Origin of the sequence: Pseudomonas sp. BGI-2 (genome assembly GCF_004310295.1) — a bacterium.
GTDB lineage: Bacteria > Pseudomonadota > Gammaproteobacteria > Pseudomonadales > Pseudomonadaceae > Aquipseudomonas.
Genome location: NZ_SISB01000005.1, coordinates 114,073 through 198,015 on the forward strand (window position 1 = coordinate 114,073; position 83,943 = coordinate 198,015).

Genomic DNA, 83,943 nt, shown 5'->3' on the forward strand with positions numbered 1-83,943 from the left:
ATGAGTCACCTCCCACGCGGTCAAGGCGTGATCGGCCTCGACCAGATCGGAGAAGTCATGACGCTCGCCGTTGATTTCCTGATAGTCCTCGTGACCTTTACCGGCCAGGACAATCACGTCATCCGCCGAGGCGCTGGCGATCAACTGGGCAATCGCCTGGCCACGGCCAGCGACGAAGGTGACTTTATCCACAGCGGTGAAGCCGGCGCGGATGTCATCGAAAATGACTGCCGGGTCTTCGGTACGCGGATTGTCATCGGTCACCAGCACACCGTCGGCCAGACGCTCGACCACTTCCGCCATCAGCGGACGCTTGCCACGATCACGATCACCGCCGCAGCCGAACAGGCACAACAAACGGCCTTTGGCGTGCGGACGCAGGGCCATCAATACTTTTTCCAGCGCATCCGGGGTGTGGGCGTAATCGACCACCACCAGCGGTTGAGTGCCGCCGCCCAGACGCTGCATGCGACCGGCCGGGCCTTCGAGTTTCGGCAGGACCTTGAGGATTTCGTCCAGCGCGTAGTCCAGGCCAAGCAAGGCGCCGACCGCGGCCAGCACGTTGCTCAGATTGAAACGACCGAGCAAGGTGCTGCGCAAATGATGCTCGCCCTGGGGCGTGACCAGCGTGGCGCGCACGCCTTCGTCGTTGAACTGCGCTTCACGGCAATAGAGGTAGGCGCTCGAGTCTTCAAGGCTGTAGGTGATCAGGCGCGACTCACGCTTGTCCGCAGCCAGTTGGCGGCCGAACTCGTCGTCGAGATTGATCACCCGGCACTTCAAATCGTTCCAGGCAAACAGTTTGGCCTTGGCTTCGCCGTAGGCTTGCATGGTGCCGTGGTAATCCAGGTGATCGCGTGACAGGTTGGTCATCACCGCCACATCAAACGCCAGCGCAGTCACGCGGCCTTGATCCAGACCGTGGGAAGACACTTCCATGGCAACAGCCTTGGCACCGGCCTTTTTCAGGTCAGCCAAGGTCGCTTGCACGGCGATCGGGTTCGGCGTGGTGTGCAGGCCGCTTTCCAGCGCGCCGTAGAAACCGGTGCCCAGGGTGCCGACAATGCCGCAGTGTTGGCCGAGCAGGTCCAAGGCTTGCGCGACCAATTGCGTCACGCTGGTTTTGCCGTTGGTGCCGGTTACGCCAACCAGGTTCAGGTGCCGGCTCGGGTCGCCATAAAAGCGACCGGCGATGTCCGACAGCTGCGCCGCCAGGCCTTTGACCGGAATCAGCGGCACGTCAGTGATCGGCAACACGGTAGCGCCTTCCACTTCATACGCCACGGCGGAAGCACCGCGTTGCAAGGCATCGGCGATGTGCGCGCGGCCGTCGTACTTGCCGCCAGGAACGGCGAGAAACAGATCGCCAGCGCGCACGTTGCGGCTGTCCAGGGTCAGTTCGCGGATCAACAGATCGCGGCCGGCGTGGGCAAAAATCTTGTTCAGGCTCAGAGACATTAGCCGCGCCCTCCATTGGCTTTCAGCGGAACGACCGGTGTGGCGTTAGCAGTTTGAGTCGGTGGCAGGTTGTCCGGCGTGATGTTCATCAGGCGCAGTGTCCCGGACATCACTTTGCTGAACACCGGTGCCGATACCAGACCACCGAAGTAACCGGCCTTGGTCGGTTCATCGATCACCACGACGATGGCGTAGCGCGGATCGCTCATCGGGCCGAAACCGGCGAACAGCGAACGGTAGGAATTCTCGGCGTAGCCTTTGGTGCCCACCGACGTTTTACGAGCAGTACCCGACTTGCCTGCCACGTGATACGCCGGCACTTGCGCACGGAACACACCGCGCGGTGCCTCGATCACTTGGGTCAGCATGCCTTGCATGGTTTTCGCGACGGCTTCCGGCAGCACTTGCGTGGTTTGCGCAGGCTTGTCGGTTTTGATCAGGGTCAGCGGCGCGAGGCGACCGTTGTTGGCCAGGGCCGAAAAGGCGTGGACCAACTGGATTGCCGTCACCGAAATACCGTAGCCGTAGGACAGCGTCGCGGTTTCAGCCTTGCGCCATTCGCGGTAGTTCGGCAGGTTGCCGACGCGCTCGCCCGGGAAGCCGAGACCAGTGTCCTGGCCAAGCCCGACTTTCTGCGCGAGACGGAAGATGGTTTCGCCGCCGATATCGAACGCGACCTTACTCATGCCGACGTTACTGGAATTGATCAGAATGCCGGTCAGGTCGAGCACCGGGCCTTCGGACTTGGAGACGTCCTTGATGGTGTACTTGCCAATCTGCAAGGTGCCCGGGTACACCTCGACGGTGTCGCTCGGTTTCCAGCGGCCAGTTTCGATCGCGGCACTCATGGAAATGGCTTTCATGGTCGAACCCGGCTCGAACACGTCGATCATTGCGCGGTTGCGCATCATCGCCGGTTGCAGGTTGCGACGGTTGTTCGGGTTGTAGGTCGGCTGGTTGACCATGGCGAGGATCTCGCCGGTCTTAACATCCATGATCACCAGGCTGCCGGCCTTGGCGCCGTTCTCGATGATCGCGTTACGCAGCTCGCGGTTGGCCAGATATTGCAGGCGCAAGTCAATGGACAACGCCAAGGGCTTGCCGGCCTTGGCGTTTTTGGTGACTTGGACATCCTTGATAAGTCGGCCACGCCGATCCTTGATGACCTGTCGCTTGCCGGGGACCCCGGCCAGCCATTCGTCGTAGGCCAGTTCGACCCCTTCACGACCGTGGTCATCGATGTCGGTAAAGCCGACCATGTGCGCGGTGACTTCACCGGCCGGGTAGAAACGCCGGAATTCTTCGATGCCGTAAACACCTGGCACTTTCAGGTCGAGCACAGACTGGCCCTGCTCGGGGGTCAGCCCGCGCACCAGATAGATGAATTCTTTGTTGGCCTGGGCTTCGAGACGTTCGGTCAGGGCTTTCGGATCCTGGCCCAGAGCGGCCGCCAGTGCTGGCCATTTCTCTTTGGCCTGCTGCATTTCCTTGGCGTTCGCCCACAATGTGGTGACCGGGGTACTCACGGCCAAAGGCTCGCCGTTACGGTCGGTAATAAGACCACGGTGAGCCGGAATCGGAATATGACGAACGCTGCGCGCATCACCCTGACCTTTAAGGAAGGCACGGTCGACGACTTGCAGGTCGATGATGCGCCAGCAAATAGCCACGACCATGACGCCCAGCAAACCCAGTACCAGGCGGAAACGCCATGGGAACAGCGCGCCTTCGAGTTTCATCATGGCGCCACCATCTGCACTTCAGCGGCGCCGGGAATGCGCATCTTCAGTTGCTCGGTGGCCAGGACTTCAATACGGCTGTGGGCGGTCCAGGTGCTCTGCTCGAGAATCAACCGCCCCCACTCCGCCTGCGCCTTGTCGCGCACGCTCAACTCGGCGTACAGCGAGTTCAGCAACTGACGGTTCCAGTGGGCGCTGTACGACACGCCGATGGCCGACACGAGCACGCCGACAAACAGCAGCATCATGAAGAAGCTGCCGCCGGGCAGTGGCTTGGCGAAAAGCTTGCTCACCGCAGCTTCTCCGCGACGCGCATGACGGCGCTGCGGGAACGTGGGTTGGCTTTGAGTTCGGCCTCGGAGGCGGACTGCGCTTTGCCATGGATTTTGATGATCGGTTCGAAAGCGACGTGACGGACCGGCAGGTTGCGCGGCAGGTTGTCGGCTTCGCCTTTCACCAGTTTGCGCATGAACAGTTTGACGATACGGTCTTCCAGCGAATGGAAGCTGATGACGACCAGGCGGCCGCCCACTTCCAGGCAGTCCAGCGCGGCTTCGAGGCCGGCTTCCAGATCGCCCAGTTCGTTGTTGACGTGAATGCGCAGCCCCTGGAACGCACGGGTGGCAGGGTTCTTGCCCTTTTCCCATGCCGGGTTGGCGACTTTCAGGACTTCAGCCAGATCGGCCGTGCGCTCGAACGGCTTGATGTCGCGGCGCTCGGCCACGGCACGGGCCATGCGGCCGGAGAAACGTTCTTCGCCGTATTCCTTGAACACCCGGGCGATTTCTTCCGCCGGTGCGGTGTTGACGAATTCGGCAGCGCTGATCCCGCGGGACGGGTCCATACGCATGTCCAGCGGGCCATCATTGAGGAAGCTGAAGCCGCGTTCAGGGTCGTCGAGCTGTGGCGAAGACACGCCCAAGTCGAGCAAAACGCCACTGACCTTGCCATGCAGGCCGCGCTCGGCCACTTCCGAACCGAGCTCGGCAAAGCTGCGTTGCACAACGACAAAGCGGCCGTCTTCGGCCGCTAGCGTTTGCCCGGTGGCAATCGCTTGAGGATCTTTGTCGAATCCGAGGACCCGACCTTCGGGACCGAGCTGGCTCAAGATCAACCGACTGTGCCCGCCGCGCCCGAACGTACCGTCCAGATAGCAGCCATCAGGACGTACGGCGAGAGCCTCCACGGCTTCGTCAAGCAGTACGGTGATGTGGTTAAAGCCGCTATCAATAGTCACAGGATCAAATCACGCAGTTCATCAGGCATGGCGCCCGGTTGTTGAATAGCAGCCAGGTCAGCGGCAGAAACCGCGTCCCAGGCATCCTCGTCCCACAATTGGAACTTGTTCAGTTGGCCTACCAACATCGCGCGCTTATCCAACTTGGCATATTCACGAAGACGCGGTGGAACCAGAAAACGACCACTGCCATCGAGCTCGAGGTCGACGGCATTACCAATCAGTAAACGTTGCAGGCGGCGGTTCTCTTCGCGAAGCGAAGGCAGTGCGCGCAGTTTGGTTTCGATAATTTCCCACTCATCGAGGGGGTAAACACACAAACACGGATCAACGGCATCAATTGTGACGATCAACTGACCGGAACTACGCGAAACGAGCTCGTCACGGTACCGGCTCGGCATGGCGAGACGGCCCTTTGCGTCGAGACTGATAGCGTTAGCTCCGCGAAACACGTCAGCGTTTCTCCAAATATTAGCGTTTTACGCTTAAAAAACCCACTTCATGCCACTTTCCGCCACTTGTGCACACTATAGGAATGCGGCCACCGCACCGTCAAGGCGCGGATTAAAGGAAAAGCCTTACAGAACTGAGATTTAGGAGGGTAAACGGAGGGGTAACGACAATCTGGCAGATGAATCTGTCCAATAACTTGAATCAGCACAGAAGGCTGCGTTCGAAAGTTAAAGTAATTTGTTAAGAGTAAGATTTTTTCGGTATTACGAAAGTGTTCTGGCAACGATTCTGGAAGGAGGGAAAAGACTACTACCAGCGCCCTGCTCAATGATTAAAGCAGGGAGGGAAAAAAGGTGGAGAGTCGATCTGTAAGCCGGGTTCTGTCTTGAACAGTCATTCGTCTACGATGGCCATCACTGGACATCTTTAGCAACCTACCCGGTCCCAGCGCGGGCCACGCCTTGGGACCCTATTTGGTCTTGCTCCAAGTGGGGTTTACCTAGCCACGAACTGTTGCCAGACGTGCGGTGCGCTCTTACCGCACCTTTTCACCCTTACCGGCGCCGAAGCGCTTAGGCGGTTATTTTCTGTGGCACTTTCCGTAGGCTCACGCCTCCCAGGCATTACCTGGCACTTCGCCCTATGGAGCCCGGACTTTCCTCCCCCCCCTAATTTTCATAGAGGGCAGCGACTGTCCAATCGACTCTCCGCCGCGAAGGTTAACGGCAGAGCGGCCGAAGAACAAGCGCTAAACGCCCCAAGCCACTCCTGCGCGTCGGTTTTTTACTCGCCCTTCTGTTTATCCAGCGCAACCTGATAGAGCACATTCTTGCGCTCACCGGTAATTTGCGCCGCCAATGCCGCTGCGCGCTTGAGCGGCATCTCTTCAAGCAACAGATTGAGGATGCGCATGGCTTCGCTGCTGACCGCGTCCTCGGTCTCGGGTGCCGACCAGCCTGCCACCAACACCACGCACTCGCCGCGCTGCTGATTGCTGTCCGACTCGACGAACTCGCGCAACTCGGCCAACGGCAAACCTTTAAGGGTTTCGAAGGTTTTGGTCAGTTCACGCGCCAGCAACGCCGGACGCTCGGGACCGAACACCAGCTCCATGTCTTGCAGGCACTCAAGGATGCGATGTGGCGCTTCATAGAAAATCAATGTGCGCGGTTCTTCCTTGACCAGCTCCAGACGAGCACGCCGACCCACAGCCTTGGCTGGCAAGAAGCCTTCGAAAATGAAGCGGTCCGACGGCAGGCCCGCCGCCGACAACGCCGCGATCAATGCACAGGCCCCCGGAACCGGCACCACATTGATCCCCGCGGCACGGGCCTGACGGACCAAGTGATAACCCGGATCGGAAATCAGCGGCGTGCCGGCATCGGAGATCAACGCCACGTCGTCGCCCGCCAACAAACGGGTGATAAAGCGGCTGCCTTCATCTCGCTCGTTATGTTCATGACAGGCTGCCAGCGGCGTGGGAATGCCGAAATGCTGCATCAAGCGCTGGGAGTGACGAGTGTCTTCGGCGGCGATCAACGCGACGTCGCGCAGGATCTTCAGCGCACGCGCACTGATGTCGTCCAGGTTGCCGATGGGCGTCGCCACCACATAAAGCGAGCCAGCAGCGGAATTCAAAGCACCTGGAGCAGTCAAAGCGCACACCTCATGATCGGTAAAAGGCGACATTGTAGCGCGTAGCGGCGCTTGCGATCGCCCTGCCCGCCTCGGGTTTTTCAGGCGTTTGTGCAGCGCGGCAACATTTGCACGAGCTAAATTGATCGATTCACGCCAGTAACATCGCGCCCCGGCCAGCGCTTGGGTACAATTCCACGCTAATTTGATCGAGTATCAGGAACACTACATGATCGCTTGCCTGCGGCTGTTCACTGCCCTCTGCCTCGCTGCCTTGCTGGCGGCTTGCGCCAGCTCGCCCTCTTCCAGCCTTGGCGAACTTCCACGGACCCCGGATGCCAGTATCGAGCAACTGCTCGAACAGGCCGCTCAAAGCAAGGATCCGGAAAAAGCCGCGCTGTTGCGCCTGAGCGCGGCAGACCTGGCTTATCGTCAGGGTAATGCCGGCCAGTCCGCGCAAATCCTGCAACAGGTTCCGGTGGAACAACTCAAGCCCGGCCAACAAGTCTTCGCCAGCACCCTGGCGGCTGAACTGGCCATGGTGCGCAACCAGCCCAAGGCGGCGTTGACTGCCTTGAGCCATCCAAGCCTGCAACGCTTGAGCGAGTTGCCGGTCGAGCAACAGGTGCGCACCGGCACTGTCCATGCTCGCGCCCTTGAGGCCGATGGCCAGACGCTTGCCGCCGCACGGGAGCGCATCTTCATCGCGCCAATGCTTGAAGGTGAGGCGGCGAGCAAAAACCACGAAGCGATCTGGACCCTGATCGCCTCGCTGCCAACCGACCAATTGCAGCCAACCACCACCGACGACCTCGGCGGCTGGATGGCGCTGGCGCTGGCCGTGAAAACCGCTGGCACCCTGGAACAGCAGCAGGCCGCTATCGACGCCTGGCGCGCACAGAACCCTAAACACCCGGCCGCCATTCAGCTGCCGCTGCCACTGACCAAACTCAAGGAGCTGGCCAGCCAGCCCCTGAGCAAGATCGCCCTGCTGCTGCCGCAAGACGGTCCGCTGGCCTCGGTCGGCAAAGCACTGCGTGAAGGTTTCATGGCCGCTCACTACCAGGCTCAACAAGCCGGGCAGAAGCCGCCAGCCATCGAGTTCTATGACAGCTCGAAACTGACCTCGATGGACGAGTTCTACCGCAAGGCCCAGGCCGACGGTGTGCAACTGGTGGTCGGTCCGCTGGAAAAACCGCTGGTCAAACAGCTAAGTGCTCGCCCGCAACTGCCGATCACTACCCTGGCGCTGAACTACAGCGAAGGCGAACAAGGTCCGGCTCAGCTGTTCCAGTTTGGTTTGGCCGCTGAAGATGAAGCCCGCGAAGTGTCTCGTCGTGCTCGCGCCGACGGCCTGCACCGCGCCGCCATCATGGTGCCGAAAGGCGAATGGGGCGATCGCGTGATGCGAGCGTTCAGCCAGGACTGGCAAGCCAACGGTGGCAGCATCGTCGCGACCGAACGCGTTGACCAACCGGTTCAACTGGCCCAGCAGATTGCCGACATGTTCCAGCTGCGTCAGAGCGAAGGTCGCGCCAAGAGCCTGCAAAGCACCGTTGGCTCGCAGGTAGCGGCCCAGCCTTCGCGTCGTCAGGACATTGAGTTCATCTTCCTGGCCGCGACTCCGCAACAGGCCCAGCAGATCAAACCGACCCTGAACTTCCAGTACGCGGGCGATGTGCCGGTTTACGCCACGTCCCACGTATTCAGTGCCAGCGGCGACGTGAACCAGTACAACGACATGAACGGCATCCGCTTCTGCGAGACCCCGTGGTTGCTGGACGCCAATGATCCGCTGCGCAAGCAGGTCACCGCGCAATGGCCACAAGCCGCCGGCAGCCTGGGGCGCCTGTACGCAATGGGCGTGGATGCGTATCGCCTGGCGCCGCGCCTGGGGCAACTCAAGGCGCTGCCGGACAGCCGCATTGAAGGCCAGTCGGGCAGCCTGGGCATGACTCAGAACCAGCGCGTGGTGCGCCAGTTGCCGTGGGCACAGTTCACCAACGGTCAGGTTCAACGCCTGCCGGATACCCCGCGCTGATGCCTGACAGGTCACGTCAGCAAAGCGGTAAAGATGCCGAGCGCCATGCGCTCGAGCATCTTCAACAACAGGGTCTGCGCCTGCTGGCGCAGAACTGGTTGTGTAAACGCGGCGAGCTTGATCTGGTCATGCTTGATGGCGATACAGTAGTATTCGTTGAAGTTCGCTACAGAAAAAACACCCAATGGGGTGGAGCGCTCGACAGCATCGATGGGCGCAAACGGCAGAAACTGATTTTCGCCGCGCAGTATTTTCTTCAGCGCGAGTCGCGTTGGGCCAATTCCCCCTGCCGCTTCGACGTGGTTGCCATCGACAGCAACCTCGATCAGTTGAACTGGTTGCAGAATGCCTTCGACAGCTGATCGCGTGCGCCCCGAAGCGGACACCTATACCCAACACTTTTGCTCTTTGCTTTGCGGGCTGCACATTCATGTGCCGAGTAGCCGCGCTAATTAAGGTCACACAGATGGACATGCAATCCCGAATTCGCCAGCTTTTTCAGGCCAGTATCGACACCAAGCAAATGGCGATGGACGTACTTGCACCGCACATCGAGCAAGCCAGCCAGGTGATGGTCAACGCCTTGCTCAACGAGGGCAAAATGCTGTCCTGCGGCAACGGAGGCTCCGCCGGTGACGCCCAGCACTTTTCGTCCGAGCTGCTAAACCGCTTCGAGCGCGAACGTCCGAGCCTGCCCGCCATTGCACTGACCACCGACAGCTCGACGATCACCTCGATCGCCAACGACTACAGCTACAACGAAATCTTTTCCAAACAGATCCGCGCCCTCGGCCAGCCGGGTGACGTATTGCTGGCAATTTCCACCAGCGGCAACTCGGCGAACATAATTCAAGCGATCCAGGCCGCACATGATCGCGAAATGATTGTCGTAGCATTGACTGGTCGCGATGGCGGCGGCATGGCGTCGCTGCTATTGCCTGAGGACGTCGAGATTCGCGTACCGGCCAACGTCACCGCACGTATTCAGGAAGTCCACCTGCTGGCGATCCATTGCCTTTGCGATTTGATCGACAGCCAACTGTTCGGGAGTGAAGAATGACCCCTAATCGCCTAGGCCTTCTGGCCTTGACCCTGTGCCTCGGCATCAGCGGCTGCACCTCGGTGGTGAACGCCAGCCGTGAAGCGCCGATTGAAGATGACCGCGGCACGCGCACCTTCGGCAGCAAGATCGACGACTCCCTGATCGACACCAAGGTCGGCGTGAACGTCGCCAAGGCCGATCCTGCCCTGGACAATGATTCACACATTGTCGTCACCAGCTTCAACGGTGTCGTACTGCTCGCCGGGCAAACGCCTACCGCAGACCTCAAGGCCAAGGCCGAACAGGCTGCTTCCGCCGTCCAGCGCGTGAAGAAGGTTCATAACGAGCTGCAGGTTCTGCCACCCTCCGGCTTCCTTGCTCGCCAGAACGACACCTGGCTGACCTCCAAGATCAAGACCCAGATGCTCACCGACCCGAACATCCCGGGCTCGCGCATCAAGGTCGTCACCGAGAATGGCATCGTTTATCTGTTGGGCCTGCTGACCAAGCAGGAAGCGGCGCAGGCCACCAATCTGGTGCAGAGCGTTTCCGGTGTGCAGAAGATTGTGAAGTTGTTTGAGTACATTGACTGATACCGGCTTACCGGCGAAGGTGATTTCAAAGACGCCTTCGCACTGTAGGAGCCAGGCTTGCCGGCGAAGGCGATTTCGAGGACGCCTTCGCCGGCAAGTCGGATCGCCGCACCGCTGGCTCCTACATGAAATAAAAAAGGGTGATCCTTGCGGATCACCCTTTTTTTATTTCACCACTTTCAAACTGGGTCGACCGCTGGGACGCGGCGGCTCGCTGTCGGGCGGCGGAATATCATCATCCGGCTCGATCTCTTCCTCGTCTTCCATCGGCGATTCCAGATCGAACACCATGCCCTGACCATTCTCCCGGGCGTAAATACCCAGGATCGATGCAATAGGCACGTACAGGGTGTGTGGCACGCCACCGAAGCGCCCTTCGAAGCTGACCGCCTCGTTGTCCATGTGCAGATGACGCACGGCAGCCGGTGATACGTTCAGGACAATCTGTCCGTCACTGGCAAAACCCTGAGGCACCTGCACCGACGGATACTCGGAATTGACCAGCATGTGAGGGGTGCAATCGTTATCCACAATCCACTCGTAGAGCGCGCGGACCAGATAAGGTCGACTGGAGTTCATAGCGGCTCCTTAAGCCTTAGCGCATATCGCGTTCGACGCCAGACAGACTCGCCTGGAAAGCCTCACGCGCAAACGAGCGCTCCATGTAATCAAGCAGCGGCTTGGCAGGCCGCGGCAGTTCAATACCTAAAATCGGCAAACGCCAGAGTATTGGCAATAGGCAGCAATCCACCAGACTTTGTTCCTCACTGAGGAAAAACGGCTTGTCGGCGAACAACGGCGACACGCCAGTCAGGCTTTCACGCAACTCTTTACGAGCCACGACGCGGGCGGCTTCCTTGGTCTTCGAATCCAGGATCAGATCCACCAGACCACACCAGTCACGCTGAATACGATGAATCAGCAGACGGCTGTTGGCACGCGCCACAGGATAAACCGGCAGCAAGGGCGGGTGCGGGTAACGCTCATCCAGATATTCCATCACCACGGTCGACTCCCACAACGCCAGGTCACGATCGACCAGGGTGGGCAGGCTTCCGTAAGGGTTCACTTCAATCAGTTTAGGCGGCTGGCGACCAGCTTCCACGTAAATGATCTCTGCGCTGACACCCTTCTCTGCAAGTACGATGCGCACTCGGTGGGAATAGTGGTCGGCGGGGTCGGAGTAACAGGCCAACCGATTGGTCACGCCCATGGCGGTCCTCCTCGCTTGTTGAAATTATCGGAAGCGGAAAAACGCACGCGCCCAGAGAGCGCCTCCCGTAACGCCTGGATCACCAGGCTCGTTACACCTTCAGAGACGCCCTTGGGCGCGCGCGATTAACAGCAATTGCTTACAGCTTTATCAATGGATGTCTTTCCAGTATTCACGCTTGAGCAAGTATGCGAATACAAAGAAGAACGCCAGGTACAGCAACACATAGGTACCGATGCGCTGATGCTGCAGCTTCACCGGGTTGGCCGAGTAGGCCAGGAAGGTCACCAGATTCTTGACCTTCTCATCGAATTGCTCTGCGTTCAGCGTGCCGGTTTTTGGCACCACGGTCAGCTGGTCACACGCCTCATGAGTCAGAGCCGTACCGGTCAGCGGATCGTATTGCTTCTTGCCGTCTTCGACGATTTGAACTTGTTTGCAGCCTACCACCTGACGACCCTGCAGGCCGACCAGAACGTTAGGCATCCCGACGTTCGGGAAGACCTTGTTGTTCACGCCCCAGGGACGCGATGGGTCTTCATAGAACGAACGCAGGTAACCGTAGAGCCAGTCAGTACCACGAACGCGGGCGACCAGGGTCAGGTCGGGCGGTGCCGCACCGAACCAGGTCTTGGCGTCCGCCGGCTGCATGCCGATGCTCATGTGATCGCCGATCTTGGCGCCGGTGAACACCAGCTTCGAGAGCATCAGGTCGTGCGGGATGCCCAGATCATCGGCGACACGCTCGTAACGCTGGAACTTGGCGCTGTGACAGCCCATGCAGTAGTTGGCAAAAGTACGTGCGCCATCCTGCATTGCAGCCTTGTCGGAAACGTCGATGTCGACCTTTTCCAGCTCAGGAGCACCCGCTGTCGACGCGAACGAGAACACAGGCATAGCAGCAAGAATCAGTACAGCAAATAGCTTTTTCATCAGCCAGTCACCCTTTCCGGAACCGGTTTGGTCTTCTCGAGCCTGGTGTAGAAAGGCATCAGAATGAAGTAGGCGAAGTACAGGAAGGTACACACCTGCGACAGCAATGTACGGCCTGGCGTCGGGGCCAGAACACCCAGAATGCCGAGGATGACGAACGAAACGCAGAACACCACCAGCCAGATTTTGCTCAGCCAGCCTTTGTAGCGCATCGACTTGACCGGGCTTCGGTCCAGCCATGGCAGGACGAACAGCACCGCGATGGCGGCGCCCATGGCGATAACGCCCAGAAGCTTGTCCGGAACCGCCCGCAAAATCGCGTAGAACGGCGTGAAGTACCAGACCGGAGCGATGTGCTCTGGCGTCTTGAAGGCGTTCGCCACTTCAAAGTTCGGCTTCTCGAGGAAGTAGCCGCCCATTTCAGGGAAGAAGAACACGATCGAGCAGAAGATGAACAGGAACACCACCACGCCGACGATATCTTTCATGGTGTAGTACGGATGGAAGGCAATGCCGTCCAGCGGTACGCCGTTTTCGTCTTTGTGTTTCTTGATGTCCACGCCGTCCGGGTTGTTCGAACCGACTTCGTGCAGCGCCAGAACGTGCAGCACCACCAGACCGAGGATCACGATCGGCAAGGCAACAACGTGCAAGGCGAAGAAGCGGTTCAGGGTGATACCGGAAATCAGGTAGTCACCACGGATCCACTGAGTCAGATCGTTGCCGATGACCGGGATCGCACCGAACAGCGAGATGATCACTTGGGCACCCCAGTAGGACATCTGGCCCCACGGCAGCAGGTAACCCATGAAGGCTTCAGCCATCAGCGCCAGGTAGATCAGCATGCCGAAAACCCACACCAGCTCACGCGGCTTCTGGTACGAACCGTAGAGCAAGCCACGGAACATGTGCAGATAAACCACGATGAAGAACATCGAAGCGCCGACCGCGTGCAACAGACGCAGGATCGAGCCGTACTCAACGTCGCGCATGATGTATTCGACGGAGGCGAATGCTTCTTCCGCCGACGGGGTGTAGCTCATGGTCAGCCAGACACCGGTAACGATCTGGTTGACCAGAACGAGCAGTGCAAGGGAGCCAAAGAAATAGAAGAAGTTGAAGTTCTTCGGGGCGTAGTACTTGCTGAGATGGTCTTCCCACATTTTGGTCGCGGGAAAGCGCGCATCAACCCAATCCATGAACTTGCTCATCACGCTTTCTCCGTATCGACGCCAATGACAATGATGTCATCGGTCTCATAGGAATGCGGGGGAACTGGCAGGTTCAAAGGCGCAGGTTGCGACTTGTAGACGCGACCAGCCAGATCGTAGTGGGAACCGTGGCAAGGGCAGAAATATCCACCTACCCAGTCCTTGCCCAGATCCACAGGCGCCACTTCTGGACGGAAGGTCGGCGAGCAACCCAGGTGCGTGCAGATACCGATCAGCAGCAGGACTTCTGGCTTGATCGAACGCGTTTCCGGGTCGACATAGGTCGGTTGTGTCGAGTTCTTGGAGGTCGGGTCAGACAGCTGGCCCTCGATCTTTTTCAGATTCCCCAGGATTTCCTCGGTACGGCGGACAATGAACACCGGCTGACCGCGCCACTCAGCAATCATCTGCTGACCTGGCTCGATTTTGCTGACATTCACCTTCACCGGTGCACCTGCGGCTTTCGCCTTGGCACTGGGAAACCATGACCCCACGAACGGGACCGCAGCCCCCACCGCTCCTGCAGCACCCACCACGGATGTGGCTGCTACCAAGAAGCGACGCCGGCCTGCATTCACGCCGTCATTGCTCATTCAGTCCTCTCCCATCAGCTTTGTGGCCTGTTAAATCAGGCGTCTACTAAGTAAAAATCTGAACTTATAAAAATTTTGCCGAATGGTAATGAAAAGCCCCAATTCTGACAAGGTAATTACCGAGGGGCTCCACTGCCAAGCCTTGCAGTATAGGGCTTCTACGGCTGTGGCAAGTTGTCACAGAGCAATTCTTTGATAAATCGCGCCCATAAAAAAACGCCCAGCTTCGCGAGGAAACTGGGCGTTCTTTTTGAACGCGAAAGCGAATTAACGCTTCGAGTACTGCGGACGCTTACGCGCTTTACGCAGACCAACTTTCTTACGTTCAACTTCACGAGCATCGCGAGTAACGAAGCCAGCTTTGCGCAGAGCGCCACGCAGGGTTTCGTCGTACTGCATCAGTGCGCGAGTGATACCGTGGCGGATTGCGCCAGCTTGACCACTTACACCACCACCGATCACGGTGACGTAGATGTCGAATTTCTCGACAGTCTCAGTCAGTTCCAGCGGCTGACGAACTACCATGCGGGCAGTTTCGCGGCCGAAGAAATTTTCCAGGGTGCGGTTGTTGATGGAGATGTTACCAGTACCCGGACGCAGGAAAACGCGTGCGGTTGCGGTCTTGCGACGGCCAGTGCCGTAATTTTGAGTCGCCGACATAATGAACTATTCCGTTAAAACTTCAGTTCTTGGGGCTGCTGAGCAGTATGAGGGTGTACAGCGCCCGCATAGACTTTCAGCTTACGATACATGTCGCGACCCAGCGGGTTCTTAGGCAGCATGCCCTTGACCGCGGTCTCGATCACGCGCTCAGGGGCTTTAGCGATCAGCTTTTCAAAGTTGATCGACTTGATGCCGCCCGGAAAACCGGAGTGGGAGTAGTAGATTTTGTCGGTGGTCTTAGCACCGGTTACACGAATCTGCTCGGCATTGATGACGACGATGTAATCGCCGGTGTCAACGTGAGGAGTGTACTCAGCTTTATGCTTGCCACGCAGACGGCTCGCGATTTCGGTGGCCAGACGACCCAGGGTCTGACCAGCAGCGTCGACGACAAACCAGTCGCGCTGTACTGTTTCCGGTTTAGCAGTAAAAGTTTTCATTCTTTATAGCCTCAGGGGCCGCCCTGTAAATTAGACGGCGGATCTTACTGAATAGTGCGTACTTTGACAAGTCAAAGGCAGCCGGATACAGACGCTTTCGGGGGCTCGGGTCGGCGCGTCCGTTCAACGGCAAGATTCTTCGGCGGCGGCGCATCACTTCCACTGCAGAAAGAGGTGCGCAATTATGCAGATTGCGAAAAATATTTCAACCTGCTTTTATGATTGTTTTGCCCAAGGAGCACCCGATGGACTATCGCCAGCTAGGCCGAACCAATCTGAACGTGAGTGCCATCTGCCTCGGAACCATGACCTGGGGCGAGCAAAACAGCGAGGCTGAAGCCTTCGCCCAGATTGAAAGTGCCAAAAACGCCGGGATCAATTTCATCGATACCGCCGAGATGTACCCGGTGCCACCCAAGGCCCAAACCTACGCCACCACCGAACGCTACATCGGCAATTACTTCAAAAGTCGCGGTGATCGCGCCGACTGGATCCTGGCCAGCAAGATCGCCGGCCCCGGCAACACCATCGATTACATCCGCGACAAAAACCTGCGGCACAACCGCCAGCACATCACCGCAGCCGTGGACGCGAGCCTCAAGCGCCTGCAAACCGACTACATCGACCTTTATCAGCTGCACTGGCCGGAACGCAGCACCAACTTCTTCGGCCAACTGGGCTATAAACACAAGATCGAAGCCAACCTGACGCCGCTGGAGGACACCCTCGAAGCGCTGGACGAACAGGTCAAGGCCGGCAAGATTCGCCACATCGGCCTGTCCAATGAAACGCCGTGGGGCACCATGCGCTTCCTCGCCCTGGCCGAAGCCCGTGGCTGGCCGCGCGCCGTATCGATCCAGAACCCGTACAACCTGCTCAACCGCAGCTTCGAAGTCGGCCTGGCGGAAATCGCCATCCGCGAACAGTGCGGCCTGCTCGCCTATTCGCCGCTGGCGTTCGGTTTCCTGTCGGGCAAGTACGAGGGTGGCGCGCGCCCTCCAAAATGTCGCTTGAGCCTCTACAGCCGCTTCAGCCGCTATTTCAACCCACAGTCGGAAGCTGCGTGCAGTCGTTATGTGGCACTGGCCCGTGAACACGGCCTGGACCCGGCGCAGATGGCGTTGGCGTTTGTCACTCAGCAGCCGTTCGTGACCAGCAACATCATCGGCGCGACCACCATGGAACAGCTGGAGAGCAACATTGCCAGTTTCGAGCTGAAACTTTCCGATGAAGTGCTGGAGGGGATTGAGGCGATTCACAAGGATCACCCGAATCCGGCTCCTTGATTGATTCATAGACCCATTCGCGAGCAAGCCCGCTCCCACAGGAGATCACTTAACCTGTGGGAGCGGGCTTGCTCGCGAAAGCGTCCGACCAGTCACCGCAGCATCAAAGCGACCTGGCAATAATCTCCTTCATGATTTCATTGGTCCCCGCATAAATCCGCTGCACCCGCGCATCCGCCCACGCCCGGGCAATCGGGTATTCCCACATGAACCCGTAACCGCCATGCAACTGCACGCATTCGTCGAGCACCTTGCATTGCAGGTCAGTGCCCCAGTACTTGGCCATCGCTGCCGTCGGCACATCCAGCTTGCCTTGCAGATGCAGCTCCAGGCAGCGATCCACGAACACCCGGCCGATCTGGATTTCAGTCGCCATTTCCGCCAGCTTGAAGCGCGTGTTCTGGAAGTCGGCAATCGCCTTGCCGAACGCCTTGCGCTCACGGGTGTAATCCAGCGTCCACTTCAACGCGGCTTCGGCCGAAGCTAGCCCGCCGATAGCGACAGTAAGGCGCTCCTGAGGCAACTCCTGCATCAGGTAAGCGAAGCCCATTCCGGCTTGCCCCAGCAGGTTTTCCTTCGGTACCCGCACGTCCTGGAAGAACAGCTCCGAAGTGTCCTGCGCCTTCATGCCGACTTTTTCCAGGCGCTTGCCCTTGTCGAAGCCTGGCGTATTGGCCTCGACCAGAAACAGACTGGTACCCTTCGCGCCCGCCTTCGGATCCGTCTTGGCCACGACAATCACCAGGTCAGCCAGATAGCCGTTGGTGATGAACGTCTTGGACCCGTTGATCACGTACTCGTCGCCATCCAGCACAGCGGTGGTTTTCACCCCTTGCAGGTCGGAACCGGCGCCCGGCTCGGTCATGGCAATGGCTGTCACCATTTCTCCGGACACCAGTTTCGGCAGGTATTTGTGCTTCAGCGCTTCACTGCCGTAGTGCAGGATGTACGGCGCCACAATGTCGGAATGCAGGGAAAAACCGATGCCGGTCAGGCCGAGACGACCCACCTCTTCGATCACCACCGCGCTGTAGAGAAAATCCGCCCCCAGCCCGCCGTACTCCTCCGGCAGGTGCGAGCAGAGCATCCCCGCCTCCCCCGCCTTGTTCCAGAGTTTACGGTCGATGAAGCCTTGTTTTTCCCATTGCCCATGGAACGGCACGGACTCTTTTTCGAGGAACGTTCGCACGCTGTCGCGAAACAATTCGTGCTCGGAACTGAACAAGGTTCTGGGGATCATGCGGCACCTGTCGTTAATTGTTAGAAGGAGTTGACCTTCAGAGACTAAGCCTCGCATCCGATACAGGACACTGGACACATCAGACAAAAAATAAGACGATCCAGCCGTCTGGTGACCACTTTCCCCTATAAGAATAAAGTTGAATTATGTCTAACCAAGTCTCCACGCCCTTGCGGCGCGTCAGCATCCTGGCTATCGACCGGGTTTTCGCTTCCACCCTCATGCAAGCAAAGGATTTCTTCCACTTGGCCAGCCTGCGCTATGGCAAACAACTGGGTCAGGGCCTGACTCCGGCGTTCGAAACCCGACTGGTCAGCCCCGACGGCAAACCGGTGAACAGCTTCAGTGACGTGATCATGCCGGTGGACGGCGGCCTGGAAAACGCCGACATCATTGTCCTTCCAGCCTTCTGGGACGATTTCGACACCCTTTGCCAACGTTATCCACAGGTCCTGCCCTGGTTGCGCCAGCAACATGCTCGCGGCGCAGTACTCTGCGGTGAAGCCACCGGGGTGTTCTGGCTGGCTGAGGCCGGGCTGCTCGACGGCAAGGAAGCGACCACGTACTGGCGTTTCTTCAATGCCTTCGCCGAACGCTTCCCACGGGTTCAACTCAATCAGGACAAGCACCTGACCGACGCGGACAACCTGTATTGCGCGGGCGGCACCACCTCGGCCTGCGACCTCTACATCTACCTGATCGAACGCTTCTGCGGCGCCAGCGTATCCCAGGCCGTGGCCCGGGATATTCTCTACGAAGTGCAGCGCAGCTACTCGCCAGGACGCATCGGGTTCGGCGGACAGAAGTTGCACCAGGACGTGATCATCTTGCAGATCCAGCACTGGCTCGAAGAACACTTCGCCGACAAATTCCGCTTCGAAGACGTCGCCCGCGAACACGGCATGAGCATCCGCAACTTCATGCGCCGCTTCCAGACCGCCACCGGCGACAAGCCGCTGCATTACCTGCAACGCCTGCGTATCGAGACGGCCAAGGGCTTGCTGTCGGGTAGCCGCAAGAGCATCAAGACCATCAGTTATGAAGTCGGCTACGACGATGCGAGCTTCTTTGCGCGGTTGTTTCGCCAGCACACCGAGCTGTCGCCGAACCAGTATCGGCAGCAGTTTCAGCAAGCTGCGTAGTTCTCTATCCACACACAAAACCCATGTAGGAGTGAGCCTGCTCGCGATCGCGCCCGTCCATCAGCATTGATGTGACTGACACACCGCTATCGCGAGCAGGCTCACTCCTACAAGGTTTGCAGTGAACTCTGGACATAAAAAAGGGCCTGCAATTGCAGGCCCTTTTTGTATGCCGAATCTGTTTAAGGCTTATGCGCCCGGGACAAAAATTCGTGCGACTGCATTTCCAGCAGACGGCTAAGCGTGCGCTGGAACTCGAAGTTCAAGCGACCGCCGGTGTAGAGGTCTTTGAGCTCGACTTCAGCCGAGATGATCAGCTTGACGTTACGGTCGTAGAACTCGTCGACCATGTTGATAAAGCGTCGGGCGATGTCGTCGGTGGTGACGCTCATCTGCTCGACACCGCTGAGCAATACGGCGTGGAAGATCTTGCCCAGTTCGATGTAATCGTTCTGGCTACGCGGGCCGTCGCACAGTTCGCGGAAGTCGAACCAGGCCACGTCATCACAGGTACGCAGTGCGCGAATCTCACGATTCTCGATCATCAGCACGTCATTCTCGATGGCCGCCGTGCATTCCGGTGTCAGGGCGCGGAAGCTCTTGCGCAGGCTTTCATGCGCGGCTTCGTCCAGCGGGAAGTGGAACAGCTCGGCTTGTTCGAGGTGACGCAGACGATAATCGACGCCGCTGTCGACGTTGACGATGTCAGTGTTCTGCTTGATCAGCGCAATGGCCGGCAGGAAGCGCGCACGTTGCAGGCCATCCTTGTACAGACCGTCCGGCACGATGTTCGAGGTCGCGACCAGGGTCACGCCGTTCTTGAACAGCTCTTCCATCAGCGTGCCGAGGATCATCGCATCGGTGATGTCGGACACGAAGAATTCATCGAAACAGATCACCCGGGCTTCGTCAGAGAAGCGCTTGGCAATGATGGTCAGCGGGTTCTTCTCACCGCCGAGGGTCTTCATCTCTTCGTGCACACGCTTCATGAAGCGGTGGAAGTGCGTGCGGACCTTTTCCTTGAACGGCAGCGCTTCGAAGAAGGTGTCGACCAGGTAAGTCTTGCCGCGGCCAACGCCGCCCCAGAAATACAGACCCTTGACCGGTGCCTGTTCTTTTTTGCCAAACAGTTTGCCGAGCAGGCCCGGCTTGTTGTTCGACGCAGCGACCAGATCGTCGTACAGGCGCTGCAAATGGCGCACCGCAGTTTCCTGCGAGGCGTCATGGAAGAATTCCGGGCGTTTCAGATCAGCTTGATATCGTTCTAGGGGCGTCATAATTCGTTAGCAAGGCAACAAAAACGGGCCGTCACTGTAGCGACGGCCCGTGGGAATGGCAATCGGCCCTTGGTCGGACCGAGCCGCTGATTATTCCTGAACAGGCGTCAGTGCAACCCGCAAGGCATCGATGGCGAGATCGCGAGCAGTATCGTCAGCAAACGTCGGGCTGTCGGCCACGCACTCGCCTTCCAGCCAGACGCTGAAGCTGCGGTCTTCACTGCGCACATCCAACGGCTGACCCGACTGCAACTGCTTGGTCACCTGGCCGGCGGTTTTACCGTCAGCGAAGTTGCGCGACAGCAGCAGTTGCTCGCCATCGGCCGCCAGCAGACGGAAACGGAAACTGCTGTCTTCTTCGCGGAAGCTGACAAAACGCGCAGCCTTCGCGGCTTTCTTCTTGGTGGTGGCAGCGACTTTGGTCTGGGCCACAAAAGAGCGCAGGCCGACCGCTTCACGCAGTTCGTGAAGGAACGGCGTGGCGACCGAACGCGCCTTTTTGGCGCCGATCTGCAGGATGTCTTCCAGGTCCGCCGGGCGCTCAATCAGCTGGTGATAACGCTCGCGGGATTCGCCCAGCTCACTGTCCAGCAACTGGAACAGACGATTCTTCGCTTCGCCCCAACCCAGACCCTGCAACAGTTCGCTGCGGAATTCATCGGACTGCGCAGGGGTGGCGAAGGCCTGGAACAAGGTGAACAGGTGCGAATTGTCTGGATCTTTCGCCTCGCCTGGCGCACGGGAGTCGGTGACAATCCGCGAAATGGCGTCCTTCATTTCCTTGGCGCTGCTGAACAACGGAATGGTGTTGTCGTAGCTCTTCGACATTTTTCGACCGTCGAGGCCTGGCAGCGTGGCGACGCTTTCTTCGATCAGTGCCTCGGGCATGGTGAAGAATTCTTTGCCTTGGCCGAACAAGTGGTTGAAGCGCTGGCCGATGTCACGGGCCATCTCCACGTGCTGGATCTGGTCACGACCGACCGGAACCTTATGGGCGTTGAACATCAGAATGTCCGCCGCCATCAGCACCGGGTAGCTGTACAAGCCCATGGTGATGCCGGCGTCCGGGTCTTCTCCGGTTTCAACGTTCTTGTCCACCGACGCCTTGTAGGCGTGGGCACGGTTGAGCAGACCCTTGGCGGCAACACAGGTCAGCAACCAGGTCAGCTCGGGGATTTCCGGGATGTCGGACTGGCGATAAAAGGTTACGCGGTCCACGTCCAGGCCACCGGCCAGCCAGGTCGCGGCGATTTCCAGACGCGAGCGCTGGATGCGCAGCGGGTCATCGCATTTGATCAGGGCGTGGTAGTCGGCCAGGAAGTAGAACGAATCGGCGTTGCTGTCACGGCTGGCGACGATCGCCGGGCGGATGGCGCCGGCGTAGTTGCCCAGGTGCGGCGTGCCGGTGGTGGTGATGCCGGTGAGGATGCGGGTACGAGTCGTCATGGGTAATCGCTTGTCAGACTGCAATCAATTCGAAAGACGCGGCAGGATCAGATCCTTGAGATCGGTCAGCTTGCCATGAAAAAAGTGTCCGCATTCTGCCACTTTCAGCAGCTCATGGGGGCGTTCGAGTGTCGAGGACCAATCGTAGACGGCTTGCGGATCGATGACTTCGTCGGTTTCCGGCTGGATCAGGGTCAGTGCACCGTTTTGCGGCAGTTGATCCTGATCGCCAAGGCGCATGACCGCTGGCGCGACCATGAACAGATGTTTCAGCTGTTCGCCCTTGGCTTCCAGGCGTCCGCCGAGACTTGCTGCAACAAAACCGCCGAAGGAGAATCCGAACAGGGTCAGCGGCATGTCAGGATGTTTGGCCCGCAGCCATTCGGCCGCTGCCTGGGCGTCATCGACTTCACCGGTACCCATGTCGTGGCTGCCTTCGCTGGCACCGACGCCCCGGTAGTTGAAACGCAAAGTAATCAAACCAGCGTCGCGCGCCGTGCGCTGCAGGGTCGAGACCACTTTGTTGAGCATGGTGCCGCCCTGCACCGGGTTCGGATGACAGATCAGCGCGATGCCGCGCGGCTGCTCATTGTCGAGGTAAAGGGCTTCCAATTGGCCGACCGGGCCATCAATCACTACAGGGGTTTCGCGCATAAGCAAGGAAGGAACTCCGTGACCTCGAATCGGGTCGACTCGTCTAGCAAATTGTCTGTGCCAATCTATTGCGAGTGAATCGCGGTATACAGCGCAGGTTCGAGCCGTTAACGTAAAGCAAAGCCGTTTATAGAGGAAGGACTCGTGGAACACTCGCTCTTAGTTTGGTTGTTGCCGACTCTTGCCCTGGTTGTGGGTGTCGCCATTGGTTTCCTGATCGCTCGCCTGGTGCCGAATGCTGCGCCTAGCAGCACACAACGTCAGCTGGATGACATTCAGGAACGTTTCGACAGTTATCAGAACGAAGTGGTCACCCACTTCAACAGCACTGCAACACTGGTCAAGAAACTCACTGCGAGCTATCAGGAAGTGCAGGATCACCTCGCCGAGGGTGCCAACCGCCTGGCCCTGGACGAGCAGACTCGTCAACGCTTGCTGGCCGCCCTGCACGCCGACGCTGCCGTGGCACCACGGGAACGCCTGACGCCACCGCGCAATCAGGAGCCGCCTCGCGACTACGCCCCCAAAGCCCCGAACGCGCCGGGCATGCTCGATGAACATTACGGCCTGAAGAAGTAATCAGGTTTCACGACACAAAAAAGCCCTCGGACGAGTGATTGTCCGGGGGCTTTTTTTAATTCTGAAGTTTTCATCGCCAGTTCTGGCCCCATCGCGAGCGGGCTCGCTCCCACAGTGGACCGAGTGTTGGATCGGTTCGCGGTCACCTGTGGGAGCGAGCCTGCTCGCGATGGGGCCAGTGCTGGCGACAAAAAAACCCGCCCGATCTGCTGAGGATCGGGCGGGCTTTTTGCCTGGGGTTCAGTCAGGCTTTTGCGGTCACTACTGGGTCGGTTGCGAATACTGCTGGCCCGGAATCGCCTTCAGGTTGACCTCGACCCGGCGGTTCTGCGCCCGGCCATTGACGTCACCGTTGCTGGCAATCGGGTTATCCGGCCCGGCACCGCGAGCCGACAGGTTGGCGCCGCTGACACCTTGCGAGGTCAGGTAAGTCGCCACGCTCTGGGCCCGACGCTGGGACAGGTCCATGTTGTGCTGACGGGCACCCGTGCTGTCGGTGTAGCCGACGATTTCGATCTGGTTCTGGCTGAACTCCTTGAGCGAGCCTGCCAGGTTGTTCAGCGGCTGGTAGAAGCTGGAGGCGATATTCGCCGAATCGGTGGCGAACGTGATGTTGCCCGGCATGATCAGCTTGATCTGATCGCCCTGACGCTGCACTTCGACACCGGTATTGGCCATGCTGGCACGCAGCTTCTTCTCTTGCTGGTCAGCGTAATAACCGTAACCGGCAGCGGAAGCACCTACCACGGCGGCGCCAATCAGCGCGCCCTTGCCACGGTTGTCGTGACCGATGGCGGCACCGGCCAGCGCACCGGCCAGCGCGCCGAGGCCACCGTATTTTGCGGTTTTGCTCATGCCCGTGGAGCCACCGTCGGCCTGGCCCTGGTTGTCGTAAGGGTTAGGCGAGGCGCAGCCAGACAGCAAGGCCACAGCCGTAGCGACAATAATCAAACGCTGCTTGGTGAACATGAAGAGCTCCTGGTTTTTGCATTCTGTGGTGCAACAGACTAAGGCATTGGACCTTTGCGGGCGTTGGATCATTTTGGCCGACGAAAATTCCGTCGGTTACATTTAAGCCCGCACAAAAGGGTTCTCGCGCATTTCATCGCCCAGGCGCGTGTCCGGACCATGCCCGGTCACGACAGTCGCCTCTTCGTCGAGCGTATAAAGCCGCTGCTTGATCGACCGCACGATGGTCGCCTGATCGCCACCCCACAAATCCGTGCGCCCTACCCCACGACGAAACAACGTGTCTCCGGCAATCAGCAGCTTAGCCTCGGAAAACCAAAAGCTCATGGAACCCGGTGTATGACCCGGCGTGTGCAGCGCCACGCCGCAACCACAGGCCAGCTCTTCATCGTCGGCCAACCAGCGGTCCGGCGACGGCACCGGCGTGTAAGGCACACCGAACATCTGGCACTGCATCTCCAGATTGTCCCAAAGGAACTGATCTTCTTTATGCAGGTGCAGAGTCGCGCCGGTTTTCTCCTTGAGCTGACCGGAGGCCAGGAAGTGATCCAGGTGCGCATGGGTATGGATGATGCTGACCACTTTCAGTCCCAAGGCGTCGAGGCGCGCGAGGATCAGTTCGTGATTGCCGCCAGGGTCGACCACGATGGCTTTTTTGGTGATCGGATCGCCGATGATCGTGCAGTTGCATTGCAACGGGCCGACGGGGAAGGTTTCGCGAATCAGGGTGGGCTGCTGGGACATCTGGGCATGCTCGGAAAACAAGGATGGGCAATATTGGCACAAAACCGTATCAAGTCTTTTTGTGGACCCGGCAGATCTCGAAAATGCGCTACTTCAGCAAGCCCAACTCTTTGGCCCGCGCCACCGCCTGTGTACGCCGCTCAACTCCAAGTTTGCTGTTGATGTGGCTGGCATGGGTTTTCACCGTGTGCAAGGAAATGAACAGCTGATCGCTGATCTCCTGGTTTGAGCAACCCTGGGCAATCAGTTGCAGGACGGCCAGCTCACGGGTGCTGAGCGTCTCCGCGCCTGGGGATAACTCCAACGCCGGACGTGAGGCAGCGGCAGGAAGTTTTTCTACAAGGTTTTGCGAAACAGCTGTTTGGGCGCAGAGTTGCAGTTGCCCGCGCAGCCAGTCCGGGTGTTCAGCCAGCAATCCGTCGAACGGTTGCAGGACGCCGCCGGTTGCCGCTTCCAACGCCTGGACCAGCGCCTTGCGGGCCTCGGGTTCACGACCGCCAGCCAACAACAGGGTAATTTTTTGAGTCAGCGCCATCACGCTGAGCATTTGTCGTCCCGATTTCTGCCCATGCTCAAGCAACGCGTTCAAACGCCCCTCGGCCAGCATCGGTTGCCCCTGAATCACCTCCAGCAAGGCTTGCTGCAATTCGATATGCAGCGGCAGCTGTGGATGGAATTCCGGCGGCGCTGCCGCGTGGTCGCCGTTGTAGGTCTGGCCCAGTCGCGCCAGCCAGGCTTCGGCCAGATCGGTACGCCCCTGAGCCAGCCAGAGTTCGCATTTGACCAGGGTGATCATCGCCAGGTAATAGATCGGCGGCACGTCCCAGATGTGCATCAGGCGTTCGGCTTCGGCGAGTTCGGCGAAGGCTTTGGCGAACTCGCCGCTGCTGCCCTCCAGCCGGGCGATCACGCAGTGGCCGATCAATACGCTGATATCACGACAGGCTCGGGCTTCACTCAACCCGGCTTGTAAACGCGCCCGCGCGGCTTGCGGTTGCAAGCGCACAGCCAGCAAAAAGCCCTCGTACAAGGTCAGGCGCGCACGCACGGCGTAAAGCCGTTGCGGGGATAACCCTTGCAGACGTTGCAGGCCCTGACGGACTTCTTGCAGCGAGCGCATGATTTCCCCACGCGCTTGCAACACGCGCGCGCGGTCGTAATGGGCCAGCGCTTCGAACAGTGGGTTGCCGACCCGCTGCGCCAATTCCAGCGATTCGCGGTTCAAGCTGCGTGCACGCCACAGGTCGCCATCGGCGATCGCCAGGTTGGACAGGGTCGAAAGACACATCAGACGTTGCCCGTAGCGCTTGGCTGGCAGGCTCTCCAGCGCTTCGGTGCAGTAGAGTTGCGTGAGCGCGCGATTGCCTCGGCCCCGGGCGATGATGCCGCTCAGCGCCAGCCATTGCGCCAGCATGGACTTCTGCGCGGTGGCCGACGGGGCAGGCAGGAAGCGGCTCAAGTGGGCCGCCAGCTCCTCGGCAGCGTCCAGCTGACAGGCCAGCCCCAAGGCCCAGCTGTAAAGCACGATCAGCCGCGGCGTGCTGATCAACAGGCTGTCGGGCAAGTCCATTTTCCAGCGCAGCAGCATGCCGACGTTCTGTTCGGCGAGCAGTTGTTCTTCAGAGAGGTTTTGCACCAGGTTCGCCGCAACGTCCTGATGCCCGGCCCGCAATGCCTGCTCCACTGCCTCATCGATCAACCCCTGAGCATTGAACCAGCGACAGGCGCGCAGATGCAGACTGGCGGCCGGCACTATCGACTGAGCGGTTGGCCGGGTACGCAGCAGGTCGGAAAACAGGTGGTGATAGCGATACCAGTGGCCGTGCTCGTCCAGCGGCACCAGGAACACTTGGTGCGCCTGAAGGAAACGCAGAATTTCGGCACTGTCATGGGCCTCGCGAACGGCATCGCAGAGCTCGCTGCAAAAACGTTCCTGAGGCGCGGTGTCGTAAAGGAATGACTGCACTTCGGCGGGCAGGCAATCGATGACTTCTTCGAGCAGGTAATCGCGAATCAACCCTTCCCCGCCATGCAACGACTGCGGCAACGCACCGTCGGTGCCCGCCTCAGAGGCCGCCAGCAACCAGAAACGCAGACCGGCGACCCAGCCTTCACTGCGCTGGATCAGGCTTTCCAAGGCCTCGCCACGCAAGGAGGTGCTGTGTCGATCAAGCAACGTGAGGGCTTCATCGTGGGTCAGGCGAAGGTCGTGCTCATGCAACTCGAGCAGTTGCCGTGACAGGCGCAAACGCGCCAGGTGCCAGTCCGGACGCTGTCGACTGGTCACCATGACCAGCAAGCCATCGGGTAAATGATTGAGGAAAAACTGCAGGCAGCGATCGAGCACCGGGCCCTGGGCCAGATGATAGTCATCCAGCACCAGCAGCAAAGGTGTCATCGGCGAAAGGTGGATGGCCAGCTCATCAAGCAGACCATCGAGCCATTCTTCGAAGGCGAATGGCTGATGGCGCTGGCGCATTTTCAGCAGGCCCAGGGCCTGGCTGCCGAGCTTCGGAAAGTAGTCCTGAAGACCTTCGAGCATGCGCTCGAGGAAACGGCCAGGATCGCTGTCTCGAGGACTCAACCCCAGCCACAGACTGTGCCAATGGGCCGGCAGCCCCTGGCAGAACTCCACCGCCAATGAACTTTTGCCGAACCCGGCGGGTGCGCTGACCAGCAACAGCCTGCCACCGAGGCCGGCACTCAGGCGCTCGCACAGACGAGGCCGCAGCACATGGCCGTCAGGCAACGGGGGCCGAAAAAAGCGCCCGTCCAGTGCCGCGACGGCAACGCTTGCAGGGCCCGGGAGTGGGGACAGATCAGTCATGGCCGGCTCTTGTTTGAATTGCGGGTGGCGGCGTTGCAGATGTCCGCAGACTATCGGTAAACGAAGAGGGAATGAAGGTTATTGCTACAAATGGCTACAAAAAGAATGTAGGAGCGAGGCTTGCCCGCGATCGGGGATGACGCGGTGTATCTGAAAACATGCGATGTAGATACGGACGCCTTCGCGAGCAAGCTTCGCTCCTACGGATGCATGGATGACCAGGCAAAAAAAAAAACGCCCCGAACCAGTCGGGGCGTTTTTCGAGGATGCGGCCTCGGTTCAGTGCAGGTTAGCGAACCCCCTCCTGACGCAGTGCAGCGGGTGTGAAATCGCTGGTGGTCGCGGTGAAGCCGAAGTCATATGCCGACTTCTCTTCGTTCTTCATGCCCAGTGCCAGGTAACGGCCCGATTGCAGGTCGTACAAGGTTTCCAGGGTGTACCACGGCACTTGAACGTTGTAGTAGTTCTGGGAGTGAGCTTCCGCCACCCGCCACAGTTGGTTACGACCGTCGTAGTGGTCGATCACCGCAGCTTGCCAAGTGTCTTCGTCGATGTAGAAGTCACGTTTGGCGTAGATGTGACGTTGACCTTCCTTCAAGGTGGCAACCACATGCCAGACCCGGCGCAGCTCATAGCGAGCCAGGTCCTGGTTGATATGACCGGCCTTGATGATGTCGGCGTACTTCAGTTGCGGCGAGTCGAGTTTGTAGCTGTCGGAGGCAATGTACATCTCTTTCTTGCCTTCGAGTTTCCAGTCGTAGCGATCCGGCGCACCGTTGTACATGTCCAGGTTGTCGGAGGTCCGCAGGCCATCCGCCGCAGTACCCGGCCCGTCATAGGACACTTGTGGCGCACGACGCACACGACGTTGACCAGCGTTGTAGACCCACGCCGAACGCGGCTCTTTAACCTGGTCGAGGGTTTCGTGCACCAGCAGCACACCACCGGCCAGACGTGCCGGCGCGGTCACTTTCTGCTTGAAGTAGAACAGGATGTTGCCCGGGTTCGCCGGATCGTAATCCTTCATCTTGTCGCGGAACACGAACTGGTCCTGGAAGTACACCAGGCTGTACGAGCCATTCGGTTGTGGCGTGGCCTGAGTTACCAGGCGGGTCACGCTGCCACCGCGATAGCGGGTGATGTGGTTCCAGATGACTTCAACGCCGGTCTTCGGGATCGGGAACGGAACTGCGGTTTCGAAGTTTTCCAGGCCGTTGCCGCCAGACACCAGGTTGGTGCTGGTGGCGTTTTTCTTGATGGAGGCAAACACGGCATCCGGCACGGTGGCGCCGCGATGGGACGGGTAGACCGGGATCTTGAAGGTTTCCGGGTAGCGCTTGAACATCGCGTACTGGCCCGGTGCGAGCTTGTCCTTGTACTGGTCGACGTTCTGCGCAGTGATGGTGAACAGCGGCTTTTCACTAGCGAACGGATCGGACAGGAAGCCTTTGCCGTCGACGTTGCCAGCGTTTTTCGCCATCGGTTTCCAGGCCGGAATAGACCCGTCAGCGTTGCCCGCCATCTCGGCGCCCATCGGGGTCAGGCTCTTGCCCAATTTGTCCGCTTCGGCGGCAGGCACTGCCGCCATGACGCTGGTCGCCAGCAGCGAAAGCCCCAGAACACCGGCGTGGAACAGACTCTTGGTTATTTTCATAGGTGTGTTCGTCCTGATAATCAGTGCTTAGAAGTTCACGCCGAAGCTGAGCGCAACGAAGTCGCGGTCATCCACGGTGGTGTACTTGCCGTCGAAGAAGTTGGTGTACGCCAGGCTCGCGGTGTAGGTGTTCTGGTATTCGGCATCAACGCCCAGGCTGACCGCTTTGCGACCTTCCTCGAAGTTGCCGCCAGGGCCTGGCGAGTAACCGCTGACGTCGTGGGACCAGGCCACGTTCGGCTTGAGGTTCACACCGGCGAACACGTCGTTGTATTCCCAGATGGCACGACCGCGATAACCCCACGAAGTGGACGTGGTGAAACCTTCGTCGTTGCAGTTGCGGCTGCGGTTGTTGGTCGCAGTACCCGGGCCGGCGCCGTTGATGGTGCTGGTGTTGAGTGCCACGCACGTATTCACCGTGCCAGTGGCTGGCAATTCACCCGGGCCGTAGACCGGGTCGCGGCCATAACGAACGTCGGAGGTGCTTTCCAGGCCGCCGACGTGAGTTACGCCCACTTCGCCCACCAGGGTCAAACGGCTTGCGCCCATGACTTGGTCAAAGAAGTGCGTCAGGGTGGTCTGGAACTGGGTGATTTCTTTACGACGATAGCCGTGCAGATCTTGACCCGGGCCGGCAGAGAGCAGCGAAGCGTTGCCCAGGGCGCCGCCCAGAGGACGTACACCGGCGAACAGGATGTCGGTGGAGTTGAGCTGCACCGGCGCGTTCGGACGGTAGCTCAGTTCACCGCTCCACGCCGTACCGGTAGGCAGGGTGGTGGAGAAGCTCAGGCCGTAGAGGCGAATGTCTTCCGGGTATTCGATGAAGTATTTCGAGTTACCGGCCACCAGCAACGGCGCGAGTGCGGCGAACGGGCCTGGCAGTGCAGCAGCGGTGTTATAGACCGACTGTGGCGCGCCCGTGGCGCTGAAGATCGGCGCACGGCTGTGGTAGTTCATGAAGTAGGCACCGAATTCGGTGTCCAGCGGCTCGAACATGTACTTGAGGGACGCGCCCCACTGGCCGCTGTCTCGTGCATCACGGTCCGGGCCACGACGGACCAGGACGCCTTCGTCGTTGACATTAACGCCGTTGGCGGCCAACGGCCCCAACGCAACGGCTGGAATCTGCGAGCGCTTGTTCAGCACGCGCAAGTTGGTGTCGCAACCGTCGGCGACGATGTCCGGTTGAGAAAAGAACGTGCCGCAGTTATCGACAACGGTCTGGTCCCATTCCAGCTGATAGAACGCTTCAGCCGACAGGTTTTCGGTCAGGCTCTGGGACACATAGAACATGTTGACCGGGATCAGGCCTTCCTTGATCTCGGCACCCGGACGACGGAACGCGGACACGTCGATCGGGTTGATTGAGTTGATGCCGCCGCCGATGAAGGTACTTTCACCCCAGCTCACTACCTGCTTGCCCAGACGCACGGAACCCGGCTGATCGGCAACGGAGTAGTTGTGGTAGACGAAGGCGTCGAGGATCTGACCGCCGGCGGACTTGGCGCCTTCCTTGCGGTTGCTGTCGCTGATGTCCTTGAACGGACGGCTTTCGTCCTTCAGTTCAAAGTCGTACCAGTATTTTCCACGGACGAAAACGCCGGTGTCGCCATATTTCAATTCAAGGTCATGGATGCCCTTGAAGATCTTCGAGAAGGTTTTACCGCTCTCGAAATTCAAGTGACCGTCATCGGAGGTCTGGGACAGACCGCGGCCACCGTTGTTGACGCCGATGAGGTTCTTGTTGGCGCTCTCGGTCGACCAACTGGCACCGATCGACAGGGAAGAGTCGAACTGACCTTCGATTTCACCAACGTTGAAACTGACGCCGAATGCAGGCCCGGCGAGCGAAGAGGCGAGACTGACCGCCAGGGGCAATTTCGCCCGGCGCCAGAACTTGTTTACTGATGTCATCGACGCTACTCCATGTGCATTATTGTTATGGCAGTTAGCACTTCTAAAAACGTTGTGGGTGACGAGGAGCCAAGGCGTCCCGAAGTCACTCCAAAATTGCATCGCCCCGTTTTGTGCGTTTGCTCCGTTCTTAAAAATCCTTGAGCGGACTATAGCCAGCAGGTAGTAGAGCTTGATCCCTCTAAAGTGTGATTTGCAGCTGCCGGCCACTCTGGAACAGTCCTTTCGCCAGTCCGACGCATGTCGGCACCGCAAGGATGGCTGAAAATTCGGATTTCACAAGCCAAGCGCTTGCTTGGTGGGGCTGGCGTGCCCTTTTGGGCACGCCAGAAGGCGCTTAAAGTGTCGAAAGGAAGGTGCTGTTGTTGGCCTGCCATTCAGTAATGTCGAGGCGGATACGCTTCTTGTCGAGCTTGCCGACACTGGTCTTGGGAATTTCAGTAACAAGGGCGATCTGACTCGGGATCGCCCACTTGCTCAGGTGGCCCAATTCCACGAATGGCTTGAGGTGTTCCTTGAGCTCTTTAGCCCCGATCTCATGCCCTTCGCGGATCACCAACAGCGCAAACGGGCGCTCGCCCCACTGTGGATCGGCGATACCCACCACTGCTACTTCGCGTACCGCCACGTGGCGACTGATCAGATCTTCGAGGTCCAGAGAGGAGATCCACTCCCCACCGGTCTTGATCACGTCTTTGATGCGATCGCGTATGTCGATCACGCCCATGCTGTCCAGCGTCGCCACGTCGCCGGTGTGCAGCCAGCCCCCGGCCCAGAGCTCGGCGCCCTTCTGCGGCTCGTTGAAGTAGCCCTCGGTGAGCCACGGCGCACGCAGCACCAGTTCGCCCTGACTCTCGCCATCGGCGGGCAGGAAGTTGCCATCGGTATCGACGATCGCTGCCTCCACCAAAGGCCCCGGTACGCCGGCCTTGATGCGATACGTGGTGCGTTCGTCTTCGGTGCCGGCCATCAACTCGTCGTTGAGGTGCGCGCACGAGATCAGCGGTCCGGTTTCCGACATGCCATAAGCGGCGGTCAACTGAATGCCGTTGGCCTTGGCGGCTTCGTACAACGTGCGGTTCAACGCACTGCCCCCGATCACAATTTTCCAGCCATCAAAGTCAGTGATTTGCGCGGCTTTGGAGTTAAGGATCATTTGCAGAATGGTTGGTACGCAATGGGAAAAGGTGACCTTCTCCTTGCGCCACAGCTCCACCAGGTATTCCGGGTCGTAACGACCGGGATAAACCTGCTTGAGCCCGAGCATGGTTGCCACATACGGCAAGCCCCAGGCGTGCACGTGGAACATCGGCGTGATCGGCATGTACACGTCGTTGGTGCCCAGCAGGCGCACGCTGTCGATGGCGCCCATGATGGTCGACACGCCCATGGTGTGAAGCACCAGTTGCCGATGGGTGAAGTACACACCTTTAGGATTACCGGTGGTGCCCGTGGTGTAGAACGTGGTCGCGACCGAGTTTTCGTCGAAATCCTGGAAGTCGTATTGCGTGCTCGCGGCTGCCAGCAACTGCTCGTATTCGCCCACCAGATTCGGCAAGTCGGCAGTTTTTTCCGGCAGATCAGTCAGCAGCAGGGTTTTCTCGACCGTGGTCAGGTGCCCGGCAATCGCCTGGTACAGCCCGACGAACTCGCTGTTGACCAGCACGAAGCGGTCCTCGGCGTGGTTCATGGTGTAGAGGATCTGTTCGGGAGACAGGCGCACGTTGATGGTGTGAATCACCGCACCGATCATCGGGATGGCGAACATGCATTCCAGATACCGGTGGCTATCCCAGTCCATCACCGCCACGGTATCGCCGGCCTTGACGCCAGCTTGCGTGAGCACGTTGGCCAGCCGCGCGACCCGCTCGATCAGGGTCGGATAGCTGTAGCGCAACTGGTCGCGGTAAATGATCTCGCGGGTTTTCTCGTAACGAGCGCCAGACATCAGCAGCCGTTTGATCAGCAGCGGATACTGGTAAGCGCCTTCGGCTGGGGGGATAACGCGAGTCTGCAACATAAGAATCCCTTTTCTGACTGCACGGTGTTGGCTTTAAGAGGTAACCACTCTAGAACCCTTATACGCCGGCCAAATCAGCCAAAGGAATGATTTGCAGAGCCGTACAAATGCTAGCTTTGCGCCAGCATTTGCGGGAAATCGTTATCTGTCGGGCACTGCGCGATCAATGCGCCTCGGTAAACGCGAGTTTCACGCCGATGGCGATCAGCACCACACCCATGGTCCGGTCGAACCAGTGGCCCATGCGGGCGAAACCGGCACGCACGCGTTGCTGACTGAACAGTCGCGCCACCAGGCAGAACCATACGGCCGTCGCCACTGCGAGATAGATTCCGTAGCTCGCTTGTACCGCCAGCGGCGTGTGCGGGTTGATCACCACGGTGAACAACGACAGGAAGAACAGCGTGGCTTTCGGGTTCAGGCCGTTGGTCACGAAACCTGAGGTGAAGGCGCCGCGCGGCGTGCGTTCGCCAGCTTCTTTGTGCAGATCGTCGGCAACCGGTTTGGCCGGTTGAGCGCGCAAGGCCTTGTAGCCGATGTACAGCAAGTAAGCGGCAGCCGCCCATTTCAAGGCGTTGAACAGCACGATCGACTGCGACACGATCAGGCCGATGCCGAGCAACGAATAACCGACGTGCAGGAAAATCGCGGTACCGACGCCCAGCGCTGTCCAGGTTCCGGCGCGACGGCCGTGAGTCACGCTCTCACGTACCACCACGGCGAAATCCGGGCCGGGGCTGGCGACGGCGAGCAAGTGAATCAGGGCAACGGTCAAGAACTCTGTCCAGTACATGGGGGCTCCTCTGGGGCAGATCGGTCTAATTGAAATTTACAAGGTCTCCCCCTGTGGGAGCGGGCTTGCTCGCGAAGAGGAAGTGTCAGTCAACATCTTTGTTACCTGACACGCCGCCTTCGCGAGCAAGCCCGCTCCCACAGGTTCAGCTTCCAGCCTGGCAATGGGTAACCATTTGTTTCATCTGGTAGGCTCGGCAGATTACGCCTTCAGTTCAATGCACAAAAGGTACAGTTGATGACGAACTCTCGCCGCGCCGTTTTCCTCGACCATCCGTCGCTGGATTTGGGCGATCTCGACCTCAGCCCGTTGCGCGACTGCTTTGACGACTTGCAACTGTTCGCACAAACCGCGCCGGAGCAGGTGATCGAACGCCTCAAAAGCGCCACCGTGGCCATCAGCAACAAGATCCTGATCGACGCCGCCGCCATCGCTGCCAGCCCGGACCTGAAGCTGATTTTGATCACCGCCACCGGCACCAATAACGTCGACCTCGCGGCCGCTCGCGCCCACGGCATCACGGTCTGCAACTGCCAGGGTTACGGCACGCCGTCGGTGGCGCAGCACACGATCATGTTGCTGCTCAACCTGGCTACGCGTCTGGCCGATTATCAGAAAGCCGTCGGTGAAGGCCGCTGGCAGCAAGCGAAGCAGTTCTGCCTGCTGGATTACCCGATTGTCGAACTCGAGGGAAAAACCCTCGGCCTGCTCGGCCATGGCGAATTGGGTGGCGCGGTCGCGCGGCTGGCTGAAGCGTTCGGTATGCGCGTGCTGCTGGGCCAGATTCCGGGGCGCCCTGCCCGGCCGGATCGTTTGCCGCTGGATGAACTGCTGCCGCAAGTTGACGCCCTCACCTTGCATTGCCCACTCAACGAGCACACCCGCCACTTCATCGGTGCCCGAGAACTGGCCTCAATGAAACCCGGCGCTTTCGTGGTCAACACCGCACGCGGTGGTTTGATCGATGAACAGGCGCTGGTCGATGCCTTGCGCAACGGTCATCTGGGCGGCGCGGCCACCGATGTGCTGAGCGTCGAGCCACCGAACGCCGGCAATCCATTGCTGGCCGATGACATCCCACGGCTGATCGTCACGCCGCACAACGCCTGGGGCAGTCGCGAGGCGCGGCAGCGGATCGTCGGTCAGTTGACCGAAAACGCGCAGGGCTACTTCAGCGGTAAAGCGCTGCGGGTCGTCAGTTGATAGACTGCGGCACTTTTTTTCACAGGAGCAGTTATGGATCCGCGCAGTGAAGTACTGCTTCGTCAGGCCGAGTTATTCCAGGGTTCGGTGCTGTTGGCCGGTTTGCCCGCCGACGACTTGCTGGGCCGCCTGCCCGATGCCCACGGCTGGTGCTGGCACGCCGGCGATCAAGCTGCGCTGGACGCGCGTTTTGCCGAGCGCAGCCATTTTGGTGTGAACGCGCCCGAGCGTGAGTTCGAGACAGCCGTGGTGTTTTTGCCCAAGTCCAAGGACCTGACCGACTACATCCTCAACGCCCTCGCCTCGCGCCTGGCCGGTCGCGAGTTGTACCTGGTGGGTGAAAAACGCAGCGGCATAGAAGGCGCGGCCAAGCAACTGAACCCGTTCGGCAAGCCACGCAAGCTCGACAGCGCGCGGCATTGCCAGCTCTGGCTGGTTACCGTGGCCAACGCGCCAGAAGCCAAGTCGCTGGAAAGCCTGGCCCAGACGTATGAGTTGCCGCTGGCCGAAGGTCCGCTGAAAGTCATCAGCCTGCCGGGCGTGTTCAGCCACGGTCGGCTGGATCGTGGCAGCGCGCTGCTTCTGGAGCATCTGGACAAGTTGCCGAGCGGCCACTTGCTCGACTTCGGTTGCGGTGCGGGCGTGTTGGGCGCCGCCGTGAAACGCCGTTATCCACACAATCAGGTCACTTTGCTGGACGTGGATGCGTTTGCAGCAGCCAGCAGTCGCCTGACACTGGCCGCCAATGGCCTGGAAGCCGACGTGATAACCGGTGACGGCATCGATGCGGCACCGATGGGTTTGAGTGCAATTCTGAGCAATCCACCGTTCCATGTCGGCGTCCATACCGATTACTTCGCAACCGAGAATTTGCTGCGAAAAGCAGCCAAACATCTGAAAAACGGCGGCGAATTGCGCTTGGTAGCGAACAGTTTCCTGAAGTACCAACCGCTGATCGAAGAGCACTTGGGCGTGTGCGCGATCAAGGCTGAAGGACAGGGTTTCAGGATTTACCGGGCCAAGCGTGGATAAAACTTTCTGCTTGCCCAATCGGATTTGCCTAGGCAGAATCCGCTCCGTCCTAGGGGAGTAGTCTCCCACGAGCGTCATGCTCGTCCGGCATACGTCAACATACTTGGTCAACAGACCATGGCGTATGCGACCCAAGCGTCCGCATCAGACGGATCGCAGGGTTTGACAAGACCTATGACACGAACACCTTACCCGGGGCGGGAAGGCTGTACGTGTCATAGCCGTGTCGACCCGCCCCTTAGGAAAATCCCTGATGCTGGACTCTCTGCTCGTTCCCACCGCAATCGTTGCCTTGGCCGAAATCGGCGACAAAACGCAACTGCTCGCGCTCATTCTCGCTGCCCGCTTTCGCAAACCCTGGCCGATCATTGCCGGCATCGTCGCCGCGACCCTGGCCAACCACGCGGCAGCCGGCGCAGTAGGTGCCTGGTTCGGGAGTTTCTTCTCGGATGCAGTGTTGCACTGGATCCTCGCAGCGAGCTTCGCCGCGACCGCGCTGTGGACCCTGGTGCCGGACAAGATGGACGACGATGAAGCCAGCACCGCCCGCAAGTTCGGGCCGTTCCTGACCACGCTGATTGCGTTTTTCCTGGCCGAAATGGGCGACAAAACCCAGGTCGCCACGGTGATGCTCGCCGCGCAATACCCGGAACTGTGGCTGGTGATCATCGGCACCACCGCCGGGATGTTGATTGCCAACGTGCCCGTGGTGTTGGCGGGTAACTTTGCGGCGGACAAATTGCCGCTCACCCTGATCCGTCGCCTGGCGGCGTCGGCGTTCTTTATCCTGGCGATTGTGGCGGTGTACAAGGCGATGCAGAGCAGTGGGTGGGTTTGACGCGGTAGGTCGTTAGACCGCGTTATCGTTCTTCGCGGGCAAGCCACGCCCCTACAGGGATGCGCTGAACTGTAGGAGCGAGGCTTGCCCGCGAAGGCATCAGCAGCCTCACTGCATGACTATCAGGATTTAGGCGCTTTCTCGTACAACGGCATCACCTTCGGAATCGCCCCCTGCAACGCCGCCGTCCGGCTGGACGAAGCCGGGTGAGTACTCAAGAACTCCGGCGGCGCGCCTTCCGAGGCTTTGCTCATCTTGTTCCACAACGTGATCGCGGCGTTCGGGTTGTATCCGGCACGGGCCGCCAGTTCGAGGCCGATCAGGTCCGCCTCGTTTTCATTGCCACGACTGTTGGGCAAGGTCATGCCGTATTTCGCCACGGTGTCCGCCAGGGCCAGGCTGTCCTGGCCCAGACCGAGCAACGCGCCAGCGCCCTGCTTGGCCATTTCGACGCCGTACGCCTTGGACATCGCTTCACGACCATGCTCGCGCAGGGCATGAGCAATTTCATGCCCCATGATCGCGGCGATTTCATCGTCGGTGAGTTGCAGTTTGTCGATCAGCCCCGTGTAGAAAAAGATCTTGCCGCCAGGCCCGCAGTTGGCGTTGAGCTCGTCGCTCTTGATCAGATTGACCTCCCATTTCCACCGGGCCGAATCCGGACGGAAAACCGGCGCCTGGGCAATCAGCCGGTCGGCAATCATCTGGACGCGCTTGGCATCGTTACTGGTCTTGTCCAGCACGCCTTTGGTGTTCGCCTCTCCGACAGTCTTTTGATAAGACTGGGCGTACATCTGGTTGACTTCGTCAGTGGACAACATACTGAACATGTACTGCTTACGCTCAACGCCGACGGCGCCGCCGCTGGTGGTATTGACTGACTGACAACCGGCAAGCAGCAAACCTGCACTCAGCGCACACACAACCAATGTCTTGTTCATCAAAAAACTCCCTGGAAACATGGCGCGTATCCTGGGCGGGAATGTTATCGACGCCAGTTACGCAGATGAGTAGACGCACATTTCAGCCAAAGCTCTCATGGCCGTAGGAAAAAATTCACATACCGACGCTGGCCCCGGCCGACAACGGCCCCGCAATGATTCATTTGCGACATCCAACACTCCAAAACAGCCATTTCGCCCGACCCCGCTCATGACCCTCCAGGCTCCTGCCGATAAACCTCCGCAGACGTCCTCTTGCGTGCGGAGCACCCATGAAATTCAAGTCGATCCAGTTTTCCGTGGCAGCCCTCGCCGGCGCCATCGTTCTTAGCGTAGTCGCCGCGCTGGTGCTGTACGCACTGTTTTCTGGCGCGCGGACGCAAGACATGGTCCAGGAGCGGACCCAGGCGCAATTCGAGCAAGTGATCGAGCAGCGCCTGACCTCTCTGGCGCAAACCCAGGTCAGCCAGATCCAGCGTGAGCTCGAAGCGCCGCTGCTGATCGCCGGCGGCCTGGTGCGGGCCAACGCGCTGATCGGCACACCGGGCGCCGATGGCCAGCCGCAGCTGAGCCTGAGCCGTGAGCAGTTGATCAGCCTGATCAAGGAAAACGTGGTCAAGAACCCGAAAATTCTCGGCACTTATATAGGCTGGGAAAAAGACGCGCTTGACCACAACGACGCGGCCTACGTCGATACCAAAGTGGTCGGCATCGACGCCAGCAACGGGCGCTTCCTGCCGTGGTGGTTCCGCAACGAGGACGGCACCCTGGGCCTGGACAAACTGGTGGACGTCGACGACCAGAAAACCCTGTCCACTGGCGTGCGCGCCAGCGAATACTACCTGTGTTCGAAAGAAGCCAAGAAATCCTGCGTGATTGATCCCGCGCCCTACAAGGTCGGCGACAAGATCGTCATGCTCGCCTCCTTTATTGAACCGATCATGCTCAACGGCGCCTTCCAAGGCATCGTCGGCGCCGATCTGTCGGTGAACTTCATCCAGGAAATGTTGTTGGGCGCGAATCAGAAACTGTACAGCGGCGCAGGGGAAATGGCGCTGATCGGCGGTAACGGCCGGATCGTTGCCTACACCAAAGACCCGAGCAAATTCGGCGAAAAAGTCAGCGACATTCTCGACAGCAAACAGATCGCCAACATGGCTAACCTCAAGCGCGGCGAAGTGACCTACACCGTCGACAAGGCCCAGGGCCGGATCGAGCTGTACCTGCCGTTTGGCATCGGCCAGACCGATGCGCGCTGGACCTTGATGCTGCAACTGCCATTGAACGCAGTGATGGCCGACCTGCAAAAACTTCAGGGTGACCTGGACGCTCAACGCAAGTCCGACACCTTCGGCATGGCCATGGTCGGTTTGTTGATCGCTGGCATCGGTTTGCTGGTGATCTGGCTGGTGGGCCACGGTATCGCCCGCCCATTGAAGCAAATGGTCGCCATGCTCGACGATATTGCCAAAGGTGAAGGCGACCTGACGCGCCGCCTGACCAGCGACCGCGCCGACGAACTGGGCTCGATCGCCAAAGGCTTCAACACGTTCCTCGCCAAGTTGCAGGCGATGATCACCCAGGTCGTGACGTCGGTGCAGAGCGTCAGCGATTCGTCTGAACACACCGCCGACATTGCGATCCGCACCAACATTGGCGTGCAGAAACAAATGGCCGAAATCGATCAAGTGGCCACCGCGGTGCATGAAATGACCGCCACCGCGCAAGACGTGGCGCGCAACGCGACCCAGGCTGCGCAAGCCGCCAGCCATGCCGATCAGGCAGCGGCCCAGGGCATGCAGATTGTGCGCGATACGTCAAACTCGATTGGCGTGCTGGCCGTGGAAATCGGCAAGGCTGTCGGCGTAGTACAGACCCTGGCCAAGGACAGCGAGAACATCAACGCGATCCTGACCGCCATTCGCGGGATCGCCGAACAAACCAATCTACTCGCCTTGAACGCGGCCATTGAAGCCGCCCGCGCTGGCGAACAGGGCCGTGGTTTTGCGGTGGTGGCCGATGAGGTGCGCAACCTGGCGCAGAAAACCCAGAAGGCCACGGAAGAAATCCAGACCATGATCCAGCAGTTGCAACAAGGCACCCGCGATGTGGTGCGGGTGATGGAAGACAGCCAGAGCCGTACTGACGAAAGCGTGCAGCATGCGGCGAAAGCGGCTGAAGCACTGGAGACGATTACTCAGGCAGTGTCGGTGATCAATGACATGAACACGCAGATTGCCAGCGCGGCTGAGGAACAGAGCGCGGTGGCGGATGACATTAATCGTAACGTAATCAACATCGGGCAAGTGGCCAATGAAGTGGCTGGCGGGGCGGATGAATCGAGTGCGGCGAGTGCGGATTTGACCAAGCTGGCTGAGCAGCAGCGGCGGTTGATCAATCAGTTCAAGGTTTGATCCAAAGGCCCCTTCGCGGGCAAGCCTCGCTCCTACGGGTTAAGTGATCCCCCCTGTAGGAGCGAGGCTTGCCCGCGAAGGCGTCAGCCCAGGCAACCATCAGCCGGGGGTCAAACACTCCGGCCCATTCAGCTTCGGATCATTCACCAGATTCGCCAACACCCGCTCGCGCAACGCCGCAGGCTCACTGGCCAGCAATGCCTGCAACGCATGCAAAGGTGTTTCAGGATTCAGCCACGCCTCCTGCCCCGCCGCATCCAGAATCAACGGTCGACGCTGACTCGCCGCCGGTTGGGTGATCACTGCCGTGCTCAACCACACCTGCTCCTGCACCGGATACGCTTCCCAGATGGCGGCAAAAAACAAAGTCGAGCCCTCCCCCGGCGTCAGCCAATAGGGGCGCTTGCGGGTCGTACCACGCCACTCGTAAAAACCGTTGGCCGGCAGCAGGCAACGGCGTTCGCGCAAGGCCTGGCGAAACATCGGTTGTTCGGCGACCGTTTCGGCCCGGGCATGGGCCGGAGTGCGGGACAGATCAGTCAGCCACGGCGGCGTCAACCCCCAACGCGCTCGAGCCAGCTCACGCTGACCGTCAACGCCGGCACGCAGCATCAACACCGAATCATTGGGGGAAATATTCCACTGGGCCTGCTGATCGGCGGGGAAGCCAGGCAGGGCCGCGAAGGCGGGGTTCCAGCGAAACAGGGCATAACGTCCACACATGGGGCAACACGACTCTCAGTAAAACGAACGCCAGCCTAACAGACCAGCGTGCCGGGAAAACTGTCCGGTTCATCGCCGGGCAGTGGCAGCGCGGCATTGTACGCGGTGATCAGCTCGCGGGCGTATTCGGCCTGGTCGTTATCCACCGACAAGCCCAGCAGGCCATAGACCGGCAATTCGCCGGTCCCGCCAAGCAAATCGCGCCCCACCAGATGCGCCTCGATGCCCTCGCTGGCCAGCATGCCTTGCAGCAACTCACCTTCCATCAGGTTTTCCGGCTCGTAGATTCGCTGCATAGACGCCCCTCACTCGTTTTCGCTGAACACTTCGAGATGCCATTCCGCTCCGTCAACCTGCAACACAAACGTTATCGGCCGACAGCACACCTGACAGTCCTCGATATAGGTCTGATCGCCCCCGGACAGATCCACCGTCGTCTCAACCTCTTCACCACAATACGGACATTCATACTGCGCAGTTTCCAGCATCGCGGTCTCCCAAGTGACTTATGCGTATAATCGCCGGTCTATTTGCAGGGCTATTTTTGTCTGGCTACCTTTTCAGACCGTGCCCCGTTGGTTTTCGAGCAAAACCTTTACTTACCCTAGCCGTTTCTAACAAGAGAGCATGATGGGCGAATTCGATGCCATCCGACCGTACGACGATAGCGAAGTCCCAGCGGTGCTGGACCGGCTGCTCGGCGACAAGGCGTTTCTAGACATCCTCATCCACTTCCGCTTCCCGCGTTTTGCCGGTGCTTTCGGCTGGGCGCTCAAACCTCTTATAGCTCATCGGCTGCGCCGTGAGTTCGCCGATGTCAGGTCGGTGGCCACGTTGCAGGATAAAGTCGAGATGTACGTCGACCACACTATCGAACGGGCCACGGACGGTGTGACGTACACCGGCGTCGAGCAGTTCAAGTCCGGCAGCGCGTACCTGTTCATCGCCAACCACCGCGACATCGTGATGGACCCGGCCTTCGTCAACTACGCCGTGTACCACGCCGGCCTGCCGACACCGCGCATCGCGATCGGCGACAACCTGCTGCAAAAGCCCTTCGTCAGCGATCTGATGCGCCTGAACAAGAGCTTCATCGTGCACCGTTCGATCACCGGTCGCCGCGAGAAGATGGCGGCGTATCAGCTGCTGTCGGCCTACATCAACCACTCGATCCGCAACGATTGCGCCTCGATCTGGATCGCCCAGGCCGAAGGCCGGGCCAAGGACGGCGACGACCGCACCGAGTCGGCGATCCTGAAAATGTTCCACATGAGCCGCAAGGACGAGCCGTTCGGCGAAGTCATCCGCTCGCTTAACGTCAGCCCGGTGTCGATCAGCTACGAATACGACCCGTGCGACCAGGCCAAGGCTCGCGAGCTGTTCATCCGCGCTACCACCGGCAGCTACACCAAAGTCCCGGGTGAGGACGACGTCAGCATCGCCAAGGGCATCACCGGCTACAAAGGCCGGGTGCATGTGAACTTCGCCGCGCCGATCACCGAACTGTTCGACGACACCAAGCAATTGGCGATCGAAATGGACCGGCAGATCCTCGGCGGCTACCGATTGTTCCCGGTGCACTACCTGGCTTACGCCCAGTGGAAGGACGCCGACCCGCAACTGCAGGTGCCGAAAGCTGCCGAAATGTTTGCGGCGGATGAACTGGCCAAGGCGCAGGAAGAATGGCAACGCCGTCTGGAAGACTGCCCTGAGGAACATCGTCCGTTCATGGTGCTGCAATATGCGACGCCGGTGCGTAATCAGTATCGCGTCAAGGCTGGTTTACCGCTGTAATTGCCCGGATACAACAACGGCGCCTTCGGGCGCCGTTTCTATTTGCCTGACACAACATTTTTGTGGCGAGGGGATTTATCCCCGTTGGACCGCGCAGCAGTCCCGAAACCTGCAATCACATTTCTTCAGACATACCGTGGGTACCGATTTTACGACTGCTGCGCAGCCGAACGGGGCGGTGCGACGTTTCGCTAAATCCGCTCGCCACAGAGTCCTCTCAACACATCAGCTCCCTCACCACAGGGTTCTGCGTCAGAGATTCAAAACCGGGTGCTGATCCACGACACCAGCAACGCCAACCCCAGGCAGGCGAAACCGAAACGGTAGAAGAACCGGTTCATACGCAAGGTTGCCCAATCCAGGATGGGCTCCTCGCTCGGGCGGCTCTGGCGCTGGGCGACCAGGCTGGCCATGGCGCGTTGTTCGCGGCGACGAGTAGCGTGCAGCAGCCAGCCGCCCGGGAAGGCCAACAGCAAAGCCAGCAGGTTGATCAACTTGGCGGGATGGTTGGTGAACAGCGAAATCAAATGCAACGACATCACGGACCTCGGCAAAACAGGTGTGGCGGACGCCGAACCGACGACTGCGGCGCGGATTCTACCGAAAGCCTGTCCACCTGCCCCACCTTTCCGACAAATAACGAAACCACTGACCAAATGTTGCCCTGTGTCACGGCTCCGTCATCTGAATACGCCAGTCTGGCGCCCCTCGAAACCGACACGGAAACCGTCATGCTGCACGCCGAAAACCAGGACCGCCTCTACCTCATCGCCCAGAGTGACGAACAACAAAACCTCGTAGGAAGCCTCGCCTTTAACGTCCAGGACCGCCACTGGCTGGTTTATTGCGCGCTGGGCGGGCATCAACATGCGGATTTGCCTGAGACGGATTTGCTGACAGGTGTGAGTGTGCTGGATTTTTATTCGCAAGCTGCCTGACCACCACTGACCTCTTGTGGGAGCGGGCTTGCTCGCGAAAGCGGTGTGACATTCAACATTTACGTCGTCTGACACACCGCTTTCGCGAGCAAGCCCGCTCCCACATTTGTTCGGGTGGAACTCACGAAAATCAACAGGCATGAAAAAGCCCGGGCCATTGCTGGCACCGGGCTTTTTTGAATCTCGCGGACCGTTATTCGCTGAGAATCTGACCAATCGTCGGATCCTTGAACAGACGCGTCAACGCATCGCTCAACACATCACTGACCAGTTTGGTGTTGGTTTCCTGATTCGGCGCCATACCAAAACGCTGATCCAGGGACGCACCGTAACGACCGCTGTAACGACGGTTGGCGTTCTGCACATCAGAGCGGAACGTCGCGCCGATGGTCGCCTCGGTCACGTACATGCCTTCTTTGGGCGACTGGTACTTCAGCTCGGCCAAGGTCACCGTCAACTGCGGAGCATTCGGCGCATTCGACGTCGGGGTAAAGCCCAGCAGCCGCACGGCCGCCTCGGCCTGAGCCTGCAACTTCGGCAGGACCTGCGCGCCCTGCACGGTGATCGCGCTGGTCTCGGGGTACAAGCCACCACGGGTGCCCAGGGTTGGCGACGGACGACCGTCCACCACACGCACTACCACCGGCTGACCACGGCCGACCGGCGCCAGCTGAGTCGTCAGCTTGGGTTCAGGGTTCAGTTGTTGCGGGCTGTGGGCGCAGCCGACGAGGGTCAAACTGGTCACAGTGATCAAACCGAACAACAGGCGTTGCAACATGCTCTTCTCTCCAGAATCAGGCACAAACAGGCCCGCAGTATAGCGGTGGGCCATCGTCGCTAACTAGCGTCTCGCAATGAATACTGAAATGTCTGACAAACCCTTGGGAAACCGGTTCCTGTCACACATCTGTCATCGCCCATACACGTTCACGTCACGGCTCGCTGGCAACCTTCACATCAGGTCACCCACAAGGTACTTCCCCATGCGTTATCTCATTTCGCTGTTCGCGCCACGTCCGTTGCACCGCAGCTTCGCCCTGCTCGACCGCAATGGCCACTGCCAGGCGTTCAAGCAGTGCAGCCTCCAGCCGATGGGCGATGGCTGGGTCGAAATCGAAGAAATCCGCCTCAACTGGCTGCATCATCCTCTGCCCCCGAGCGCCCGTGTCAGCCAACGCCAGCCACGTGCACGGGTGCAACATCTGTTGACCACCTGACCAGACGCCTAATAAAAGTCATTAAACACGTCCATTTCCCCGCGTTTCTTAGATACAATCTCCCCCCGATTATAAGGACGTCTCCTGATCGGGCCTCGCAGCATCGTCAATGCTTCGGTATTGGCACCCCGCACCGCCCACAGAGAGCCGCCCACACAGATCGAGTGAAGCTGGCGCGCTTGCTGTTCCTTGAGCAAAACCCTCACTTTTCGCGAATCTGCAGAGCTGTCATTACGCTCGGTTACTGAGCTGTTTGCCCGTTTTGCCTGTCATGTACCCCATGACGGCAATCCATCCGGGCACAGTGCCAGGCTGGGACAGCCCTTTTTTGAGGTTCACGTCTTCAAAAGAGCGTGAAAAAAACGGGTTTTCACAACTTCACGAGAGTGTGGCGAGCAAATGAATAGTTTTGCGTCTGAACATGCACCATTAGCGTCTGAAACAGCCCAACGACACAGGACCGAGTACTCCTCGAACACCGGAGCCTGAAGCCTGTCCGCTACGGATTTGGTTGCACAAACGGATGTCTCGACCATAAGTCGAATTGCCAGCCGCGCGCTGAGATGAGTTCATGTAACTCTTTAGGCCCGGCCGCATGCATCCGTCGAAGTTGCGAAAAATTGCGAAGATTCGGACATGGCGATACTGCCATAGGTACCTGGGGCATCACTGACACGCCCCTGAACGCCTGGCAGCCATGCCGACAATTTGGTGCTGCAGATTTTGGAGACGCGTTAAATGGCGCATAACGAAGCAGTCGACGTAGTACTGGTTGGGGCCGGCATCATGAGTGCCACCCTTGCCGTACTGCTCAAAGAACTCGACCCCGCGATCAAGCTGGAAGTCGTCGAGCTGATGGATTCCGGTGCCGCGGAGAGTTCGAACCCGTGGAACAACGCCGGGACCGGTCACGCCGGGCTGTGTGAGCTCAATTACACGCCGCAGGCCGCCGACGGCAACGTCGACATCAAGAAAGCCGTGCACATCAACACTCAGTTTGAAGTGTCGAAGCAGTTCTGGTCCTACCTGACCAAAAAAGGCACTTTCGGCTCGTGCAAGACATTCATCAGCCCGGTGCCGCACCTGAGCTTCGTGCAAGGAAATGATGGCGTTTCTTTCCTCAAGGAACGCTTTAAGACCCTGAGCAAGCACCACGCGTTCTCGGACATGGAATACACCGAAGACAAGGCCACCATGGCCGAGTGGATGCCATTGATGATGCCGGGCCGTCCAGCCGACGAAGTCGTCGCGGCCACCCGCGTGATGAACGGCACCGACGTCAACTTCGGCGCCCTGACCAATCAACTGCTCAAGCACCTGACCAGCGCACCCGATGCCCAGGTCAAGTACTGCAAGCGCGTGACCGGCCTCAAGCGCAACGGCAGCGGCTGGACCGTCAGCATCAAGGACGTCAACAGCGGCAACTCCCGTGAAGTCGACGCCAGGTTCGTCTTCCTCGGCGCTGGCGGCGCGGCACTGCCGCTGTTGCAGGCGTCGGGCATCGAAGAAAGCAAAGGCTTCGGCGGCTTCCCGATCAGTGGCCAGTGGCTGCGTTGCGACAACCCGGAAGTGGTCAAACACCACCAGGCCAAGGTCTACAGCCAGGCGGCGGTGGGTTCGCCACCGATGTCGGTGCCGCACCTGGACACCCGCGTGGTCGACGGCAATAAGTCCCTGTTGTTCGGACCTTACGCCGGTTTCACCACCAAGTTCCTCAAGCATGGTTCCTTCATGGACCTGCCGATGTCGGTTCGCGCTGGCAACATCGGCCCGATGCTGGCCGTGGCGAAAAACAACATGGACCTGACCAAGTACCTGGTCAGCGAAGTGATGCAGTCGATGGAGCAGCGTCTGGACTCCCTGCGTCGCTTCTACCCTGAAGCGAAAGCCGAAGACTGGCGCCTGGAAGTGGCCGGCCAACGGGTGCAGATCATCAAGAAAGACCCGAAAAAGGGCGGCGTTCTGCAGTTCGGTACCGAACTGGTCGCGGCCAAGGACGGTTCTCTTGCCGCCCTGCTGGGCGCGTCCCCAGGTGCTTCGGTGACTGTTTCGATCATGCTTGAACTGATCGAAAAATGCTTCCCGAACAAGGCGTCTGGTGAATGGGCTGCCAAACTGGCGGAAATCTTCCCGGCTCGGGAAAGGGTTCTGGAAACCGACGCTGCGCTGTATCGCAAGATCAATGCGCACAACAACGTCGCGCTGGAACTGGTTGAAGCCAGTAACGAGACCGAAAGCTACGCTTGATTCGGTCGCATAAAAAACGCCCCGTCCTCATTGAGGGCGGGGCGTTTTTTTATGGGCTGTGCAACAGATGGCCTTAAGATCCTCGGTGTTAGTTACACCGCCTTCGCGAGCAAGCCCGCTCCCACAGTGGATCGGCGTACACAAATCAAATGTGGGAGCGGGCTTGCTCGCGAAGGGGCCAGAACAAGCACCAACCAACTCAGGGCAACAACCGGTGTGTCTGAGGTTAACCGCGAGCCTTGCTGATCAGCTCGATGTACTCGGCGGCGTTGCGCTGATCCTTGATCAAGGCGACGAAGTCATTGCCGTGCTCATCCTTGCCATCCAGATCCAGGCCAGCTTCAACAAAGAACGTCAGAAAACGCTCGAAGTCATCGATGCGCAGGCCACGGTAGGCCTTGATCAGTTTGTGCAGGGACGGCGAAGTGGCGTCGACCGGCTCGAAATCGAGAAACAACTTGATCTGCTCATCGCCGATCTCGTCACCAATCACTTGTTTCTTATCTTTACGCATTGCCGACTCCAGCTCGCAGACATTTCACGGGGCGGGCAGTTTACCCCTGCCCGGGCACAAGGCTCAACGCGGACGAACAGCCCCTGTATGCAGATCGGCCCAGATATGGCCGTTGGCGTAGCTGAGGAACTGGCAATACACCGTGTCATTGCGCAACAAGTCGATCACCACCCGGTACTGCGCCATCGGGTAAAAAAGCGTTAGGGTCTTGTTCTTTTCGTCGTAGATCGGCTTTTTCAGGCTTTTGCTTTCGCCATCGAAGTTGACCAGCACCTGGTTGATGGTCGCGCCCTTGTTCAAGGATTTACCCTTGAGGCGGATCATCACCGGAGACGTGACCGGAATCGGCTGTTGATTGGACTGACGCTGGCTGCCGACCACCACCGAATACTCGGTGACTTGCAACAACTGTTGTTGCTCGGGCTCCGCGTCACGCAGGGTCAGGTCGTCAGGCGGCAGGAACTGCGCGTGCATCGGCGCCGGAGCGGCAGCCAGAGGCAGGCTGAGGGTCAGCAACAGGGCGGCGCAGCTGCGGATCAAAAGACTCATGACGGGCTCCGGAGGGCGGGGCTTAGCACTCTAGCATGAGCACACGAACGTGGATCTGTGTACACCGTCTCTGTAGGAGCGAGCGGAGATCAATCGAACTGCGCGCGCATCCACGCCTGATACTCGGCCACACCCGGCTCGCCTTCGCGCGGAGCCCAGTGCGCCAGCTCACACTCACCCAGCGGGCGATAAGGCCCGGCTTTGCACTCGAACATCAGGCTGTCGGCTTCCAGCACCACCAAGCCATGGAACACACCGGTTGGCAGGTCCACGCCGACACAGTCACCACCCGCCACGAGGATTTGTTTCTTCACGACCACGCCGGACTCATCGAAGATCAGCAAACCGAGCCGGCCATTGAGGACCAACAAGGTTTCGGCCTTGTTATCGCCCAAGTGTTGGTGAGGCTGGATATACGTGTTTGGCTGCAAGCCCACCGCCATGCGATGGCACGACTCTTCCATCTGATGGAAGTTGTGATGCTGACGCCCGCGAGGATTCGCCGCCGCTTTCTCGGCCAATTCGGCGAACAGTGTTTGATCAAGAAAGCTGGGCGTGGTCATGTTCTTACATTCCTTTAACGGCAAAAATCCCGTTGGCGTTACGCCAGTAGCCTTTGTAGTCCATGCCGTAACCGAAGATGTAACGGTCGATGCACGGCAAGCCGACGAAATCGGCTTTCAGGTCCGGACGAGCCTTGCGGTCGTGGTCCTTGTCGATCAGCACGGCGGTGTGCACTTTACGTGCGCCGGCGTGTTTGCAGAAGTCGATGATCGCGCCCAGGGTGTGGCCTTCGTCGAGGATGTCGTCGATGATCAGCACGTCACGGTCAATGAACGAGACTTCCGGCTTGGCTTTCCAAAACAGGTCGCCGCCGCTGGTTTCGTTGCGATAACGGGTAGCATGCAGGTAGGACGCTTCCAGCGGGAATTGCAGATGGGTGAGCAGCTTTCCGGCGAAAATCAACCCGCCGTTCATCACACAGAACACCACAGGGTTAGTGTCCGCCATCTGTTCGTTGATGTGTGCACCGACGCGGGCGATGGCCGCCTCGACTTCAGCTTCGGTGTACAGGCAGTCAGCCTCTCGCATGATTTGACGGATATGCTCGAGATCAGCGGACATGGCGCTCTCCAAGGGAGGTTGAGGGGAGGGACGGGTTCGGAAAAGCGGGCAAAGGTACGCATCAAGCGAGGCCAGATCAAGCGTTTGTGGACTAACGTACTGTATGTCTATAGGACAACACCCTCGGATAGATTAATCTAGGCCGGTTTTTTTGCCCGCCGCCGGAGCCTTTCCCATGCCCATCCTCGAGATCCGCCATCCGCTGATCCGTCATAAACTCGGCCTTATGCGCCGCGCCGACATTAGCACGAAGAATTTCCGTGAGCTCGCTCAGGAAGTCGGTGCTCTGCTGACCTATGAGGCCACCAAAGACCTGCCGCTGGAATCCTACGACATCGAAGGCTGGTGCGGCACGGTGTCGGTCGAGAAAATCGCCGGCAAGAAAATCACCGTGGTGCCGATCCTGCGCGCCGGTATCGGCATGCTCGAAGGCGTGCTGAGCCTGATCCCGGGCGCCAAAGTCAGCGCCGTCGGCGTGGCCCGCAACGAACAAACCCTGCAGGCCCACACCTACCTGGAAAAACTGGTTCCGGAAATCAATGAACGCCTGGCGATGATCATCGACCCGATGCTCGCCACCGGCAGCTCCATGGTCGCCACCATCGACCTGCTGAAAAAAGCCGGTTGCCGCGACATCCGCGCCATGGTGCTGGTTGCCGCGCCTGAAGGCATCGCTGCTGTAGGGAAAGCTCACCCGGACGTGATGATCTACACCGCCTCCATTGATGAAAAACTCAACGAACACGGTTACATCATCCCAGGCCTGGGCGATGCCGGTGACAAGATCTTCGGTACCAAGCAGAAGGACGCTTGAGCATGCAGCAAGAGTTCAACGATCCGCTCTGGCGCACGGTGCTGTCTGGCGCACAGATGCTGTTCGTGGCCTTCGGCGCCCTGGTGTTGATGCCGCTGATTACCGGCCTCGACCCGAACGTGGCGTTGTTCACCGCGGGTCTGGGGACGATTCTGTTCCAGATCGTCACCGGGCGTCAGGTGCCTGTGTTCCTGGCGTCGAGCTTTGCCTTCATCACCCCGATCATTCTCGCCAAGGGCCAGTTCGGCCTCGCGGCGACCATGGGCGGCGTGATGGCGGCGGGCTTCGTCTACACCTTCTTGGGCCTTGCCGTGAAGATCAAAGGCACCGGCTTCATCGATCGCCTGCTGCCACCGGTGGTGATTGGCCCGGTGATCATCTCTATCGGCCTGGCCATGGCGCCGATTGCCGCCAACATGGCGATGGGCAAGGCGGGCGACGGCACCGAGCTGATTCATTACCAGACCGCCATGCTGATCTCGATGCCGGCGCTGCTGACCACCCTGATCGTCGCGGTGTTCGGTAAAGGCATCTTCCGCCTGGTGCCGATCATTTCCGGGGTGCTGGTGGGTTTTGCCATGGCGTTCTATTTCGGCGTGGTGGATACCGCGAAGATTGCCGCGGCACCGTGGTTCGCGATTCCGCACTTCACCGCGCCGGAATTCAACTGGCAGGCGATTCTGTTCATCGTTCCGGTGGCCCTGGCGCCGGCCATCGAGCATATCGGTGGCGTGATCGCTGTCGGCAGCGTGACCGGCCGCGATTACCTGAAGAAACCTGGCCTGCACCGCACCCTGCTCGGCGATGGCATTGCCACCACCGCGGCGGGCCTGTTCGGCGGTCCGCCCAACACCACGTACGCCGAAGTGACGGGCGCGGTGATGCTGACCAAGAACTACAACCCAAAAATCATGACCTGGGCGGCGATCTTTGCCATCAGCCTGGCGTTCGTCGGCAAGTTCGGCGCGCTGCTGCAAAGCATCCCGGTGCCGGTGATGGGCGGGATTCTGTGTCTGTTGTTTGGCTCGATTGCCGCGGTGGGGATGAACACGCTGATCCGCCACAAGATCGACCTGGGCGAAGCGCGCAATCTGGTGATTGTATCGGTGACGCTGGTGTTCGGGATTGGCGGTGTGCTGGTCGGCACCGGCACTGGCCCGGACGACTTCGGCCTCAAAGGCATCGCGTTGTGCGCGGTGGTGGCGATCGGGCTGAACCTGCTGCTGCCAGGGAATGACAGCTGGAAGCACAAGAAGGCGGATGAGCCGTTGTTGTAGTCAGCCTTGAGAATGCCTTCGCGGGCAAGCCTCGCTCCTACAGAGTGCGTCGTTATGTTGAGCGACACGCCTCTGTAGGAGCGAGGCTTGCCCGCGAAGCTTTTAAAGCGCCAACGGTGCTCGTTCACATAGAGTATTCAACGCCCGCGCCCACTGCGGATCATCGTTTAGGCACGGCACCAGCACCAGTTCCTCTCCCCCCGCTTCGCGAAACAGCTCCCGCCCGCGATCCCCGATCTCTTCCAGCGTCTCGATGCAATCGGCAACAAACGCCGGGCACATGACCAGGACTTTCTTCACGCCCATGCCGGCCAACTCATCAAGACGCGCCTCGGTATAGGGTTCGATCCATTTCGCACGCCCCAGACGCGACTGGAACGACACCGACCACGTGCCGTCCAGCAACCCCATGCGCTTGGCGAACTCCGACGCCGTGCGCAGGCATTGCGCGCGATAGCAGGTGGCCAAGACCTCTGGCGAAGCGTTCTTGCAGCAATCCTCATTCTTGAAGCAATGCTTACCCGTCGGATCGAGCTTGGTGAGGTGGCGCTCCGGCAAACCGTGGAAACTCAGCAACAAGTGATCGTAATCCTGCTGCAAATGCGGCTTGGCACTGGCCACCAGGGCATCGAGGTATTCCGGCTGATCGTAGAACGGCTGGAGAATCGACAGCTGCACATTGAGATTTTTCTCGCGCAACACCCGCTTGGCTTCTTCGACCACGGTGGTAACGGTGCTGTCGGCGAACTGTGGATAAAGCGGCGCGAGGGTGACTTTTTTGTAGCCCTGCGCCGCCAGCTGAACCAGTTTCGACTCAATCGACGGCTCGCCGTAACGCATCGCCAGCTCTACCGGGCCGTGGGTCCACTGGGCGGTCATGGCGTGTTGCAGGCGACGGCTGAGCACCACCAGCGGTGAGCCCTCCTCCCACCAGATCGACGCGTAGGCGTGGGCCGACTGCTCCGGACGCTTGATCAGGATCAGCGACACCAGCAAGCGTCGCACCGGCCATGGCAGGTCGATCACGTACGGATCCATCAGAAATTGATTGAGGTAGCTGCGCACATCCGCCACCGACGTGGAGGCAGGTGAACCCAGGTTAACCAGAAGCAATGCGTGATCGGTCATGCAACGTCCTATTTCAAAGGCGGCTGGACAGATCGTCCAGGGCCGCGCGCAAATCAGTGAACTGGAAAGTGAAACCCGCTTCCAGCAAGCGCACCGGTACGGCCTTCTGGCCGCCCAGCAACAGCAGTGACAACTCGCCCAGGCACACTTTCAAGGCCAGGGCCGGCATCGGCATGAACGCCGGGCGGTGCAGCACGCTGCCCAATGTCTTGGCGAACTCGCTGTTGCGCACCGGTTTAGGCGCGCAGGCATTATAAGGACCGCTGGCGTCGTTGCGATGCAGAAGAAAATCAATCAGGGCGATTTGATCGTTGATGTGGATCCATGGCATCCATTGCCGACCACTGCCTAGAGGCCCGCCCAGCCCCAGTTTGAACGGCAACAACAGCCGCGACAAAAAGCCGCCCTCGGCGGACAGCACCAACCCGGTTCGAATCAGAATCACCCGAACGCCCAAAGCCTCGGCGCGCTGGGCGGTTTCTTCCCAGGCAATGCACAACTGACTGGCGAAATCATCGATGGACGGCGGAGACGCTTCAGTCAGCTCCCGCTCGCCACTGTCGCCGTACCAGCCAATGGCGGATCCCGAGATCAGTACCTGCGGTTTCTGCTCACGGGTTTCGATCCACGCCAATAAGGTCTCGGTCAGGGTGATGCGACTGCTCCAGAGCAAGGCTTTGCGTCTGGACGTCCATGGCCGGTCAGCAATGGGCGCGCCCGCCAGGTTGATAATCGCGTCCACCGGTTCTTGCCCGAGGTCTTCGAGCGACGCGACGCCGCGAACCTGGGCACCGCAGATTTTTGCGACTTTTTCCGGCGTGCGACTCAAGACTGTCAGGCGATGTCCTTGGCTCAACCAGTGCCGGCAGAGTTGACGTCCTATCAAACCAGTACCGCCGGTCAGCAATATGTGCATGACTTCTTCCTCGCGTGGCGTTTTACCCTGTTCACTAGTCTATTTTTATAAGCAGGGATCTTTGTTATCGGGCAGGCTCTGTGTTTAACAATAGGCCAAGCTGTCAGATCGAGAACGCTAAAAGTTATACCGAAAAACAATATTGTACAGGTTTAATCCACGGCGTAGTCTGTACAGAAAGGTAAACGAGGCCCCTATGACTGTACCTATCGCAATCATCGGCACCGGCATCGCCGGGCTCTCAGCCGCCCAGGCCCTGACAGAAGTCGGGCACATCGTTCAACTTTTCGATAAAAGCCGAGGCAGTGGCGGACGCATGTCGAGCAAGCGCAGCGATGCGGGTGCCCTGGACATGGGCGCCCAGTATTTCACTGCCCGCGACCGGCGTTTTGTCACCGAGGTCCAGCGCTGGCAATCCAACGGTTGGGTCGCCGAATGGACGCCGCAGCTCTACACCTTCCACGGCGGCCAACTCAACCTGTCGCCGGACGAACAGACGCGCTGGGTCGGTACGCCACGCATGAGCGCCATCACTCGCGGCCTGCTCGGGGATCTGGAAGTGCATTTCGCCTGCCGGATCACCGAGGTTTATCGCGGTGAAGAACACTGGCATTTGCAAGACGCCGAGGGCTTCACCCATGGTCCGTTCAGTCACGTGGTGATCGCCACGCCGGCGCCTCAGGCGACTGCGCTGCTGGCTTCCGCGCCGAAACTCGCCGGGGCCGCCGCCGGGGTAAAAATGGAGCCGACCTGGGCGGTAGCGCTGGCGTTCGAGACTCCGCTGGATACCCCCATGGAAGGTTGCTTCGTGCAGGACAGCCCGCTCGACTGGCTCGCGCGCAACCGCAGCAAACCGGGGCGCGACAACACCCTCGACACGTGGGTGCTGCATGCGACCAGTGCCTGGAGTCGTCAACATATCGACCTGCCCAAGGAGGCGGTGATCGAGCAACTGCACGGTGCGTTTGCCGAACTGTTGCACAGCGCCATGCCCGCCCCGACCTTCAGCCTGGCGCACCGCTGGCTCTATGCACGCCCCGCCAGCAGTCACGAATGGGGCGCCCTGGCCGATGCCGACCTGGGCCTCTATGTGTGTGGCGACTGGTGCTTGTCCGGGCGTGTCGAAGGCGCCTGGCTCAGCGGCCAGGAAGCTGCGCGCCGCTTGCATGAACACTTGCAGTGAATCGCATTTCCCCGAGTAAATTGCTGCTGTCGAAATGGACAGCAGCCCATCCGCAAAACCGCGAAAAACATTTTCTGGTGACCGAGTTGTTCCGCGATGAGGAAGGCACGGTGCTGGACGTCGAGTTGCAGGCGGTGTTGACTCAACGTAATCAGCGTTTGCCCTGGCAGACCCTGAAAGATAGCGACGCCTGGATACTCGGCTGGAAATAGGCCCCTGTGGGAGCAGGCTCACTCCCACAAGGGAATTGCACTCCTCTCGGAAACTTATACAAATAATTTGACTTGTACATCTTTGAATCTATGATGAAGAACATGTTGTACAGAATAATCACTCTGTACAGGTTTAGATTCGAGGTGCTCCGATGCGCGAACAGCCAACGACCCGTCCGAAAATCGCCATCAGCGCCTGCTTGATGGGGGCCGAGGTGCGTTACAACGGCGGGCACAAGGAATCACGGCTGTGCAGTCGCACCCTCACCGACTATTTCGATTTCGTCCCGGTGTGCCCGGAAGTCGCCATTGGCCTGGGTATTCCTCGCGAACCGATCCGCCTGATCGGCGACCCCGAACATCCCGAGGCAGTCGGCACCGTCACCCCTGAAATCAATGTCACCCGCCCGCTCGCCGAGTACGGTCAGAAAATGGCCGCGGAACTGGACGATATCTGCGGCTACATCTTCATGCAGAAATCCCCTTCCTGCGGCCTCGACCGGGTCAAGGTCTACCACGCCAACGGCGCGCCGGTGGACGGTGGTGGACGCGGCATCTATGCCCAGGCGTTCTGCGCCCTGCATCCGGATTTGCCGGTGGAAGAAGATGGCCGTCTCAACGATCCGGTGCTGCGCGAAAACTTCCTCACCCGCGTGTTCGCCTACAGCGCTTGGCAGCAGTTACTGCAAGAAGGCCTGACCCGGCGCGGCATCACAGACTTCCACTCGCGCTACAAATACCTGCTGATGGCCCACAACCCGGTGCAATACAAAGCCCTCGGCAACCTGTTGGGCAATATGGGCCAGACCGATCCCGACGAACTCGGCCCGCGCTATTTCAGTGAGTTGATGGTCGCTTTGAAAAAATGTGCCACGCGTCGCACTCACACCAATGTGCTGCAACACATCAGTGGTTACCTCAAACAGGTCATCAGCCCTGAAGACAAGCAGGAAGTGCAGCACGTTATCGGCCAGTACCGACACGGCATCGTGCCGCTGGTCGTGCCAATGACGCTGCTCAAACATTACTTCCGCCAACACCCGGATCCGTACATTGCGCAGCAGGTTTACCTTCAGCCGCACCCGGAAAACCTCAGCCTGCGAAACGCAATCTAATGAAGACCCCAATCGACACCAGCGCCCAGGAAGACCTGGGCGATGACTTCAAGAAAGCCCTGGACGAAGGCTGGTTGCCGATCCGTGAGGTGGCGCGGCAGACCGGCGTGAACGCCGTGACCCTGCGTGCCTGGGAACGACGCTATGGGCTGATCGTGCCCCAGCGCACGCCCAAGGGGCATCGCCTGTTCTCCGCCGAACATGTGCAACGGATTATGACGATCCTCACCTGGCTCAATCGCGGCGTGGCTGTCAGCCAGGTCAAGCAACTGCTCGACACGCCTCAGGCCTTTACCGAAGCCATCGAAAACGATTGGCAGGTGCTGGGCCAGACGTTGCTGCAAGCGGTGACCCAACTCAATGAACGCACGCTGGATGACACCGTCAATCAAGCCATGGCGCTGTATCCGCCACGCACCTTGTGCGAACAACTGCTGATGCCGTTGCTGGCGGAACTGGAACAACGCTGGCAGGGCCAGTTCGGCGCGCAGATGGAGCGAGTATTTTTCTTCTCCTGGCTGCGCAGCAAATTCGGCGCACGCATCTACCATAACAACCGTCAGTTACGCACCGCGCCATGGCTGTTGATCAATCACTCGGACCTGCCACTGGAACCTCATCTGTGGCTGACCGCTTGGCTGATCAGCAGCGCCGATTGCCCGGTGGAAGTCTTCGACTGGCCGCTTCCGGCGGGCGAACTCTCGTTGGCGGTCGATCACCTGCAAGCCCGCGGCGTACTGCTGTTTTCCAGCAAAGCCATGAATCTTTCGCATCTGCCGAAACTTTTGAATGGCGTCAGTTGCCCAAAAATAATTGCCGGACCAACGGTATGCATCCACCACGCCGAGTTGTCCGTAAGAACTTCCGAGATTGCTGATTTGTTCCTGGTTGAAGACCCGCTTTCGGCTCATCAGGAACTGGTCAAGCGTGGGCTTATTTAATGAAACGTACGGACACCACCATGCAATTGATCTGGCTGCGCAGCGACTTGCGCCTGAACGACAACACCGCCCTCTCGGCTGCCGCAGCGCGCGGCCCGACGGTGGCGGTCTACCTGTTGAGCCCGGAGCAATGGCTGGTACACGATGACGCGCCATGCAAAGTGGATTTCTGGCTGCGCAATCTGGAGGAACTGAGCCGCGCGCTGGGCGAACTGAACATTCCCCTGTTGATCCGCCAAGCCCCTCGCTGGGATGAGGCGCCGAACGTTCTGCTTGAGCTGTGTCAGCAATTGAGCATTGACGCGGTGCACGTCAACGAGGAATACGGCATTCATGAAAGCCGACGCGATACGGCGGTAGCCGAAACGCTGAAGGCCCATGGCATCGACTTCTTTAGCTACCTCGATCAACTGCTGTTCAAACCGGGCACCGTGCTGACCAAGACTGGCACTTACTTCCAGGTCTTCAGCCAGTTCCGCAAAGTCTGTTATGAACGCCTGCACCGCGCTCTTCCGGGACGGGTTGCTTCACCAGCGGAGCAGGGTCCATTGAACATCAGCAGCGACGTCATCCCGTCGAGCGTTGAAGGTTTCGAAACGCCAAGCGATAGCCTGCGCAAGCTCTGGCCCGCTGGTGAAGCCGAAGCGCGCCGCCGCCTCGACACCTTCGCCGACGCACAAATCGACTACTACAAAAACGAGCGCGACTTCCCGGCCAAACCCGGCACCAGCCAGCTCTCCGCCTATCTCGCCGCGGGGGTAATTTCCCCACGCCAGTGTTTGCACGCTGCCCTGCAAAGTAATCAAGGCGAGTTCGAAAGCGGCAAGGTTGGCGCGGTCACCTGGATCAACGAGTTGCTGTGGCGCGAGTTCTACAAACACGTTCTGGTGGGCTACCCACGGGTCTCGCGTCACCGCGCCTTCCGCCCGGAAACCGAAGCCCTGGCCTGGCGCGACGCCCCGGAAGAATTGCTGGCCTGGCAGCAAGCCCGTACCGGTCTGCCGATCATCGATGCAGCCATGCGCCAATTGCTCGAAACCGGCTGGATGCACAACCGCTTGCGCATGGTGGTGGCGATGTTCCTGACCAAGAACCTGCTGATCGATTGGCGCGAAGGCGAACGCTTTTTCATGCGCCACTTGATCGACGGCGACCTGGCGGCGAACAACGGCGGTTGGCAGTGGAGTGCTTCCACGGGCACTGACTCGGCCCCTTATTTCCGTATTTTCAACCCGCTGAGCCAGTCGGAAAAATTCGACGCCGAAGGCGTGTTCATCAAGCACTGGCTGCCGGAACTGGCCGGGCTGAACAAGAAAGAAGTGCACAACCCGGCGAACCTCGGCGGCTTGTTCGGGGTTGCGGATTATCCATCGCCAATCGTCAACCTGAGTACCAGTCGCCAACGTGCCTTGGCGGCGTTCAAGAACCTGCCCTCGCGACAGAGCGCAGGAGGTGCTTATGAGTGATTTCCTGCGGCGCTTTGCCCGGCAATTCGCCCAGTTGGACAAAGACAGTTTGCAACGCCTCGGTGAGCTCTACACCGAAGACGTGCGCTTCACCGATCCGCTGCACGAAGTGCAAGGAATCGGACAGTTGCGCAATTACTTCGCCGAGCTCTACGCCAACGTCAGCGAACTGCGTTTCGATTTTCATGGCTTCGACCAGACCGGAGAAGGCGAAGGGTATCTGCGCTGGGTCATGAGCTACCGCCATCCGCGCCTGAGCGGTGGCCAGTTGATTCGCGTTGACGGGTGCTCGCACCTGCGCTGGCGCGACAAGGTTTATTGCCACCGGGATTACTTCGATGCCGGGGCACTGCTTTACGAACATTTACCCGTATTGGGCCGGGCGATTGCCTGGTTGAAAAGGAGAATGGGATGAGCCTTACACCTCCACGGCGATACTGGTTGACGGGCGCCAGCAGCGGCATTGGCGCTTCACTGGCCGAAGAAATACTGAAAACCGGCGCTCACCTGGCCGTGAGCTCGCGCTCGAAAGCGGTGCTGAAAGTCTTGTCGCAGCGTTATCCAGGACAAGTGCTGGTCGTGCCTGGCGATCTCACTGACAGTCAGACAGTGCGCGAAATCGGCGAACAGATTGCGCATGCCTGGGGCTCTCTGGACACGGTCATCCTCAACGCTGGCACCTGCGAATACGTCGACGTTCAGCAGTTCGATTCGTCGATCGTCGAACACGTGGTGCGCACCAATTTGCTCGCGAGCGCCTATTGCATCGAGGCCGCTTTGCCCCTGCTACGCAAGGGCACGGCGCCGCATCTGGTGGGCGTCGCCAGTTCGGTGACCTACCTGCCGCTACCCAGGGCCGAAGCCTATGGCGCGTCGAAAGCCGGGTTGCGTTACCTGTTCGAATCCCTGCGCATTGATCTGGCGCCGGAAGGCATCGAAGTCACGGTGGTCAGTCCGGGGTTTGTCGAGACACCGCTGACCGCGAAAAACGACTTCCCGATGCCGCTCAGTTGGCCAGTGGCCAAGGCCGCCCGGCACATCTTCGCCAAGCTCAAGAACCATCCACTGGAGATCGCCTTTCCGGGACTGTTCATGGCGGCTCTCTGGCCGCTGTCGAAAATGCCCAACTGCGTGAAACTGGCCATCGGCAAACGCATGGTGCGCAGCAGTCCGCCGATCCGGGATGTGCCGTGAACATCGCCATCATCGGCAGCGGGATCTCGGGGCTGACCAGCGCCTACCTGCTCAACCGCAGGCATGAGATCACCCTGTTCGAGGCCAGCGACTGGATCGGCGGTCACACCCACACCGTGGACGTGACCGTCGATGACCAGCGCTACGCCGTGGACACCGGTTTCATTGTGTTCAACGACTGGACTTACCCGAATTTCATACGCCTGCTGGGCCAGATCGGCGTGGGGTTCAAACCGACTGAAATGAGTTTCTCAGTGACGGATCCGGACTCGGGCCTGGAGTACAACGGCAATAACCTCAACAGCCTGTTCGCCCAACGTCGAAATCTGTTGTCGCCAGGATTCTGGGGCATGTTGCGCGACATCCAGCGCTTCAATAAAGAAGCACGGCGCGACCTGGATGAAGAGCGAATCGCCCTCGACACCACGCTGGACGACTACCTGAAAAACGGCCGCTACGGCGAGCGCTTCATCCTGCATTACATCGTGCCAATGGGCGCGGCGATCTGGTCGATGTCGATGGCAGACATGCTCGGTTTCCCGCTGCAGTTCTTTGTCAGGTTTTTCAAGAATCACGGCCTGCTGTCCGTCAGCAATCGCCCGCAATGGCGTGTGATCGAAGGCGGCTCGAGTGCTTACATCGGGCCATTGACGGCGACCTTTAAAGAGAAGATCCGTCTCAGTTGCCCAGTGACTCGAGTCGAACGCAATGAGGAAGGCGTCATTGTCCACAGCGCCGGCGGCAGCGAGCGATTCGACAAAGTGGTGTTTGCCTGCCACAGCGATCAGACCCTGAAGCTGTTGGCCAAACCGAGCGATGCTGAACACTCGATCCTCAGTGCCCTGCCCTACGCCGACAACGAAGTGGTCCTTCACACCGACACACGCCTGCTGCCCACACGAAAACTCGCTTGGGCCAGCTGGAATTATCGCCTCGGTGGCCCAGGCCAAACACGAGCCGCCGTCACCTACGACATGAACATCCTGCAAGGCATCCAGGGCGATACCACGTTCTGCGTCAGCCTCAACCAGAGCGCAGGCATTGAGCCGAGCAAAGTGCTCGCCAAATTCACTTACGCCCATCCGCAATTCAGCCTGACGGCCGTCGCCGCGCAAAACCGTTGGGAAGAACTGGACGGCGCGCAACATTCTTACTATTGCGGTGCCTACTGGGCCAACGGTTTCCATGAAGACGGCGTGGTCAGCGCATTGCGCGTGGCTCGCTCGTTTGGCGAAGTGCTGTGAACAGCGCCCTCTACAGCGGCTGGATCGCCCATCGGCGATTCGCCCCAAAGCCTCATGCCTTCCGATACCGGATCGGCCTGTTGTACCTGGACCTCGACGAACAGGACGCCGTGCTCGGTTTGTCGCCGCTCTCAGGCGCCAGTCGCTTCGCCCCGTTCTCGTTTCGCGAGAGCGATTACCTTAAAGCCTATACCGGCAATGGCACACGCCTGATTGATGCGGTACGCCAACTGGTCAGCCAGGCCATCGGCCATGCACCGCAAGGTTCGATCTGCCTGCTGACCCAGGCCCGCAGTTGGGGCCTGTCGTTCAACCCGGTGAGTTTTTTCTACTGCCATGAGGCTGACGGGCAACTGGCGGCGATTCTTTGCGAAGTCACCAACACCCCGTGGCGCGAGCGTTATCACTACGTATTACCCGCCAAGGCCCCGGTGAATCTGTCCGATTCCCATCAACACTTCGCCGTGGCAAAGGCGTTTCACGTCTCGCCGTTTTTACCGCCGGACCTGGAATACCGCATGAGTTTCAGTCCCGCGGCGCAAAAGCTCGGCGTGCACATGGCGGACTGGCAGGGCGAACTGAAATTGTTCGACGCCACGCTCAGCCTGAAACGCGAAGCACTGGATCGCGCCAGCCTGCACCGTTACTTGCGGCGCTTTCCGTGGATGACGGTGAAAACCTGCCTGGCGATCTATTGGCAGGCCCTGCGCCTGCTGCTCAAACGCGTACCGCTATTTGCTCATCACGCTGCCGATGGCAGCGTTCAAACCACCATGGTTCCTCCCAAGGATCGCCGTCATGAAACCCTCTAGTGCCTCGGCCAAAGTCAATCTGCTCAGCCCCCATGGCCTGACCGGATCGTTGCTGCGCCGTGGTGTGCTGCGGCAACTGACACAGCTCAAACATGGACAATTGGTGGTCATCGAAAACGGCGAACGGTATGTCTTCGGTACCGCTGGCAGCCAACTGATCGGCGAGATCCATATCCTCGACGCTGCTGCGTGGGGATTGGTGGCGGGTAACGGGTCGATCGGCGCTGGCGAAGCGTTTATCCACGGCTATTGGAGTTCACCGGACCTGACCGCGGTGGTTCGCGTTTTCGTCAGCAACCTTGAGGTGCTGGATGCGCTGGAAGGTGGCCTGGCGAAACTTGGCCGCCCCTTCGTTCAAGGGCTGCACTGGCTCAATCGCAACACGCGCAAGGGCTCGCAGAAAAACATCGCGGCCCACTACGACCTGGGCAACGACCTGTTCGAACAGTTTCTCGACCCCACCATGATGTATTCCGCCGCGCAGTTCCGGACGGAAGAAGACACACTGGAACAGGCGCAGTTGAACAAACTGGAAAGGATCTGCCAGAAGCTCGTTCTGAAACCGAGTGATCATTTGCTGGAAATCGGCACCGGCTGGGGCAGCATGGCGCTTTACGCGGCGCAGCATTACGGCTGCAAGGTCACCACCACCACGCTTTCAAAAGAACAGTACGCCTTTACTGCACAACGCATCGAAGCCCTCGGCCTGCAAGACCAGGTCACGCTGCTGCTCAAGGATTACCGCGACCTCACCGGGCAGTACGACAAACTGGTGTCGATAGAGATGATCGAAGCCGTCGGCCATCGCTTCCTGCCGGTCTATTTCAAACAATGCGCGCATCTGCTCAAAAGCAACGGCTTGATGCTGTTGCAGGCGATCACCATCCGCGAACAGCGCTACGAACGGGCCAAGGGCAGTGTCGATTTCATTCAGCGTTACATTTTCCCCGGCGGCGCCCTGCCCTGCGTGCAGAAGATGCTGGAAATCATCAGCCGCGACACCGACATGAACCTGCTGCACATGGAGGATTTCGGCCTGCACTACGCCCGAACCCTGCGCCTGTGGCATGAGAATTTTCGCCGAGCCCAAGGGCGCTTGAGCGAGTTGGGTTACGACGATTATTTCCTGCGTTTGTGGGAATTTTATCTGTGCTACTGCGAAGGGGGATTTCTGGAGCGCACCATCGGCACCGCGCAATTGCTGCTGGCCAAACCGTCGGCGATGCCCGCGCCGCTGCTGGGTCGCTTCGATGCTTGACCGCGTGGCCAATGCCGCGCTGTTTCAGCTCGGCTGGTTTGCCTGTGTGGCGGGCGGCAACAGTTTGTGGCTGTTAGTGGCCCTGGCGGCGCTGGTTATTCATTTGCTGTGGATAAGTCGCTGGGCTGATGAAGGCCGACTGATCCTCAGTGTTGTGCTGCTGGGCACCACCATCGACAGTTCGTTGCGCTGGCTGGGGGTGTTCGACTTCGCCAACGTCGCGCCATTGATTCCGCTGTGGCTGATGCTGTTGTGGGCGTTACTGGCAACGACCTTGCGCCATTGCCTGCAATGGACCGCGAACCCTTGGTGGCTCGGCAGCCTGCTGGGCGCGGTGGGTGGACCGGTGTCGTATTTCGCGGGAGGGAAACTGGCAGACGTGCAGTTTCCTTACGGTCAGGTGCCCACGCTGGTGGGCATCGGGCTGCTCTGGGCCTTGCTGTTTCCTGCGCTGCATTTCATGGCTCAACGGCTGGCGGCAGACACCCGCAGCTAAGCGTCCGTCAGGCCTTTCACACAGCTTCGGCCCACTGCCTTACACTGCGCGCCATGAAAACCATTCCCCACACGCAAATCACCGAGCCGGCCGTCACGTGCTCGACCTGCGCAGCCTGCTGCTGTCAGCTCGAAGTCATGCTGATCACCGACACGGGCGTGCCTGAGCGTTTTATCGATACCGATGATTGGGGCGGGGAAGTCATGCTGCGTCTGGATGACGGCTGGTGCGCTGCGCTGGATCGCAACAGCATGATGTGCACCATCTACGAAAAACGCCCGCTGATCTGCCGGGAGTTCGAGATGGGCGCACCGGAATGCATCGAAGAGCGTCAGGGGATTACCACGGCGTATCGGTAGTTAAAGATGTGCTGTTAGTTCTGACGCCTTCGCGGGCAAGTCGGATCGCCGCATCGCTCGCTCCTACGGGTCTGGTGGTTCCCTGTAGGAGCGAGCGATGCGGCGATCCGACTTGCCCGCGAAGCTTTTAACGTTACAACGGCATCGTGTAGTGCAGCGCGTAACTTTCTACACCGTTGTTCGGGCTACTGAGCCCGGCATTGGAATAGTGCGTCGCACGAATGCCGACTTCATGTCCGCCCGCAAGGCGCAGACCAAAACCGAACCGGTCTTCAAACTGGAAGGAGCTACCGAGTTGATTGTTTTCGACTTCGGTATTGGCGAACACCGCGACGCCAACGCCCAACTCCACGTAAGGCTTGACGGTCTGGCCGGCAAACTCATAAACAAGCACCGGTGAGAACGACAGGCTGTGGTTGCTGGTGGTCTCTTTGCCGTCCCAGTAGGTGTAAGCACCGCTCCAGTACCCGGTCAAACGACCGACATCACTCTGCAACCAACTCTTGTCCCAATCGAATTGCATGCCCAGTCGGTAGGTCATGGTCGACTCGCTGGTCTGCCCGACCGCGAACTCCACGCCTGCCGCCTGTACGGTAAAACTTTGCCCCATCAGTGCGGCCGCAATCGCGGCCAAGCAGAATAGTCGCTTCATTAGAAACATCCTTTTCCGAACGATTTCGTAAGGTTTTTTTTGTTGCTCACCGCAATAGAAGTCGACGCTAAATCAGAAGCTCACCCCAATTATTCGTGTGCCCCAGAATTTTGTTTACCCCTTGAAGCTTTGCACAACGCCAGCGGTACTCCACAGAATCGGCAAGATATTTCTGAAATGCTCCGGATCGGCACTCGTCCAGAACTGCGCAGCACGTGCAGGCCCGTCGGCGAGCAACTCACGCTCGGTCAACAGGCGCTCAAGTTGCCGCGCTACAGCGGCGCCCGTGTCGATCAAGCTGATGTCATCCGGGATCATCTGCTTAAGCAAAGGCTTTAGGAAGGGATAATGCGTGCAGCCGAGAATTATCGTGTCGCACCCGGCGCCGAGTAGTGGGCCGACATACCCGGCCAGCAACTGACGCAATGCCTCGCTGTGCAGATCGCCGTTTTCAATCAGCTCCACCAGGCCGGGGCACGGCTGAGTGATGACCCTTACATCGGTGGCGAAACGGTCGAGCAAGGCGGCAAACTTGGCGCTCTGCAACGTGCCGGTGGTGGCGAGTACGCCGACCACGCCACTGCGGGTGGCGGCAGCGGCGGGTTTGACGGCGGGTTCCATGCCGACGATGGGCCACTCAGGGAAATCGCGGCGCAGATCCGCAACACCGGATACGGTCGCCGTGTTGCAGGCCAGCACCAAAGCCTTGGCGCCCTGCTGCTGAAAAAATTCGGCCATCACGCTGCAACGCTGCTGGATGAACGCCGGGGTTTTCTCACCGTAGGGAACATTGCCGCAATCGGCGACGTACAGCAGAGACTCGTTGGGCAGCAAGCGCTGGATCTCGGCCAACACCGAAAGCCCACCGACACCGGAGTCGAACACGCCGATAGGCGCTTCACGCATGTTTCGAACCACAGACGCTGCAGCCCGGATCACGCTTGACCCGCAACTCACGGAAGCGCGAGCCCAAGGCATCAATCAACAACAGGCGCCCCACCAGCGGCTCGCCGAAACCCACCAACAGTTTCAAGGCTTCCAGCGCCTGGAGGCTGCCAACCAGCCCAACCAATGGACCGACGACGCCGGCTTCACTGCAGGTCAATTCGGCTTCGCTGCCGTGACCATACAAACAGTGGTAGCACGGGCTTTCCGGACGGCGCGGGTCGAACACCGACAATTGCCCTTCGAGACGAATCGCCGCGCCGCTGACCAGCGGTTTGCCGGCGGCAACGCACGCAGCGTTGACCGCTTCGCGGGTAGAAAAATTGTCGGAGCAGTCCAGTACCAGATCCACCGCAGCCACGGCGGCGGCCAGGGAATCTTCGTCCAGCACGGTGCGATGGGCGATCAATTGGATCTCGGGATTGATCGCGCTCAGTCGGCGAATGGCCGAATCGACTTTGCTCAGGCCGACGCTGTCAGTGTCGTGAACGATCTGGCGTTGCAGGTTGGTCAGGTCAACCGTGTCGAAGTCCGCCAGGTGCAGCTCGCCGACACCGGCAGCCGCCAGATAAAGCGCAACCGGTGAGCCGAGACCGCCGAGGCCGACGATCAACACGCGGCTTTCTTTCAGCCGCAACTGGCCGTCGATGTCGACGTGTTGCAACAGAATCTGTCGGCTATAGCGCAACAATTCCTGATCATTCAGCACGGCAGGCGCCCCAGGCTGATACGTTCGTGACCGCCCAGATCCGTGCGGCTGTGGACTTCTTCAAAGCCGCGGGTCAGCAGCAAATCGCGTACTGCCACCGCTTGATCGTAGCCGTGTTCGAGCATCAGCCAGCCACCGGCCTCCAGATAGTCCGGCGCCTGGTCGACGATCAGGCGCAGATCGTCAAGCCCGTCGACACCCGCCACCAAGGCGCTGGCCGGTTCGAAGCGCACATCGCCTTCCACCAGATGCGGATCGGCGGAGGCGATGTACGGCGGATTGCTGATGATCAGCTTAAAACGCTGACCTTCCAGGGCGCTGAACCAATGGCTGCTGAGCACAGTGGCGTTGTTCAAGTGCAGGCGCTGACGATTGCGCTCGGCCAGCGCCACGGCTTCGAGTACGCGATCCACCGCAGTCACTTTCCACGCCGGACGTTCGCTGGCCAGGGCCAACGCAATGGCGCCGCTGCCGGTGCCGAGGTCGAGCACGTTGGCCGGCGTGGCGGGCAACAATTCCAGCGCGGCTTCCACCAGCAATTCGGTGTCCGGGCGCGGGATCAGCGTGTGCGGCGCGACTTCCAGGTCAAGCTTCCAGAACCCTTGCTGACCCAGAATGTACGCCACCGGCTCACCGCCACGACGACGTTGCAGGTACTCGGAGAATTTCAGCGCCGCTTCGCTCGGCACAATGCGTTCCGGCCAGGTGTGCAGAAAACTGCGGGACTTGCCCAAGGCAGCGGCCAGCAATAATTCGGCATCCAGACGCGCCGTGGGCGAGTCGGGCAAATCGGCGGCGCGCAACAAACTGGCAATGATCGTCATTTACTCACCTATCGCTGCCAATTGATCGGCCTGGAACTCGGCCAGTAACGGTTCGATCACCGCTTCGACGCCGCCCGCGAGGATTTCGTCGAGGGAATACAGCGTCAGGTTGACCCGGTGATCGGTCACCCGGCCCTGGGCAAAGTTGTACGTGCGGATGCGCTCGGAGCGATCACCCGAACCGACCAGCAACTTACGCTCGCTGGCGATCGCATTGGCGGCGGCGCTGGTTTGCTGATCGTTGAGTTTGGCCGACAGCCAGGACATCGCCCGGGCGCGGTTTTTGTGCTGGGAACGTTCTTCCTGGCACTCCACGACGATACCGGATGGCAAGTGCGTGATGCGGATCGCCGAGTCGGTCTTGTTGACGTGCTGACCACCGGCACCGGAGGAGCGATACGTATCGACCCGCAGATCCGCCGGGTTGATCTCGATCACTTCCTGTTCGTCCGGCTCGGGCAACACCGCCACGGTGCAGGCCGAGGTATGGATGCGACCCTGGGATTCGGTGGCCGGAACCCGTTGCACGCGGTGCGCGCCGGACTCGAATTTCAGTTTGCCGTAGACGTTCTCGCCTTCAACCCGGGCGATGACTTCTTTATAGCCGCCGTGCTCGCCGATGTTCTCGGAGAGGATTTCCACCCGCCAGCCACGACGCTCGGCGTAACGCGAATACATGCGAAACAGGTCGCCAGAGAAAATCGCCGCCTCGTCGCCGCCGGTACCGGCACGGATTTCGAGAAACACGTTGCGCCCGTCATTCGGGTCCTTGGGCAGCAGCATGCGTTGCAGGCTTGCTTCGATGTCGATCAGTTGCTCTTTGGCTTCGCGAACTTCTTCCACGGCCATTTCGCGCATGTCCGGGTCGCTGTCCTTGAGCAGTGCCTGGGCGCCTTCGAGGTCGCCTTGCACTTTGAGCAACTGTTTATAGGTGGCGACAATCGGTTCGACTTCCGCGTATTCCTTGGAATAGGTGCGGAATTTGGCCTGATCGGAAATGACTTCGCCATCGCCAAGCAAGGCGGTCAATTCCTCGAAACGGTCCTGGAGGATGTCCAGCTTATTGAGCAGTGACGCTTTCATTGCGGTTTTTTATCCGAAAAGCTATCCGATGAGCCCTCATTCAGGGCAAAGAGTTCCTGGGCCATGGCCAGCGCATCGAGGCGGCCTTCGGCAGAAAGCTTTTTCAACTGCACGCTCGGTGCGTGCAGGAGTTTGTTGGTCAGGCCGCGTGCCAGTTGCACCAGCACCTCTTCGGCGCTGCTGCCGTTGGCCAGCATGCGCTGGGCCTTTTGCAATTCTTCGTCGCGCATGCGCTCGCTTTGTTGGCGATAGGCCTTGAGCACATCCACCGCCGCCAGTTCGCGCAGACGGACCATGAAGTCTTCGGCACCGACCGAGACCATCTCTTCGGCCGCCTGGGCTGCACCCTGGCGACTCTTGAGGTTCTCGGCAACCACTTCGTGGAGATCGTCGACGCTATACAGGTAAACGTCGTCCAATTCGCCGACTTCCGGCTCGATATCCCGAGGGACGGCGATGTCTACCATGAAGATCGGTTTGTGCTTGCGCAGTTTCAAGGCACTTTCCACGGCGCCTTTGCCAAGAATCGGCAACTGGCTGGCGGTGGAGCTGATAACGATGTCGCTGCGCACCAGTTCGGCCGGAATGTCCGAGAGCAATACGGCGTGGGCGCCAAACTGCTCGGCCAGGATGCTCGCGCGTTCCAGGGTACGGTTGGCGACCACGATGCGCTTCACACCCAGTTCATGCAGATGGCGGGCGACCAGGGTGATGGTCTCACCGGCGCCGATCAGCAAGGCTTGGCTGCGTTGCAAGTCACTGAAAATCTGTTTCGCCAGGCTGACCGCTGCAAACGCCACGGACACCGGGTTCTCGCCGATGGCCGTGTCGGTGCGCACTTGCTTGGCGGCATTGAACGTCGCTTGAAACAAACGCCCCAGCAGCGGCCCGATAGTGCCGGCTTCACGCGCTACGGCGTAGGCCGATTTCATCTGACCGAGAATCTGCGGTTCGCCCAACACCAGCGAGTCGAGCCCGGAGGCGACCCGCATCATGTGACGAACTGCCGCATCATCTTCGTGAACATAAGCGCTCGCGCGCAGCTCTTCGAGGCTCAAATGATGATAATCGGCCAGCCAGCGCAACACGATGTCAGCCGAAAGGTGATCCTGTTCTATATACAGTTCACTGCGATTGCAGGTGGAGAGGATCGCAGCTTCGCGGCTGTCGGTGAGTCGGCAGAGCTGCTGCAAGGCCTCCACCAGTTGCTCAGGGGTAAAGGCCACGCGCTCGCGGACGTCTATTGACGCAGTCTTGTGGTTGATACCGAGTGCAAGGAAGGCCATTCAAGGTCGCTGATGGTGACGTGAAGCAGGCAATTGTCCTACTTCGACAGAGCCAGAACAACTACCGCTGACTATTGTCCCAATGACCCGCCTCTATAAAGGCATCAATCGAGACTCGGTTATGTTTGGCCGAAGGCTTGTGTCATGATGATCCGACCGCAGGTTAGTCGTCCTCTTCCTATATGAATAGATCTTCCGCGTTGCTCCTCGCTTTTGTCTTCCTCAGCGGCTGCCAGGTCTTGGCACCCGTTTCGTCGGACGGTACGCCGCCGGTCGAAGACAGCACTCCGGCCCCTGAAAAGCCCAAGGTTTACAGCTCATTCAGCGAAGAAACCGTCTTCAGCCTGTTGAGCGCCGAACTGGCTGGCCAGCGCAATCGTTTTGACATTGCCCTGGACAACTACGTGACCCAGGCCATCAATACCCAGGATCCGGGCATCTCCGAGCGGGCCTTCCGCATCGCCGAGTACCTGGGCGCCGATCAGGCCGCGCTGGATACCGCGTTGATCTGGGCAAAAAACGCCCCGGACGATCTAGAGGCGCAACGTGCGGCTGCCGTGCAGCTGGCTCGCGCCGGTCGTTATGACGACTCCATGGTTTATATGGAGAAAGTCCTGCTCGGCAAGGGCGACACGCATTTCGACTTCCTCGCCCTGTCCGCAGCCGATACCGACCAGGACACGCGCAACGGCTTGATGAAAAGTTTTGACCGCTTATTGCTGCGCCACCCGAACAACAGCCAGTTGATTTTCGGCAAGGCCTTGCTGCTGCAACAGGACGGTGACACCAAAGGCGCGCTGACCCTGCTGGAAGACAATCCACCGGACGACGGCGAAATTGCCCCGATCCTGCTGCGTGCGCGCCTGTTGCAAGGGCTCAACCGTGGCGACGAAGCCTTGCCGCTGCTGCAAAAAAGCATCAAGAAGTACCCGGACGACAAACGCCTGCGCCTGACGTATGCGCGCATGCTGGTTGAACAGGACCGCATGGATGACGCCAAAGTCGAGTTCTCAAGCCTGGTTCAGCAATACCCGGAAGACGACGAACTGCGTTATTCCCTGGCGCTGGTGTGCCTGGAAGCCAAGGCCTGGAACGAGGCCAAGGGTTACCTGGAAGATCTGATTGCCCGGGAGAGCCACGTCGATTCGGCACACCTGAACCTCGGTCGTATCGCTGAAGAGCGCAACGATCCACAAGGCGCGCTGATCGAGTACGCCCAGGTTGGCCCAGGCAATGACTACCTGCCCGCGCAACTGCGCCAGACCGACATCCTGATCAACAACGGCAAGACCGCCGAAGCCCAAAGCCGTCTGGCTACCGAACGCGACGAGCAACCCGATTACGCAATTCAGTTGTACCTGATCGAAGCCGAGACCTTGTCTGCCAATAACCAGCCAGACAAGGCCTGGAAGGTCCTGCAAACCGCGTTGCAAAAATACCCGGACGATCTGAACCTGCTTTACACCCGCGCCATGCAGGCGGAAAAACGCAATGACCTGGCGCAGATGGAAAAAGACCTGCGCCTGATCATCAAGCGCGATCCGGACAATGCGATGGCGTTGAACGCCCTCGGCTACACCCTGTCCGACCGCACGACGCGTTACGCCGAAGCCATGGCCCTGATCGAACAAGCGCACCAGATCAACCCGGAAGACCCGGCGGTACTCGACAGCCTCGGCTGGGTGCACTTCCGCCTGGGCAACCTCGATGAAGCCGAACGCTACCTGCGTCAGGCCCTGGAGCGTTTTCCCGACCAGGAAGTTGCCGCTCACCTGGGCGAAGTCCTGTGGGCCAATGGCAAGCAACGCGAAGCCAAGCAAATCTGGGGCAAGTTCCTCAAGGAACAACCCGACAGCCCAATCCTGCGCAGCACCATCAAGCGCCTGACCGGATCAGAGACTCTTTAAGATTATGTTTTTGCGCCACCTCATTGTTTTCAGCTTCATCGCCCTGCTCGCCGGTTGCGCGGGCTTCGGCGCCCGCGAATCGGTTCAGGGTCAAGGCAACCCGGCCCAATGGCGCGAGTACAAACAACAGCTGACCGGGCTCGATGGCTGGCAGATCAACGGCAAGATCGGTATCCGCGCGCCAAAAGATTCGGGTAGCGGCACGCTGTATTGGTTGCAGCGACAGGACTACTACGACATCCGTCTTTCCGGCCCGTTGGGTCGCGGCGCTGCTCGCTTGACCGGTCGCCCTGGCAAAGTCTCGCTGGAAGTGGCCAATCAGGGCCGTTATGACGCAACGACTCCCGAAGCGCTGGTCGAAGAACAGCTCGGCTGGAAGCTGCCGGTGTCCAATCTGGCCTGGTGGGTTCGCGGACTTCCGGCGCCGGACAGCAAAAGTCGCCTGACCTTGGATGCCGACAGCCGCCTGGCCAATCTGGAACAGGATGGCTGGCAAGTGGAATACCTCAGTTACGCCGAGCAAAACGGCTATTGGCTGCCCGAGCGGATCAAACTGCACGGCACCGACCTTGATGTCACGCTGGTGATCAAGGAATGGCAACCACGCAAACTGGGGCAGTAAACATGACTGCTCCGCGCTTGACGCTGCCCTCCCCGGCCAAACTCAATTTGATGCTGCACATCCTCGGTCGTCGTGAAGACGGTTACCACGAGTTGCAGACCATTTTTCAGTTTCTCGATTACGGCGATGAAATCACCTTCGCGGTGCGCGACGACGGCGTGATTCAACTGCACACCGAATTCGTCGGCGTTCCTCACGACAGCAACCTGATCGTCAAAGCCGCGAAAAAACTTCAGGAGCAATCCGGTTGTTCGCTCGGCATCGACATCTGGATCGAAAAAATTCTGCCCATGGGCGGTGGAATCGGTGGCGGCAGTTCAAATGCCGCGACGACTTTGCTCGGCCTGAATCATCTCTGGCAACTGGATTGGGATGAGGATCGACTGGCCGCGCTGGGCCTGACCCTGGGGGCCGACGTCCCGGTTTTCGTGCGTGGACACGCGGCTTTTGCCGAAGGCGTGGGGGAGAAACTCACCCCTGTAGACCCCGAAGAACCGTGGTATGTCGTGCTGGTGCCGCAAGTCTCTGTAAGTACAGCAGAAATTTTTTCAGATCCGTTGTTGACACGTAACTCTTCTCCCATTAAAGTGCGCCCCGTTCCCAAGGGAAACAGTCGAAATGACTGCTTACCGGTGGTAGCAAGGCGTTATCCAGATGTACGTAACGCATTGAATTTGTTAGGTAAATTTACCGAAGCAAAACTCACCGGAACTGGAAGTTGTGTGTTTGGGGGCTTCCCAAGCAAAGCTGAAGCTGATAAAGTCTCGGCCCTTCTTACAGAGACCCTTACAGGGTTTGTAGCAAAAGGAAGCAACGTTTCGATGTTGCATCGCAAGCTGCAAAGTCTGCTCTAAAGGAACCGATTACTGGGTAATCGTTGCAACAGATACAGGGGCGTCGCCAAGCGGTAAGGCAGCAGGTTTTGATCCTGCCATGCGTTGGTTCGAATCCAGCCGCCCCTGCCATTTTCTATACTCATCCAGGTTACCCTCAGCCTCTAGGTACTGCGCGTGTCCAAGATGATGGTCTTTACGGGGAACGCTAACCCCGATCTGGCTCGGCGTGTCGTACGTCAGCTGCATATCCCTCTCGGTGACATCTCTGTCGGTAAGTTCTCCGACGGCGAAATTACTGCCGAGATCAATGAAAACGTCCGCGGTAAAGATGTCTTCATTATTCAGCCGACTTGCGCTCCGACCAACGATAACCTGATGGAACTGGTAGTGATGGCTGATGCCTTCCGCCGCTCCTCGGCTACTCGTATTACTGCTGTTATTCCTTACTTTGGTTATGCCCGTCAGGATCGCCGTCCGCGCTCCGCACGTGTGGCTATCAGCGCGAAAGTCGTTGCTGACATGCTTACCGTAGTCGGCATCGATCGTGTTCTCACGGTTGATCTGCATGCTGACCAAATCCAGGGTTTCTTCGATATTCCAGTAGATAACATCTACGGCTCCCCGGTTCTGGTGGATGACATTGAAGATCAGCGCTTCGAAAACCTGATGATCGTGTCCCCGGACATTGGTGGCGTCGTGCGTGCACGTGCTGTTGCCAAATCCCTGGGCGTGGATCTCGGGATCATCGACAAACGCCGTGAGAAAGCCAATCACTCTGAAGTGATGCATATCATCGGTGATGTCGAAGGGCGTACCTGTATTCTGGTCGATGACATGGTCGATACCGCCGGCACTCTGTGCCACGCGGCCAAGGCCCTGAAAGAGCATGGCGCTGCCAAGGTTTTCGCCTACTGCACACACCCTGTGCTGTCCGGTCGGGCGATCGAAAACATTGAAAATTCCATGCTGGACGAACTGGTGGTGACTAACACCATCCCGTTGTCAGCTGCTGCTCAAGCCTGTTCGCGTATCCGTCAACTGGATATCGCGCCGGTAGTTGCCGAAGCGGTCCGCCGCATCAGCAATGAAGAATCGATCAGCGCGATGTTCCGTTAAGGGCCCTGCCCTTCTCGACTGTCTCGTTGACGAAAAGCGCCCCGCCCCGGCATTCCTGTCGGGGCGGGGCTTTTTTGCCCATATCGCCTTTAGCGCTGGTCGCAACCGCTGGGGCGAATGTGGTTATTTTGGAGATACAACATGAACGATTTTACTCTGAATGCTGAAGTGCGTTCCGACCTGGGGAAAGGTGCGAGCCGCCGCCTGCGTCGTCTCGCAAGCCTGGTACCAGCTGTAGTTTACGGTGGCGAAAAAGCCCCTGAATCCATCAGCATGCTGGCTAAAGAAGTTGCCAAACTGCTCGAAAACGAAGCGGCCTACAGCCACATCATCGAGCTGAACGTTGGCGGCACCAAGCAAAACGTAATCATCAAAGCCCTGCAGCGTCACCCGGCCAAAGGCCACGTGCTGCACGCCGACTTCGTACGCGTTGTAGCTGGCCAGAAACTGACCGCTATCGTGCCTGTACACTTTGTTGGTGAAGAAGCTCCGATCAAGAAAGGCGGCGAAGTTTCGCACGTTGTTTCGGAAATCGAAGTGACCTGCCTGCCAAAAGACCTGCCTGAATTCATCGAAGTCGACCTGGCTAACGCCGAAATCGGTTCGATCATTCACCTGTCCGACCTCAAAGCCCCTAAAGGCGTTGAGTTTGTTGCCCTGGCACACGGCGATGACAAGGCTGTTGCCAACGTCCACGCTCCACGTGTTGCTCCAGAAGCTACTGAAGAAGGCGCAGCAGAGTAATTCACTCTGTCATGCCGGAGTGATCAAGTAACATCGCGGACTGGAACGTAGCGAGAAAGCGGGCGAGAACGCGGAGTTTACATAATGGTAAATGAGCACTTGTCGTCCACTTTCGCCGCACACACTGATTGCGGCGATGTTATCCACCACTCCAAGGAAGGGCCCCTATCGTGACTGCCATCAAACTGATCGTTGGCCTGGGAAATCCAGGCGCTGAATACGAACAGACCCGGCATAACGCAGGGGCCCTTTTTGTTGAGCGCATCGCGAACGCACAGGGTGTTAACCTTGTGGCCGATCGCAAATATTTCGGCCTGACCGGGCGCTATTCGCATCAAGGTCAGGATGTTCGTCTGCTGATTCCCACCACGTACATGAACCGCAGCGGCCAGGCCGTCGCGGCACTCGCCGGTTTCTTCCGCATTACGCCTGAAGAAATCCTCGTGGCGCATGACGAACTCGACCTGCCTCCGGGCGTTGCCAAACTCAAACAGGGCGGCGGTCACGGCGGTCACAACGGGTTGCGCGACATCATTGCGCAACTGGGCAATCAGAATACCTTTCACCGCTTGCGGCTTGGCATTGGCCACCCGGGCGTTGCCAGTATGGTTTCAAATTTCGTCCTGGGTCGTGCGCCACGCGCCGAACAGGAAAAACTCGATGCCAGCATCGACTTTGCCCTCGGCGTGCTGCCGGATATCCTCGCCGGTGAATGGAACCGCGCGATGAAAAACCTGCACAGCCAGAAGGCCTGACTCTACTCCTCGGGGAAAACACCATGGGATTCAATTGCGGCATCGTCGGCCTGCCTAACGTCGGCAAGTCCACCCTGTTCAACGCCCTGACCAAATCCGGGATCGCGGCCGAGAACTTCCCCTTCTGCACCATCGAGCCGAACACCGGCATCGTGCCGATGCCGGATTCGCGTCTGGAAGCCCTGGCGGCCATCGTCAATCCAAAGCGCATCCTGCCGACCACCATGGAATTCGTCGACATCGCAGGCCTGGTAGCCGGCGCCTCGAAAGGTGAAGGCCTGGGCAACAAATTCCTCGCTAACATCCGCGAGACCGATGCCATCGCTCACGTGGTCCGCTGCTTCGAAGACGAGAACGTGATTCACGTCTCCAACAGCGTCGACCCGAAACGCGACATCGAAATCATCGACCTGGAACTGATCTTCGCCGACCTCGACAGCTGCGAGAAGCAACTGCAGAAAGTCGCCCGCAACGCCAAAGGTGGTGACAAGGACGCCGTCGTCCAGAAAGGCCTGCTGGAGCAATTGATCGCTCACTTTACCCTCGGCAAGCCTGCGCGCACCCTGATGAAGACCATGGGCGCCGACGATAAAGCGGTGATTCGTGGTTTCCACCTGCTGACCACCAAGCCGGTCCTGTACATCGCCAACGTCGCCGAAGACGGTTTCGAGAACAACCCGCTGCTGGACATCGTCAAGGCCATCGCCGAAGAAGAAGGCGCCATGGTGGTTCCGGTCTGCAACAAGATCGAAGCCGAAATTGCCGAGCTGGATGACGGCGAAGAGAAGGACATGTTCCTCGAAGCCCTGGGCCTTGAAGAGCCAGGCCTGAACCGCGTAATTCGCGCTGGCTACGAAATGCTGCACTTGCAGACCTACTTCACTGCCGGTGTCGAAGAAGTCCGCGCCTGGACCGTCCGCGTCGGTGCTACCGCGCCACAAGCCGCTGGCGTGATCCACACCGACTTCGAAAAAGGCTTCATCCGCGCCGAAGTCATCGCCTATGACGACTTCATCCAGTACAAGGGCGAAGCCGGCACCAAAGAAGCCGGTAAATGGCGTCTGGAAGGCAAGGAATATATCGTTAAAGACGGCGACGTGATGCACTTCCGTTTCAACGTCTGAGTTTTTCAGGACGAAGCAGCCGCCCAAGAAAAAGCCGCGTTTGATACGCGGCTTTTTTGTGCCTGAAATCCGGGCGATACCTAATCCTGTAGGAGCGAGGCTTGCCCGCGAAGGCGTCATCACCGGCTCAAGAAGCTTCGCGGGCAAGCCTCGCTCCTACAGGGTCGGCGGTGTTCAGGGCTTTTGGGTTCTTGGCAAGAAGATCGCCAGTACACCTAACAAAGGCAGGAACGAGCAAAGGAAGTACACGTATTCGATGCCGTGAATATCGGCCAAATGCCCGAGCAACGCCGCGCCAATCCCGCCAAAACCGAACATCAAGCCGAAGAACACCCCGGCAATCATCCCGACATTCCCGGGCACCAACTCCTGGGCATAAACCACGATGGCCGAGAACGCCGACGCGAGTATGAAGCCAATCACCACGCTGAGAATGCTGGTCCACAACAGGTCAACGTGAGGCAGGATCAGCGTGAACGGTGCAACGCCAAGGATCGAGAACCAGATCACTGCCTTACGCCCGATCCTGTCGCCGATCGGTCCACCAAAGAACGTCCCCGCTGCCACGGCGCCCAGGAACAGGAACAGATGCAGCTGCGAACTGGCCACCGACAGGTCGAACTTCTCGATCAGGTAGAAGGTGAAGTAGCTGGTGAAGCTCGCCATGTAGAAATACTTGGAGAACACCAGCAGCCCGAGCACCACCAGCGCACTGATGACCCGGCGTTTTGACAGGCCGTGCGTCGCCGCCTGACCCTGCTTGAGCTTGAACAGGTTCAAGTGGTTGGCGTACCAGCGGCTGATCCGATAGAGCACGAACAGCGCAAACACGGCGAACAAGCCAAACCAGGCCACGTGGCCCTGACCGAAGGGAATGATGATCGCCGCCGCCAGCAACGGACCAAAGGCTGAGCCGGCATTACCGCCGACCTGAAAGGTCGATTGCGCCAGGCCGAATCGCCCGCCCGAGGCTAACCGCGCAATACGAGAAGCTTCCGGGTGAAAGGTCGAGGAGCCGATGCCGATCAACCCCGCCGCCAGCAGAATCAACGGGAAAGTGCCCACCACCGACATCATCAAAATGCCGATCAGCGTGCAGACCGTTCCCGCCGGCAGCAGCCAGGGTTTGGGATGGCGATCGGTGTGGTAGCCGACCCATGGCTGCAACAATGACGCGGTCAGCTGGAAGGTCAGGGTGATTAATCCTACCTGGGTAAACGTCAGGCCATAGTTGGCCTTGAGCATTGGATAAATCGACGGCAGCACCGACTGAATCAGGTCATTGATCAAATGCGCCAGCGCCACCGCGCCGATGATGCGCATGACCAGCGGGCTGCTTTGTGGAGTCGCGAGTGCCGACGTCGCGCCGGTCGATGCGTTACTGATAGCCATGATAATTTTCCGTACAGCAGATGGGTGCACACGGGCAGGTGGGTCAATGTGCCATTTTTCAGTGCAGCAGCGCCATCCCCTTAGCCTGCTAACGACCTCGACATTCATCGCCCAGAAGGTGATAGCGCAACGCCATGGTCTGAATCTTGCCTTGTTAATCCGCTTCAACGCGGCCCCTTACAAAGGGGACCGAGAATGGGAAGTTTCGCCACAGAGTCGGCCTACAGAGCTGACAAAGGTAAACTTTCGAGGCCTTTTAAAGGGGCACAAGTCGCGGTCGCAAAGACCTCGACGCACGCCAATGGTGCGTGGTGTCCAGAGGAGTCATGGGGCATGCAGGCTTTTTTATCACCGGGGATCGGATTGCTGGGGCGTTTTGGCTTCGCACGCAAATTTCAGTTGTTGTTTCTGCTGTTTATCCTGCCGCTGGCGGGCAGCCTGTTGATGATCGGTCAGGACTATCGCGCCAAACTGAACCTGATCTCCGGCGAACGTGCCGGCGTACGTCAACTGCTCGCCCTGGATGCGCTCGATAACCTGCTCGCCGCCCAACGTGACCGCGCTGCCCGTTGGCGTGCAACGGAAACCAATCGCCAGCCAACACCGGCGACCCTTGCCGCGATGGCCGCGTTCGATGCGGTACAACCCGCCGTCGCCCAAGCCACCTCGGACCTCGGCAATGCGCTGAAAACCGAAGGTGCCGAGGGCGAAACCCTGACCCGTTACCAGGCCCTGCAAACCGCTCTTAACGGCCTGGACTCGAAAAGCCTGAGCAGCGTCGGTTGGTGGCCGGATGGCTACGATCGTTTCACCAACGCCTTGAGTGCGCTGCAAGCCTTGCGCGAGCAGATCGCCATGGACAATCGCCTGACGCTCGCGCCCTGGCTGGAAACGTATCTGCTGACGCAGATTTCCACGCAACACGCGCCGGACCTGATTGAACGGGTCGGCCGCCTGGCCAGTGTCGGCCAGGCGTCGGTGGTGTCCGGGCAGTTCACCCTGCAAAGCCGTCTGCAATTGCGCGACTTGCGCAGCCGTATCGGCGATGCCCGGGAACAGTTGGCGAAAACTGCCAGCCTTCTGGAAGCACGCCTGCCCAGCGCCTTGCAAAGCTGGGCCGGGCAATACCACGACAGCCTCAAGCATCTGGACGCCGAACTGAAAGTCCTCGACGACGGTGTTTTCGGCGGCAGCATCAAGCTCAAACCGGAAGAGTTCGAACGCAGTCTGGACGCCCTGCTCACCGACCTTGCCTCGCTGCGCCAGCAGTCATTGGTTTCGCTGGATCAGCGCCTGGATTACTACCACGGCTCGGCAATCCGCCAGTTCATTCTGGTGGCGACGATCTTTGGCTGCCTGCTCTTGGCCGCGCTGTACCTGTTCATCTGCTTGCAGGCCTCGATCCGTCGCAGCGCCAGCGGCATCACCTTGCTGGCCGAAGCGTTGCGCGACGGCAACCTCAGCCTGCAAGTGCCGGTGCAGGGGCGCGACGAACTGGCGGCCATCAGCACCGCCCTGAATGTCGCCGTGGTGCAACTGCGCAACAGCTTGCTGGGGGTTGATCACGAAACCTTGCAAGTGAGCAATGCGGTGCGCACCCTCAACCATCACTCCAGCGGCGCCTTGGGCGAAGTTGAAGCGCAGCAATTGCAGATCAGCCAGATCGCCGCCGCCGCCACGCAATTGGCGGCGACCTCGCAAGGGGTCGCCCAGAGTTGTGAACAGGCGTCCGGCAGCGCTCAACACACCCAACGGATTGCGGCCGACAGCAGTCGCGACAGCCAGCGCACCACGGCGAGCATTCAACAGCTCAACCAACGTTTGAACGACACGGCGGCAGCCCTCGGGCGGGTCAGCGAACAAGGCCAGCAGATTCTATTGGTGGTCGACACCATTCGCGGCGTGGCCGAGCAGACCAACCTGTTGGCACTCAACGCGGCGATCGAGGCGGCTCGCGCTGGCGAACAGGGTCGTGGCTTTGCAGTCGTGGCGGATGAAGTGCGCAGCCTCTCGCAACGCACCCAGTCCTCCACAGCGCAGATCGCCGGCACTGTCGACAGCCTGCGCAGCACCGTGAATGAGGCGGTCAGCCTGATGGAAGCGGCCTGTAGCCAGGCACAAAGTGATGCCCAGTCAGTCACCGGCCTGGGTGAGCGCCTTGGCGAAATTGCCCACGCGGTACAAGGTGTGACCGATACCCTGGCGCAAATCGCCACGGCAGTAGAGGAACAAGCCAGTACCGCCGATGAAGTCAGCGGCAACATCCAGCAGGTCGATCAGGCAGCGGTAAGATTGCTCGAAGGTGCGCGGGCGGTGAACCTGGCGGCGGACACCTTGAGCCAGGGCAGCAAGGCATTAAGTGCCAATACCGGGAGATTTCAGCTCAGTTGACGCCCTCCCCTGGTCCGATATTTCGGCTCAGGTGGATAAGCGGTTGAAAGCGTAGAGAAATATTTTAGATTTACGCTTGACGCATCTGCATTACCGGTGAATAATGCGCGCCACTTGGCTACATAGCTCAGTTGGTTAGAGCATAGCATTCATAATGCTGGGGTCCGGGGTTCAAGTCCCTGTGTAGCCACCAAGTACTAAAAACGGCTTACCGAAAGGTAGGCCGTTTTTTTATGCCCCGAGAAAAGTGCCTGAACAGCACGTCAGGAACGAACCGTCGGCAACGCCGACAACGCTCGCTCCCAAATCTGCCAGGTCCGCAGCCAGACCATCGCCTGCCAGTCGCTGTCGGCGGGATAAAACTGCTCCAGCAGGTTCAGTTTGATCTCACGCCCCACGGCATCACTCGGATTGCCGTGCAGGTGCAGCCAGTGGTCATCGCGCAAATGACGATGAACGTCCGCCCCCGGGTAAGTCCCGCACTCGATCACAAATGGCATCAGTTTTACCTGCGGCAACGCACTGATCAGTGCCTGCGAGGTATAACCCGTAGCGGTGGCTGCAACGCCGGTTTCACTCAAGGTATCGGCGCCGGTCAGCAACGTGTAGAGCCACGGCCCGTAGATGGCCTGCGCATCGGGTAGTGCTGGATAAGCGGCCTCGGTGATGGTCAGCAGCATCGGATGACCGTACTCGCCAGCACCGGTGTGCAAGTCGAAACACATCGCGACCTCGGCGTGGGAAATATGTTTTTGCATAATTTGATGCAGCGTGCGGTTCGACCAGCTCGGCGCCAGCCCGCCATAAAACAGGCCATCGGGATGACCGTGCTGGCCGCCCTCGACAATCGACATCACCGCCGGCCAGCCGTGTTCGCGAATCTGCCCGTCGAGCAAGGCATCGGCGCGGTCACGCTCGGGGCCTAGCAATTCCGTGAAGGCATAGATTTCATGCAGCGCTGCGTAAGCCTGATTGTCCGGCAGCGGGCGCGTAAAGTTCAGGTAATTGCGGTTCAGGTCGATGTTGTCTTCGTTGACCCGGCGCAGCCACGCGGTGCCCCAGGGATTGATCAGGTGGATCATCACCACCGCGACATCGCCCGGCAGTGAACGCTTGCCCAACTCCTGCATCCACTTGATCTGACAACCGGAACCATAGAAGCCTTCCACCCCGTGCGTGCCGCTCAACGCGATCAGAAGTCGCTTGGCACCCGGATCGCCCAACACCGCCACATCGGTGCTCAGGGACTCGCCGAATGGCCCTTTGAGTGGGTGCGGATACTCGGTCAGCGTCGCTCCGGCCGCCGTCGCCATCGCGAGGAATTGCTCACGTTGCGTGCGGTAACTCGGCCGCGTGGGAAACTCGGTCTGCATGGCTGCCTCTTGTTGATCTTCTGGCTGGTCTGTTCCCTCGACCCTACAGAAAATCCGTTGACTCATGAAGGACAAAAGCGTCTTTGCTGTAGTCCGTGGTTTGCACCTCGCGCTGTCGGCCGATAAAGTCCCCTGATCTTTTCCCACGGACGGAGTGCCCCACGTGTTTTCAGCCTTCCACTCGAGCCGCTATCGCCTGTCAGCCTTGTCGCTGATCGCCACCGCGCTGACCCTTGCTGCCTGCAACGCCCCGCCGACTTCAATGTTGCCAGTCGCACCGGAAGTCGCCTCGGGTTATCGCACCGACCTGCAAACCCGGCACGCCTCGAAACACATGGCGGCAGCGGCCAACCCACTGGCAGCCGAAGCCGGGCGGGAGATGCTGCGTCTGGGTGGCTCGGCGATTGACGCCGCGATTGCCATGCAAGCGGTGCTGACGCTGGTGGAGCCACAATCCTCGGGCATCGGCGGCGGTGCGTTGATTGTGTTGTGGGAGGGCAAGAACGTGCGCACTTACGACGGTCGCGAAACCGCACCGGCCGGCGCGACAGAGAAACTTTTTCTACAGGCCGACGGCAAACCGATGGCCTTCACCCAGGCGCAGATTGGTGGTCGCTCAGTGGGAACGCCGGGCGTGTTGCGAGCGCTTGAGCTGGCCCATCAGAAGCACGGTCGTCTGCCGTGGGCGCAGTTGTTCGAACCGGCCATCAGACTCGCGGAGCAAGGCTTCGCCATCTCGCCGCGCCTGCATCAGTTGATCGCTTCAGACTCGTCCATGCGACGCTCGCCGGACATGGTGGCGTATTTTCTGAATGCTGATGGCAGCCCGAAAGCGACCGGGACTCAGCTGAAAAACCCGGCACTGGCCGCAGCGTTCAAACGCATCGCCAAAGAAGGGCCGGATGCGCTGTACAAAGGGCCGATTGCGCAAGAAATCGTCGCCAAGGTTCAGGGCCACGCCAACCCTGGCAGCCTGTCGCTCAACGACCTCCAAGGCTACAAGGCCAAGGAACGCGCGCCGCTGTGCACCGACTATAAACGCTGGCAGGTCTGCGGCATGCCGCCGCCGTCATCGGGCGGGATCGCCGTGGCGCAGATCCTCGGCACACTCCAGGCGCTGGAGGCTCGCGATCCGCGCTTTGCCTTGGCTTCAATGAAACCGCTCAAGACGGATAAACCCGCCGGCATCGAGCCGGCCCCCGAAGCCGTACACCTGATTTCCGAAGCCGAGCGCCTGGCCTACGCGGATCGCGCGCTCTATCTGGCCGACGCCGACTTCGTGCCCGTCCCTGTCAAAGGTCTGGTGGACCCGACGTATCTGGCCAGCCGCGCCGCCCTGATCGGTGATCGCAGCATGGGCACGGCCAAACACGGCACCCCGCCGGGCATCAAGGTCGCCTACGCACCGGACCGCTCGCCGCTGCGCATCTCCACCTCGCAAGTGGTGGCGGTCGATGACGAAGGTGGCGCGGTGTCCATGACCACCACCGTCGAATCCGCATTCGGCTCGCACGTGATGGTTCAGGGTTTCCTGCTCAACAACCAGATGACCGACTTCTCGTTCATCCCGGAAGAGAACGGGCAGAAAGTCGCCAACCGCGTCGAACCCGGCAAACGCCCCCGCTCCTCCATGGCACCGACGTTGATTTTCGATCGCCAGAGCGGCGAATTCCTCGCCACCCTCGGTTCGCCCGGCGGCTCGCAGATCATCGAATACGTCGCCAAATCCACCATCGGCCTGCTCGACTGGAACCTCGACCCGCAAGCGGCCATCAACCTGCCCAACTTCGGCAGTCGCAATGGCCCGACGGAACTGGAAGAAGGCCAGTTCAGCGCCGGGTTGATTCAGGCGTTGAAGGACAAAGGGCACAGCGTAAACGAGATCGACATGACCAGCGGCACCCAGGCGATTGTTCGGGTGAAGGATGCGCAGGGGAAGGCTTCGTTGGCGGGAGGGGCCGATCCTCGGCGTGAGGGGGCGGCGTTGGGGGATTGAGTCCTACAGAGGGTGGAAAAGGCTTACCGGGAGGTAGGTCTTTTTTATGGTTTTACCGACTACTGAAGTGTATGAGGCTTTCCATCGTTGTACTTGGGATGCGCTTTTCACTTATCCGCTTACAGTTTTCGACTTAACACAGAGATCTATTACAGATAATTTTTACACCGAACTGAAAAATACCCTTATAAATAGGGCCTATTGAGGGCCTCATTAGAGATAATCCTCCGAGTCCCTAGAGAAAATTTCCATATGCCTGAATTTTCCCACCATGATCTTCAACTGTTGAATCCAACATTCGACTCCCCATTGGTATGTAGTGGTCAACTAATCCCGGACACGACGTTAAGTTTTTCTTCGGCCCGAGCTGGCGCCAGCCCACCGTTGAATTGATGGGGCCGAATCCAGTTGTACCGATGCATCAAGAAATGGCTGATATCGC

Annotated in this window: 83 protein-coding genes, 2 tRNA genes, 1 other RNA gene, 1 pseudogene and 1 riboswitch (2 of these 88 cut by a window edge); of the genes and pseudogenes, 41 read left to right on the plus strand and 46 right to left on the minus strand. The window is 59.3% G+C overall.

Annotation, left to right across the window (positions count from 1 at the left end; translation table 11 throughout):
• Nucleotides 1-2: a 2-nt sliver of a UDP-N-acetylmuramoyl-tripeptide--D-alanyl-D-alanine ligase gene (gene murF / locus EYC95_RS05340; protein ID WP_131059436.1), read on the minus strand. It extends 1,366 nt beyond the left edge of the window; a 2-nt sliver of its 1,368-nt coding sequence is all that appears in the window; its start codon straddles the left edge of the window (only 2 of its three bases are visible, at nucleotides 1-2); its stop codon lies off the left edge, out of view.
• Nucleotides 1-1,458, minus strand: partial view of a UDP-N-acetylmuramoyl-L-alanyl-D-glutamate--2,6-diaminopimelate ligase gene (locus tag EYC95_RS05345; protein WP_131059437.1) — the 5' portion only. Its footprint begins 6 nt before the window's first position; only the first 1,458 of its 1,464 coding nucleotides appear in the window; it begins with the start codon at nucleotides 1,456-1,458; the stop codon falls past the left edge of the window. The genes murF and EYC95_RS05345 overlap by 8 nt, the downstream gene beginning before the upstream one ends.
• A complete protein-coding gene (locus EYC95_RS05350) occupies nucleotides 1,458-3,197 on the minus strand; it encodes a penicillin-binding protein 2 (RefSeq protein ID WP_178083821.1) in 1,740 nt (579 codons plus the stop codon). The genes EYC95_RS05345 and EYC95_RS05350 overlap by 1 nt, the downstream gene beginning before the upstream one ends.
• On the minus strand, nucleotides 3,197-3,490 hold the full coding sequence (ftsL, locus tag EYC95_RS05355) for a cell division protein FtsL (protein ID WP_131059439.1): 294 nt from the start codon (nucleotides 3,488-3,490) through the stop codon (nucleotides 3,197-3,199). Before ftsL ends, EYC95_RS05350 begins: the two co-directional genes overlap by 1 nt.
• Nucleotides 3,487-4,434, minus strand: coding sequence for a 16S rRNA (cytosine(1402)-N(4))-methyltransferase RsmH (gene rsmH, locus EYC95_RS05360; protein ID WP_165557427.1), 948 nt, complete (start codon nucleotides 4,432-4,434; stop codon nucleotides 3,487-3,489). Before rsmH ends, ftsL begins: the two co-directional genes overlap by 4 nt.
• Nucleotides 4,431-4,886, minus strand: a complete 456-nt coding sequence (gene mraZ, locus EYC95_RS05365) for a division/cell wall cluster transcriptional repressor MraZ (RefSeq protein ID WP_008147486.1) — start codon at nucleotides 4,884-4,886, stop codon at nucleotides 4,431-4,433. Before mraZ ends, rsmH begins: the two co-directional genes overlap by 4 nt.
• A gap of 354 nt (nucleotides 4,887-5,240) precedes the next feature.
• Nucleotides 5,241-5,594: RNase P RNA component class A (gene rnpB, locus EYC95_RS05370), an RNA gene on the minus strand.
• A 76-nt stretch (nucleotides 5,595-5,670) separates the two neighbouring features.
• Nucleotides 5,671-6,576, minus strand: a complete 906-nt coding sequence (gene rsmI / locus EYC95_RS05375; protein ID WP_165557428.1) for a 16S rRNA (cytidine(1402)-2'-O)-methyltransferase — start codon at nucleotides 6,574-6,576, stop codon at nucleotides 5,671-5,673.
• Between the two features lie 175 nt (nucleotides 6,577-6,751).
• Between rsmI and EYC95_RS05380 the strand changes: the two genes are divergently transcribed.
• The 4 genes from EYC95_RS05380 to EYC95_RS05395 all read left to right on the plus strand — a co-directional run bounded on the left by EYC95_RS05380 (nucleotide 6,752) and on the right by EYC95_RS05395 (nucleotide 10,198).
• Nucleotides 6,752-8,563 carry a penicillin-binding protein activator gene (locus tag EYC95_RS05380; RefSeq protein ID WP_131059441.1) on the plus strand — a complete coding sequence of 604 codons (1,812 nt, stop codon included), beginning with the start codon at nucleotides 6,752-6,754 and terminating at the stop codon, nucleotides 8,561-8,563.
• Entirely contained in the window at nucleotides 8,563-8,925 is a 363-nt protein-coding gene (locus EYC95_RS05385) for a YraN family protein (protein ID WP_007904371.1), read from the plus strand. Before EYC95_RS05380 ends, EYC95_RS05385 begins: the two co-directional genes overlap by 1 nt.
• Before the next feature lie 104 nt (nucleotides 8,926-9,029).
• Nucleotides 9,030-9,623, plus strand: a complete 594-nt coding sequence (locus tag EYC95_RS05390; protein WP_008025961.1) for a phosphoheptose isomerase — start codon at nucleotides 9,030-9,032, stop codon at nucleotides 9,621-9,623.
• Nucleotides 9,620-10,198 carry a BON domain-containing protein gene (locus EYC95_RS05395; protein ID WP_131059442.1) on the plus strand — a complete coding sequence of 193 codons (579 nt, stop codon included), beginning with the start codon at nucleotides 9,620-9,622 and terminating at the stop codon, nucleotides 10,196-10,198. Before EYC95_RS05390 ends, EYC95_RS05395 begins: the two co-directional genes overlap by 4 nt.
• A 165-nt stretch (nucleotides 10,199-10,363) precedes the next feature.
• Here the strand turns inward: EYC95_RS05395 and EYC95_RS05400 are convergent, their stop codons facing one another.
• The 7 genes from EYC95_RS05400 to rplM form a co-directional block, all read right to left on the minus strand.
• The gene (locus EYC95_RS05400; RefSeq protein WP_008155980.1) at nucleotides 10,364-10,777 is read right to left on the minus strand and encodes a ClpXP protease specificity-enhancing factor; all 414 of its coding nucleotides are present in this window, start codon (nucleotides 10,775-10,777) and stop codon (nucleotides 10,364-10,366) included.
• 16 nt (nucleotides 10,778-10,793) lie between these two features.
• Complete coding sequence (locus EYC95_RS05405) at nucleotides 10,794-11,411, minus strand: glutathione S-transferase N-terminal domain-containing protein (protein WP_027922678.1); 618 nt, start codon at nucleotides 11,409-11,411, stop codon at nucleotides 10,794-10,796.
• Nucleotides 11,412-11,561: 150 nt separating this feature from the next.
• Entirely contained in the window at nucleotides 11,562-12,344 is a 783-nt protein-coding gene (locus tag EYC95_RS05410) for a cytochrome c1 (protein WP_131059443.1), read from the minus strand.
• Entirely contained in the window at nucleotides 12,344-13,555 is a 1,212-nt protein-coding gene (locus tag EYC95_RS05415) for a cytochrome bc complex cytochrome b subunit (RefSeq protein WP_131059444.1), read from the minus strand. Before EYC95_RS05415 ends, EYC95_RS05410 begins: the two co-directional genes overlap by 1 nt.
• On the minus strand, nucleotides 13,555-14,148 hold the full coding sequence (gene petA, locus EYC95_RS05420; protein ID WP_131059445.1) for a ubiquinol-cytochrome c reductase iron-sulfur subunit: 594 nt from the start codon (nucleotides 14,146-14,148) through the stop codon (nucleotides 13,555-13,557). The genes EYC95_RS05415 and petA overlap by 1 nt, the downstream gene beginning before the upstream one ends.
• Before the next feature lie 267 nt (nucleotides 14,149-14,415).
• Nucleotides 14,416-14,808: a 30S ribosomal protein S9 gene (gene rpsI / locus EYC95_RS05425; RefSeq protein WP_003216038.1), complete on the minus strand. Its 393-nt coding sequence runs from the start codon at nucleotides 14,806-14,808 to the stop codon at nucleotides 14,416-14,418.
• A 14-nt stretch (nucleotides 14,809-14,822) separates the two neighbouring features.
• Nucleotides 14,823-15,251 carry a 50S ribosomal protein L13 gene (rplM, locus tag EYC95_RS05430; RefSeq protein ID WP_007905295.1) on the minus strand — a complete coding sequence of 143 codons (429 nt, stop codon included), beginning with the start codon at nucleotides 15,249-15,251 and terminating at the stop codon, nucleotides 14,823-14,825.
• Nucleotides 15,252-15,496: 245 nt separating this feature from the next.
• Between rplM and EYC95_RS05435 the strand changes: the two genes are divergently transcribed.
• Nucleotides 15,497-16,537: an NADP(H)-dependent aldo-keto reductase gene (locus EYC95_RS05435; RefSeq protein WP_131059446.1), complete on the plus strand. Its 1,041-nt coding sequence runs from the start codon at nucleotides 15,497-15,499 to the stop codon at nucleotides 16,535-16,537.
• A gap of 103 nt (nucleotides 16,538-16,640) precedes the next feature.
• Here EYC95_RS05435 and EYC95_RS05440 read toward each other — a convergent pair whose 3' ends face one another.
• Nucleotides 16,641-17,777, minus strand: a complete 1,137-nt coding sequence (locus tag EYC95_RS05440; RefSeq protein WP_131059447.1) for an acyl-CoA dehydrogenase family protein — start codon at nucleotides 17,775-17,777, stop codon at nucleotides 16,641-16,643.
• 245 nt (nucleotides 17,778-18,022) lie between these two features.
• On the opposite strand from EYC95_RS05440, the gene EYC95_RS05445 reads away from it, so the two are divergent.
• Entirely contained in the window at nucleotides 18,023-18,919 is an 897-nt protein-coding gene (locus EYC95_RS05445) for a GlxA family transcriptional regulator (RefSeq protein WP_178083822.1), read from the plus strand.
• 182 nt (nucleotides 18,920-19,101) lie between these two features.
• Here the strand turns inward: EYC95_RS05445 and zapE are convergent, their stop codons facing one another.
• From zapE to EYC95_RS05460, 3 genes are all read right to left on the minus strand, one after another.
• The gene (gene zapE, locus EYC95_RS05450) at nucleotides 19,102-20,196 is read right to left on the minus strand and encodes a cell division protein ZapE (RefSeq protein WP_131059449.1); all 1,095 of its coding nucleotides are present in this window, start codon (nucleotides 20,194-20,196) and stop codon (nucleotides 19,102-19,104) included.
• Nucleotides 20,197-20,286: 90 nt separating this feature from the next.
• Nucleotides 20,287-21,642 (minus strand): tryptophan--tRNA ligase, encoded by a 1,356-nt coding sequence (locus EYC95_RS05455; RefSeq protein WP_131059450.1) that lies wholly within the window; start codon nucleotides 21,640-21,642, stop codon nucleotides 20,287-20,289.
• A 24-nt stretch (nucleotides 21,643-21,666) separates the two neighbouring features.
• On the minus strand, nucleotides 21,667-22,296 hold the full coding sequence (locus EYC95_RS05460; RefSeq protein WP_131059451.1) for an alpha/beta hydrolase: 630 nt from the start codon (nucleotides 22,294-22,296) through the stop codon (nucleotides 21,667-21,669).
• A gap of 144 nt (nucleotides 22,297-22,440) precedes the next feature.
• Here EYC95_RS05460 and EYC95_RS05465 point away from each other — a divergent pair, with 144 nt between their 5' ends.
• Entirely contained in the window at nucleotides 22,441-22,875 is a 435-nt protein-coding gene (locus EYC95_RS05465) for a YhcB family protein (RefSeq protein ID WP_131059452.1), read from the plus strand.
• Between the two features lie 261 nt (nucleotides 22,876-23,136).
• On the opposite strand, the gene EYC95_RS05470 is transcribed toward EYC95_RS05465, so the two are convergent.
• The 7 genes from EYC95_RS05470 to EYC95_RS05500 all read right to left on the minus strand — a co-directional run bounded on the left by EYC95_RS05470 (nucleotide 23,137) and on the right by EYC95_RS05500 (nucleotide 33,796).
• On the minus strand, nucleotides 23,137-23,844 hold the full coding sequence (locus EYC95_RS05470) for an OmpA family protein (RefSeq protein WP_131059453.1): 708 nt from the start codon (nucleotides 23,842-23,844) through the stop codon (nucleotides 23,137-23,139).
• Between the two features lie 102 nt (nucleotides 23,845-23,946).
• On the minus strand, nucleotides 23,947-24,588 hold the full coding sequence (locus tag EYC95_RS05475; RefSeq protein WP_010458191.1) for an MBL fold metallo-hydrolase: 642 nt from the start codon (nucleotides 24,586-24,588) through the stop codon (nucleotides 23,947-23,949).
• 88 nt (nucleotides 24,589-24,676) lie between these two features.
• Nucleotides 24,677-27,415: a LuxR C-terminal-related transcriptional regulator gene (locus EYC95_RS05480; RefSeq protein ID WP_131059454.1), complete on the minus strand. Its 2,739-nt coding sequence runs from the start codon at nucleotides 27,413-27,415 to the stop codon at nucleotides 24,677-24,679.
• A 289-nt stretch (nucleotides 27,416-27,704) separates the two neighbouring features.
• Nucleotides 27,705-29,069 (minus strand): DUF1329 domain-containing protein, encoded by a 1,365-nt coding sequence (locus tag EYC95_RS05485; RefSeq protein ID WP_131059455.1) that lies wholly within the window; start codon nucleotides 29,067-29,069, stop codon nucleotides 27,705-27,707.
• Between the two features lie 27 nt (nucleotides 29,070-29,096).
• Nucleotides 29,097-30,983, minus strand: coding sequence for a DUF1302 domain-containing protein (locus EYC95_RS05490; protein ID WP_131059456.1), 1,887 nt, complete (start codon nucleotides 30,981-30,983; stop codon nucleotides 29,097-29,099).
• A 337-nt stretch (nucleotides 30,984-31,320) separates the two neighbouring features.
• On the minus strand, nucleotides 31,321-33,003 hold the full coding sequence (locus EYC95_RS05495) for a fatty acid--CoA ligase (protein ID WP_131059457.1): 1,683 nt from the start codon (nucleotides 33,001-33,003) through the stop codon (nucleotides 31,321-31,323).
• 163 nt (nucleotides 33,004-33,166) lie between these two features.
• Nucleotides 33,167-33,796, minus strand: a complete 630-nt coding sequence (locus EYC95_RS05500; RefSeq protein ID WP_131059458.1) for a LysE family translocator — start codon at nucleotides 33,794-33,796, stop codon at nucleotides 33,167-33,169.
• Nucleotides 33,797-34,033: 237 nt separating this feature from the next.
• Here EYC95_RS05500 and EYC95_RS05510 point away from each other — a divergent pair, with 237 nt between their 5' ends.
• The 3 genes from EYC95_RS05510 (at nucleotide 34,034) to EYC95_RS05520 (ending at nucleotide 36,869) form a co-directional block, all read left to right on the plus strand.
• Nucleotides 34,034-34,999: a 2-hydroxyacid dehydrogenase gene (locus EYC95_RS05510; RefSeq protein ID WP_131059459.1), complete on the plus strand. Its 966-nt coding sequence runs from the start codon at nucleotides 34,034-34,036 to the stop codon at nucleotides 34,997-34,999.
• A gap of 33 nt (nucleotides 35,000-35,032) precedes the next feature.
• Nucleotides 35,033-36,031 (plus strand): class I SAM-dependent methyltransferase, encoded by a 999-nt coding sequence (locus EYC95_RS05515; RefSeq protein ID WP_131059460.1) that lies wholly within the window; start codon nucleotides 35,033-35,035, stop codon nucleotides 36,029-36,031.
• Nucleotides 36,032-36,071: 40 nt separating this feature from the next.
• A riboswitch (yybP-ykoY riboswitch) is annotated at nucleotides 36,072-36,194 on the plus strand.
• A gap of 90 nt (nucleotides 36,195-36,284) precedes the next feature.
• Nucleotides 36,285-36,869, plus strand: a complete 585-nt coding sequence (locus EYC95_RS05520; protein WP_131059461.1) for a TMEM165/GDT1 family protein — start codon at nucleotides 36,285-36,287, stop codon at nucleotides 36,867-36,869.
• Between the two features lie 122 nt (nucleotides 36,870-36,991).
• On the opposite strand, the gene EYC95_RS05525 is transcribed toward EYC95_RS05520, so the two are convergent.
• Nucleotides 36,992-37,810, minus strand: coding sequence for a M48 family metallopeptidase (locus EYC95_RS05525; RefSeq protein ID WP_131059462.1), 819 nt, complete (start codon nucleotides 37,808-37,810; stop codon nucleotides 36,992-36,994).
• A gap of 1,361 nt (nucleotides 37,811-39,171) precedes the next feature.
• Here EYC95_RS05525 and EYC95_RS30970 point away from each other — a divergent pair.
• Nucleotides 39,172-39,369 (plus strand): annotated as a pseudogene (locus EYC95_RS30970) (HAMP domain-containing protein); the annotation flags it as partial.
• Nucleotides 39,370-39,480: 111 nt separating this feature from the next.
• Nucleotides 39,481-40,224, plus strand: coding sequence for a methyl-accepting chemotaxis protein (locus EYC95_RS30975; RefSeq protein WP_371928407.1), 744 nt, complete (start codon nucleotides 39,481-39,483; stop codon nucleotides 40,222-40,224).
• A 99-nt stretch (nucleotides 40,225-40,323) separates the two neighbouring features.
• Here EYC95_RS30975 and EYC95_RS05535 read toward each other — a convergent pair whose 3' ends face one another.
• Genes EYC95_RS05535 through EYC95_RS05545 form a run of 3 tightly spaced genes read right to left on the minus strand, consistent with a single transcriptional unit; the run spans nucleotide 40,324 to nucleotide 41,435 of the window.
• Complete coding sequence (locus tag EYC95_RS05535) at nucleotides 40,324-40,947, minus strand: SOS response-associated peptidase (protein ID WP_046048287.1); 624 nt, start codon at nucleotides 40,945-40,947, stop codon at nucleotides 40,324-40,326.
• A 35-nt stretch (nucleotides 40,948-40,982) separates the two neighbouring features.
• Nucleotides 40,983-41,243, minus strand: coding sequence for a putative signal transducing protein (locus tag EYC95_RS05540; protein WP_131059464.1), 261 nt, complete (start codon nucleotides 41,241-41,243; stop codon nucleotides 40,983-40,985).
• A 9-nt stretch (nucleotides 41,244-41,252) separates the two neighbouring features.
• Nucleotides 41,253-41,435, minus strand: coding sequence for a CPXCG motif-containing cysteine-rich protein (locus tag EYC95_RS05545; protein WP_131059465.1), 183 nt, complete (start codon nucleotides 41,433-41,435; stop codon nucleotides 41,253-41,255).
• 139 nt (nucleotides 41,436-41,574) lie between these two features.
• On the opposite strand from EYC95_RS05545, the gene EYC95_RS05550 reads away from it, so the two are divergent.
• Nucleotides 41,575-42,741 carry a 1-acyl-sn-glycerol-3-phosphate acyltransferase gene (locus EYC95_RS05550; RefSeq protein ID WP_131059466.1) on the plus strand — a complete coding sequence of 389 codons (1,167 nt, stop codon included), beginning with the start codon at nucleotides 41,575-41,577 and terminating at the stop codon, nucleotides 42,739-42,741.
• 260 nt (nucleotides 42,742-43,001) lie between these two features.
• Here the strand turns inward: EYC95_RS05550 and EYC95_RS05555 are convergent, their stop codons facing one another.
• Nucleotides 43,002-43,280, minus strand: a complete 279-nt coding sequence (locus EYC95_RS05555; RefSeq protein WP_131059467.1) for a hypothetical protein — start codon at nucleotides 43,278-43,280, stop codon at nucleotides 43,002-43,004.
• Between the two features lie 192 nt (nucleotides 43,281-43,472).
• Here EYC95_RS05555 and EYC95_RS05560 point away from each other — a divergent pair, with 192 nt between their 5' ends.
• Nucleotides 43,473-43,679, plus strand: a complete 207-nt coding sequence (locus EYC95_RS05560) for a hypothetical protein (RefSeq protein ID WP_010458215.1) — start codon at nucleotides 43,473-43,475, stop codon at nucleotides 43,677-43,679.
• 193 nt (nucleotides 43,680-43,872) lie between these two features.
• Here EYC95_RS05560 and EYC95_RS05565 read toward each other — a convergent pair whose 3' ends face one another.
• Nucleotides 43,873-44,457: a YajG family lipoprotein gene (locus tag EYC95_RS05565; RefSeq protein WP_131059468.1), complete on the minus strand. Its 585-nt coding sequence runs from the start codon at nucleotides 44,455-44,457 to the stop codon at nucleotides 43,873-43,875.
• A 205-nt stretch (nucleotides 44,458-44,662) separates the two neighbouring features.
• Between EYC95_RS05565 and EYC95_RS05570 the strand changes: the two genes are divergently transcribed.
• Nucleotides 44,663-44,896 carry a hypothetical protein gene (locus EYC95_RS05570; RefSeq protein ID WP_131059469.1) on the plus strand — a complete coding sequence of 78 codons (234 nt, stop codon included), beginning with the start codon at nucleotides 44,663-44,665 and terminating at the stop codon, nucleotides 44,894-44,896.
• Between the two features lie 738 nt (nucleotides 44,897-45,634).
• Entirely contained in the window at nucleotides 45,635-47,143 is a 1,509-nt protein-coding gene (mqo, locus tag EYC95_RS05575) for a malate dehydrogenase (quinone) (protein ID WP_131059470.1), read from the plus strand.
• A gap of 226 nt (nucleotides 47,144-47,369) precedes the next feature.
• Here the strand turns inward: mqo and EYC95_RS05580 are convergent, their stop codons facing one another.
• The 4 genes from EYC95_RS05580 to EYC95_RS05595 all read right to left on the minus strand — a co-directional run bounded on the left by EYC95_RS05580 (nucleotide 47,370) and on the right by EYC95_RS05595 (nucleotide 49,331).
• Nucleotides 47,370-47,657: a PA4642 family protein gene (locus EYC95_RS05580; RefSeq protein ID WP_038981593.1), complete on the minus strand. Its 288-nt coding sequence runs from the start codon at nucleotides 47,655-47,657 to the stop codon at nucleotides 47,370-47,372.
• A gap of 63 nt (nucleotides 47,658-47,720) precedes the next feature.
• Nucleotides 47,721-48,206, minus strand: a complete 486-nt coding sequence (locus EYC95_RS05585) for a hypothetical protein (RefSeq protein ID WP_131059471.1) — start codon at nucleotides 48,204-48,206, stop codon at nucleotides 47,721-47,723.
• An 89-nt stretch (nucleotides 48,207-48,295) separates the two neighbouring features.
• Nucleotides 48,296-48,769, minus strand: coding sequence for a WbuC family cupin fold metalloprotein (locus EYC95_RS05590; RefSeq protein ID WP_131059472.1), 474 nt, complete (start codon nucleotides 48,767-48,769; stop codon nucleotides 48,296-48,298).
• 4 nt (nucleotides 48,770-48,773) lie between these two features.
• Nucleotides 48,774-49,331: a hypoxanthine-guanine phosphoribosyltransferase gene (locus tag EYC95_RS05595; protein ID WP_008025895.1), complete on the minus strand. Its 558-nt coding sequence runs from the start codon at nucleotides 49,329-49,331 to the stop codon at nucleotides 48,774-48,776.
• A 175-nt stretch (nucleotides 49,332-49,506) separates the two neighbouring features.
• Here EYC95_RS05595 and upp point away from each other — a divergent pair, with 175 nt between their 5' ends.
• On the plus strand, nucleotides 49,507-50,145 hold the full coding sequence (gene upp, locus EYC95_RS05600; protein ID WP_131059473.1) for a uracil phosphoribosyltransferase: 639 nt from the start codon (nucleotides 49,507-49,509) through the stop codon (nucleotides 50,143-50,145).
• A 2-nt stretch (nucleotides 50,146-50,147) separates the two neighbouring features.
• Nucleotides 50,148-51,422, plus strand: coding sequence for a uracil-xanthine permease family protein (locus EYC95_RS05605; protein WP_131059474.1), 1,275 nt, complete (start codon nucleotides 50,148-50,150; stop codon nucleotides 51,420-51,422).
• Nucleotides 51,423-51,524: 102 nt separating this feature from the next.
• Here the strand turns inward: EYC95_RS05605 and hemH are convergent, their stop codons facing one another.
• A complete protein-coding gene (gene hemH, locus EYC95_RS05610; protein ID WP_131059475.1) occupies nucleotides 51,525-52,550 on the minus strand; it encodes a ferrochelatase in 1,026 nt (341 codons plus the stop codon).
• Between the two features lie 13 nt (nucleotides 52,551-52,563).
• Nucleotides 52,564-53,466 (minus strand): TIGR01777 family oxidoreductase, encoded by a 903-nt coding sequence (locus EYC95_RS05615; protein WP_131059476.1) that lies wholly within the window; start codon nucleotides 53,464-53,466, stop codon nucleotides 52,564-52,566.
• Between the two features lie 196 nt (nucleotides 53,467-53,662).
• On the opposite strand from EYC95_RS05615, the gene EYC95_RS05620 reads away from it, so the two are divergent.
• The 12 genes from EYC95_RS05620 (at nucleotide 53,663) to EYC95_RS05675 (ending at nucleotide 63,746) form a co-directional block, all read left to right on the plus strand.
• Nucleotides 53,663-54,649 carry an NAD(P)/FAD-dependent oxidoreductase gene (locus tag EYC95_RS05620; RefSeq protein ID WP_131059477.1) on the plus strand — a complete coding sequence of 329 codons (987 nt, stop codon included), beginning with the start codon at nucleotides 53,663-53,665 and terminating at the stop codon, nucleotides 54,647-54,649.
• Entirely contained in the window at nucleotides 54,646-54,861 is a 216-nt protein-coding gene (locus tag EYC95_RS05625; protein WP_131059478.1) for a TIGR02450 family Trp-rich protein, read from the plus strand. Before EYC95_RS05620 ends, EYC95_RS05625 begins: the two co-directional genes overlap by 4 nt.
• A 152-nt stretch (nucleotides 54,862-55,013) precedes the next feature.
• The gene (locus EYC95_RS05630) at nucleotides 55,014-55,976 is read left to right on the plus strand and encodes a DUF523 and DUF1722 domain-containing protein (protein ID WP_131059479.1); all 963 of its coding nucleotides are present in this window, start codon (nucleotides 55,014-55,016) and stop codon (nucleotides 55,974-55,976) included.
• Nucleotides 55,976-56,917 carry a MerR family transcriptional regulator gene (locus EYC95_RS05635; protein WP_131059480.1) on the plus strand — a complete coding sequence of 314 codons (942 nt, stop codon included), beginning with the start codon at nucleotides 55,976-55,978 and terminating at the stop codon, nucleotides 56,915-56,917. The genes EYC95_RS05630 and EYC95_RS05635 overlap by 1 nt, the downstream gene beginning before the upstream one ends.
• Nucleotides 56,918-56,937: 20 nt before the next feature.
• Nucleotides 56,938-58,383 carry a deoxyribodipyrimidine photo-lyase gene (gene phrB / locus EYC95_RS05640; protein WP_131059509.1) on the plus strand — a complete coding sequence of 482 codons (1,446 nt, stop codon included), beginning with the start codon at nucleotides 56,938-56,940 and terminating at the stop codon, nucleotides 58,381-58,383.
• On the plus strand, nucleotides 58,376-58,798 hold the full coding sequence (locus tag EYC95_RS05645) for a nuclear transport factor 2 family protein (RefSeq protein ID WP_131059481.1): 423 nt from the start codon (nucleotides 58,376-58,378) through the stop codon (nucleotides 58,796-58,798). The genes phrB and EYC95_RS05645 overlap by 8 nt, the downstream gene beginning before the upstream one ends.
• Complete coding sequence (locus tag EYC95_RS05650; RefSeq protein WP_131059482.1) at nucleotides 58,795-59,577, plus strand: SDR family oxidoreductase; 783 nt, start codon at nucleotides 58,795-58,797, stop codon at nucleotides 59,575-59,577. Before EYC95_RS05645 ends, EYC95_RS05650 begins: the two co-directional genes overlap by 4 nt.
• Nucleotides 59,574-60,821, plus strand: coding sequence for an NAD(P)/FAD-dependent oxidoreductase (locus EYC95_RS05655; protein ID WP_131059483.1), 1,248 nt, complete (start codon nucleotides 59,574-59,576; stop codon nucleotides 60,819-60,821). The genes EYC95_RS05650 and EYC95_RS05655 overlap by 4 nt, the downstream gene beginning before the upstream one ends.
• Complete coding sequence (locus tag EYC95_RS05660; protein ID WP_131059484.1) at nucleotides 60,818-61,633, plus strand: DUF1365 domain-containing protein; 816 nt, start codon at nucleotides 60,818-60,820, stop codon at nucleotides 61,631-61,633. The genes EYC95_RS05655 and EYC95_RS05660 overlap by 4 nt, the downstream gene beginning before the upstream one ends.
• Complete coding sequence (locus EYC95_RS05665; RefSeq protein WP_131059485.1) at nucleotides 61,620-62,891, plus strand: cyclopropane-fatty-acyl-phospholipid synthase family protein; 1,272 nt, start codon at nucleotides 61,620-61,622, stop codon at nucleotides 62,889-62,891. Before EYC95_RS05660 ends, EYC95_RS05665 begins: the two co-directional genes overlap by 14 nt.
• Nucleotides 62,884-63,387 (plus strand): DUF2878 domain-containing protein, encoded by a 504-nt coding sequence (locus EYC95_RS05670; protein ID WP_131059486.1) that lies wholly within the window; start codon nucleotides 62,884-62,886, stop codon nucleotides 63,385-63,387. The genes EYC95_RS05665 and EYC95_RS05670 overlap by 8 nt, the downstream gene beginning before the upstream one ends.
• A gap of 53 nt (nucleotides 63,388-63,440) precedes the next feature.
• Nucleotides 63,441-63,746, plus strand: coding sequence for a YkgJ family cysteine cluster protein (locus tag EYC95_RS05675; protein WP_131059487.1), 306 nt, complete (start codon nucleotides 63,441-63,443; stop codon nucleotides 63,744-63,746).
• Nucleotides 63,747-63,879: 133 nt separating this feature from the next.
• Here the strand turns inward: EYC95_RS05675 and EYC95_RS05680 are convergent, their stop codons facing one another.
• The 6 genes from EYC95_RS05680 to hemA form a co-directional block, all read right to left on the minus strand.
• Nucleotides 63,880-64,398 (minus strand): acyloxyacyl hydrolase, encoded by a 519-nt coding sequence (locus tag EYC95_RS05680; RefSeq protein ID WP_131059488.1) that lies wholly within the window; start codon nucleotides 64,396-64,398, stop codon nucleotides 63,880-63,882.
• 114 nt (nucleotides 64,399-64,512) lie between these two features.
• Nucleotides 64,513-65,304, minus strand: coding sequence for a glutamate racemase (gene murI, locus EYC95_RS05685; RefSeq protein ID WP_131059489.1), 792 nt, complete (start codon nucleotides 65,302-65,304; stop codon nucleotides 64,513-64,515).
• Nucleotides 65,297-66,052 carry a molybdopterin-synthase adenylyltransferase MoeB gene (locus tag EYC95_RS05690; RefSeq protein WP_131059490.1) on the minus strand — a complete coding sequence of 252 codons (756 nt, stop codon included), beginning with the start codon at nucleotides 66,050-66,052 and terminating at the stop codon, nucleotides 65,297-65,299. Before EYC95_RS05690 ends, murI begins: the two co-directional genes overlap by 8 nt.
• The gene (gene prmC, locus EYC95_RS05695; RefSeq protein WP_131059491.1) at nucleotides 66,046-66,876 is read right to left on the minus strand and encodes a peptide chain release factor N(5)-glutamine methyltransferase; all 831 of its coding nucleotides are present in this window, start codon (nucleotides 66,874-66,876) and stop codon (nucleotides 66,046-66,048) included. The genes EYC95_RS05690 and prmC overlap by 7 nt, the downstream gene beginning before the upstream one ends.
• The gene (gene prfA / locus EYC95_RS05700; protein WP_131059492.1) at nucleotides 66,877-67,959 is read right to left on the minus strand and encodes a peptide chain release factor 1; all 1,083 of its coding nucleotides are present in this window, start codon (nucleotides 67,957-67,959) and stop codon (nucleotides 66,877-66,879) included. It lies immediately after the preceding gene.
• A complete protein-coding gene (hemA, locus tag EYC95_RS05705; protein ID WP_131059493.1) occupies nucleotides 67,956-69,245 on the minus strand; it encodes a glutamyl-tRNA reductase in 1,290 nt (429 codons plus the stop codon). Before hemA ends, prfA begins: the two co-directional genes overlap by 4 nt.
• 182 nt (nucleotides 69,246-69,427) lie before the next feature.
• Between hemA and EYC95_RS05710 the strand changes: the two genes are divergently transcribed.
• From EYC95_RS05710 to ychF, 8 genes are all read left to right on the plus strand, one after another.
• Nucleotides 69,428-71,152, plus strand: coding sequence for a tetratricopeptide repeat protein (locus EYC95_RS05710; protein ID WP_131059494.1), 1,725 nt, complete (start codon nucleotides 69,428-69,430; stop codon nucleotides 71,150-71,152).
• Between the two features lie 4 nt (nucleotides 71,153-71,156).
• The gene (gene lolB, locus EYC95_RS05715) at nucleotides 71,157-71,774 is read left to right on the plus strand and encodes a lipoprotein insertase outer membrane protein LolB (protein ID WP_131059495.1); all 618 of its coding nucleotides are present in this window, start codon (nucleotides 71,157-71,159) and stop codon (nucleotides 71,772-71,774) included.
• A 2-nt stretch (nucleotides 71,775-71,776) separates the two neighbouring features.
• On the plus strand, nucleotides 71,777-72,628 hold the full coding sequence (gene ispE / locus EYC95_RS05720; protein ID WP_131059510.1) for a 4-(cytidine 5'-diphospho)-2-C-methyl-D-erythritol kinase: 852 nt from the start codon (nucleotides 71,777-71,779) through the stop codon (nucleotides 72,626-72,628).
• Nucleotides 72,629-72,664: 36 nt separating this feature from the next.
• A tRNA-Gln gene (locus EYC95_RS05725) sits at nucleotides 72,665-72,739 on the plus strand.
• A 45-nt stretch (nucleotides 72,740-72,784) separates the two neighbouring features.
• Entirely contained in the window at nucleotides 72,785-73,726 is a 942-nt protein-coding gene (locus EYC95_RS05730; protein ID WP_003208392.1) for a ribose-phosphate pyrophosphokinase, read from the plus strand.
• A gap of 141 nt (nucleotides 73,727-73,867) precedes the next feature.
• Nucleotides 73,868-74,470: a 50S ribosomal protein L25/general stress protein Ctc gene (locus EYC95_RS05735; RefSeq protein ID WP_131059496.1), complete on the plus strand. Its 603-nt coding sequence runs from the start codon at nucleotides 73,868-73,870 to the stop codon at nucleotides 74,468-74,470.
• Between the two features lie 170 nt (nucleotides 74,471-74,640).
• On the plus strand, nucleotides 74,641-75,225 hold the full coding sequence (gene pth, locus EYC95_RS05740; RefSeq protein ID WP_008153430.1) for an aminoacyl-tRNA hydrolase: 585 nt from the start codon (nucleotides 74,641-74,643) through the stop codon (nucleotides 75,223-75,225).
• Nucleotides 75,226-75,248: 23 nt separating this feature from the next.
• Nucleotides 75,249-76,349 carry a redox-regulated ATPase YchF gene (gene ychF, locus EYC95_RS05745; protein ID WP_131059497.1) on the plus strand — a complete coding sequence of 367 codons (1,101 nt, stop codon included), beginning with the start codon at nucleotides 75,249-75,251 and terminating at the stop codon, nucleotides 76,347-76,349.
• A gap of 174 nt (nucleotides 76,350-76,523) precedes the next feature.
• Here ychF and EYC95_RS05755 read toward each other — a convergent pair whose 3' ends face one another.
• A complete protein-coding gene (locus tag EYC95_RS05755) occupies nucleotides 76,524-77,741 on the minus strand; it encodes an MFS transporter (protein ID WP_131059499.1) in 1,218 nt (405 codons plus the stop codon).
• 333 nt (nucleotides 77,742-78,074) lie between these two features.
• Between EYC95_RS05755 and EYC95_RS05760 the strand changes: the two genes are divergently transcribed.
• A complete protein-coding gene (locus EYC95_RS05760) occupies nucleotides 78,075-80,132 on the plus strand; it encodes a methyl-accepting chemotaxis protein (RefSeq protein ID WP_131059500.1) in 2,058 nt (685 codons plus the stop codon).
• A 116-nt stretch (nucleotides 80,133-80,248) separates the two neighbouring features.
• Nucleotides 80,249-80,325: transfer RNA gene (locus EYC95_RS05765), tRNA-Met, on the plus strand.
• 70 nt (nucleotides 80,326-80,395) lie between these two features.
• Here the strand turns inward: EYC95_RS05765 and EYC95_RS05770 are convergent.
• The gene (locus EYC95_RS05770; protein WP_131059501.1) at nucleotides 80,396-81,505 is read right to left on the minus strand and encodes a DUF2817 domain-containing protein; all 1,110 of its coding nucleotides are present in this window, start codon (nucleotides 81,503-81,505) and stop codon (nucleotides 80,396-80,398) included.
• 163 nt (nucleotides 81,506-81,668) lie between these two features.
• Here EYC95_RS05770 and ggt point away from each other — a divergent pair, with 163 nt between their 5' ends.
• Entirely contained in the window at nucleotides 81,669-83,501 is a 1,833-nt protein-coding gene (ggt, locus tag EYC95_RS05775) for a gamma-glutamyltransferase (protein WP_131059502.1), read from the plus strand.
• Nucleotides 83,502-83,943 lie beyond the last annotated feature (442 nt).

What these genes read in the sequence shown, in the direction of transcription:
- EYC95_RS05435 (WP_131059446.1), top strand. Translation starts at nt 15,497, where the DNA reads ATGGACTATCGCCAGCTAGGCCGAACCAATCTGAACGTGAGTGCCATC.
- EYC95_RS05605 (WP_131059474.1), top strand. Translation starts at nt 50,148, where the DNA reads ATGCAGCAAGAGTTCAACGATCCGCTCTGGCGCACGGTGCTGTCTGGC.
- EYC95_RS05400 (WP_008155980.1), bottom strand. Translation starts at nt 10,777, where the DNA reads ATGAACTCCAGTCGACCTTATCTGGTCCGCGCGCTCTACGAGTGGATT.
- EYC95_RS05620 (WP_131059477.1), top strand. Translation starts at nt 53,663, where the DNA reads ATGACTGTACCTATCGCAATCATCGGCACCGGCATCGCCGGGCTCTCA.
- EYC95_RS05395 (WP_131059442.1), top strand. Translation starts at nt 9,620, where the DNA reads ATGACCCCTAATCGCCTAGGCCTTCTGGCCTTGACCCTGTGCCTCGGC.
- EYC95_RS05490 (WP_131059456.1), bottom strand. Translation starts at nt 30,983, where the DNA reads ATGACATCAGTAAACAAGTTCTGGCGCCGGGCGAAATTGCCCCTGGCG.
- EYC95_RS30975 (WP_371928407.1), top strand. Translation starts at nt 39,481, where the DNA reads ATGGCCGAAATCGATCAAGTGGCCACCGCGGTGCATGAAATGACCGCC.
- EYC95_RS05510 (WP_131059459.1), top strand. Translation starts at nt 34,034, where the DNA reads ATGACGAACTCTCGCCGCGCCGTTTTCCTCGACCATCCGTCGCTGGAT.
- EYC95_RS05590 (WP_131059472.1), bottom strand. Translation starts at nt 48,769, where the DNA reads ATGACCACGCCCAGCTTTCTTGATCAAACACTGTTCGCCGAATTGGCC.
- EYC95_RS05470 (WP_131059453.1), bottom strand. Translation starts at nt 23,844, where the DNA reads ATGTTCACCAAGCAGCGTTTGATTATTGTCGCTACGGCTGTGGCCTTG.
- rsmI (WP_165557428.1), bottom strand. Translation starts at nt 6,576, where the DNA reads ATGTCGCCTTTTACCGATCATGAGGTGTGCGCTTTGACTGCTCCAGGT.
- EYC95_RS05650 (WP_131059482.1), top strand. Translation starts at nt 58,795, where the DNA reads ATGAGCCTTACACCTCCACGGCGATACTGGTTGACGGGCGCCAGCAGC.
- EYC95_RS05675 (WP_131059487.1), top strand. Translation starts at nt 63,441, where the DNA reads ATGAAAACCATTCCCCACACGCAAATCACCGAGCCGGCCGTCACGTGC.
- EYC95_RS05460 (WP_131059451.1), bottom strand. Translation starts at nt 22,296, where the DNA reads ATGCGCGAAACCCCTGTAGTGATTGATGGCCCGGTCGGCCAATTGGAA.
- EYC95_RS05520 (WP_131059461.1), top strand. Translation starts at nt 36,285, where the DNA reads ATGCTGGACTCTCTGCTCGTTCCCACCGCAATCGTTGCCTTGGCCGAA.
- EYC95_RS05565 (WP_131059468.1), bottom strand. Translation starts at nt 44,457, where the DNA reads ATGTTGCAACGCCTGTTGTTCGGTTTGATCACTGTGACCAGTTTGACC.
- prmC (WP_131059491.1), bottom strand. Translation starts at nt 66,876, where the DNA reads ATGACGATCATTGCCAGTTTGTTGCGCGCCGCCGATTTGCCCGACTCG.
- rpsI (WP_003216038.1), bottom strand. Translation starts at nt 14,808, where the DNA reads ATGTCGGCGACTCAAAATTACGGCACTGGCCGTCGCAAGACCGCAACC.
- EYC95_RS05495 (WP_131059457.1), bottom strand. Translation starts at nt 33,003, where the DNA reads ATGTTGCAGACTCGCGTTATCCCCCCAGCCGAAGGCGCTTACCAGTAT.
- EYC95_RS05615 (WP_131059476.1), bottom strand. Translation starts at nt 53,466, where the DNA reads ATGCACATATTGCTGACCGGCGGTACTGGTTTGATAGGACGTCAACTC.
- lolB (WP_131059495.1), top strand. Translation starts at nt 71,157, where the DNA reads ATGTTTTTGCGCCACCTCATTGTTTTCAGCTTCATCGCCCTGCTCGCC.
- murI (WP_131059489.1), bottom strand. Translation starts at nt 65,304, where the DNA reads ATGCGTGAAGCGCCTATCGGCGTGTTCGACTCCGGTGTCGGTGGGCTT.
- EYC95_RS05580 (WP_038981593.1), bottom strand. Translation starts at nt 47,657, where the DNA reads ATGCGTAAAGATAAGAAACAAGTGATTGGTGACGAGATCGGCGATGAG.
- EYC95_RS05385 (WP_007904371.1), top strand. Translation starts at nt 8,563, where the DNA reads ATGCCTGACAGGTCACGTCAGCAAAGCGGTAAAGATGCCGAGCGCCAT.
- ychF (WP_131059497.1), top strand. Translation starts at nt 75,249, where the DNA reads ATGGGATTCAATTGCGGCATCGTCGGCCTGCCTAACGTCGGCAAGTCC.
- prfA (WP_131059492.1), bottom strand. Translation starts at nt 67,959, where the DNA reads ATGAAAGCGTCACTGCTCAATAAGCTGGACATCCTCCAGGACCGTTTC.
- EYC95_RS05570 (WP_131059469.1), top strand. Translation starts at nt 44,663, where the DNA reads ATGCGTTATCTCATTTCGCTGTTCGCGCCACGTCCGTTGCACCGCAGC.
- EYC95_RS05550 (WP_131059466.1), top strand. Translation starts at nt 41,575, where the DNA reads ATGATGGGCGAATTCGATGCCATCCGACCGTACGACGATAGCGAAGTC.
- petA (WP_131059445.1), bottom strand. Translation starts at nt 14,148, where the DNA reads ATGAGCAATGACGGCGTGAATGCAGGCCGGCGTCGCTTCTTGGTAGCA.
- EYC95_RS05535 (WP_046048287.1), bottom strand. Translation starts at nt 40,947, where the DNA reads ATGTGTGGACGTTATGCCCTGTTTCGCTGGAACCCCGCCTTCGCGGCC.
- EYC95_RS05525 (WP_131059462.1), bottom strand. Translation starts at nt 37,810, where the DNA reads ATGAACAAGACATTGGTTGTGTGTGCGCTGAGTGCAGGTTTGCTGCTT.
- phrB (WP_131059509.1), top strand. Translation starts at nt 56,938, where the DNA reads ATGCAATTGATCTGGCTGCGCAGCGACTTGCGCCTGAACGACAACACC.
- zapE (WP_131059449.1), bottom strand. Translation starts at nt 20,196, where the DNA reads ATGACGCCCCTAGAACGATATCAAGCTGATCTGAAACGCCCGGAATTC.
- EYC95_RS05560 (WP_010458215.1), top strand. Translation starts at nt 43,473, where the DNA reads ATGCTGCACGCCGAAAACCAGGACCGCCTCTACCTCATCGCCCAGAGT.
- EYC95_RS05480 (WP_131059454.1), bottom strand. Translation starts at nt 27,415, where the DNA reads ATGACTGATCTGTCCCCACTCCCGGGCCCTGCAAGCGTTGCCGTCGCG.
- EYC95_RS05645 (WP_131059481.1), top strand. Translation starts at nt 58,376, where the DNA reads ATGAGTGATTTCCTGCGGCGCTTTGCCCGGCAATTCGCCCAGTTGGAC.
- EYC95_RS05630 (WP_131059479.1), top strand. Translation starts at nt 55,014, where the DNA reads ATGCGCGAACAGCCAACGACCCGTCCGAAAATCGCCATCAGCGCCTGC.
- ispE (WP_131059510.1), top strand. Translation starts at nt 71,777, where the DNA reads ATGACTGCTCCGCGCTTGACGCTGCCCTCCCCGGCCAAACTCAATTTG.
- EYC95_RS05760 (WP_131059500.1), top strand. Translation starts at nt 78,075, where the DNA reads ATGCAGGCTTTTTTATCACCGGGGATCGGATTGCTGGGGCGTTTTGGC.
- EYC95_RS05380 (WP_131059441.1), top strand. Translation starts at nt 6,752, where the DNA reads ATGATCGCTTGCCTGCGGCTGTTCACTGCCCTCTGCCTCGCTGCCTTG.
- EYC95_RS05545 (WP_131059465.1), bottom strand. Translation starts at nt 41,435, where the DNA reads ATGCTGGAAACTGCGCAGTATGAATGTCCGTATTGTGGTGAAGAGGTT.
- mqo (WP_131059470.1), top strand. Translation starts at nt 45,635, where the DNA reads ATGGCGCATAACGAAGCAGTCGACGTAGTACTGGTTGGGGCCGGCATC.
- EYC95_RS05670 (WP_131059486.1), top strand. Translation starts at nt 62,884, where the DNA reads ATGCTTGACCGCGTGGCCAATGCCGCGCTGTTTCAGCTCGGCTGGTTT.
- EYC95_RS05455 (WP_131059450.1), bottom strand. Translation starts at nt 21,642, where the DNA reads ATGACGACTCGTACCCGCATCCTCACCGGCATCACCACCACCGGCACG.
- EYC95_RS05410 (WP_131059443.1), bottom strand. Translation starts at nt 12,344, where the DNA reads ATGAAAAAGCTATTTGCTGTACTGATTCTTGCTGCTATGCCTGTGTTC.
- rplM (WP_007905295.1), bottom strand. Translation starts at nt 15,251, where the DNA reads ATGAAAACTTTTACTGCTAAACCGGAAACAGTACAGCGCGACTGGTTT.
- hemA (WP_131059493.1), bottom strand. Translation starts at nt 69,245, where the DNA reads ATGGCCTTCCTTGCACTCGGTATCAACCACAAGACTGCGTCAATAGAC.
- EYC95_RS05755 (WP_131059499.1), bottom strand. Translation starts at nt 77,741, where the DNA reads ATGGCTATCAGTAACGCATCGACCGGCGCGACGTCGGCACTCGCGACT.
- EYC95_RS05500 (WP_131059458.1), bottom strand. Translation starts at nt 33,796, where the DNA reads ATGTACTGGACAGAGTTCTTGACCGTTGCCCTGATTCACTTGCTCGCC.
- EYC95_RS05405 (WP_027922678.1), bottom strand. Translation starts at nt 11,411, where the DNA reads ATGGGCGTGACCAATCGGTTGGCCTGTTACTCCGACCCCGCCGACCAC.
- EYC95_RS05710 (WP_131059494.1), top strand. Translation starts at nt 69,428, where the DNA reads ATGAATAGATCTTCCGCGTTGCTCCTCGCTTTTGTCTTCCTCAGCGGC.
- EYC95_RS05415 (WP_131059444.1), bottom strand. Translation starts at nt 13,555, where the DNA reads ATGAGCAAGTTCATGGATTGGGTTGATGCGCGCTTTCCCGCGACCAAA.
- hemH (WP_131059475.1), bottom strand. Translation starts at nt 52,550, where the DNA reads ATGACCGATCACGCATTGCTTCTGGTTAACCTGGGTTCACCTGCCTCC.
- EYC95_RS05680 (WP_131059488.1), bottom strand. Translation starts at nt 64,398, where the DNA reads ATGAAGCGACTATTCTGCTTGGCCGCGATTGCGGCCGCACTGATGGGG.
- EYC95_RS05635 (WP_131059480.1), top strand. Translation starts at nt 55,976, where the DNA reads ATGAAGACCCCAATCGACACCAGCGCCCAGGAAGACCTGGGCGATGAC.
- EYC95_RS05540 (WP_131059464.1), bottom strand. Translation starts at nt 41,243, where the DNA reads ATGCAGCGAATCTACGAGCCGGAAAACCTGATGGAAGGTGAGTTGCTG.
- EYC95_RS05665 (WP_131059485.1), top strand. Translation starts at nt 61,620, where the DNA reads ATGAAACCCTCTAGTGCCTCGGCCAAAGTCAATCTGCTCAGCCCCCAT.
- EYC95_RS05350 (WP_178083821.1), bottom strand. Translation starts at nt 3,197, where the DNA reads ATGAAACTCGAAGGCGCGCTGTTCCCATGGCGTTTCCGCCTGGTACTG.
- EYC95_RS05440 (WP_131059447.1), bottom strand. Translation starts at nt 17,777, where the DNA reads ATGATCCCCAGAACCTTGTTCAGTTCCGAGCACGAATTGTTTCGCGAC.
- EYC95_RS05485 (WP_131059455.1), bottom strand. Translation starts at nt 29,069, where the DNA reads ATGAAAATAACCAAGAGTCTGTTCCACGCCGGTGTTCTGGGGCTTTCG.
- EYC95_RS05515 (WP_131059460.1), top strand. Translation starts at nt 35,033, where the DNA reads ATGGATCCGCGCAGTGAAGTACTGCTTCGTCAGGCCGAGTTATTCCAG.
- EYC95_RS05585 (WP_131059471.1), bottom strand. Translation starts at nt 48,206, where the DNA reads ATGAGTCTTTTGATCCGCAGCTGCGCCGCCCTGTTGCTGACCCTCAGC.
- EYC95_RS05390 (WP_008025961.1), top strand. Translation starts at nt 9,030, where the DNA reads ATGGACATGCAATCCCGAATTCGCCAGCTTTTTCAGGCCAGTATCGAC.
- EYC95_RS05595 (WP_008025895.1), bottom strand. Translation starts at nt 49,331, where the DNA reads ATGTCCGCTGATCTCGAGCATATCCGTCAAATCATGCGAGAGGCTGAC.
- upp (WP_131059473.1), top strand. Translation starts at nt 49,507, where the DNA reads ATGCCCATCCTCGAGATCCGCCATCCGCTGATCCGTCATAAACTCGGC.
- EYC95_RS05555 (WP_131059467.1), bottom strand. Translation starts at nt 43,280, where the DNA reads ATGTCGTTGCATTTGATTTCGCTGTTCACCAACCATCCCGCCAAGTTG.
- EYC95_RS05475 (WP_010458191.1), bottom strand. Translation starts at nt 24,588, where the DNA reads ATGTCCCAGCAGCCCACCCTGATTCGCGAAACCTTCCCCGTCGGCCCG.
- EYC95_RS05735 (WP_131059496.1), top strand. Translation starts at nt 73,868, where the DNA reads ATGAACGATTTTACTCTGAATGCTGAAGTGCGTTCCGACCTGGGGAAA.
- EYC95_RS05770 (WP_131059501.1), bottom strand. Translation starts at nt 81,505, where the DNA reads ATGCAGACCGAGTTTCCCACGCGGCCGAGTTACCGCACGCAACGTGAG.